Source organism: Caldimonas taiwanensis NBRC 104434, assembly GCF_001592165.1.
In the GTDB taxonomy this organism is placed as follows: Bacteria; Pseudomonadota; Gammaproteobacteria; order Burkholderiales; family Burkholderiaceae_C; genus Caldimonas; species Caldimonas manganoxidans.
Genome location: NZ_BCWK01000005.1, coordinates 1 through 112,023 on the forward strand (window position 1 = coordinate 1; position 112,023 = coordinate 112,023).

Consider the following 112,023-nt stretch of genomic DNA (forward strand, 5'->3'; position numbering starts at 1 on the left):
GTCTTAATCCCCTCGTGATCGGGGAAGTGATCGAAACATAGCATCGCGAGCGAAGAGGCTGGGCCGCGTTGTCTTAATCCCCTCGTGATCGGGGAAGTGATCGAAACGCACGATTGGCAAGCCGCGAAAATGCGGCTTGCCGTCTTAATCCCCTCGTGATCGGGGAAGTGATCGAAACCACTGTGCGCGTCGCGCGAGCGCTGGGCCCAAGAGTCTTAATCCCCTCGTGATCGGGGAAGTGATCGAAAGCCAGGTGCCTGACCCGCGAATCTCGACGGTGCGTCTTAATCCCCTCGTGATCGGGGAAGTGATCGAAACTGCTGGCGCCCTCGCCCTTCCCCCCCAAGGAGTCTTAATCCCCTCGTGATCGGGGAAGTGATCGAAAGGTCGCTGTGCATCGCTCGTGTTGATGTAGCGTCTTAATCCCCTCGTGATCGGGGAAGTGATCGAAACGCTCAGCGCCAAAAGTCCAAGCGCGACAAGCACTTGGACGGGCACTTCCCAACATCATGCCAGTTCCTCAGCGTCAAGGGGGGTCGGCTCGGGGGCTGGCATCTCCAGCAGCATCCGAGCCGCCGTGTCAGCGTCAACGATGATCCCCTCCGGCAACTCCTGGCAGCCCAGCGTCCAAACTTTGCAATGCGTAGGAAGGTGGTAGGCCCGAATGTCATCATGGGCCTCGTCGATGTGCTGTGCCAATCCATGTAAAAGGTCGTGCAATCCATCGTCGCCGGCACATACGCTGTAGGCCGAGTATTGCACGCTGGCACCAGCACGCCGCAGCAAGCGGTGAATTTTTCGAAGGCGGCGTGCGTCGGCGATGTCGTAGGCCACCAACCAGGTTTTGCTGGCATTCTTGCTCATGGCTGCCACTCCCGCAGTACGAATTCCAAATCACCCAACAATTCAGCGCACCCACGGTACAGCTCCGCGTGGCGCTCCTCCACGATTCGCGCAGCCACCTGGCCCGGTGGCTGGCTCAGGATGTCTTTGACCGGCCAGCTCAAGAGCAACCCGTCCAGACGCAGTTGCATCAGATCAGCCAAGGCTTCGGGCAGGTTCAAGCCCGGGTACGCGTAGCACAGCAGCTGCGGGTCGCCCAAGATGTCGCTGCACACTTGCGCACTGAGCGCCCGCTGCGCACGCTGTAGCGCCCTCACCCACGGCCCCGGCCCAGTGCCCCACAACGCAGTCATGTGGTTCATGGCCTTGATGTGCAGGTGCTTTGGGTCCGCCGCCGTCACCGCATGCAACGACATGCGCCTCAGCAAACGCTGCACCTCTCTGACACCCACTTGTTGTTGCCAGGCTTGCCAAAATTGCGGCCACTGCGGCTCACGCAGGGCCTCGCGCAGTCTTTGGCTCAGGGTCATTTCGCGCCGGCGCGGCCCAAAGCACCAGCCGTGCACGCTGCCGCGCGCATCCACGAACACCACCGTCACCCCGGCGCGCAAGCAGGCCAGCAGCGCTTCAGTGCTCCAGCGCGCCTGCACGCCGCTTTGCACGCGCGACAGGCGCGGCAGCGGATACAGGCTGCGGGCGCGCCCCGGCGCTTCCACCCGCAGGGCCACGCCGTCGTCCAGCGTCACCAACCAGGCCACGCCAGGTTCGAGGAACAAGGGTTTGCCAGGGAGGTTCATGGCTCTGAGTCCTCCGACACGTCATCCACCTCGGGCAGGCGCACGGCGTCGGTCAGCCCCAGGGCGGCCAAGCGTGCATGGCGGCGCAATCCGCGGGCACAGTCCGCCAGCAGCGGCGTGACCGCCTTGTAAAAATACGCCCGCCCAGCCTTGCCGATCACACAGGCGGCGGCCCCATCGCGGCCGAAATGCTCCGGGCGCAGGGCCGCTTGCCGGAATTGCTCCCACACCCAGGCATCCACACGCGGCCGCCACGGCTCCATGAGATCGCACGCCATGGAGGCCCGTCCGTGTGCAGGCAGGTGCAAAAAGCCCACCATGGGGTCGAGCCCGGCAGCCCAACAGGCTTGCACGGCATGGGCATGCAGCAAGGTATAGCCCAGCGACAGGCAGGCATTGACCGGGTCCGGCGCTGGGCGCCGCTGGCGTTTGGTGAACGCCAAGGCCGGGGCGAACAAGCTGGCATACCCGCGAAAATACGCCGCCGCAGCGGCTCCTTCGATGCCGCGCACTCGGCAACGATCTTGGCAGCCTTGCAGCGCATCGAGGCAGTCCGCCAGGCTGCGCAAGGCTTTGCTCAGGGGCAAACGTTGATCCGGGCGCTGGGCAAGGGCGTGGTTCAGCACACGCTGCTGCGCACGCAGCTTGGCCCTCACCAAGCGTGCGCACCACGGGCCTGCAAAGGCTTCGTCATCCACACGCTGGCACTGCGCAATGCGGGCGCGTGCATCCGACACAGGGCCGCCCAAGAGATGGGCGATTTTCTGGCCCGAGCGTCCACCCAGCGCCACGATGCCAATGCCCGCGTCGGCCATGTGAGCCAAGGTGCTGCTGGTGACCACGGTCTCCGCGCGCAACACCACGCGCTCCAGCAGCCGCGCCGGCACGGTGCGCAAGAGCCGTCCATCGCGACGCAGTTCCAAGGCATCGTCGCGCCAGCGCAGTTCGGTGTGACCATGGTCGATGAACAGGGTGCCCACTGTGGCTAGCCTCCGTGATAGAAGAATTCGCCGTCGCTGGGAACCACGCCTTTGCCCAAGACTTCGATGGTGGCGCGCGGGTCGAGTTGCACGAACACGACGCGGTCCACCGCGGGATCGATGAGGCTGCGCAACGCTTGCATGGCATGTTGCAGCTCGGCGCTGGTCAGCCAGCATTCGTACAGCGACTTTTGCCCACCTATGGCATGGCCTTTGACGGCTTTGAGCGCGCGCCGGCGTCGCGCAGGGCTGGCGATGTCGTAGCCAATCAGAAAGAGGTGGCGCAGCATCTGGGCATCGAAGGCAGCGGTTCAGGCCTCCAATGCTGTGGCACAGCGCTGGCGCGCGCAATCATCACAAGCTTGTGATGTCGCTTCAGGCCAAGGGGACACCCTGCATCCAGTCACGCAAACAGTCGGGCAGGTCGCGCAGCTGCGCCGCAGCCAAGACTTTGATGCGGTATTCATGCGCGCGCTCACGCTGCTGCTCGTTCAATTCCCGGGCCGACAGCAGCAAGCCCTGGGCCATGACGCCGCCGACGGAGCGGGTGAGCTGAGCCAGTTTGTAGATCCAGTCGGAGACGTCGTCTTTGACGCTGGCCGCCTTGCATTCCACCACCAACATGCGGTTGTCGTGCACCAACACGGCATCGAGTTCGTTGCGCGTTTTGGTATCCACATGCTCGATTTGCAGGTTGGGACACTGCCCGCCGTTGGGCTGCGCGCCTTTGATCTTCCGCGCAGCGTACTCCTCGATCCATCCGCCGCTGAGATACTCGGCAGCCTCCTCGTCATGGAAGACGACTTGGGAGCTGCCGCTTTGCCAGTGGATCAGGCCGGCTTGGTGGCATTTGCTCAGCAATTCGGCCGCCTCACCCTTGGGGCGGAACGGCAGCGTCTGCTCGCGTGCAAATGGACGTTGCCCGTCACCTCGGGCTTCGGCGGCAATGTGGTTGAGCACACCGAAAAAGTTGCCGATGCGCGCCGAGTGGTCCCCGATCCAACGCGTCAGCGTGCTGCGCTCCTGAGCCTGACGCTGGCGCTGCGCAGCATGTGCGCCGCCACTGCCGTCTTGGATGCGGTAGCCTTGCACCCGCAGCACGTCCTCGATGCGCAGCACCGCCTGCATGGGTTCGCTGCGCGGCTGCGGCGCCAGCCATTCCAGCCTTTTGTGGGCGGTGTCGCAGTACACCAGATGCGCGGCGGTGGCCCCGGGGCGGGTCGCCAGGTCCGCCGCCAGGGTCTGCATCAACGACAAGGCCATCAGTTTGGTGCCACCGGTGAGATTGATGGTGACGGCTTGTGTTCCCACGCTGGCGGCCAACTGCTCGGCGTTGGCATGCATGGTGGCAATGTCCTCATCGGGAAAGTCGATGCAGCGAGTGGCAATTCCACGTGCCTTGAGCGCATCGGCCAAGTGCTGCGGCGAACGCTGGGCGCGCATTTTGGGCGTCTGCAGAATCCACACGGTTTGCGCCTGACACTGCAACGCGGGAATCAGGTTGGCCATGTTTTGCTCGGTGGCAATGACGATGTGCAGCGCCGGCGCAGTCATGTGTCGTTCTCTAGCAATACATAGCGGCCCATGCCGAAGCTGGCTTTTCCGCCGGCATGCAGCCATTGGCCCAGGTGCAGCAGCGGCCAAAACGGCGTCAAGTCGCCCACGAGCAGTCCTCGGCCGAGGATGCCTTGCAGCGGCGTGTTGCGTCCTTGCCGGTTGCTCCAGCGTTCGAAGTGATGATCCTCCCACTGGCCTTGGGCGAAGTACAGCGCCGCAGCAGCCTGTTTGAGGGCTTTGAAATCACAATTCAGCGAGCGTTGCAAATGCAGCTCGCACACTTCGGCCACCCGGCGCACCACAGCCCAGACGAAGTCGGCCGCCGTCAGTTGCCCGGCCCGCAGCGCTCGGCCATCTCGCTTGATGTACACCGGGGTTTGCAACTGCACCCACACCCGCGAGGGCGCCGGTCGCTCCGGCAGCGGCGCGGCAGACTGCACGAGCTCCATGCCCTGCAGCTGCATGGCCCCGCGCACCGGGCCGATGTTGGCCGACAAGGCGCGTTGCCAGGCCTGCCGAATGAGGGCGGGATATTGCAGCGAAGCACCGAACACGACCAGATCGAAGTGATAGGTCTGTCCGGCTTGCAGCACGCGCGGCCCCTGCCCAGGCTCGATGACGTACGGCGGGGTCATGTCGCCATAGGTGCGGCTGCCCGGCGCAGGGGCGGGCTCGAACAATGCGATGTACGGGCAGCGCCGCTGCAGTTGGCAGCCCTCGCAACGGGGCTGACCGGTGGCACAGGCCAGGCGGCGCAAGGCGTGCCCCCACACGCCGCGCAACGCCGAGCCTTCGTACTCGGGCCAGCACACGGTGCGCGTCACGTGCGCATGCACGCGCCAGCGCTGCACAGGAAAAGGGCTAGGAAGGTTCATCGCCATTGTCCGTGGATTCAATCGAGACGGCGCAACAGGCCGTAGCTGTGCGGCAGCCGTGCCAACGCATCGGCATCGAGCACGTGGCCTTCCGGCAAGCGCATGAGCAAGCGCAGCACCAAGGCTTCGTCCCCGGGCTGCATGTGCACGGCAATTCGTGCACAAGGCACCTCCATGCCCAAGGCTTGCGAAAGAAAGCGCGCGGTCTCGGCATGGCCGATGGCGCTTTGCCATGGCCCGGCCGAGGCAAAAGCGCGCGCTTGTTCCACACTGAGCGGACCGATGTAATGCCAATGCCCAAAGTCGGTGAGCACAGGGCTGTTGAGCAAATAGCGGTTCATGAAGGGTGACGAGCCGAATGCGTGGCCAATTCCATCAGCTTTTGCGCAGCTTTGCGCTGCAGTGCGGTACGCTCGCGTGCCGGCACGAAGGCGCTTTGGTACGCCATTTTGAGCAGGGACAGCGCCGTCCAAACGCTCATGCCAGGCGCCACGCGCGCCGCCAGCCGATACTCTTGGGCTAGCGAGGTGCGCGAAATCGCAGGGTTGTCGGTGTTCAAGGTCAGGGGCAAGCCCGCCTCGAGCAGGCGTTGCAGCGGATACTCTGGCAGGTCGGCCGTCTCGGGCCGCTGAGGATCGGCATAGCCCACGACTTCCTGATTGGAGCTTGGGCACAGTTCCAAGGCAATGCCCCGGTCGCGGAAACGCTGAGCCAAGCGGGGGTCGTCGATCAGCGTGAGCCCATGGCCGATGCGATCGGCATGCAGGTGGTACGCCGCCTGCCAGATGCGCTCGGCACTTTCCCCTTCGCCCGCATGGATGGTGATGCGCAAGCAGGCCTGGAAGGCCGGCTCGAAGTGCTGCGCCAGCGCTTGGGGTTCGGTGGTGCCTTCGTCGCCGGCCAAGTCCAAGCCGAGCAAAAATTCGGGCCGTTGTTCGTGGGCTTCAACCGCCCAGCGCACCACCTGGGCCGCTTTGTCGCGCTGGCGGCGATCGACGATCCAAATCAAGCCGGCGCGCAACGCCATGCGCTCATCGTAGGTGTTGGTGCCTGCGCCGGCCTCCCTCAGTGCGCGCTCGAAGGCCCGCACCCAGCCCACCGGATCGTCGGGGCAGTATTTGTGCGGGCTGGCGCGCCATTCGACATACAGCAGCCCTTCTTCCAAGGCCTGGCGCACGACGGCGCGTGCATACGGCATCAACGCGGCCGGATGGCCCAGCAGCGCCGAGCCGCTGAGTTCGCCCGGGCGCTCATACGCCGCAAATTTCCAGGGATGTCGGCTCTTGAGCGCCACACGCGGCTCGGTATCCGCCCACAGCAGCTGCGCCAGATCTTCGCAACTGCGTGCTTGCAACACGAGCGCGGCGGCCACCGCGCGGGCACGAGGCTCGGGCAGGCCGGCCTGTTCGCTCAGCTGTGAGGCCGCGCACCGGAGCCGTTGCGGCCAGTCTGGGGTCACGGCCGCGCCAGCGCCGCCACGCCAACCGGTCCAACACCGATCGAGTGCGCGCTGCGCATCGGCGCGGTGCTTGGCGGGGGTGGCCTGCAACACCTCGGCAGCCACGTCGCGCTGCTGTTCAACGCTCAAGCAGCCGCCCAGATGCCGGTGCAAATCGGCCAACGGCCAGCGCTCAGGGGCGGCCAGAAGATCGTCGGTGGATTGCGCCAGCGGGCGGCGCAACACGTCGATGCGCGCAGGCTCCAGCCGCAACAGCAGTGGCCAGGGTTCATAGGGATCGCTGCGCGCCAGCACCAGCGCTTGTCCGACGAGCAAGTGCTGCGCCTGCCGACGCCGGCGTTCGATTTCTTGATCGAGCCAACGGCCATCGGGTTGCCAAACGCTGTGCCGCTGCGGCGTCGGGTGCAAGGGATAGTCCTGTGGGCGCAAGTCCTGGCCATCGATCACCACGCGCAAGGCCGGCTCACCCGGCGCTCGTGAGATGACCATCGGCGAGATCGCGGCCGCGGCCTGCGCAGACAAGGGCTGCAACCAGGCCCGTGGTGATTTGTCCAGAAGGCCCGGCGTGCGCAGCATCTGCTCATCGGCCACCACGTGCAGCAACGCCGCGGCACCAAAAGCATGCGCAGCGTCTTGCAAGTCCGCACTCATCGTTTTGCGTCCGCCCGCCAGTGACAACACCACCTTGCCGCCGCACGCTTGGGCATGCGCCGCCAACACCGCCCGCAGCGCCATTTCGCGCCAACGGCGGCATTCTTCGGTGCTGGCCAGGGCATCGGTCTGCGCGGCGCACCAGATGTGCAGCTCGGGGCGAGCCTGCAGGGGCAGCTGCTCGATCAGCGCATCCCACCATTCGCACAGCCGGCCCACACTGTCGTTGGCAGACTGGCCTTGCGTGGTGAGAATCCACACCTGCTGGGGTGCCTCCAGGCCCCAGTCCTGGCGTTGCTTTTGCAACGCCTCACGCTGCGGATGATGGGCATACACATCGACCCACTGCGGAGCCAGCCAGCCCAGGATTTCGGGAACGACCTCCCAGCTAGCGCCCAGGCTGGCCACCAAAATCGTGACAGGCATGGGTTCATCCACCGGAGCGCAGCGCCTTCAGGTCCAGGTCTTTGCGCAGGTCTTTCACATCGATTTGAACCACCTTCGGCCCCCAATGCTCGATGGCATCGGCCGCGGCAGCGCGTTCTTCGGCGCTCCAGTCCGACGCCTTCGCTTTGTCGGCCAGGGCTCGCATCGCTCGGAAGTCTTCCTCGCCTTTCTTGGTCTTTTTGCCCTTCAACACGTCGTAGCGCTTTTGCATGTTCTGACGGAACAGTTCCACCTCCCGCATGGCTGGGCTGAGGCGGTTCAGCTCCTGCTCGCGTTGCTTTTTCTCCCAAGCGTCCTGAACGCGGCGGCGGGCTTCCTCATCGAACCGCATGGCCCCATAACCCACCGCTGTCTTGGCGCCAAAGCCCAGCCATTGATAGGCATGTTCAAACGCCTCGCGCAAACGCTGCTGCCATAGACCGTTGTCACGCAGTGACTTTGGCAAGCGGTCCAGGTCGCAAGCAACCCGAAACACGAATTCGCTGCCCGGAGGCACCGTCAGAAAAAAGATCGGGTTGGGGGAACCGCTGTCATGAGGGTCGGTGTCGCCCGCTTGGGCATCAGCCTTCGTTTTGGCTTGATAGTAATGAGACTGGTGCGGCGTCATCACTTCCACACGCAGCCTATTGCGCGAAATGCGCGGCAGCACGTCCCAGAACGACAGCGCCCCCCGCCGGGCGTCCTCCGCCTGGCCAGGCAATGGCGGTTCGTTACCGAACAATGCCTCGCAACAAGCCTCATCCCAGTGCGGCAGCTCGCGCGCGGCACGCCGCAGCACGCCTTTGACCCCGCTGCCCGGCAGATAGGGCAGGCCATAAGGCCACAGAAATGCAAAGCCGTTCTCGGTGGGGTGCTCATTGCCCAATCCGGTGGCAAAGGGCGCCACCGCTTGCGCATAGCCGGTCCACAGCCGCCCACTGGCTTCCCATGGCGCCGCGGCGGCTTGCTGGCGTTCGTGCCAGGCATCGATCAGAGACTTATGGTCAGAGGTCAGTTTGCAGGCTTCATCGATGGCGCTGCGCTTGTTTTCGATTTTGACTTTGTACGCCTTCTTTTCATGATCTTGACCTTGATTTTTCGACTGAAAGACGCACTGGATGCCTAGATACATCCCAAAACGCATCCCCGGCGAGGCTTGTTTGAAATCATTGTCCAGATACTGGGGCACGACAGCAATCGGCATGACGGACCTCGCTTCAGTCGGACTTCTGGCTGGCCGAGGCCAACTGGCGCAGCCACTTCAGCCAGGCCAGCGCTTCGGTGGTGTAAAGACGGAACTCGCTGGGGCTGGCGTGGAGCAATTTGTCCATCATCTTCTTGAAGTCAGGTTCTTGCTCCTCGGTGCAGCCAAAGCGCTCATGCAGCCACTGGCGTAATTGGCTGGCGACTTTGGAATACTCGCCCTGTTTTTGTTCCATGAAGGCCAGGGTTTGCATCAGACCAGAGTTCATGATGAGCTGTGGCATGGCTTTGGCCACATTGACGTACTCTTTGCTGACCTTGTCTTTGACGCAAGACCACGCATGCGCCGCGCGGCGCTGCTCCAGCGTCATGGCGTGGGGCTTTGTGGTGTTGCCATTCATTGCGCAGCCTCCTCATTTGCCTCCTTGCACAACACGCGCATCCACACCAGGCCACGGCCGGTGGTGGCATCCCCGCCCACTTGCAGTAGGCGTCCATCGAGCGCCGCGCGGCATTGCTGCATCACCGCCTCGGCATCCAAGCCATTGGCCCCATTGCGGGCACGGCTGACCATCAGGCAACTCAGCATGATCGACTCGGGCGGCAGGTTCTCGGTGTAGAACAACCCGCCCTCATCGGCCGTGCCGGTGTTCGGATTGATGCGCACATGCGGCTCCACCAGCGTGCCGTGCTCGACGAAGTAGGCAAAGTCGGTGTCGTTGAGCAGCACCAGGTGCTTCGTCAGTTTGTCGCGGAAAAACTGCGGCACCTTGTTTTCCAATTCGCCACCCAAGGCCCAATTGGCCAATTGCTCGGCCACCCGGCCCAGACGTTTCGCCGCTGCGTCATCGGCCACGTTGTCGAACTCGAACACTTCCAGATGCAATTTTTGGCCGTCGCGCAGCAGCTTGCTGTTGCATGCCACACACTGCCCTTCGGCCACATCGGCCCAAGCCTGGGCATCCCAATCGTCCGAGACGGTGATGCCCATCGCGCGCAGCAGGCGCTGCGCACGTGCCAGCGCCAGCGGGCTGGTCACGTACACATACCCACCGACGAGGCTGCGCACTGGGAAGGCCACCAGTTGCGCGTCGCCAAAACTCACCGCCCCGGCATGCAACTCTTTGGCGCCGGACTCCGGGCCGAACAAGATGCTCAGGTGTTCTTCACTGCCGCCCAGCTGCTTCCAAGCATGGCGTGCAGCGCCTTTGAGGCCGCTGCCGGCCAAACTGGGATGCCGCGTGTGGCGTTCGCGTTGAATGGGGTTGTCGATGACACCGATGGCCTGACCCGCTCCCATGTGCACGGGGCTGGTGGCGTACAGAAAAACGGCAGCGTGTTGCTCGTACATGGTCAGAGATCCTTTCGGCAAGGCTCTTGTGGGAAAGTCGGAAACAGGTTCAGGGCCACAGGCCCAACAAACAGCGGTTGTAGCCTTCGGCACGGCGCTGGGGATCCCAGCCCGGTGCCTGCGGGTCACTGGGCCACAAGCCTTCGTCCAGCAGACGCTGGATCGCCTCAGGCGTGGCTTGTAGCTCGTCCAGCCAGTACACGGCACCCGCGGGCACCACGCGCTGGGCGGTCTTGGGCCGACGCCGCGCCACATCGAAGCCCGAGATGACCTGAGCGCGTGGCACGGCCGCTGCCACGATGCGAGCGCGCACGCCATGCAGCTCGAACGACACGCCCACACCGGCTTGTGCGACATCGGCCCCCGTGGGCAGCCAGCCCTGCGGGAACAGCCCGGGTGAGCTCAACAGCAGCTTCGCCCGGCCTGCACGCGCGATGGCCTGCACATCGGGCTGGGGCCAATCGATGGCCTGTGGCAGCAGCCGGGCTCCACGGCCATCGCCGCCCAGCCGCAACAAGCCTTCGTGCAGCGGCGCACCGTGCACCCGCACCGCCAGTCCCACGCCAGGGTGGCAGGCAATGGCTTGCAGCGAAAACAAGCGCTGATCTTCGGCGCGGCGTTTCAATGGATCGAGCGCAATGCCCACTCGCTCTTCGACACGCCACAGCGCCTCGGCCTCGAGGGCCTCGGTCGGCGCGATCGGTTGGCCTGCGATCCACTGACGCAGCCCCTGCGCGCTCAGCCAGCGTCCGGTGAGCGGTTTGCTGCGCCCCCCATCGGCCAGCACGGGCAGTTGCGGCAACGCGCTTTGGCTGCACCGCAGCTCTTGCGGCAAGGTCTGTGGGCGCATCATCCGCACCTGTGCGTCAGACAGCACGGCATCGGCCGGCCAAGGGTAGATCGGCTCGACGGCTTGTTCCGGCGCCCGGCGCATCGCCAAGGTCAGGTCTTGCAGCCGCCACACGCCAGGCTCGTCGGGCAGGCCGACCAGCGGATGACGCGCCTCCTCGCGGTTGTCGGCAAACGCCTGCCAATCCACCCCGCTGCGTGCCAGCAAGGCCGAGCGCAGCGCACCGGCCACCACCGAAGGCGGCGGCGGCATGACCGCCTCTCCCCAACTGCCCGCAGCGCCGAAGACTCGGTTGCCGCGAAAAGACCACACGTCCAATGGTTCGATGAAGGCGCTGTAGGTCATGCCGCTTCTCCCTGCGGTTGTGCGGCAGACTTGGCCCCGCGCACTTCGCGCGCGAGAAACTCCGCCGCCATCATGAAATGGGCCAGCCATGGCAAGGCGGCTTCGCCCTGCGGGCGCTGCGCGTCGTCATAGGCCAGCTCCACCAGCCGACGCACCAAGTCCGGCACGAGCGCCTGGGCCGCGTCTTTCGCTTGCCGCTTGATTTGATGAGTGAGCAGATGCTGCACCAATGCGCTATCGGTCGCAGGCACGTCATGCAGCCATTCGGTGATGTGGTAGGCCGCACGGCGCGAGACGTCGTCACGCTGGAAGAAAGCCCGCAAATCCTCGAACAGGCGCAAGGGCTCGCCCCAGTGGGCCGTGACATACAAGGCCCCACCGCCGCGCTTGAGAATGGCCAAGCTCCAGGCATTTTTGCCCGGCAGCTTTTTGGCCTGCCGTTCGGCCTGGCGCAAAGCGCGCAACACCGCGCCCAAGGGAGCTTGGTGATGGGCAATGACCAAGCCGGCGCTGGCCGTGGCACGCTCGCCCATGAGGCGCAGCACCCGCCCGTCGAACTGGGCCCAGCCATTGCCGCTGCGCTGCCAGCGGCGGCCGACACCCACCGTGCCGCCCACGTCCTCGGGATCGATGCCGCTATAGGCGGCACGCAGCTGAGCCGCTGCGTTGAGCAAGTCGCCACAAGACAGCATGGCCATCACATCGTCACCGCCAGCGTAGATGAGCTTGCCAAGGTGCAGGCGTTCGACCACGGTGGGCGCCAGCTCGATCGCAAAATGGTTCAAGGCCTGCGAAATGGCCATGTGCCAAGCTGGGTTGGCGGCCCGCCGGGATGCCGCATAGGCTTGGAAGCGCTCATCGACGCCGAAACGCTGTTGCAGGCGCTCGCGCAGCTTGGGATGGAAGCTCTCGCCCACTTTGGGCGTGAACTCGCTACCGGCCGACAGCCACGCCCCCATGTTGTCGCCGTCCATCAGCAGCAAACCGTAGTAAGTGTCGGGCTTGGTTCCCAGGCAGGCGTGCAGCGCTTGCCGTGCGGCTGCGTCATCGTCGCCGAGCGAGTCCAGCCAGTCAGGCACCTGGGCCCAGGCCATCATCGTGTCGTTCGTGGCGCGCAGCCGAGCCGCCAGGCGCGCTGGCAAGGCCACCGGGGTGCCTTGCACTCCCGCCGGCGGGGTCTTGCCGAGTTCGACCGCTCGTTCGATGGCCGCCGCCAGCGCCATCGTGTGGGTGGACACCACATAGCGCTGCAAATTCTCGTCGCGCACATGGCTGCGCACGTCCTCGGCAAACAAGGTGGGCCACAAACGCTTGAGCATCGGCAGCGCACTCAAGTGCTCCCCATCGCGAATGCCAAAGCGGTTCTTGACCTTGGACCAGACGGTGTGGGTGCGCTGCCCAGGGGGCAAGGCACAGTGTTGGGCGTCGGTGGCGATCCACTCGGCCTCGCCGGTGAGCGAGCAGCGCCAGCCAGATTCCCGCGTCGCGGCAAACGGACGGACGGTCTTGGCCGCGGCCAAGACACGATCGAGCAATTCATGCAAGGCGGGATACAACGCTCCCGGGTTGGGTCGGAAAAACCAGCCCGACTCCAATGCATACCCGCCGGACAGATGCTGCCACGTGGGGCTGCCCAGAAATCCCGGCTTGTTGGCACCGCCATCGAAGAACGGCTGCATGGCTTCGGCCAAACGCTGGTCACTGGCCAGCACCCGCCCGTTTTGAACCTCACCTTGCGCCAAGGTCCAGGGAACGGCCGCCCAGTGCACCTCAGGAAACCCCTGCAATTGCCGCTTGATTTGCTCGTAGCCGTACAGATGCGGCGCATCGGTCTCACCAGCGGCCTGCAGCAGCCGCTGGAAGGCGCGCTGCGCCAGCGTCAGGGCCTCTTGACGCACCGCCGTGGTGATACGGTCCGCCAAGTCTGGCACTTGCTTGGCAGGCACCAGTGCCGTGAATCGGTTGGGCAAGGCCGCCACGAACAAGGGGTTGGCATCGGTTTGGATGGTTCGCCAAGGCAGATGCTCGAACCATTGCGCTGGCAAACGCTGCTCGCGTAGCAGCCACAAGTCCACCACGGGCACGCCCCGCAGACGCGGGAACAACACCGCCTCCGGCCCCAAAGCCTCGCACACCACCCGCATCGCCACCCAAGCCAGATGCGACAGCAGATGCGAGCCGGCCCACAGGTCCGACACCGAGCGGGCTGCGGCGATGAAGTCTTGCACCGGCCCCAGCGAGACGGCCATCAGCGCCGGGCCGTCATCTGCCGGATCGACGAAGCACGAAGCCAAAGCCGCCGCCAAATCCAAATGGTCGTGAATGGTGTGATCCGGCACGCGGCTGTCGGCCGGCAGCAGCGACCACAACGTGGCCAACTCGCCTTTGAGCTGCGGACCAAAGCGCCACAACGCCAAAGCGCTGCGCTGCCAATCCAAGCCGCCGTCGTCTCGGTGTTGCAAGTGGCTGCGCAAATGGTCGGTGCCCAGCGCCTGCGCTTGCGCGGCTTGCACATCGTCGCTCAAGGGGTTCAAGCGGTGCGCCTGCCCAGTGAGCGGATGGATCAACACCGGCTCATCGGCAAAGCGCACTTGCTGCCATGACGGATATCGCCGGTCTGCCTCGGCGTTCGGGAAGGCCATGCGATCGGCCGCGCTGGCCCAGTGGTCGGCCTGCTCGCATGCACGCTCGATCTCCCGCGGCACGCCTTGCGGGAACAATTCGCCCAAAAGTTCGCGCACCGTGCCGCCTTCATGGCCGTCACGGGTGCGCATCAGCACCAAGGATTTTTCCGGAGGGTCGTGCAAGCGAGCTGCCAAGCGGGCTTGCAGGCGCAAATCGGTCAGTGTGGTCATGGTCTGAACACGCAAAAGAAACGCTCTTCAAAGAGGAGCACGGGAGCCCAGCGCTTGATCGAGGAATTGATGCACCTGCGGCCACAGCTGCAGGATGTCGCCCTTCCAGCGCTGCGGGGCAAAACCGCTCGGCGGCCAGGCAGGCATATGGAAAATCCAGCCAACCACTCCATCGTTGCCCTCGACGGGACGCAGCTTGAACCGCAGAGTGTTGGGCAGCCGTAAGCTGCCCCTCCACTTTTCGACGTTGTGTTTCGTCACCGGATAGGCCAGCCAATGGCGCAGTTCGGGCTCTGACGACCCCTGTCCACTGCGGAACTTGAACTGAGTGCGCAGCTTGATTTTGAGTTGGGCCAACCGCACCATCGCTTCACGCCAGTCTTTGCAGTTTGGCGTCTTCCACACGAGGGCGCCCCGCTCGTCGCGGCCCAGCGCATGCGCCCACACCCGTTCCAACGCCTCGCGCCAGGGGCGCGAGATGCCCGCAGGCACCGCCTCCCAGGCCGGCGTCTTCTCCCCAGGCTCGAGGATGTAGGAACCCCATCCATTGCGGCTGCGCCCGCCCACCGTGCCCAGCAGGTGCATCAGATGCAAGGCCGCTTGCAGGCGGGCGCGGTCTTGTTCCGTCACGCGTTCGTCCAGCCCCACCTGCAAGGTGGCGGTTTCTCCCGCCTGAATGGCCGCCCGGGCTTTGCCCTCTTCTTCCTTCAAGGGCAAGGGGCCATAGCCCAGGTAGAGGTCGGCCGTCACGCGGCGACCGGGGACTTCCGGGTGTTCGACCGGGTCCAACGACTTCCATTGGTCCCGCTTCAAGGTCCCTTCGCTCCAGCGGTCCAAGCGCAGGCGCACCAAGCTTTGCGTGGAACTGCCCTGGCCGTCGTTGGCCGCGCCGAACAAACGCGCCTCGTGTTTGCGCATCTCGTCCACCGACACCCGGTGGCCATGGTCGGCGGAATACATCACCCGCCACCATTGGCGCAGCTGGGCCTTGAACGGTGGCGTGCGCCAAGCACCGCTTTGGTCGGCATCGCCCAGGAATGCGGGAGTGACGAACTGAATCTTGTAGTTCCAGATGGTCAACATGGTGGCTCAGGACTCGAAGTGAATGGCCTGCGCGGGCAAGGCCAGATGGAAGCGCTGCGGCCGTCGGCCCATGCCTTGCACGAGATAGGGCTGCGCTGTTGAACCCAAGGCGGCTTGCAAAAGCGATTTCAAGCGAGACTTGCGCTCGTCGAAGTCGGCGCGGCTCATGCCATGGCGCAGCCGCCGCGCCACGCGGTCGTCGCCGTTGCTTGGGCCGACGATGCGCCGGTACTCCGCCAAGTAGGCGCTGGCATAGTCGGGATCGGGCACGCCATCACTCGGGCGCAGCAAGGGCTCGGCGCCTTGGAGGCGCCGTCGCGCAAACCAGGCCAGGAACGCCAACTCCGCAGGGGGCAGGTTCACGGTTTGGCCATGCGCCACGACGCAGCGCTCGCGCAGCTTGAATACCAGCGTCGCCGGACCGACCAGCCCTTGGGCTGCAGCCACCGCCTGGGAAAAGCTCGCGCGGTTTTGCAACAGCTTGTGCGGCAAGCCGCAACGCAAGCGCACGAAAGGCAAGTCGGCCAGGGTGACCTCGGCCTTGGAGCAATCGAACACGCCGCGATCCTTGATCGAGATCACCCGCTCGTAAGGGGTGGGGTAGAAGAAGTCCCAGCTCGATTCGAAAGGCTCGCTGACGAGCACGTGCGACAAGCGGTCTTGCGCTCGGCCCCACAAGCTGAGCGCATAGCCGGCAAAAAACCCCAGCGTTTTGCGACCACCGGCCAGGCTCAGATGTACAGCGGTGTGCTCGTCTTGGGTGAACTGCCGCACCCATTCGGCGATTTGGTCGGCCGCAGCCATGTTGTCAGCCGCGCTGCGCACGTCTTCCATGGGCGCGCCGTTCGCATCACGCAGCACATGGATGTGCTCTTCGCCAAACCGAATGGGTGGCAGCGACCAATCCCGGCGCAAGCGTTCGAACCAGCCCGGCTGGTCCGACAGCAGCGTCAAGCGTGCACGACGTGCCCCCTCGGCCGTGGTGATGAGATGAACTTCGTCAGGCAGGGCTTGGCGGTCTTGGGTCGCCAAGACGTACAAGGTCTCGGTCAAAACCTGAGGCGTCAACCCAGTGACAGCCACCAAGACCGAGCGGCGCGACAGTGGCTCTGTGAGCTTCATCGGGCCGCAGCATAGCCACGCGGCTATTGATTTCCAACACTGACAAGCTTGTGAGGGCCCCTCATCCCCCTTTTTGGGGGAGATGCGCACCGGGCCAGCGCCCACCATGGCGCCCCGTGCACGGCTCACGCCAGGGTGATCGGGATGGTCACCGGCCCGTCATTGACCGAATGCACCTGCATGTCCGCCCCGAAGACTCCAGCGGCCACGGGACTGTGACGGGCGCGGGCGCAGGCCAGGACTTGCTCGTACAAGGCCCGCGCCTGCGCCGGCGGAGCCGCCCCGCTGAAGCTGGGACGGTTGCCACCGGACACATCGGCCGCCAGGGTGAATTGCGAGACGATCAACAACCCGCCGCCCACGTCCACCACGTTGCGGTTCATCTTGCCGGCCTCATCCGAAAAGATGCGCAGCTTGAGCAGCTTGTCCACCAAGCGCGTGGCCTGCGCCTCGGTGTCCTGAGGCTGTGCACACACCAACACCAACAAGCCCTGACCGATGGCGCCGACCGCTTCACCGGCGACTTCCACATGGGCTTGCCGCACCCTTTGCACCACAGCCAACATCAGGCCTGCTCCTGCGTCTCCTGCAAGCCTGCCGGCTCGACCGACTGGGGCAGCAGTTCGATGGTCACCTTCAGGCCGGGCACGGCTTGGCTGAGCGCACGCTCGACCGCCGCGCGGCGCGACGCGGCCAGCCACAGGCTCCAGCGCCCAGGCACATGCATGTGGAACTGGCAAAACTTGTCGCGCGCCGCCCGTCGCGTGCGCAGGTGATCGAAGCGAATCCCCTCGCGGACGTGTTCGGCCAGCACGCGTCGAATCGCTGCTTGCTCGGCTTCGCTCAGCGCCCGATCCATCAACCCATCGATCGATCGGCGCAGCAGGCCCCAGGCTTCGCGCGTGATGTTCAGCGCCACCGCGATGGCCAGCAGCGGGTCCAGCCACCACCAGCCCGTCAGCGGCACCAACAGCACGCCTGCGGCCACTCCGATGGAGGTCCACACATCGGTCATGAGGTGGCGGCCATCGGCCTCCAAGGCAATGGAGTCGTGCTCGCGCGCCGCGCGCAACAGCATCCAGGCCACGCCCCCGTTGATGGCCGAACTCACCATCGACAAGGCCACCCCCAGGCCCAGGCGGTCCAGGGGCTCGGGCAGCAGCAGACGTTGCACGGCCGCCCAGAGGATGGCCAGCGCCGCCCCCAGAATGAGCAGCCCTTCGAACCCGCTGGAGAAGTATTCGGCCTTGCCATGACCGAAGGGGTGGTCTTCGTCGGCTGGGGCATGGGCGATCGTCACCATGGCCAGCGCAAACACGGCCGCAGCGAGGTTGACGAATGACTCCATGGCGTCGGACAACAGCCCCACGGAGCCGGTGAGCCACCAGGCCGCGGTCTTCAGCACGATGGTGGCCACCGCCGCGGCGATAGACGCTCGCAGATAGTGGGCGACCTTCATCGCAGCGGCCGATGATCCGCCCGGGTTCAGGCCAGCGTCACCCGCGCGAACTTGCGCTTGCCCACTTGCACCACGAAGCGGCCGGCCTGCACTTTGAGCGCCTTGTCGGACACCACGGCCCCGTCGATGCGCACACCGCCTTGCTCGATCAGGCGCAGCGCCTCGCTGGTGGACGGCGCCAGCCCCGCTTGTTTGAGCAAGGCCCCAATGCCCATCGGCGCGCCCGCCAGCTGCACCTCGGGGAGGTGATCGGGAATGCCGCCTTTGGCGCGGTGGATGAAATCTTGCTCGGCGGCCTCGGCCGCAGCCGCACCATGGAAGCGGGCCGTGATTTCCTTGGCCAGCATCACCTTGGCATCGCGCGGATTGCGCCCGGCCTCGACTTCGGCTTTCAGGGCGGCGATGTCGGCCTCGCTGCGGAAGCTCAGCAAGGTGTAGTACTTCCACATCAGCGTGTCGCTGATGGACATGAGCTTGCCGAACATGTCATTGGCCGGCTCGGTGATGCCGATGTAATTGCCCTTGGATTTGGACATCTTCTCCACGCCGTCCAACCCTTCCAACAGCGGCATGGTCAGGATGCACTGGGGCTCTTGCCCATACTCCTGCTGCAGGTGCCGCCCCATCAGCAGGTTGAACTTCTGATCGGTGCCGCCCAGTTCCAGATCGGCGCGCAAGGCCACCGAGTCATAGCCTTGCATCAAGGGATAGAGAAACTCGTGCACCGAAATCGGCGTGCCGGCCTTGAAGCGGTCGTGGAAGTCGTTGCGCTCCATCATGCGCGCCACGGTGTACTTGGCCGCCAGCTGGATCATGCCGCGCGCGCCAAGCGCATCGCTCCATTCGGAGTTGTAGCGGATCTCGGTTTTTTCCGGGTCCAGCACCAGGCTGGCCTGGCGATAGTACGTCTCGGCATTGGCGCGGATCTGCTCGGCCGTCAGCGGCGGGCGCGTGGTGTTGCGCCCCGACGGGTCGCCGATCATCGACGTGAAGTCGCCGATCAAGAAAATCACCGTGTGCCCCAAGTCCTGGAGCTGGCGCATTTTGTTCAGCACGACCGTGTGCCCCAGGTGGATGTCCGGCGCGGTCGGGTCCAGGCCCAGCTTGATGCGCAGTGGCACGCCAGTTGCTTCAGATCGAGCGAGTTTGTGCAGCCAGTCTTCTTGCGGCAACAATTCCTCGCAACCGCGTAACGAAATGTTCATCGCCTCGCGCACTTTGTCAGTCACGGGGTAAGGCGACGACGGGTGTGACAAGGAAGGGCTGCCGGACACGGAAGACTGAGCCGAGGAGGAGGACATACGGGTTATTTCAGAGGGTTGGCGCATGAGGCGGTTGTTATACTGCTGCGCTTCATAAACAGCCTCTGGCAGGCGCCTCGGAATCTGATTCTAGTGGAGCGGCACGGTCCCTCCGCAGTATCACCAGGGAGTTCAACTCGCGGGCGGGGCCCCGGGCCGGTTCAACCGGTGCGGCGTGTCGCCCCACAGCAATCGGTCGATCCGTGAAGTTGCTACAGTCTTGGGAGCGCGAAGCGCGTCGCGCCGTCTTGTGGGCGCATCGTCATCACCGCAGTCTGGCCGGCGTCGTGCTGGCCACCCTGTTCGGCACTGCCGTCACGGCCTTTGGTGTGGCGCCGCTGGCCCCCGATGCCGCCGATTTGCCGCAGCGGCTGATCGCCGAGCAGGTCGAGCCCCCCCACTGGCACAGCCAGCTCGAAGCCCTGGGCGAATTCGAGCTGCTGCTCACCCGCAATGAGCTCACCCGCAGCACCGACACGGTAGACACCCTGCTGGCACGGCTGAACGTCACCGATGCCCAGGCTGCCGCCTTCTTGCGCAACGACCCCACGGCACGCCGCCTGATGCAAGGCCGTGCAGGCAAGATGGTGCAAGCCCAGGTCGGCCCGTCCGGTCAACTGCATCGGCTCATTGCTCGCTACCCGGCTGAAAAGGCCGAGCAATTTGCCACCCATTTCACCCGCCTGACGATCGAGCGTGCGGGCGAAGGCTTTGCCGCGCGGCTGGAGCAAGCCGAATTGAATTCTCGCGTGGCCTTGCGCAGCGGCACGATCGAAAGTTCGCTGTGGGCTGCCACGGCAGCCTCGCAAATCCCCGACACCGTCACGATCCAGATGGCGGAGATCTTCGCCAACGAGATCGACTTCCGGCGCGACCTGCGCCGAGGCGATGCCTTCGCGGTGATCTTCGAATCCTTGGAAGCCGACGGCGAGCCCATCACCTGGAACCAAGCCGCCGGGCGCGTGCTGGCCGCTCAGTTCATCAATGCCGGGCGGGTTCATGAGGCCTATTGGTTCCGCGACCCGGCATTGGGCAAGGCCGCTTACTTCGATGCCAAGGGCGAAAGCCTGCGGCGCGCCTTCCTGGCCTCGCCCATGGAGTTTTCGCGGGTGTCCTCCGGATTTGCGCTGCGTTTTCACCCGATTCTGAAAACCTGGCGCCGTCACCTGGGGGTCGATTACGCCGCCCCCACGGGCACGCCGGTGCGCACCGTGGCCGATGGGGTGGTCGAGTTCGCCGGGTGGCAAAACGGCTATGGCAATGTGATCTTCGTCCGCCATGCCGGCGGTCGGGTCACGGTATACGCCCACCTCAGTCGCCTGAACGTGCGTCAAGGCCAGCGCGTCGAGCAAGGTCAGCACATCGGGGCCGTCGGGGCCACGGGCTGGGCCACGGGCCCGCACCTGCACTTCGAGATCCGTGAAAACGGCCAGCATGTGGACCCGCTGCGCGTGGCCCGCAGCTCCGAGGCCTTCTCCATCGCTGCGGCCTCGCGGGCGCAGTTCCAGGCCCAGGCCCTGGCCTACCGGCAACAGCTGGCCCTGGCTTCGCAGCAACAGTTCGCCCAGGCTGAATGAGCGCCTGCTCCGATGGCGAGGTGTTCCTCGGCTTGATGTCGGGCACTTCGCTGGACGGCGTCGATGGCGTGGCCGTGCGTTTCGGCCCGGACGAGGCCTCGGGTCTGCATGTCTTGGCCCATGAGGCCGAGCCGCTGCCGCCCGATCTTCGCGCGGACTTGCTGGCGCTGAACCGGCCTGGCGACAACGAGCTGCACCGCGCGGCGCTGGCGGCCAATGCGCTGGCGCGGGTCTATGCCGCAGTGGTGCAGCGCCTGCTGCACGCCCTGCCGGCCTCGCTGCGCCGGGCCGTGCGGGCCGTTGGTGCCCATGGTCAGACGGTGCGCCACCGGCCCGGCGAATTCGACGGACACGGCTATACCGTGCAGCTGCTCAATGCCGCCTTGTTGGCCGAGTTGTGCGGCCTGGACGTGGTGGCCGACCTGCGCAGCCGTGATGTGGCCGCCGGCGGCCAAGGCGCCCCGCTGGTGCCCGCCTTTCATGCCGCCTGCTTCTGCCGCCCGGGTGTGTGGGTCGCGGTGTTGAACGTGGGCGGCATGGCCAATCTCAGCCTGCTGGGCCCCGCCGGCGAGCTCAGCGGCTTCGACTGTGGCCCGGGCAATGTGTTGCTGGACGGCTGGTGCCAACGCCATCTCGGACAGCCGTATGACGCGCAAGGCCGCTGGTCGTCCCAGGGGCGGGTGCTGCCCTGGCTGCTGCAGGCGATGCAGGCCGAACCCTGGCTGGCGGCCCCTCCCCCCAAAAGCACGGGACGCGAGCTCTTCGATACCCACTGGCTCCAGGCACGGCTGGAGGCCGGGCCGCCATGCGCGCCGGTGGACGTGCAGGCCACCCTGTGTGAGTTCACGGCCGCCTGCGCGGCCGATCATGTGCGGCGCCATGCCCCTGCCACGCGTGAACTCATCGTCTGCGGCGGCGGTGCGCTCAATGCCGACTTGATGGCTCGCCTGGCCGCCAGACTGCCCGGGGTGGTGGTGCAAGACTCCGGGCGCCACGGCCTGCCCCCGCTACAGGTGGAAGCCGCAGCTTTCGCCTGGTTGGCCCGAGCCCGAGTGCACGGCTTGGCAGGCAATCGACCGGCCGTCACCGGAGCGGCCGGACCGCGCGTGCTCGGCGCCTGGTATCACGCCTGAGACACCCCAAAAAAACGAACGGCGCGCCCTGGGGCGCGCCGCATGCGATCGAAAGCGATCGAAACGAGCCAACCGCTCAGACCGAGAAGCTCGACCCGCAGCCACAGGTGGTGGTGGCATTGGGGTTCTTGATCACGAACTGGGCGCCTTGGAGGTCTTCCTTGTAGTCGATCTCGGCGCCGACCAGGTACTGCAGGCTCATCGCATCGATCAGCAAGGTGACGCCGTTTTTCTGCATCTGGGTGTCGTCTTCGTTGACGACCTCGTCGAAGGTGAAGCCATATTGAAATCCCGAGCAGCCGCCGCCTTGCACGAACACGCGCAGCTTCAGGTCGGGATTGCCCTCCTCATCGACGAGTTGCTTGACTTTTTCGGCAGCGCTGTCGGTGAAGATCAGCGGGGCGGGCATCTCGGCGGTAGGGGACTCAAGGGCGGCACTCATGCAAACTCCTGATGGGCCGGTCGCGGCCCGTTGATGCAATTATCCGTGATTGGACGCCAGCTTCAACGCAGCAGAGCCGCTGCCGGCCGATTCCGAGCCGGTGGCGGCCCCATCGCCTTTGAGCGGGTGCAACTCGCCGTCGATCGTGGCCCCCTGGTGCATCTCCAGGGATTCGTAACACACCGGCCCGATGATGCGGGCACGCGGCTGCAGTTCGAGGAGATGGTCGGCTTCCACGGAGCCTTCGACGGTGCCATTGATGATGACATGGCCGGCCTTGACCTTGCCGCGAACCCGGGCTTTCTCGCTGATGACCAGCACGCTGGGCATGTCCTCCCCGTGGGCCACCACGTCGCCCAGCACCTCGCCGTCGATGCGCAGCCCCGCCGTGAAGACGACACTTCCTTCAACGCGTGTTCCTTCGCCAATGAGGGTGCGGATGGGGGGCTGCTTTTTGCGTCCGAACATGGTGCTCTCCAACGTGGTGGCCACCCGAGGCCGCGTGGCAGCGCCGCCTGGGTCGCTCGTACAAATGTCGATGTGTCAATGTGTCGTGCCCGCCCCGACGCATGGCGCTTCGGTGGGCACGGCCGCCGCGGCTCAGAGCTTGAGCGTTTGCTGAGCCCGCACCGTGCCGTCGGCATCGGTCAGACGGACCTCGAGCTGTTGTACCACGGCCGCCGGGGGAAAGTCGATGATCCCCTGCACACGTTTGTAATGTTTGACAAGCACCTCACGACGGCCGTCCGCCTTGGCCTGCGCCCAGGGGCGACCCTCGAGCGTGCCCACGAGCCGTAGCTCGTAGCGTCCGCGAAACTCCGGCTGGGTGCGGCCATTTTGCATGATGAGCAATTGGTAACGCATTTGTCCGGGCTGCACGATTTCGGCTTGCAAGCCTCGCAGCGCCAAGGGGCCGCTCGTGGCGGGCAACAGACGTTCGAAAAAGCCCAGGTCATCCTGCAAGGCCATGTTTTCGGCTTCGAGCTGGCGTATCCGCTCGGCCAAGCGCTCCTGGGCCGCGCGCTCCATCTTCAGCAAGCTCTCGGCCGTGTTGGCGATCGATTGGGCCTGCTCACGCTCGGCACGCAGCTGCTGCAGCTCGACCTTCAGGCGGGCCAATTCCGCGCGCTCGACACGATCGAGCCCGGCGATGTCTTTGCCGAGTTCAAAGGCCCACAGCGCAATGGCGCCGGAAAACCCCAGCATCAAGGCCACGGCGGCCCAGCGCAGCGGCCAAGGCAAATGGCTGCGCACGATCATGCGCGGGGCACTGATGGACAGCCGCCGCCTGATCAACTTCCAGCGCAATGGCAGGCTCCAATGGCAAGGCTCAAGGCAGGACGGGCACCTGCAGCAGCCCCGTGGTTTCGTCCAGGCCGCACATCAGGTTCATGCATTGCACGGCCTGGCCTGCGGCGCCCTTGGTGAGGTTGTCTTCCACCACGAGCACCATGGCCAGGTCTGGCGCGGGCTTGTGCACGGCGATGCGAACGAAGTTGGAGGCTCGCACCGAGCGGGTCTCGGGCGCGGAGCCGGCCGGCATCACGTCCACGAAGGGTTCTGCGCGGTAGTGGTCCTCGAACAAGGCCTGCAAGTCGGTCTGCTGACCCTGTGGGGTGAGGCGGGCGTAAAGCGTGGAGTGGATGCCGCGAATGGCTGGGATGAGGTGCGGCACGAACACGCAGTGCACCTCGGGAGAATTCAGGGGCACCCCGGCGATCACACGCAATTGCTGGTTGATCTCGGGGCCATGACGATGCCCCTTGACCCCATAGGCCTTGAAGTTGTCGGCGGCTTCGGCCAACAGGGTATGCACCTCGGCCTTGCGGCCTGCGCCGGACACCCCCGAGGCGCAGTTGGCGATCAGGTGCGCCGCATCGACCAGGCCCGGGGTCTTGAGCAGCGGGGCGAAACCGAGCTGGACGCTGGTGGGATAGCACCCCGGGTTGCCCACGATGCGCGCCTTGCGGATGGCCTCCCGATGCAATTCGGGCAAGCCGTACACCGCCTCGGCCAACAGGTCGGGACAGGCATGGGGCATGCCATACCAGCGCTCGAATTCGGCCGTGTCCTTCAAGCGAAAATCGGCCGCCAGATCGATGATCTTGACGCCTGCGGCCACCAGCTCGCGCGCCTGTGCCATGGCCACGCCATGCGGCGTGGCGAAGAACACCACGTCGCATTCGTTCAAGCGGGCCTCGTCGGGAGTGGTGAATGCCAGATCCACCCGTCCGCGCAACGAAGGGTACATGTCCGACACCGGCATGCCCGCCTCCTTGCGCGAGGTGATGGCCGTGATGGTCACCTGGGGATGCTGCGACAACAGGCGCAGCAGCTCCACCCCGGTGTAGCCCGTGCCTCCGACGATACCGACTTTGATCATGAACCTCACTCCGGCGAAGAAGAGGCATTGTAGAAGCACCCAGGCCGCCCGAAGGCGGCCTGGGTGCGAGCAAGGCGCAACAGAAGCGCGGTCTCAGCGCTTGCTGAACTGCTTGCGACGGCGGGCTTTGTGCAAACCCACCTTCTTGCGCTCGACCTCGCGGGCATCGCGGGTCACGAAGCCGGCCTGGCTGAGCGCAGGCTTGAGCGAGGCGTCATAGTCGATCAGGGCGCGGGTGATGCCATGACGCACCGCCCCGGCCTGGCCGGATTCGCCACCGCCGTGGACATTGACCTTGATGTCGAAAGCCCCTTCGTTGTTGGTGAGCACCAAGGGCTGCTTGACCACCATGATGGAGGTCTGGCGGCCGAAGTACTGATCCACCGGGCGACCGTTGACCAGGATCTGGCCCGTACCCTTCTTCAGGAAGACGCGGGCCACCGACGATTTGCGCCGACCCGTGCCATAGTTCCAATTGCCGATCATCGCCGCTCCTTAGATTTCCAGCGTCTTGGGCTGCTGGGCGGTGTGCGGGTGCTCGGCACCGGCGTACACCTTCAGCTTTTTGATCATCGCGTAGCCCAGGGGCCCCTTGGGCAGCATGCCTTTGACCGCCTTCTCCAGGGCGCGCCCCGGATGCTTGGCCTGCATGTCCTTGAACTTGGTGGCATAGATGCCACCCGGATAGCCGGAGTGACGGTAGTAGATCTTGTCTTCGGCTTTGTTGCCAGTGACGCGGATCTTGTCGGCGTTGACGACGATGATGTAGTCGCCCGTATCGACGTGCGGCGTGTAGATGGGCTTGTGCTTGCCACGCAGGCGCAGAGCGACTTCGCTGGCCACTCGTCCGAGCACCTTGTCGGTGGCGTCGATCACAAACCAATCGTGCTTCACGTCAGCGGGCTTGGCGCTGAAGGTTTTCATGGAAGTTCCGATCAGTCAGTCGCAACCCTGGAAGCTGGGTGAGGGCGGTCGGTGCTGCTTGTGATGTGCAGCCTCTTAGGCCCATGACCACGGCCATCTTCCCTACGCCACGCCGCCTCGATGCCTCATGCAAGATCCGCAAGAAGACCCGCAAGAAGATGAGACCCGCCGCACACCGCCACCCGACGGTGGCAGCCCTGGCTTTCGTCGCGCTTTTCCCGGGGTTGCACACGGGAAAACGCGCAAGTATACAGGTTCTGAAGATCACCGGCCAGACCGGGGTGCGATTCGAGAAAGACCGCACGGTCCAGCGCGGCAAACCGAGCCCAGGGGTGGTCAGGCGGACGATTTCCAGGCATACTAGGGTTTACCCTTATTGGAGAGCATGTCATGGGCTATCCCGGCGACATCCTGAGCCGTCCGAAGTATGGCCTGGACCGGCACGACCGGCCTGCGGCCGAAGCGCAGCCCCCGGCGGCGGGCCCCGAGACGACCCGCGCTTGGCTGGCCCACTGGGTACCGATCCGCACACTGGCAGCTCGGCACCGTCCGCGCATCCTGGCCCACCTGCTGGGGTTGGATGCCCATGATCGTTACCTGCGCTTCGGCTACCCGGCCAGCGACGAACAGATCGAGCAGTACGTGCGCAAGCTCGATTTCGAGCGCGACGAGATCTTTGGCATCTTCAACCGACGCTTGCAGCTGATTGCCGTGGCGCACCTGGCCTACCAGGCCCCGCAACAGGTCCGCGGCCGGCCGGCGATGGTCGAATTCGGGGTGTCGGTGTCGAAGTCGGCCCGCGGCCGCGGCTATGGAGCCCGGCTGTTTCAACGGGCCGTGATGCACGCCCGCAACCGGCAGGTCGATACGCTGTACATCCATGCCTTGAGCGAGAACACGGCCATGCTGAAGATCGCCCGCAAAGCGGGCGCCACCGTGGTGCGCGACGGCAGCGAATCCCAAGCCTGGCTGAAATTGCCACCGGACACGCTGGCCACCCATTTCGAGGCACTGCTGGAAACCCAGGCCGCGGAAATGGACTATCGGCTCAAGCTCCACGCCCGGCGCTTTGCCGAATGGCTGGATGCTCTGGCCGAAGTGAAGACCAACATCGGACCGCATCACCCCAGCAGCAGTTGAACCCCGCTGGCTGCGGCCTGGCGCCCCGACGCCGCGCGGGGCGGCCCCTCAACTGGACGATGGCCACCCGCCTCAAGGGCCATTAGCATATCGGCTTCGTGACGGCCCCACGGGCGAGCGCGGTGGCGCACGTTGCCCCCCGTTCTCCCGGATGCGGCGGGCCTGCGCAATGCACTGGCCATGCAATCCCTGACCCTGATCCTCGTCGTGGTGAGTTCCGTGCTGCTGGGCGCGGGCCTGAGCCTTTGGATCACGCACAGGCATCGCAGCGAGGCGCTGCCGCGTGAATGGCCCCTGACCTTGCGTCCGGTGTTCACGGCCGACGAGCGGCGCATGTACCGCCAGTTGCGCGAGGCGTTCCCGGAACATGCCATTTTGGTGAAACTGCCGTTGACGCGCTTCACCCAGGCCAGCGAGCCCGAGCGGGCCGGCTATTGGCATCGATTCATCAGCCATTTGCATGTCACCTTTGCCATTTGCAATCTGAATGGGCGGGTGATCGCGGCCATCGACATCGAGGGGCCGCGCGGGGGGTCGCGCCGCGCCACGGCCATCAAGACCGCCGTGCTCAACGCCTGCCGAGTGCGTTATTTGTGCTTCATGGTCGATGACCTGCCCTCGCTGCTGGAGATCCAGCGCTTGGTGCTGCACGATGGCCCCTTGCCGATGCCGGCCACGCGGGGGGCCTCCAGTGCGCCGTCGCCGCTGGACAATGCGCGCCACACGCTGGCGCGCACGGTGCAGCAGCGCCGCCAGCAGCGCAGCGCGCTGTGGCAAGACTCGACCTTGGCCCAAGACTCGTTCTTTGCGCCCGACAGCCGGCTGGACGGTCTGGTCGAAAGCGGTTTCACGCCGCTGCCGGCGGCCACCGGAGCCCCTTCGGCCGCCTCGTTGCGCGGCGACATCGGCGGTGTGGTGGTCGACGACCCCGAGCCTGCGGGCTCGCGGCGTTGAGCCGCCGCACGCCCGTCGCGCGTAGCATGTGGGGATGCACGATGCCCATCCCCTTGCTCACGCCTATGCCCGTCTGACCCCCGATCTGGTGCTCGATGCCTTGGAGCATGCCGGACTGCGCGGCGACGGTCGATTGTTGCAGCTCAACTCTTACGAAAACCGCGTGTTCCTGTGCCACCTGGAAGACGGTGGCGGCGTGGTGGTGAAGTTCTACCGTCCGCAGCGTTGGACCGATGCGCAAATTCTGGAAGAGCATGCCTTTGCCGGGGAGCTGGCGCAGGCCGAGATCCCGGTGGTGGCGCCTTGCGTCCTGTCCGGGGCGCTGGCCGGCCGCACCCTCGGTGAGTTCGAAGGGTTTCGTTTTTCGGTGAGTCCACGGCATGGCGGGCGCGCGCCCGAGCTGGACGACGCATGGACGCTGCAAAGGCTGGGCCGCTTCCTCGGCCGGCTGCATGCCGTGGGGCGGCGGCAGCCCTTCGTGCATCGGCCGACGCTGGACGTGCACGGCTTCGGCGAGGAGCCGCTGGCCTGGCTGCTGGATCATGGCATCGTGCCTGCCGATGTGGCACCGGCCTGGACGGCCGCGGCACAGGCCGCGCTGGACGGCGTGCGGCGCTGCTTCGAGGCCGCCGGCCCGGTGGCCATGCTGCGCCTGCACGGCGACTGCCATGTGGGCAACATCCTGTGGACCGACGCCGGGCCGCATTTCGTGGATCTGGACGATGCGCGCATGGGCCCGGCGGTGCAGGATCTGTGGATGCTGTTGTCCGGCGACCGCAGCGCCCGGACGCGCCAACTGAGCCAAGTGCTGGCCGGCTACGAGGACTTCATGCCCTTCGAGCGGCGCGAGCTGCACCTGGTGGAGGCGCTGCGCACGCTGCGCCAGCTGCACTTTGCCGCCTGGCTGGCACGGCGCTGGGACGACCCGGCCTTCCCTGCGGCGTTTCCGTGGTTCGGCAGCTCGGCCTGGTGGAGCGGCCAGGTGGTCCAGCTGCGCGAGCAGCTGGAGGCCATGGCCGAGCCGCCGCTGGCGGTGTGAGGGCTCAGCCCACCAGCAAGGCGTTGACGCGCTTGACGTAGGCCGCCGGGTCGTCGAGCTGCCCGCCTTCGGCCAGCAAGGCTTGGTCGTAGAGGATGTGGGCCAGGTCCTCGAAGCGATCGCTGCCGTCCAGCCGTTTGACCAGCGGGTGATCGGCGTTGATTTCCAGGATGAAGCGGGTCTGCGGCGCCTTCTGGCCGGCTTGCTTGAGCAAGCGCACCAGATGGGCACTCATCTCGCCTTCGTCGGCCACCAAGCAGGCCGGAGAGTCCACCAAGCGAGTGGTGACGCGCACGTCCTTGGCCTTGTCCTTGAGGGTTTCCTTCAGGCGCTCGACGATGGGCTTGAAAGCCTCGGCGGCCTGTTCGGCTTTTTTCTTCTCTTCTTCGTCTTGCAACGCGCCGAGGTCCACCGCGCCCTTGGCCACGCTGTGCAGCGGCTTGCCGTCGAACTCGTAGAGGTAGTTGAGCATCCACTCATCGACGCGGTCGGTCAGCAGCAAGACCTCGATGCCCTTCTTGCGGAAGATTTCCAGCTGCGGGCTGTTCTTGGCTGCGGCCAAGGTGTCGGCCGTGATGTAGTAGATCGCCTCTTGGCCTTCTTTCATGCGCGAGACGTAGTCGGCCAGCGAGACGCCCTCGTCGGCATGCGTGGAGGCAAAGCGCAAGAGCTTGGCCAGGCGATCACGGTTGGCGTTGTCCTCGCCCACGCCCTCTTTGAGCACGGCGCCGAACTCCCTCCAAAACTGGGCGTACTTGTCTTTGTGGTTCTCAGCCAGGTCTTCCAGCATGGACAGCACGCGCTTGGTGCAGCCTTCGCGGATGGCTTTGACGTCACGGCTTTCCTGCAGCAGCTCGCGTGAGACATTGAGCGGCAAATCGGCACTGTCGACCACGCCTTTGACAAAGCGCAGATAGACCGGCATCAAGGCCTCGGCGTCGTCCATGATGAAGACGCGCTTGACGTAGAGCTTGACGCCGCCACGCTTGTCGCGGTTCCACAGGTCGAACGGCGCCTTGGCCGGGATGTACAGCAGCTGCGTGTACTCGGTGCGGCCTTCGACGCGGTTGTGGGTGTAGGCCAGCGGCGGCTGGGTGTCGTAGCTGATCTGCTTGTAGAACTCGTGGTATTGCTCTTCGGTGATGTCGCTCTTGGGGCGCGTCCACAGCGCGGCAGCCTGGTTGACCGTTTCCCATTCGTCTTTCAGGACGTACTCGCCTTTGTCTTTGTCCCATTCCTCTTTGCGCATCAGGATGGGCAGGGAAATGTGGTCGGAGTATTTGCCGATGATGGACTTCAGGCGCCAGCGGCTGAGAAAGTCGAGCTCGCTTTCGCGCAGGTGCAAGATGACGTCGGTGCCGCGTTGGGCGCGGGTGATGGTTTCGACCTCGAACTCGCCGGTGCCATCGCTGCTCCAGCGCACGCCCTCCTCGGGCTTGAGGCCGGCGCGGCGGGATTCCACGGTGATGCGATCAGCCACGATGTAGCCGCTGTAGAAGCCCACGCCGAATTGGCCGATGAGCTGGGCGTCTTTTTGCTGGTCGCCCGAGAGCCGATCCATGAATTCGCGGGTGCCGCTCTTGGCAATGGTGCCCAAGTTGGCAATGGCTTCCTCCGCGCTCATGCCGATGCCGTTGTCGCTGATGGTGATGGTGCGCGCGGCTTTGTCGAAGTGGACGCGGATTTCGAGATTGGGCTGGTCTTCGTACAGCGCGTTGTTGTGCAAGGCCTCGAAGCGCAACTTGTCGCAGGCGTCCGACGCGTTGGAGATCAGCTCGCGCAGGAAGATCTCCTTGTTCGAATACAGCGAGTGCGTGACCAGGTGCAGCAGCTGCTTGACTTCGGCTTGAAAAGAGAGGGTTTGCTTGTCCATGACGTCTTCGGATGGTGAAATGGCAGGCGTGGCGCCGATGAGGCGCCCACATGGGGGCGCTCGGCGGCCCTTCAAGGCCCCCCCCAAGAAAAAAACCCGCCATCGGCGGGCGGGCAACACGCTGGGACCGGCCTCGGGGTCCCGCGCTCACGAGGAGGAGGGCTGCACCCGGCTCAGGGGCCAGCCGGCTCCACGAAAACGGCCACGCTGCGGCCCGGCACGGTGAAGACGCCGCTGCCGGAGGCAAAGCTCGCGCCCCGAACCCGGGCATCGCTGCCATTGGCCAGCACGGGGTGCAGGCTCAGGCTGCGGCCGGCCAGGGCGGCCACCGAATAGGTCTGATCGACCGGCGCGGCATTGATGAGCACCACCAGGTTGGCATAGCGACCGTCACCGCACGGGCTGCCGTCGCTCTTGCGGCCGACGATGCGCATGACGATCAGGCCGTCGCGCTGGTCGGCCGCATCGGGGAAACTGACGCACTCGCGCACATCGGCCCCGCTGCGCAGACGCAGCATGGTGGTGTCGCGGCGCACGCGCAGCAGGTCCAGCACGGCGTCGCGGGTGGCGCGGATGTCGGCGGCCGACGGCGGGATGTTGGCATTGCTGAGGATCGGGCGCATGCGGTCCCACTCGACCCGATTTTTCTCGGCCGAGGGCAGGCCCATGGTGCCGAAGAAGTTGGTCGTGGCCGACCAGTCGATGCGGTTGAACCAGTCGCCGGCGTTGTAGCTGTCGCGGTCCAGGCTCTTGCTGCGCAGCAGCTCGTCGCCCGCATGCAGGAAGGGGATGCCCTGGCCCATCAGCACCGTGCCCAGCGCCACCACCTGGGCCCGTGCACGCTCGCTCGCCGTGGCGGTGGAGGGCAGCTTGAACTGGTTGATGTCAAAGAGCGTTTCGCCATCGTGCACGCCCGCATAGTTGATCACCTCGTACGGGTCGGCGGTGTAGCCGGCGCTTTGGCCGCCGTAGTCGTACGAGGACGCCAACCTGCCATTGAGCACGAAGTCGTGCACGCTGCCGGCCAGCCCCAAGCGGATGAGGTTTTGCTGATAGTGCAGCTCGCTGCGCTGGTCGGAGGTGCAGGTGCTGCCATTGAGCGCGTTGTTGTCGTAGCAGCGTCCGTTGGCGAACCCCTGGCGGCGCAGCACGTCGTCGCCGGCGTCGAAGGGGCCGCCGCCGCGGATGGCGTCGCGGATGCGGTCACTGAAGGAGCCAATGCCCGTGCCGCGCAAGTTGGCCTGTCGGGCCTGCACGAACTGACGGTCGTCGGCCACCTCGCCGAAGTTCCATGCCTCGCCGTAATAGAGCAAGGGGCGTCCAGCAGCCGCATCGACTTCGGTGCGGGCCGCTTGCATGGCCGCCAGCGGAATGTGGCCCATGATGTCGAAGCGGAAGCCATCGACCTTGTACTCGACCGCCCAGGTCTTGAGCGTGTCGATCATGAGCTTTTCCATCATCGCGTATTCGGGGGCGGTGTTCTCGCAGCAGGTCGAGCGCTCGATGAAGCCGTCGCCGTTGAGGCGGTAGTAATAACCCGGCACGATGCGGTCGAGGAAGCTGCCACTGGTGTGGTTGTAGACCACGTCCAGCACCACGCGCAGGCCCATGCCATGCAGGGCTTGGACCATCTGACGGAACTCGCGCACGCGCACGGCCCCGTCGGCCGCGTCGCTGGCGTAGCTGCCTTCGGGCGCGCCATAGTGGCGCGGGTCATAGCCCCAGTTGAAGCAATCCTCATCCTTGGTCGCCGCCACCGTGGCCTGGGGCACGTCACTGGTCGGGCCGGCCGCGGTGATCGTCGGCGTCACGCAGCCGGTCTCGGGAATGGTGGCCAAGTCGTAGGTGGGCAGCAGGTGCACATGCGTGAGCCCCGCTGCAGCCAGGGCCTGCAGGTGGCGCACCCCATCGGTGTTGGCCTGCGCGAACGCGGTGTACTTGCCACGATGCGCCGCCGGCACGGTGGCGTCGTTGGCCGAGAAATCTCGCACGTGCAGTTCGTAGATCACGCTGTCCGAGGGCGCCTGCAGCGGCGGGATGGCATGACCGTCCCAGCCGGTGGGCTTGAACATCGCATCGGACAGTCGCGCCACCATCGCCTTCTCGCTGTTGGCATTGAGCGTGAGCGCATAGGGATCGGTCACGGTATTGGTGACCACGCCGCCGTCTTGCCGTGAATACACCTGCACCCGGTAGGTGTAGTAGGCGTCGTTCACCCAGGAGGTCTCGCCGGTGTAACTCCACACGCCGGAGTTGGGATCCTCGGTCATCGGGCGCAGGGGCTGACCATCCACGGCCAGCTCGACCGAGCGCGCCGTGGGCGCCCACAGGCGAAAGACCGGGCGGCCTTGCCCGTCGAAACTCACCCCCAGGGTCTGGGGGCGCGCCTGGGCGGCATACACATCGTCCAGCACCCCTTGGATCTGCAACTGCGTGGCATGGGTGACTTGGCCCTGAAACAGGCGCGCCACGACGAGCTGTCCCTTGAGCAGCGAGCGCACCTCGGCCTGTGCCGCAACCGGCACGGCAAAGGCCGGTGCGGACGCCAGATGGCGAAAGCGCTCGCGCAGCGCGGCCTCCAGCGTGGTGGGGCTCAGCGTGTGAAAGCCGTCCGCCCCCTGAACACCCGCGGCACCGACGGTGATGCCGCCTTGGGCCGCATGGTACAAGCGCAGCTCGCCGCCGGCCGGCAGGTCGGGCCAGACCAGGCGCGAGGCCGACAGCCACATCGCGCGGGCATGGTTGATGTTCACGCCGCTGGCGGCCTGGGCGCTGTCGTAGGTGGCGCAATCGCCCTGTTTGAGCCAGATCTCTTGCCCACGGGTGGCAATGTCCGCGGCGAAGGTGGCCACACGGTCGCAGTCTTGGTCTTTCTCGGCTTCGGAGGCGCTGGTGGGCCGGTTCAACAGGAAATCCATGCGGCCCAGCGATGGATCGACGGGAATGTCCACATAGCGGCCGAAGCCGTCGGAGGCGGTGAACACGAAACGCGGCGAGCCGGGCCAGCCGCTGGAGGGGGTGGTCGGCCCGCGCCAGGCATACACCCCCCAGCCGTCATAGTCCCCGGCGGCACGCTGGTAGTGCACCCGCAAGGTTCCCGCCGGCACCGCAGCGGCTTCGTCATGGCCACCGCCATCGCTGCCCCCGCCCCCACAGGCAGCCAGCAGGCCGCCCACGGCGGCCATCGCCAGCGCCATCGCCCAGCGGCTCCAGCCCCATTTCGTCCCGTTCGTCATCATCGTCTCCTGAGTTCGATCCCGGCAAGGGCCGCGATGGGCAAAGCCTGGACCGCGACCCTCCAGAGTCAGTGAGCGCGATGGTCACGAAGTAAAACTACAAAATCAAGCCTGGGACAAACCCTAGAATGCGCAAACCGGAGAAGGCCCCGCCAAGTGATTGATAACAAAAGGAAATTTGTGGATGTGTCGGGCGAAGCGCTGAACCGCACCCCCTCACGAGCCCAAAGCCCTACACTGGAGTCGATGTAGTCAAATTACTTTCAATCATCTCCGCGTTCCCCCGCCCAGCGCTCGCACTGTCGTCGCACGAGCTCGGGCAACAGGTGTTCACGGGCGTGGACTTGACGCGCCCAGGTGGCATCGTTGCCATGGCGCTCCAGCTCCAGGCGCAGGTAGTCCAGCGCCGCCTCGGCCTTGAGCTCGATGGCATGGGACTCCAGCCGCGCCAGGGTGGCCAGGATGTCCTCGCGCAGGCTGCGATGTTCGCCACTCTTGGGGTCCACGAAGGTGCCCTCCGGACCGAACCGGCAGGCCTGGAAGCGGTTGAAGGTGTAGACGAGGTAGTCGTCTTCGGCCAACTCGTAGGGCTGTTCTACGGTCAGCCAGCGCGACACGCACTGGATATAAGCTGCCAAGGCCGCGGCCTTGTCGATCGTCAGCGGGGTGTCCAGCACGCGCACCTCGATGGTGCCGAATTCGGGCTTGGGTCGGATGTCCCAGTAAAAGTCCTTCATGCTCTGGACCACCCCGGTGCGCGTCATCTTCTCGAAAAAGAGGCGAAAGTCCTCCCATGTCGTGCAAAACGGAGCACGCCCCGACAGCGGAAACGCAAACACCGAGTTCAAGCGCGCCGAGTGAAACCCGGTATCGGTGCCCTGGACGTAGGGGCTGGAGGCCGACAGCGCAATGAAATGGGGAATGAAACGCGACAGGCCATGCAGCAGCACCAGGGCCTCGTTCGGCCCCGGGCAGCCCACGTGCACATGCTGGCCGAAGATGGTGAATTGCTTGGACAGATAGCCATACAGCTCGGAGAGCATGTGAAAGCGCGGCGTATTGAAGATGCGCCGTTCGCTCCAGTCCTGGAAGGGGTGGGTGCCGCCGCCGCACAAGCCCACGTTGAGCTTGCGGGCGCATTCGACCAGCGCATCGCGGATCTCGGTGAGCTGGCCCAAGGCGTCGGCATGGTGGCGGCAGATGCCGGTGGACAGCTCGATCATGCTGTCGGTCATCTCGGGCTTGACGTCGCCGGGGATCTTGCGCTTGGCCATCAGGCGCAGCAGGTCGGCCGAGCTGGGCGACAGGTCGTAGTCGTGCCGATTGACGATGGCCAGTTCGAGCTCGACACCCAGGGTCAGGGGTTCGGAGGGGGCAAAGGCTTCCAGACTCATGGGCAGGGTCCTTGGGAGAATTCGGGACGCGCTCAGATCCCGCGCTGTGGGGTGATCTCATGGGCACCGCGCAGGGCAGCCAGCACGGCCAGGGCCCCGAGCAACTCCATCAGCGCCACGGCGCTCAGGGCCACGGGGGCGATCTGCGCCGCAAAGGCCGCATGCGACGCTTGCAGATCGACGAAGAGCACCAGGGCCGTGGCCGACAGTGGCGTCAGCGCCAGACTCAGGCCCAGGCCCTGGCGGACGGACTGCCCGCTGAACCAGCCCAGCGTGAGCACCGCCCCGGCCTTGGCCGCCAGACGCACCCCCATGGCCAGCACGGCCAGGCCGGCCCCAGCCGCCAAGGCCGCCGGCGACCACGAGGTGCTGACGATCACGAACAACAGCAGCACCAGCACCCCACCGGCCGTGCCGAAATGCCGCGGCCACACCCACGGCCGCTCGGTGGTGTTGCGCAGCCACAGGCCGGCCATCAGCGGCACCAGCAGCGTGGACACATTGAGCACCTGCGTGACGGCCAGGGCCAGCGTGATGAGGCCCAGCAGCAGCAAGGTGGAGTTCTCATTGCGCAGATCCAGGCCACGGGCCACGCGGGCCACGGCATAGCCGAGCACGCCGGCCACCAGCACCGAGCCGGCCACCACGTACAGGGGCTGCACGATGGCTTGCACCGGATTCTGGCCGGTGTCCAGGTCGAGCCAGGCCAGCAGCAGCTTGCTGGCGAACACGGCGTACAGCGTGTTCAAAGCCGTCATCATCGAGGCCCGCTCGGTCACCTGCCCGGCCGCACCAAACTCGGAAGCCACCCGCGCGATCACCGCCGCCGAGGACGGGATGGCCAGCACCGCCAGCGCTGCGGCCGCCGGCGCATCCAACCCAGCCCAGCGCATCGCCAGATAGACCGCGCCGAAGGTCAGCAGCGACTCGGCCAAGCTGGTCACGAGCAAGAAGGGATTGATGCGCAACCAGCGCAGATAGACCCGCGAGCCCAGCTCGAACAGCAGCAGGCCCAGGGCAAGGTCGACGATGACACGCAAGGAAGCCGACAGTCCCCCGCCGGCCATCCCATAGCCGGCCAGGCCGACCCCCATGCCGGCCAAGGCATAGCCCACCACGCGCGGCAGCCCCAACCGACGAAACACCACCTCACCCACCAAAGCGCCGACGATGATGACCAGCGAGCCCCACAACAGACCGCTGGAGCCTGACGGGTCGATCCCCAAGGTGGCCAGGATGGATTCGAGCATCGTGCTGTTCCCTTTCTTTCCTTTTCTGTGGGGCCGGCGGCAACCTTGCCCACACGAGACCATCGAGGCGTCAACCTGCTGCGCGCTGACGCGTTATGGGGGGACCATGCCATACATTGGCAGGGCTCGTTGCCTCATCTCCTAGCCACATTCATGGTCTCCCCTCCCAACGTCGCAAATCCCAGCCTGCCCGCCGAAGTGCTGCGCGCGCTGCGCAGCTTTCGCATGATCGTGCGGTCGATCAAGCAGCACTTCCAGCAAGTCCAGGAAGCCACCGGCGTCAGCGGGTCCCAATTGTGGTGCCTGGTGACCATCCAGGCCCAACCGGGAATCCGCGTCACCCAGCTGGCCCAGGCCCTGGGCATCCAACAGGCCACGGCCAGCAACCTGGTCGAATCGCTGGACCGCAAGGGGCTCATCGAGCGCCGGCGCGACCAGCGCGACCAGCGTGTGGTCAGCCTGTTCCTGAGCGAAGCGGGTGCGCGCATCGCGCAATCCGCCCCCCAGCCGGTGGCTGGCATTCTGCCCGATGCGCTGGGCCGCCTGGATCCGCCGGCCCTGGCGCAGCTCAATCATCTGCTCGAACAGGTGATCGGCCTGATGGCGCTGCAAGCCCCCGATGGGCGTGACGTGCCGCTGGCAGACGCCTGAGCGGCTCGCTCACGCGAGCCGCCCCTGCGCTCCTCCTCATCGGGTCGGCCCGGACCGAGACGCGGCCGGCGCCGTCCTTGCGGCCAGCACTGCCGCGGCCGACAGCAAGACCGCCGCGGCCAACAGGCTGGGCCGGGTGATCGGATCGTCGGCGCGTGTCAAGACGCCGACCGTCAGCGGGCCCAGCCACTGACCGGTGGCAAAGGCGGCGGTCATCGCGGCCATCGCACGGGTGGCGGCCGCACCGGCCAGGCGCCGGGCTTCCTGCAAACCGGCCATCGTGGCCACCATGAAGGTGCCTCCCACGCACACGGCGCTCAGCACGAGGGCCGGGGGCCGGGTCGAAACCACCGGCAGCAGCACGCCCACGGCCATCACGCCCATGGCGGCGGCCCACACGCGGCGCGCACCCTGACGCGCCAGCCGCGGCGCGGCCGCCATGGTCGATGCAGCCGCTGCCACGCCAAACACCGGCCAAACCGCGCCGAAGACGCGCGCATCGTCCACCCACAGCCGCGCCAGCGCCGGCAGGAACGTGGCCGGCAGGATGTAGCCGAAGCCCAAGGCGCCATAACAGGCCACCAGCGGCCACACCGCTCGTGGCACACGCGAGGGCCGCGCAGGCACGTGGTGTGCCGTGGCTGGGGCCTCATGCCCCAGAGGCTGCCAAGCCAGCAAGCCCACGGCCAGGGCCAGCAAACCCAACCCTGCCCAGGTGGGCGCGGCCGGCCAGCCCCCCACCCCGGCCAGCCAAGCGATGCCGCCGGCGGCCGCCATGCCCAGGCCCACGCCGGCAAACAGGCCGCCCACGGCCCCCGAGCGCCCGGCCTGCGCCAGCCAGCCCATGGCCCAGGCCGACACGCCCACCAGCACGAAGGCACTGCACATGCCAGCGGCCCAACGCCACAGCCAGGCCATTTGCAGTCCCGGCGACGCCGCCATCGCCAGCGTGCACACGGCCACGCCCAGCAACCCGGCCCGCGCCGCCGCACCGGCACGAGGATTCACCACCATGCAGGCCAAGGCTCCGGCCAGATAGCCCAGGTAGTTGGCCGCGGCCAATTGGCCGCCAGCAAGCAAGCTCAGTCCCTCGGCCTGCATCAACGGCAGCATGGGCGTGAACGCGAAGCGTCCAATGCCCATGCCCGAAGCCAAGCCCAGCATGCCCACGACGCTGACCCAAGGTGCCGAACTCGCACGCTGCGCATCCATGGGGCCACATCCTAAGGGGTCCCGGACTGGCCCCTGCCGCTGCGAAGCAGCAAGCCGCGGTCACCGTCCGCGCAAGACACCAGGCCGGCGAAGCGGCGACAATCTCCCCTTCACGCCGACGAACCGTCATGAACGCCGACACCCCCCACCCCCCCATCCCCGACGCGGCCGACGAGCCGCCGCACGCACCTGCCACGTCGCCGGCCGCGTCCGTTCAGGGCGACGGCCCCACCGACGCCAGGCCCGAATCCATGACCGATGCCCCCGAGGGCCGCGACGTCTCGCCCTCGGCGCCTGCCATGACGGTCAAAGCCTGCGCCGAGGAGTTGCGCGCGCGCTTTCCCGCCCTGTTCGGCGGCGAGCCCAAACCGCTGAAGCTGCGCATCCATGCCGACATCGAGGCGCGCGCGCCCGGCGTGTTTCCCAAGCCCGTGCTGTCGGCCTTTTTCCGCCGCTACACGCTCAGCGATGCCTATCTCAAGGCGGTGAGCACCGGCACACATCGCTTCGATCTGGACGGGCAGCCCGCCGCAGCGTTGAGCGAGGAACATCGCCGCATCGCGTTGGAAACCTTGCTCAAGCGTCGCCAACAGCGCCGCGGCTCCGCCCAAGGGGCACGTGAGCCGCAAGCCGCTGTGGCCGAGGCGGCGGCCGCCGAGCCGCCAGACCCCAAGCGCCACAAGGCCCGACACGACGCGCCACGAGAGGCCCCACGAGAACAGGCCCGCGCCAAGCGCCGCGAAGCCCAACGCGCCGAGCGCCAGTTCCGCGCCAACCTGCTGCGCGCCTATGAGACGACCACGCTGACCCGCGAGAATTTTTGTGCGCTCAAAGGCATCGCGCCCGAAGCACTGGACGGCCTGCTGGAGACGGCCCGCGCCGAGCGTGCGCAGCGCCAAGCGTTTCTGGCCGAGCTGGTGCAAGCCTATCGAGCCAGCGGCCTGAGCATCAACGACTTCGCCGCCAGCAAAAACATGCACCCTGGGCAGATGCATCACCTGCTGCGCGAGGCCCAAGGCGGAAACGACGAGCGGCGCCCAGCGCCTCGCAGGGACCGCCCGCCCCGCAGCGGCGATCGCCCAGCCCGGCGCGAAGGCGCAGACCGCCCTCGCGGCCCGCGCCACTGATCAGGCGGCCGCCGCCTGCTTGTCCAGCCACACGCCCAGCCCCTGGGCGTTGAGCTCCACATCGCCTTCGAGCAGCTCTTGCAGGCGCTCGTCGTCCAGCACGCCGCCCGCACGCCGATATTCGGCGCCGTACAGTGCCGCCAGCGCGGCACGCAGTCGGGCATGGCGGTCCGGGAGCTCGGCCACCGAACGCGCCAAGCGCACCATGGCGTCCAGCTGACGACGCAGCATCGCCGCGTGCTGGGCCACCTCGCGCGTGGCGCCAAAGTGGGTGAGGAACATCACCTGCGGGTCGCGCGCCAAAAGCCGATCGATCGAGTCCAGCAAGGCCTCGGGTTCGAACTGCACCGGCGTGGTCGTCGGGAAGGCGTAGCCCCCCGTGGAGGTGCGCAGATCCGGGTAGGCGATGCCGAAGGTGTCACCCGTGAACCAGCCGCGGCTGGCTTCATCCCAAATGCAGTGATGATGCCGTGCATGCCCCGGGGTGTCGGCCACCAGCAGCGCTCGGCCGCCCAGCGCCAACACCATCCCATCGTGGGTTTCCAGCACGCGCTGCGGTGGCACCGGCTGCAGCTCGCCATAGTCGCGCTCGGCCACCTCCGGCCCATACACCGCCCGCACACCGGCCATCAACTGCCGCGGATCGACCAAATGCCGCGCCCCCCGCGGATGCACCACCAGCTTGGCGTTGGGCAAATGCTGCAGCAACAATCCCGCACCGCCGGCATGGTCCAGGTGGACATGCGTGACGATCAGCCAATCGACCTGCTCGGGCGCCATCTGCCGGGCTTGCAAGGCCGCCAGCAGGCGCGGCACCGCGCTGTTGGGGCCCGTGTCCACGAAAGCCGCTCGCCCGTTCTCGACGATCAGATAGGCCGCATCGAAACGCGCACGCACGAATCCGGTGTCGATGACGGTGATGCCCTCATCCCAATGCTCGAGGAAGTCCATGGTGCCGATTGTCCGCCCTGGCCCTGTGCGACTGGCATCGGTGATGCCCCTGCCCTGTTCAATGCGGCCGATCGCGCCTATAAATCTGAGACGGCCACCGCCACGACCAGGACCCGCCCATGAAGACCCCCTCCGGCATCGACCACGAAACCCTCATCGAGCTGTTCGCCCAAGCCACGCAGCGCCAAGGCGAAGCCTTGCGCCAAGCGGTCAGCGCCGCCACGCTCAAGGCCCTGCAAGGGCGCGAGCTCACCTTGCAAAACGTGCGCAGCGTGCTGCATGCCGTCACCCAAGCCGCCTCGGCCGGTGCGGCACGCAACCCCGGCAGCGCCTCCGAAGTGCAAGCGCTGCTCGAGCAAGCCTTCGAAGGCATGGATGCGGCTTTGCTCAAGGCCGTGCAAGCGCACCGCACCGCCTTGCAACAGTTCGTCTCACAAGGGGCCGATCTGCAGCAAGGGCCGCTGAAGACCGCGCTGGCCAACCTCGAGAAGATGGAAGACGTGCTCCTCACTGCCGTGGGCAAAGCGGTCCAGGATGCCGCCGCACCCGTGCAAAACGCCTGGCAGCCCGTGCTCGATGCCATGAAACTCAAGGGCACGGACACCGGCGCCCAGGCCACGGCCACCGTCGAGCAGCTCCTGGCCCAAGCGCGCCACAGCCTGCGCGACGGCCGCGCCCTGGGCCTGCGCGCCGCCCAGGCTCTGCTCGAAGGCTATTCCACCCTGGTCAGTGGCGTACTCCTGGGCATGACCGAGGGCCTGCAGCAAGCCCGCGGCGCGGCCGCACCAGCCTCCGACGCGCGCAAGCGTTGAGATCCGCTCTCGGCAAGCGCCTCGACGCGTGCCTGCGCCTCGACGCCCCGCAGCCGCAGGCGACCACAGGCGCTACAGTGGCGCATGCACCCAGATCCCCCCGTCCTGCGCTGGACCGAAGGCGGCCAGCCCCGCGAAGCCCGCTGGCATGGCGAAGCCGGCCTGCCGCCGCCCAAGCGCATCGTGGTGGCCGACGACCAGACCACGGCCCACACGGCGCTGCGCCTGTGCAGCGAAGGCATCGGCCTGCTGTGGCGCGGCGACTACCACAACGCCCGCCAGTTGCTCGCCGCCCTCGCCCGCAGGCTCGACCGCCCGCCGCGCCAGCCGCCGCCTGCGGCCCCAGGCATCGAACCGCTCGTCCAGGCCTTCCACCTGCAGCGCAAAGCCCAGGCCGAAAAAGCCCGCCGGCTCAACCTCGTGCTGCTGCCCTTCGAAGCCCACTACACCTTGCCACTGCGCCGCGCACCCGAGGTGCGCACCGCCTGCGAAGCAGCCTTCGGCCCTTGCGAGACGCCCTGCGTGCTGTCGCTGCGTGAACTGCTGGGCGCCATCGGCGCACACGAATGGCGGCTCAAGGGCGTGGAAGTGCCGGCCCTGGGCGCGCGCATCCATGCCCATTACGGCGTGTTCTCGCCGGTGCGAGGGGAATATGTCGATCTGGTGGCCCGCGCGCCCCTGCCCCATCCACCCCCCGAACTGGCCTTTGACCTGGGCACAGGCACCGGGGTGCTGGCCGCCGTGTTGGCTCGCCGCGGCGTGCGCCGCCTCGTGGCCACCGACACCTCGGCCCGCGCCGTGGCCTGCGCACGCGACAACCTGCAGCGCCTGGGCCTGGCCGATCGCGTGACCCTGTGCTGCGACGACCTCTTCCCCGCCGGCCGGGCTCCGCTGATCGTCTGCAACCCGCCCTGGCTGCCTGGGCGCGCCCACACGCCGCTGGAACAAGCCGTCTACGACCCCGACCACCGCATGCTGCGAGGCTTTCTGGCCGGCTTGAAGCATCACCTCACGCCCGGTGGCGAAGGCTGGCTGATCCTGTCCGACCTGGCCGAACACCTGGGGCTGCGTCCGCGCGCCCAACTGCTGGGCTGGATCGCCGAGGCGGGCCTTTCGGTGGCCGGCCGCCACGACATCCGCCCACGTCACCCCAAGGCCGCCGATCCCTCCGACCCCCTGTTCCGGGCCCGGCGCGCGGAAGTGACCTCGCTGTGGCGCTTGCAGCCTCGGCCCTGATCTCAGGGCCCATTTTGGCCAAAATGCCCTTTTTGGCCTAAGATCAGCCCACGCCGTCCTGGAGTGTTGCCATGTCCGCCGTCCCCAAGCCTGCGATCCCGCCCGTGCACCAGCTCCACCGCACGCCCGCGTCCGACGTGAAAAAGCTCGGCTGGCGCGGCGTGATGCGCCAGTTGCAGACCCAAGGCCCCGTGCTGATCACGCACCACCGGCAGCCCGAGGCGGTGATCCTGCCCGTGCAGGCCTATGCCGAACTGCTGGCGCGCGCCCAGCAAGCCGCCGAGCCGGCCGAGGCCGCGCTGGAGGCCCTGCGGCGCCGTTTCGACGAGCGCTTGTCCGTGCTGAATGCCGCCGAGGCCGGCGAACGCCTACGCGGCCTGATGGACGGCCCGGCCCGCCTGCATGGTGAAGTGCAGGCCGGGGCCAGCGATTGATGACCGCCCCCGACGCGCGCCCCGTCCTCGCGCGCCCCGTCCTGTTCGTGCTGGCCGGTGTCAACGGGGCCGGCAAAAGCTCCATCGGCGGTCACTTGCTCACCCGCCAAGGACTCACCTGGTTCAACCCCGACCGCTACGCGCGTGAACTCGTCGCCGCGGGCCTGGCCACCGCCGACGAGGCCAGCGGCTTGGCCTGGGCCGAGGGCCTGCGCCGGCTCGACGACGCCCTCGCCCAAGGCCGGCACCATGCCTTCGAAACCACCCTGGGCGGCACCACCATCGCCCAGCGCCTGCGTGAGGCCACCCGCACCCATGACGTGCTGATGTGGTTTTGTGGCCTGGACAGCCCCGAACGCCACCGCGCCCGCGTGGCCGCCCGTGTGCGCGCCGGGGGCCACGACATCCCCGAGGAGCGCATCCGCCAGCGCTACCCCCGCGCGCTGGCCAACCTCATCGTGCTGATGCCACACCTGGCACACCTGCAGGTCTATGACAACAGCACTGAGGCGGCACCGGGCGCGCCCATTCCCGACCCACGGCTGCTGCTCGAACTGCGCCGCGGGCAACTCACCCATCCGCGACCCGACGACCTCGAAACCCTGCGCGCCACGCCGGCATGGGCCCACCCACTGCTGGAGGCTGCGCTGAGCCTGCCTGCGCCAGCCCCAGCCGCCGACGCCCGCTGACGGTGTGGCGCCGCCAGCCCCCGCCGGTCTGCGCAAACCGCCGCAGCCCCCCACTGGCGCGAGCGATGCACGACCGCCCCCCTGAATGCCGGGGCAGCCTCCAAGCAGGGGATGGCTCGCCCCTCCAGCCGCGGCCATAGTGGCCTCATCCCCGCAAGGAGGAGATGGCCTGATGAACACCGCCGCTTTGCAGCAAGAGTACGCACGGCTTCGGGCCCAACTGGCCGAGGCCTACGACGCACCGGTCTGGCAGACCGGAAGGATCGACCGCCTGGCCAACGCGCTGGCCGCCGTCGAACGCCAACTGGCCGCCCAAGCGCCGGACACCCCCTGGTGCGACACTCGCCGCCCGCGCCCCTTGGGCCGCACCCGTCAAAGCCCCTCGAGTCCGTCACCTAGAGAAGCAAGAACTACGAAACCCGCAACGAAGTGATCCTCTCAGACGGCTCGCCGGCGAGCGGGGGTCCACGGTCATCGCGGCGCGGCCGGCGCAACGCTGCCAGCACCTTGGCGACATCCTCCATATGAGAGGTTCATCGTCACGGATTGTGGCGCTGCACCTGCTCCCCGCGTTCCGCACCTTCGCCTGGATGCGAATGTCGTGCTGAGCACCTCCAGCCGGGCAAAGGCCAGTCACTGCTGAGGACATCCCTCTACAGGAGAACAACAACCCCCCGGCACGAGGCTTGGGCTTGAAGCCACCCGCGCGTGCACGAAGCCGCGCCATCCCTTACCCTTCCCGCACACGCCAGCCCCCCGGAGCCCCACCATGTACCTCCCCCCTCACTTCGCCGAAACCCGCCCCGAGCAGTTGCACCGCATCATCCACGACCACCCGCTGGGGATGATGGTCACGCACACGGCGGCGGGGTTGGAGGCGCAGCATCTTCCTTTCCTGCTGGATCCGGCGCAGGGTGCGCAGGGCGTGCTGCTGGCGCATGTGGCGCGGGCCAACCCGGTGTGGCAGGAGGTGGCCGACGGCGACCCGGTGTTGGTGGTGTTCCGCGGGGTGGAAGGCTATATCTCGCCCAACTGGTACCCCAGCAAGCACGCCACACACCGCGCAGTGCCCACCTGGAATTACGAGGTGGTGCATGCCCATGGCTCCCTCCATGTGCACGATGACGAAAGATTCGTGCGGGGTCTGGTGGCACGGCTCACGCGGGTGCACGAGGCTGCGCAGCCGGTGCCGTGGAAGATGGGCGACGCCCCACCCGACTACCTGAGCGACATGCTGGGCAAGATCGTGGGGCTGGAGGTGCGCATCACCCGGCTGGAAGGCAAGCGCAAACTGAGCCAGAACCACCCGGCCGGCAACCGCGACGGGGCGATCCAGGGTCTGCAGGCCCAAGGCCACTGGGCACTGGCCCAGGCGATGCGCGAGGCCACTCAGCCGCAGTGAACGCCTCTTGAAGAACCGGAACCCACCCCTATAATTCGTCGCTGTTAGCACTCATCTGATGCGAGTGCTAATGATCCCGGGCCCAGCGAATCCTCGCGGAGCCCGTCGATCATGCGCATCAAGTTGGTGCTTACTCGCATCACCCTTCCACCAGAAGTTGGTTCTCACTCTTAGGAGATGTCATGAAACTTCGTCCTCTGCACGATCGCGTGATCGTCAAGCGCCTGGAAAACGAAACCAAGACCGCCTCGGGCATCGTCATCCCCGACAACGCTGCCGAGAAGCCCGATCAGGGTGAGGTCCTGGCCGTCGGTCCGGGCAAGCGCAATGAAAAGGGCGACTTCGTGGCGCCCAACGTCAAGGTCGGTGACCGTGTGCTGTTCGGCAAGTACAGCGGCCAAACCGTCAAGGTCGACGGTGAAGAGCTGCTGGTGATGCGTGAAGAAGATCTCTTCGCCGTGGTGGAAAAGTAATCCCGCCGCGCGCCACAGCTGAACAGAACTCAGTAACGAATTCGGAGAATTTCTTATGGCAGCTAAAGACGTCGTTTTCGGCGGTGAAGCCCGCGCCCGCATGGTCGAGGGCGTGAACATCCTGGCCAACGCAGTCAAAGTGACCCTGGGTCCCAAGGGCCGCAACGTGGTGCTGGAGCGCTCCTTCGGCGCCCCCACCGTGACCAAGGACGGTGTGTCCGTGGCCAAGGAAATCGAGTTGAAGGACAAGCTCCAGAACATGGGCGCCCAGATGGTCAAGGAAGTGGCGTCCAAGACCAGCGACAACGCCGGTGACGGTACCACCACCGCCACCGTGCTGGCCCAGGCCATCGTGCGTGAGGGCATGAAGTATGTGGCCGCCGGCATGAACCCGATGGACCTCAAGCGCGGCATCGACAAGGCCGTCGCTGCCCTGGTCGAGCAGCTGAAGAAGGCTTCCAAGGCCACCACCACCAGCAAGGAAATCGCGCAGGTGGGCGCCATCTCCGCCAACTCTGACGAGTCCATCGGCAAGATCATTGCCGACGCGATGGACAAAGTGGGCAAGGAAGGCGTGATCACGGTCGAAGACGGCAAGAGCCTGGACAACGAGCTCGAAGTCGTCGAGGGCATGCAGTTCGACCGTGGCTATCTGTCGCCCTACTTCATCAACAACCCCGACAAGCAAGCCGCGATCCTCGAAAACCCGTACGTGCTGCTGCACGACAAGAAGATCAGCAACATCCGCGACCTGCTGCCCACGCTGGAGCAAGTGGCCAAGGCCGGTCGTCCGCTGCTGATCATCGCCGAGGAAGTCGAAGGTGAAGCCCTGGCCACGCTGGTGGTCAACACCATCCGCGGCATCCTGAAGGTGTGCGCCGTCAAGGCCCCGGGCTTCGGCGATCGTCGCAAGGCCATGCTGGAAGACATCGCCATCCTGACCGGCGGCAAGGTGATCTCCGAGGAAGTGGGCCTGTCGCTGGAGAAGGTGACGCTGGCCGACCTGGGTCAAGCCAAGCGCGTGGAAGTGGGCAAGGAAAACACCACCATCATCGATGGCGCTGGTGCCCCGGCCGATATCGAAGCGCGCGTCAAGCAGATCCGCGTGCAAATCGAGGAGGCCACCTCCGACTATGACCGCGAGAAGCTGCAAGAGCGCGTGGCCAAGCTCGCCGGTGGCGTGGCCGTGATCAAGGTGGGTGCGGCCACCGAGGTCGAAATGAAGGAGAAGAAGGCCCGCGTCGAAGACGCCCTGCATGCCACCCGTGCGGCGGTGGAAGAGGGCATCGTCGCCGGTGGTGGCGTGGCCCTGCTGCGCGCCAAGCAAGCTGCCGGTGAGATCAAGGGCGACAACCCCGACCAAGACGCCGGCATCAAGATCGTGCTGCGTGCCGTCGAAGAGCCCCTGCGCCAGATCGTGGCCAACGCTGGCGAGGAGCCCAGCGTGGTGATCGCCAAGGTGCTCGAAGGCAAGGGCAACTTCGGCTACAACGCCGCCAACGGCACCTACGGCGACATGATCGAGATGGGCATCCTGGACCCGACCAAGGTGACCCGCACCGCGCTGCAAAACGCCGCCTCGGTCGCCGGCCTGATGCTCACCACCGAAGCCATGGTCGCCGAAGCGCCGAAGGACGAAACCCCTGCCGCCTCCGGCGCTGGCATGGGTGGCATGGGCATGGACATGTAAGTCACCAGGCCATTCGCCTTCGATGAAAGGGCCGCCACCGCGGCCCTTTTTCTTTGCCGGGTCCCTTCGCCCGTTCTCTTGGCTTGGGCCGTGCTCTCGGCCCGCGCCGATTCACGCCGCGCCCCGGCGAGCCTTGCGGCCCGGGGGCGGCATCGGCGTCTCAGGCCGACGGCCGGTAGACGCAGCGGTCGCCCGTGGCGCGCGACACCGTCACGGCCGACACCTGCGGCAAGCGACGTCGAACATGGTGATAAATGAACAGGCAGAGGTTCTCCAGCGTAGGAGCCCCCAACCCCACCACTTCGTCGAGGAAGTGATGATCGAGCTGGGCGCGCACCTCGGCGATGGCCGCGCGCAAATGAGCCAGATCCACCACCATGCCCGAATCGGCCTGCGGCTGACCGGCGACGGTCACCTCGGCGGTGTAGGTGTGGCCATGGATGCGCCGGCTGCCGGCCGCTTCCTCGGGGTCCACTTGTCGCCGCAAGGTATGCGCGGCATCGAAGGTAAAGGTTTGGCTCAGTTCGAACATCTTGGCATCTCGTGGACCGGGACCTCGGGCCCGGGTCGGGGCTTCGTCTGCCCGGGATTCAGCGGATCCCCAGGTGCTTGTGGGTTTGCACGCTCAAATGCCAGCGCGGGTGATCCAAGCACCATTGCACGGCCCATTGCATGGCTCGGCGGCGTTGGATCGGATCGGCACTGTCCATGGCCTGCACGCGCCAGTGCTGGAAATCCAAGCGCTCGTAGGCCTGCAGATCCTCCGGCGTCAGTCCCTCTTGCGGCACCACCACCTTCAGTTCATGCCCACTGCGCTGCACCAGCGGGGCGCCCACCTTGGGGCTGACACAAATCCAGTCCAGGCCCGGCGGAGCCGCCACACTGCCATTGGTCTCGACGGCGATTTCGAAGCCATGGGCGTGCAAGGCCGCGATCAGCGGCTGGTCCACCTGCAACAGCGGCTCGCCGCCGGTCAGCACCACGAAACGCTGGGCCTGGGCCGCCGCGGCGCTGGCGGGCCAAAAGGACGCCACATGGGCCGCCAAGGCATGTGCATCGGCAAACTTGCCCCCGCCGGGGCCATCGGTGCCGACGAAATCGGTGTCGCAGAAGCGGCACTTGGCCTGGGCGCGGTCGACTTCGCGGCCGCTCCATAGATTGCAGCCTGCAAACCGGCAAAACACCGCCGGCCGACCGGCATGGGTGCCTTCGCCTTGCAGGGTGTAAAAGGCTTCCTTGACGCTGTAGGTCATGCAAGCGGGGGCAAAAAGCGCAGAGGAGGCAGATGCTTGGGCGGGCACGGGGCCTCGGAGCCGCCCCCAAGCCCCGGGCCGGGCCAAACCCGGCGACGAAACCCCGGGCATGCCATGGGCGCGAGCACCTGCATCGAACCTCCAGGCGCTGCCCGGCTCTATGCTCTCTATTGTATCGCCCTGTCACAGCGCCGCCGTGCTGCGCCTGGGCCGGCAGGATTGCGCCGAACCGCGCCGCCCTCAACAATACGTCACACCAGGCCCCCATTCGATCATGAGCTCACTGCCGCCGCCGTCCACGTCGCTGGACTCCATCGTTCAAGGTGTGCCGCTATTGGCCCGCGATGTGGTCGAGCGCACGCTGGAGGCGCTGCGCCACCCCACGGCGCACATGTCCCTGGCCCCGGACCGGCGACAGTTCTTCGCGCTGATGGAGGTGCTGTTGGCCCGCAAGGCGGACTGGATGCGTTCGCTGCAAGAGCTGATCGCGCAAGGCGTGCGCGAGGCCATGGCCGATGGCGGGGGCACGGCGGCGGCTTCACGCAAGCCGCAGACCCTGAACCTGGACGAACTGAGCCTGGTCGACGAATACCAGGCGGCCGAGGACATCGAAATCTCCCGAGTGATCGCCCAGATCGACCAACAAGCAGACTGGGAGTTGCGCGAGGTGCAAGCCTTCATGGCCGCGGTGCGCGGCTGGCAGGAAATCCGCCGCGAAGCCAACCCGCTGCGTCCGGAAGTGTTTGCCCGCGCCCTCAGCCGCTCGACTCACGCGCTCGGGGTATCGGCCGAGACGCGCATGCTGCTGCTGCGCGTGGCCGGCGCCCAGCTGGCCGAAGCGCTCAAGCTCGAATACGAGCAGATTTGCCGCCGTCTGGAAGCCCTGGGGGTGCAGCCCCTGGCCTTCCGGGCCGTGCCTTCGGCCGCCCCACCCCCACCGGCCGGCGGCGCGGGCTTCGATCTCACCGACTCGGGCACCCTGGGCCGGCTGCTCGAACGGGTCAGCCGCAGCCATCCGACGCCCTTGGATGAGAGCGCCGAAGCCCAGAGCCTGGTCCACCGTCTGTTCGACCAGATCGTGGCCGACCCGAAGCTGATCGATGCGGTGCGCCACCTGCTGGGGCGGCTCAAGCCGGCCGTGCTGAACTTGGCACGACGCGACCCGGCCCTGGTGCGGCAGTCCGACCACCCGGTGTGGCTGCTGCTGAATCGGCTGTCGGCCCACTGCGCCGGCTATGAGGACCCTCAAGACGAGCGTCTGCTCGATTTCATGCGGTTCGCCGGCGGGCTGATCGACCGCCTCACCGCGCTGCCCGCCCCCCAAGGGCAGCATTTTTTGAAAGCCCAGGACGAGCTCAATCAATACATTGACGAACGCAGCCGAGAAGCCTTGGAGCGTTCACGCGCGGCGCTGGAAAAACTGCAACGCATCGAGCGCGCCGACCAGCTGCGTGGCGTGCTGCGGCAACAACTGCGCCAAATGCGCGACAGCTCACTGAGCCAGTCGCTGCGAGACTTTCTGTTCGGCCCCTGGGTGGAGGCCATGGTCGAAGCCATGGCCCGTGATGGCGAACACTCGCCCTTGGCCCAGGAGCTGATGCACACGGTCGATGAGCTGCTGTGGAGCATGCAGCCCCTGAGCGCACCGGCCGACCAAGCCCGGCTGCGCGCCTTGCGACCCAAGCTGCTGGCCAGCTTGAACCGCGGCATGGACCTGATCGCCTGCCCCGAGACCCAGCGCGAAGCCGTCTTCGCCGAGCTGGCCGCCCACCACGGCGCCGTGTTGCGAGGCAAGCCACCAGCCGTTGCGCCGCCAGCCGAGACGCTGTCGGCCGAGCAGATCGTGCAACGGATGCGCGAGGAGGACGATCCCCTGCCCCCTGGCCCCGCAGAACCCGTGGACCGCAGCATCCTGCCCACCGTGCCGGTGGGGCTGATGGATCAGACCGAGACCGAAGCGGGGCGCCTGGCCCGCCAGGCCTGGATGGAAGGACTGACGCCCGGCTCGTGGTACCACATGTTCGTGCAAGGCCAATGGGTCACGGCCCAGCTGATGTGGTGCAGCGACAACGGCCAGTTTTTCATGTTCGCCAGCCAGCACGCTGGGCAGTCACATTCACTGACACGCCGGGCCGTCGAGCGGCTGCTGTCCGAAGGCTTGATCACCCAGCTCGAGGAGCGCTCGCTGATGCAGCGGGCGGTGGACAGTCTGGTCCAGAACCTGGACGACCCCATCCGTTGAACGGTTCAGGCCGGCACGAAGCCGGCGATGGCCTCGGCCACCAGGCCGGGCTGCTCATGCACGATCCAGTGCGTGGCCCCGGGCACGCGCAGCAATTCCAGGCGAGGCACCCAGCGCTCCAGACCGTCCAGCAAAGACGGCGGCAAGGCCATGTCGCCCTCGCCCCAGATCACCAAGGTGGGCCGCTGCACGCGCACCTGCGCATCGTCGAAGCGCAGGCTATGGATCGGATCGCTCGGCCCCAAGGGCGGCCGCAAAGGCGAAGCGCGATAGTAATTGAGCGGCCCGTCGAGCCCATGGCGCCAAGCGGCGCGGTACTGGTCTTTCACCGCCTCGGTGAGCCAGCCGTGTCCATCGGCCCCGGCCCCCATGCTCGTGAAAAAGGGCCACAGGCGGGCGAAGTCATTGTCGGCGAGCAAGTCCTGCGCATCGGGGCGGCACAGAAAGTTCATGTAGGCGCTGGCGCGCTGCTGCTCAGGGTTGTGCAACAGTTCGCGCAAGAAGACCGCCGGATGCGGTGAGTTGACGATCACCAAGCGCTCGATCGACTCGGGCTGCTGCGCCGCCAGATTCCAGGCCACGGCCCCACCCCAGTCATGGGCCACCACGGCCGCCACCGGAGCCCCCAGGGCATCGATCAAGGCGACGATGTCGCGCACCAAGTGCTTGGCCCGGTAGGCCTCCACCTCCGGCGGCGACGACGAGCCCGGATAGCCCCGCAAATTCGGCGCCACGCAGCGGAAGCGTCCGGCCAGCAGGGCGCCCACCTCGTCCCAGACGAAAGCCGCCTCCGGAAAGCCATGCAACAACACCAGCACCGGCGCCTCGCGCGGCCCCTGAGCCCGGCAGGCCAGGCGGATGCCGTGCGGCAAATCGATGTCGAAGGTCTCCACGCTCATGTGCCACCTCCTCCAGAGCCCTGCCCCGAAGTATCGTCGCCACCGGGCCGTCCCGGCGTCGCCTCGGCGACGCTGACCGCCTGGGGTTTACGCGGAGGCTTGGCCGTGCACCCAGCCGTGCAAGGCCGTGGCCACATCGCCCAGGCCGGTGCGGCGCAGGCCCGAAAACAGCACCAAGCCGATGTCGGCCTCCTCGGTGACGTAGCGGGCCAGGGCCTGCTGAGCGGCTTGCAGTGCCAGCGTGGCTTGCTGGCGGTTGAGCTTGTCGGCCTTGGTCAGCACGACCAGCAGCCTCACGCTGCCATTGGCCACCCGGGGGGAGACGAATTGCAGCAGTTGATGGTCGAGTTCGGTGAGTCCATGACGCGGGTCCACCAGCAGCACCACGCCGGCCAAGTTGCGGCGCTGCGCCAGGTAGTCGGCCATCACCGCCTGCCAGCGCAGCTTGGCGCTGCGCTCCACGGCCGCATAGCCATACCCGGGCAAATCGGCGAGCACGGCATCCGCGGCCTCGCGCGGTCCCAAGGCAAACAGGTTGATGTGCTGGGTACGCCCGGGCGTCTTGGAGGCGAAGGCCAACTGTCGCTGCTGCGCCAAGGTGTTGATCGCCGTGGACTTGCCGGCATTGGAGCGCCCGACGAAGGCGATTTCCGGCCGCTCGGTGACGGGCAATTGGTGCAATTCACTGGCCGTGGTCAGGAAACGGGCGGTGTGCAACCAGGCCAGCGCGGCACGGACGGCCGGGTCGGTCGCAGCAGAGGGCGCGCGGGCGCTTGGAGGAGTGGCTTGGCTGGGCATGGAATCGGCATTGTAAAATCCGCGGGTTTTGCCTTCGGCCTACAACTCGCTCCACGACATGAAATCGACCGTCACCCTGCTGTTTGCCGCAACTGTGTGGGCCGCCCCGATGGCGGCGCTGGGCCAGGCCCCTGCCAAGCCCGATCTGGCCAAGGGCCAGGCGATCGCCAACCAGGTGTGCGTGGCCTGCCATACGGCCGACGGCAGCCGGGGCTCGCCAGCCAACCCCATCCTTGCCGGCCAGCATCCGGAATACCTGGTCAAGCAACTGCAAGAATTCAAGTCCGGCAAGCGTCAGAATCCCGTGATGGCCGGCTTTGCCGCCACGCTCAGCGACGAAGACATGCGCAATGTGGCCGCGTTCTACGCCAGCAAGCAGGCTCGTCCCGGCGCGGCCACCAACAAGGACACCATCCGCCTGGGTGAGCGCATCTACCGTGGGGGCATCGCCGAGAAGTCCGTGCCGGCTTGCGCCGCCTGCCACGGCCCGGCCGGCTCGGGCATCCCGTCGCAGTATCCGCGGCTCAGCGGCCAGCATGCCGACTACACCACGGCACAAATGACCGCCTTCCGCAGCGGCGCACGGGCCAACAGCCCGCAGATGGCAGCCATTGCCGCCCGCATGAGCGACGTGGAAATCAAGGCCGTGTCAGACTACATCGCTGGGCTGCGCTGATCGCGCGACCCGCGCGCCCCAACACCAACACGACCAGAAGGCGGGCCCCGGGAGGGACACCCGCCTTTGTTTTTCTTGTGTCCTTGCTGCGCCCCGAACGCTCCATGACCGCCACCTCCGGCTTGCAACTCGCCCGTGGGTCTCGCGCCTGGCGTGAAACCATCGAGGTGCTGTCCTCGATGCGGTTCGCCATCGCGCTGCTGACCCTCATCTGCATCGCCTCGGTCGTGGGCACGGTGGTGCAACAGCATCAACCCCCGGTCAACTATGTGAACCAGTTCGGGCCGTTCTGGGCCGAATTGTTCGGACGACTCGGGCTGTATGCGGTCTATAGCGCCTGGTGGTTCCTGCTCATCCTGGCCTTCCTGGTGGTGTCCACCTCGTTGTGCATCGTGCGCAATGCCCCCAAGATCGCGCATGAGCTCAGGGCCTACAAGGAACATGTGCGCGAGCAAGCGCTGCAGGCCTTTCATCACAAGGCCCGCGGCGTGGTGGCGCAGCCGCGCGAGGCCGTCTTCGAGCAGATCACGGCGCTGTTGCAGCGCAATGGCTGGAAAGCTCGCGCCCAAGTGCGCCACGACGGGCCGGCCGTGCGCGGCATCATGGTGGCCGCCAAGAAAGGCGCCGCCAACAAGCTGGGCTACCTGGCCGCGCATTCGGCCATCGTGTTGGTGTGCATCGGCGGCCTGCTCGACGGGGATTTGATGGTGCGTGCCCAGATGTGGTTCAGCGGCAAAACCCCCTATGCCGGGGCCGGCCTCATCGGTGACGTGCCTGCCCAGCACTGGCTGAGCACCCACACCCCGGCCTTCCGCGGCAATCTGATGGTGCCCGAGGGCTCGCGCTCGGGCGTGGTGCTGCTCAACCAGCCCGACGGCGTGTTGCTACAGCCCCTGCCTTTCGATGTGGAGCTCAAGCGCTTCATCGTCGAGTATTACGACACCGGCATGCCCAAGCTCTTCGCCAGCGAGGTGGTGGTGCACGACCGGTCCACCGGCCAGACCCGTGAGGCCCGCATCGAGGTCAACAAGCCGCTCTATCACGCGGGCATGGCCATCTACCAGTCGAGCTTCGACGATGGCGGCTCCCGCCTGAGGCTCACGGCGCATCCGATGCACATGTCGGGCCCGCGCTTCGAGATCACCGGCACGGTGGGCAGCAGCACCGAAGTGCGCACCCCCGACGGCCAGACCTTGACGCTGGAATTCACCGGGCTGCGGGTGATCAACGTCGAGAACCTCGGTGCTGCGGCCACCGGGGCCACCGATGTGCGCAAGGTCGATCTGGTGACCAGTGTGCAGCAGCACCTGGGCTCGGGCGCCCCAGGCCGTGACAAGGGCCTGCGCAACGTCGGCCCGTCGGTGACGTACAAGTTGCGCGATGCCTCGGGGCAAGCACGCGAGTTCCACAATTACATGCTGCCGGTGGAGCTCGACGGCCGGCGTGTGTTCTTGGCAGGCGTGCGCGACAGCCCGGCGGACCCTTTCCGCTACCTGCGCATCCCGGCCGACGAGGCCGGCAGCCTGGACGGCTGGATGCGACTGCGCGATGCCCTGCACGACCCGGTCATGCGCGAGCGTGCCGTGCAGCGCTATGTGCGAGTCGCGGTCGACCCCGCCCGCCCCGACCTGGCCGAGCAGCTGCGCGTGTCGGCCCGGCGCAGCCTGGACCTGTTTGCCGGCATCGAACCGGTACGCCCCGGCCAAGCCCCAGTGGGCGGGCTGCAGGCGATTTCGGACTTCATGGAAGCCCATGTCCCCGAAGCCGAGCGGGCGCGCACGTCCGAGGTGCTGATCCGCATTCTCAACGGGGTGATCTTCGAACTGTTGCAAGAAAGCCGCGCCCAGGCCGGCCTGCCCGCGCTGCCGCAAAACGACGCCACCCGCGCCTTCATGACGCAGGCGGTGTTGTCGCTGTCCGATGAAGCCTACTACCCGGCCCCGCTGCTGCTGGAGCTGAAAGACTTCGAGCAGGTGCAAGCCAGCGTCTTCCAGGTCGCCCGCGCCCCTGGAAAATACCTGGTCTACCTGGGCTGCCTGTTGCTCATCGTCGGCGTGTTTGCCATGCTCTATGTCAGGGAACGTCGCCTGTGGATCTGGCTCGAAGACGCACCGGGACTGCCTGGACAAACCCGCGTGACCCTGGCCCTGTCGTCCACCCGCCACACCCTGGACACCGATCGGGAATTTGACCACCTCCAGTTGGCCGTGCTGCAAGGCACGGCCCCCAAGGCTCGATGAATACCACCACCCTGTCCCTCGACACCCCGGGCTACTTCGCCCGGCGAACCTGGTTCGATTGGCTGTACGCCGTGCTGGTCCTCGCCGGCGCGAGCTATGCCTTCCAGCGCTATGCCGCCTCGATGGATGTCTATGAGAAGGCCATTCTCGTGGGCGCCGCGCCGGCGGCCGTGTGGTTGGGCTGGTTCTGGCGCCCGCTGCGGGTGCTGGCCTTGGTGGTGGGCGCGGCCTCGCTGCTGGCCATCGCCCTGTATGCGCGCGTGCAAGACGGCTTCGGGGCCGATCTGTCGCAGGCCGACCAGGTGTTCCTGCTGAAGTATTTCTTGTCCAGCCAGAGCGCCATCCTGTGGATGAGCCTGCTCTTTTTCATGAGCACGGTGTTCTATTGGATCGGCTTTTTCACCCGCTCGGACTCCGGCACCGCCGAACGCCTGGGGTCGCGCCTGGCCTGGGCGGCCGTGGCCATGGGGCTGATCGGCACGATGGTGCGCTGGTTCGAAAGCCACCAAATCGCGCCAGACATCGGGCACATCCCGGTGAGCAACCTCTATGAAGTCTTCGTGCTGTTTTGCTGGCTGACCACCTTGTACTGGCTCTACTACGAAGACCAATATCGCCAGCGCGAGCACGTGCGCAGCCTGGGGGCCTTCGCCATGCTCATCGTCAGCGCCGCGGTGGGCTTTTTGCTGTGGTACACGGTCGAGCGTGGCGCCCACGAGATCCAACCCTTGGTGCCGGCCCTGCAGAGCTGGTGGATGAAGTTGCACGTGCCGGCCAATTTCATCGGCTATGGCACCTTCGCACTGGCCGCGATGGTGGCTTTCGCATATCTCATCAAACAACAGGCCAGCGAAACCCGCTGGTACAAGCTGGCCCCGCTGTGGCTGCTGGGGGTGGTGCTGTGCTTCGAGCCGCTGGTGTTTCGCCGCTCCTCCGACGGCGCACTGAGCAGCTACTGGGTGGTCTACTTCGGCATCTCGGCCCTGATCGTCGCAGGCGTCCTGTGGCTGCGCCGGCGCATCGCAGCCAAGCTGCCCAGCCACGACGTGCTCGACGACCTCATGTACAAAGCCATTGCGGTGGGCTTTGCCTTCTTCACGATTGCCACCATCCTCGGTGCGCTGTGGGCCGCCCAGGCCTGGGGCGGCTACTGGAGCTGGGACCCGAAGGAAACCTGGGCCTTGATCGTGTGGCTGAACTATGCCGCTTGGCTGCACATGCGCCTCATGAAGGGCCTGCGTGGCACCGTGTCGGCCTGGTGGGCGCTGGTGGGCCTGGCGGTGACGACCTTCGCCTTCCTGGGCGTGAACATGTTCCTGTCGGGCCTGCACTCCTACGGCGAGCTCTGAACGGCCCTCGGCATTGCGGCGTATAGTGAGAAGGTTCGTCCACCCGCGCTGCCTCTGACCATGCCTTTCGTCGCTCGCAATGCTCACGGTGTGGTCGTCAGCCTGCACCGACAGCCCACGCCCGAGACCCAGGAATTCCTGCCCGACGATCATCCCGAGGTGCAAGGCTTCCTCGGCCACACGGGTTCCAGCCCGCAGCGCCAGGCGTCCTTCGAGACCCTGGATGCCGACTTCGTCCGGGTACTCGAAGACCTGATCGATGTGCTGATCGCGCGCAACGTCATCCGCGTCACCGACTTGCCGCCAGAGGCCCAAGGCAAGCTGTTCTCGCGCAAGCGCTTTCGCGACAACCAGACCCGCAACGCGCTCACGCTGTTCGACCCCGCCGCGTTGGAAGGGGTCGCCCACCCCGCCTCGACCTCGGGCGATGCCCCCACCACGGGGGGACTGGACGTGATCGATACCGGCTTCCACGACGACCTGGGGCGCTGAACGCACGCCCCCACGCCGACGGCGGAACCCGCCGTGCCGTCGTGCTTTCCAACGGTGACCCCTCTGGAGGTCCTTCTCATGCGCTACCTGAGACATGCCCGCACCTACGACCATCCGGTCGCTTCGGAGATCACCCCACGCGCGGTCTATGCCGCCCGGCGCGACTGGCTGCGCTGGATGGCCACGGGGGCGGCCGGGGCCACGCTGGCGGCCTGGGCCGGCCGGCAGGCTTGGGCCCAAACCCGGGCCCCGGGGCGGCTGGCGGCATTGCCCGGGGCCGCCAGCAAGGTGGCTGGCGCGGTGACGATGGAAAAACTCACCGCCTACGACGACGTCACCAGTTACAACAACTTCTACGAGTTCGGCACCGACAAGGCGGACCCGGCCCGGCGCGCCGGCCGCCTCAAGACCCGACCTTGGACCGTGGTGGTCGAAGGCGAAGTGCGCAAGCCCGGCACCTATGACATCGAGACGCTGCTGAAGCTCGCGCCGATGGAGGAGCGCATCTACCGCCTGCGCTGCGTCGAGGGGTGGTCCATGGTCATTCCCTGGGTGGGCTATTCGCTCAACGAGCTGATTCGCCGGGTCGAACCCACGGGCAATGCGAAGTACGTCGAGTTCCATACTCTGGCCGACAAGACCCAAATGCCGGGGCTGAATTCGCGCGTGCTGCTGTGGCCCTACGTGGAAGGTTTGCGCCTGGACGAGGCGATGCACCCGCTCACGCTGCTGGCCTTCGGCTTGTATGGCGAGGTGCTGCCCAATCAGAACGGCGCCCCACTGCGCCTGGTGGTGCCCTGGAAATACGGGTTCAAGAGCGGCAAATCCCTCGTGAAGATCCGCTTCACCGAAAAGCAGCCCCAAACCGCTTGGAACGTGGCAGCCCCGCACGAGTACGGCTTCTATGCCAATGTCAATCCGACGGTGGACCATCCGCGCTGGAGCCAAGCCACCGAGCGACGCATTGGGGAAGACGGCCTGTTCACTCGCAAGCGCCCCACGCTGATGTTCAACGGCTACGAGGCCCAGGTGGGCCAGCTCTATGCCGGCATGGACCTCAAGAAGTACTACTGACACCGACGGCGTGAAGGCGTCGCGCGCCGTGGGGCACCCGGCGGCCAAGCCGCTGGTGTTCGTGCTGTGCCTGCTGCCCTTGGCATGGCTGCTCGGCGCGGCGGCGGCCGACGCCCTGGGGGCCAACCCGGCCGAGGCCCTGATCCGCGGCACCGGCGACTGGACGCTGCGGCTGCTGTGTCTGACGCTGGCGGTCACACCGCTGCGGCGGGCCACGGGCTGGCACGGGCTGGCCCGATTCCGGCGCATGCTGGGCCTGTTCACCTTCTTCTATGGCGTACTGCATCTGTTGTGCTACGCCTGGTTCGACATGGGCTTCTACCTGGACGACATCGCACGCGACATCGCCAAGCGACCCTTCATCCTGGTGGGCTTCACCGCGCTGGTGCTGATGCTGCCGCTGGCGGCCACCTCGTTCAACCGGGCCATCAAGGCGCTCGGCGCCGCGCGCTGGCAGACCCTGCACCGTGCCGTGTACGCCGTGGCCGGCCTGGCGCTGCTGCACTTCTACTGGATGCGCTCGGGCAAGAACGACGACGCCGAAGTGGGCCTGTATGCGCTCATCGTCGCGGTGCTGCTGGGGGCTCGGCTGTGGCACGCCTGGAGCCGCCGTGGCCGCTCCACGCATCCGGCTTGATCCAACGCCAAGGGCATGCGGCCCGGTTTGCCTACACTGTCGGCCTCTTTGGACGCCATGTCACCGTGTCTGCCACCGATCCAATCGACCGCCACACGCTTTTCGACGACGCCCAGGCCCTGGTCACGGGCACGCTGTTCATCTCCCTGGGTGTGGTGATGTTCAACCACACGGGGCTGCTGACCGGCGGCACGGCCGGCCTGGCCTTCTTGCTGCACTACGCCAGCGGCCTGAGCTTCGGCAAGATCTTCTTCGTCCTGAACCTGCCTTTCTATGGCATTGCCGTGCGCAAGCTCGGGCGGGCCTTCACGCTCAAGACCTTCATCGCGGTCGCGTTGTTGTCGCTGCTGACCGAGTTTCACCCGCTGGTGCTCCGTGTCGCGGACCTGCATCCGGCCTATGCCGCGGTGATGGGCGGGCTGCTGATGGGCGCGGGTTTTCTGATGTTGTTCCGTCACCGCGCCAGCCTGGGCGGCGTGGGCATTCTTGCGCTGTACCTGCAGGAATCGCGCGGCTGGTGCGCTGGCCGGGTGCAGATGGCCATCGACTGCGCCATCGTCGCAGCCGCCATCCTCACGGTCGAGCCGATGCGGGTGATCTGGTCCCTGCTGGGCGCCGTGGCGCTGAACCTCATCCTGGCCGTCAACCACAAACCCGGCCGCTACGTGGCTCAATAAGGTTCATCACCAAGGCTCAGCCCCAGGGCTTCCATTCCTGCACGACCAGTTCGACCATGTGCTGCGCCTGTCCGATCCAGATCTGCCCGTCCTGGATGGTGCATTGCAGGCGCAGGGTGCGCGCCACCAGCGCCGCCAAGGCTTGGACATCCTCGGCTTGCACATGCAGCACACGCAGCTTGGGCCAGCCTTCGAGCACGGCACGGTGTTGCGCCCACCACACGGCAGCCACACGCCCGTAGGTGAGCAGCGCGACCCGCTGGGCCCGGTGGCAGGCTTTGCGCACGAGCTTGTCGTCGGGCTGGCCCACCTCCACCCACAGCAGCACCTCGCCCGTCGGGTCGCGTCGCCACAGGGCGGGTTCGTCCGGCGTGCTCAGGCCCCTGCCGAAGCGAAGATCCGGTGCGGCAAAGAGCGCAAAGGCCAAGACCCGCGCCATCATGCGCTCATCGGTCTCCGAGGGATGGCCGGCGATCGTCAGGGCATGGTCGGCGTAGTAGCCGCGGTCCATGTCGGCGATCTGCAGGTCGATCTTGAAGATGGTGGATTTGAGCGCCATGCGCGCGAGTCTGACAGATCGACGAACGGGCTCGCCCCGGCGTCCAAGCCGGGTTAGGATGGGAGCGCCCTCGCCAACGAAAGGACGTCCTTGCCCACCCCGAATTACGCCTACGAAAAGCGCCAGCGCGAACTGGCCAAAAAGCGCAAGAAGGAAGAAAAGCTCAAGCGCAAGGCCGAACAGCGGGCCCATCATGGGCCGGCGCCGGAGGCCGACCCGTCGGCCGCAGCGCCAGGCCAGAGGCCCGCTGCGCCGCAAGACTGAGCACGTCCTAAGCCTGGCCGCTTTGCTGCAAGGCCCACATGCGGGCATAGGCACCGCCTTGGGCCAGCAGTTGCCCGTGCGTGCCGCGCTCGACGATGCGACCTGCCTCCATCACGAGAATCTCATGCGCATCGACCACGGTGGACAGGCGGTGCGCGATCACCAAGGCGGTCTTGTTGCGCGCCACCGATTGCAGCTCGGCCTGGATGGCACGCTCGTTGGCCGAGTCCAGTGCCGAGGTGGCCTCGTCGAAGATCAGAATGGGCGGGTTCTTCAGCAGCGTGCGCGCAATCGCCACGCGCTGCTTCTCGCCCCCCGAGAGCTTGAGGCCGCGCTCGCCGACCACGGTGTCATAGCCCTGGGGCAGGGAGACGATGAAGTCATGGATGTGCGCGGCCTGGGCCGCGGCCACCACCTCCTCGTGTGTCGCCCCAGGACGGCCGTAGGCGATGTTGTAGGCGATGGTGTCGTTGAAGAGCACCGTGTCCTGCGGCACGATGCCGATGGCGCGGCGCAAACTGGCTTGCGTGACCTGCCGGATGTCTTGACCATCGATGGTGATGCGCCCGGCATCCACATCGTAGAAGCGGAACAGCAGCCGCGCCAGCGTGGATTTGCCCGCCCCTGAGGGGCCGACCACCGCCACCTTCTTGCCGGCCGGAATCTCGAAGCTCACGCCGCGCAAAATGGGCCGCGCGGCCTCGTAGCCGAAATCGACCTGCTCGAAACGCACCGTGCCTTCGCGCACCTGCAGGTCCGGCGCCCCCGGCGCATCGGGCACCTCCTGCGGGCAGTCCATCAGCCGGAACATCTTGTCCAGGTCGGTCAGCGATTGTTTGATCTCCCGGTAGAGCACCCCCAGAAAACCCAGCGGAATGTAGAGCTGGATCATGAAGGCATTGACCATCACCAAGTCGCCCAGCGTCATCGTGCCGGCCACCACTTTCTCGGTGGCCCGCCACAGCATCGCGATCAAGGCCACGGCAATCACCAGCTGCTGGCCCGTGTTGAGCAAGGACAACGTGGACTGCGACTTCAGCGCGGCTCGGCGCAGCTGCTCCAGGCTCTCATCGTAACGGCGGGCTTCGTAGTCTTCGTTGTTGAAGTACTTGACCGTCTCATAGTTCAACAAGGAGTCGATGGCCCGGGTGTGGGCCTTGGAGTCCATCTCATTCATGAGTCGGCGAAATTGGGTGCGCCATTCGGTCACCACCACGGTGTAGGCGACATACGTCACCAGCGCCGCCAGTGTGATCCAGGCAAACACGGCGTCGAACTTCACCGCCAACAGCGTGAGCACCATCGCCACCTCGATCAGGGTGGGGAAGATGCTGTAGAGCGAATACGAAATCAGCGAATGCACCGCGCGCGTGCCACGTTCGATGTCGCGCGTCATGCCACCGGTTTGGCGTTCGAGGTGAAAGCGCAGGCTCAGGGAGTGCAAGTGGCGAAAGACTTGCAGTGAGATGCTGCGCGCGGCCCCTTCGGTGGCCTTGGCGAAAATGAGCTCGCGCAGTTCGGTGAACAGCGATGTGCACAGCCGCAGGCCGCCGTAGGCCAGCAGCAAACCGGCCGGCACCACCAGCACCGCGCGCGGATCGGTCGGCGACATCGATAGACTGTCGACCAACTCCTTGAGCAGCAAGGGCACGCCCACATTGGCCAGCTTGGCCCCCACCAAGAACACCAGCGCCAACACCACGCGCCAACGGTAACGCCACAAATAGGGCAACAGGCGGGCCAGGGTGGCCCCATCCGAACGCTGGAACCCCGCGGTCGGGGTCGCAGCGGCCGCCTCGGGCAGGCTCACGGCAGCGCGGCGCATCGTGGACAATCCGTCGTTTGAATGATTTGTGTTTCAAATGGTGCCTATGCCAGACACGTCTTGCCCGACTTCGACTCCAACCGTCAGTGTGCCCGAAGGCATGGAGCTCGTGCTGCGAGTCATGCCCATGCCCGCTGATGCCAATGCCAATGGCGACATCTTCGGCGGCTGGATCATGGCTCAGGTCGATCTGGCCGGCTCGGTGCAGTCCGCTCGCGTGGCGCGCGGGCGCATCGCCACCGTGGCCGTCAATCAGTTCATCTTCAAGCAACCGGTCTCGGTGGGCGATGTCCTGTCGTTTTACTCGCGCATCGAGCGCATCGGACGCACCTCGGTGACGGTCCATGTCGAGGTCTACGCCGAGCGCAATCCGGCCCATCCTTACGTGGTCAAGGTCACGGAGGCCAACCTCACCTACGTGGCCATCGACGAACAGGGCCGCCCTCGGGAGATTCCCCGTTAAGCACGACGCCCGCACGAGGCGGGCGTCGTGATCGGTCGCAGGCAGGATCAGTCGAACTTGGTGAAATCGGGTTTGCGCTTCTCGAAGAAGGCCTGAAAGGCTTCGCGGGCCTCTGGGCTGCGCAAGCGCTGACCGAAGAGCTCGCCTTCGACGGCTATGGTGTCCTGCACCAGTTTGGCGTTGGCGCGGCGCAGCAGCCTCTTGCTCTCACGCACGGCCGCCGGTGCCAGTTGATTGAAACGCTCGGCCACGCGGCGGGCGTGGTTGACCACTTCGCCCGCGGGCAAAATGGCATTGATCAGGCGCATCTCTTGAGCCTCTTCGGCTCCGAAGGGGTCACCCAGCAGCAGCTTCTCAGCCGCCTTCACATGGCCAGCATACAGCGGCACGAGCAGGCTGGAGGCAAATTCGGGCACCAGGCCCAGGCTGGCAAACGGCATCGCGAAGCGAGCGGTATCGGCCGCATAGACCAGGTCGCAGTGCAACAGCATCGTCGTGCCAATGCCAATGGCCGCACCGGTGACGGCCGCCACCACTGGCTTGTCGCATTCCAACAGCCCGCGCATGAACTGGAACACGGGCGAATCCATGCCCTGGGGCGGCCGCTGCATGAAATCCTCCAAGTCGTTGCCGGAGGTGAAGATGTCGGGTTGGCCGTGAATCAGCACGGCCCGCACTTGCTTGTCGTCCCGGGCAAGCACCAAGGCATCGGCCATGGCCTGGTACATCGCGGCGGTCAGCGCGTTTTTCTTCTCGGGCCTGGCGATCTCGATGCTGGCCACGCCGTTGAGGACGGCGGTCTTGATGCTCATGCAGTCTCCTTGGTTTCAGGGATGAAGCTGTGGAAGAAGTCTTTCACGCGGGGCCACAAGGTGGACTCGAACTGCTCACGGAAGAATCCGAAATGACCGATGCGCCGGGCCTGCACATCCTGCGGGGCGATGCGTTCGATACGCCGCGGGGCATTGGCGTAGCAATCCAGCAGCACCTGCGTGCCGCGCTCGGTCATCATCTCGTCGTCCACGAAGGACAGGGCCAGCACCGGAAAGCGCACCTGCTCGAAAGCCTCGCGCACGTGGGGCCCTTCGGCTCCGACATGGTAGCGCGGATGCAGGCACCAACGCCGCCACTGCAGGATCACGCCGCGCGGCAAGTCGCCCACCATGCGCAGCCGCTTGCCCGGGAAATAGCCGCACAGCCAAGTGGCCAAGGGCACGATCACATGCCAGAAATAGGGCACCACGCGCCGCAGCGATGGTGCGTTATCGCGCCAATAGCCGCTGCCGGCGGCCACCGACACCAAGCCTGCGATGCGATGACGATTGCGCAGCAAGCCGGGCAGTTGCGCCCCCAGGCTATGCCCCAAGACATACAACGGCAGCCCGGGCTGGGCCTCGACGATGGTGTCGATCACCGCATCGAAATCGCGCACCCAATCGAAGAGGTCGGCCTGATAACCGCGCAAGGATCGCAGGCCCGGCGGGCGGGACTCGCCAATGCCGCGGTAGTCGAAACTGACCGCCTCGAATCCCTGGGCCGCCAGCCACCGGGCAAAGGGTTCGTAGAACGATTGAGGCACGCCCATGGCCGGTGCGATCAGCACCACGGCCTGCGCGGCGCAGACCTGGGCGTCGGGCCGGTAACGGCGCACCCCCAGGCGCACGCCATCGGGAGTCAGAACGCTTTGCCGCTCCATGTCGGCTTCCTGGTCGATACGGGAAGGCCAGCAGGCCGACGTCACGAGGGACCTCGGCCTGCCACGCCGCGCGCTCAAACGCGCTCGAAAATGCCCGCAGCGCCTTGGCCGGTGCCCACGCACATGGTCACCATGCCGTACTTCAGGTTGTGGCGGCGCAGCGCATGCACCACCGTGGCCGAGCGGATCGCGCCAGTGGCCCCCAGCGGGTGGCCCAAGGCAATGGCGCCGCCCATGGGGTTGACCTTGCTGCGGTCCAGCTCCAGCGTGTTGAGCACGGCCAGCGCTTGCGCCGCGAAGGCTTCGTTCAGTTCGATCCAGTCGAGCTGGTCTTGCGTGAGCCCAGCGTACTTCAGTGCGGCCGGAATCGCTTCGATCGGACCGATGCCCATGATTTCGGGCGGCACCCCCTTGATCGCGAAGCTGACGAAGCGCGCCAAGGGCTTGAGGTCGTAGCGCTTGATCGCCGCTTCGCTGGCCAGAATCAAGCAGCCGGCGCCGTCGGAGGTCTGCGAGCTGTTGCCTGCGGTGACCGTGCCGTTGGCCGCGAACACCGGCTTGAGGCGGGCCAAGCCCTCCGGCGAGGTGTCCGGGCGCGGCCCTTCATCCACGTCCACGGTGCGGGTTTTGACCGTGATCCCGCCTTCGGCGAGGTTGGGCAAGCGCTCGACGATCTCCACCGGGGTGATCTCGTCTTTGAACTCACCGGCTTCGATCGCCTTGAGGGCTTTCAGATGCGAGTGCAGCGCGAATTCGTCCTGCGCCTCGCGCGAGACCTTCCACTGCTGCGCGACCTTCTCGGCCGTCAGACCCATGCCATAGGCGATGCCGATGTTTTCATCACGCGCGAACACCTCGGGGTTGAACGATGGCTTGTGGCCCCCCATGGGCACCATGCTCATCGACTCGACACCACCGGCGATCATCACGTCGGCCTCGCCCACGCGGATGCGGTCGGCGGCCATTTGCACGGCGGTCAAGCCCGCGGCGCAGAAGCGATTGACGGTGACCCCACCCACGGTGTGGGGCAGACCTGCCAGCAGCGCAGCCACGCGCGCCACGTTCATGCCCTGCTCGGCCTCGGGCATCGCGCAGCCGACGACGGCGTCTTCGATGGCCTTGGGGTCGAGGTTGGGCACCTGCTTGAGCGCGCCACGAATGGCCGCCACCAACAGATCGTCCGGACGGGTGTTCTTGAAATAGCCGCGGCCCGATTTGCCGATCGGAGTGCGTGTGGCGGCAACGATGTAGGCGTCTTGAACTTGTTTCATGTGAGATCTCCGATCAGTTGCGAACCGGCTTGCCGGTCTGCAGCATGCCCATGATGCGTTCCTGGGTCTTGGGATGGTCCAGCAGGCTGCAGAAGTGCTGACGCTCCAAGGCCATCAGGTACTCCTCGTTGACCAGCGAGCCTGCCTCGACCTCGCCGCCGCAGACCACATCGGCGATGAGGCTGGAGATGTGGTAGTCGTGCTGGCTGATGAAGCCGCCGTCGCGCATGTTGGCCAACTGGGCCATGATCGTGGCCTTGGCCGAGCGGCCCGCCACCGGGAAGACGGCCTTGTGCGGCGGTCGGTAGCCGGCGTCGAACATGGCCTTGGCCTGCGACAGCGCCACGTACAGCAGTTCGTCCTTGTTCGGCACGATCACGTCGCTGTCGAGCAGATAGCCCAGCTTGCGCGATTCGATCGCGCTGGTGCCCACCTTGGCCATGGCCGCGCTGGTGAAGCCGTCGGTCAGGAATTTCAGGATGTCGGCATTGGCATTGCCGGCGGCAGCCATCTCGGCGGCACGGCGCGCGATATAGGTCAGCCCGCCCGCACCGGGAATCAGGCCCACGCCGACTTCCACCAATCCGATGTAGCTTTCCATGGCCGCCACACGGCGGGCGCTGTGGATGGCCAGCTCGCAGCCGCCGCCCAGCGCCATGCCCCGAATGGCCGACACCACCGGCACTTGGGCATAACGGATGCGCAGCATCGCGTCCTGCAGCTTCTTCTCCTCCGGCGCGATGCCCTTGGAGCCCTTGGCCATGAACACCGGCATGAGGGCTTCCAAGTTGGCCCCGGCGGAGAACACGTCATCGGGCGACCAGATCACCAAGCCCTTGTAGCCTTGCTCGGCCAAATCGACCGCCTTGAGCAAGCCTTCGGTCACGGTGGGGCTGATGAGGTGCAGCTTGGAGGTGATGCTGGCGATCAGCACCTCGCCATCGAGCGTCCAGACGCGAATCTCGTCGTTCTTGAACACCTCGGTGCCGGCCTTGAGCGGCTCGACCGCCCCCGAGCCCAACACGGCCTCGGGGAAATGCTGGCGCTGATACACCGCCAGATTGCTGCGCGGGATGTACTTTTTCTGCGCCGGGCTCCAAGAGCCTTCGGGCGTGTGCACGCCCTCGCGGCCGTCGAACACCCAGTCGGGCAGCGGCGCCGAGCACAAGGCCTTGCCGGCGTCGATGTCGGCCTTCACCCATTCGGCCACCTGCTTCCAGCCCGCGGCCTGCCACAGTTCGAACGGACCTTGGCTCATGCCGAAACCCCAGCGCATGGCCAAATCGACATCGCGGGCGCAGTCGGCGATCTCTTCCAGATGCACGGCCACGTAGTGGAAGCTGTCGCGCAAGATGGCCCACAGGAACTGCGCCTGCGGGTTGCTGGATTCGCGCAGCAGCTTCAAGCGTTCGGCCGGCGCTTTCTTGAGGATGCGCGCAACGATGTCATCGGCCTTGGCGCCGGCGGGCACGTACTCACCCTTGGCCGGATCCAGACGCAGGATGTCCTTGCCCACCTTCTTGTAAAAGCCCGCGCCGCTCTTTTGGCCCAGCGCGCCTTGCTCGATCAGCTTGGCCAGCACCGGCGGGGTGGCATAGCTGGGATAGAAGGGGTCGTCGTGCAGGTTGTCCTGCAAGGTCTTGATGACATGGGCCATGGTGTCCAGACCCACCACGTCGGCCGTGCGGAACGTGCCCGAGCTGGCACGCCCCAGCTTCTTGCCGGTGAGGTCGTCCACCACGTCGTAGCTCAGCCCGAAGTTCTCGGCTTCCTTGATGGTGGCCAGCATGCCCGCGATACCCACCCGGTTGGCGATGAAGTTCGGCGTGTCCTTGGCGCGCACCACGCCCTTGCCCAGGCTGGTGGTGACGAAGGTTTCGAGCTGGTCGAGGATCTCGGGCCGCGTGCTGGGCGTCGGGATGAGCTCCACCAGGTACATGTAGCGCGGCGGGTTGAAGAAATGGATGCCGCAAAAGCGAGGCTTGATGTCTTCCGGCAAGGCCTCGCTGAGCTTGGTGATGGACAGACCCGAGGTATTGGACGCGACGATGGCCTGCGGGGCCACGTAGGGCGCGATCTTCTTGTACAGATCGAGCTTCCAATCCATGCGCTCGGCGATGGCCTCGATGATGAGGTCGCATTCGCGCAGCTTGTCCAGGTGCTCCTCGTAGTTGGCCTGCTCGATGCGAGCGGCATCTTCGGGGATGCCCAGCGGCGCGGGCTTGAGCTTTTTCAAATTCTCGACGGCCTTGCTGACGATGCCGTTCTTCGGGCCGTCCTTGGCCGGCAGGTCGAACAGCACGACCGGCACCTTCACGTTGACCAGATGGGCAGCGATTTGTGCGCCCATCACGCCGGCGCCGAGCACGGCCACCTTGCGGACTTGGAATCGACTCACGGGGGTTCTCCTTGAGGTGAAGGCCGCAGGCACGGAACCACGCGCCTGCGGCACGGGGATCATTCGACGCGCTGCCAAACTTGGGTGCGCCCGAGCAAGGGCGCCCCGATGTAGCCGCGCACTTCCAGCGTCTTGCCGCCGTCCACCGGCTTCAGGCGCACACGGTAGACCTTGCCGTTGTTGGGGTCGAGGATGTCGCCACCATCCCAGACCGAGGCATCGTCCGCGTTTTGACGGACATTGCGAATGATGGTCAGGCCCACGATGGGCTGGCCCTTGCGCTCGTCACTGCATTTGTCGCATACCGCATCGGGCTTGGACTGCGGATCGAGCAGCTTTTCGATGCGCCCGCTGAGCACACCGCCTTGCTCGGTGATGCGCACCAAAGACTTTTCCTTCTTCGAGGCGTCGTCGATGGTCTTCCACAGCCCGACGGGGCTGGCCTGCACCAAGCCGCCCAGCAGCAGAGCTGCCGCAGCGATCAGGGCCTTGATGTTCATCGCTTGTCTCCTGTGCGTATGAAAGCGGGCCGGCGGCCCGCGTGAACTCAGAACAGCGCCTCGTCCATCTCCATCAACGGCTTGAGGCCGGCACGAGCCGAGCGGATCAGGCCAGCGGTCTCGGGCAGCAGCTTGGCGAAGTAGAAACGCGCCGTGGCCAGCTTGGCGGTGTAGAAGGGGTCGCCGCTGTCTTTCTTGGCCAGCGCGACCTTGGCCATGCGCGCCCAGAAGTACGCAAACACCAAGTGGCCGCAAATGCGCAGATAGTCGACCGCGGCGGCTCCCACTTCGTCGGCATTGCCCATGGCCTTCATGCCGATCTCCATCGTGAGCTTGGTCACTTTCTCGCCCAGGTCGGCCAGCGGATTGATGAATTCCTGCATGGCCTCGTTGACGCCTTCTTCTTCAATGAAGTCCTGCACCAGCTTGCCGAACTTCTTGAGCTTGGCGCCGTTGTCGGCCAGCACCTTGCGGCCCAGCAGGTCGAGCGCCTGGACGGTGTTGGTGCCCTCATAGATCATGTTGATGCGGGCATCGCGCACGTACTGCTCCATGCCCCACTCTTTGATGTAGCCATGGCCGCCGAAGACCTGCAGGCAGTGCGACGTGGCGATCCAGCCGTTGTCGGTGAAGAACGCCTTGATGATGGGCGTCAGCAGCGCCACCAAGTCGGCGCAGTCTTTGCGCACTTGCTCATCGTCACTGGCCAGCTCCTTGTCCAGCTGCAGCGTCGTCCACATCGCCACGGCACGCGCGCCTTCGGCATAGGCCCGCGCGGTCAGCAGCATCTTGCGCACGTCGGGGTGCACGATGATGGGGTCGGCGGGCTTGTCCGGCGCTTTCGGGCCCGACAGGGCGCGCATTTGCAAGCGGTCTTTGGCATAGGCCACGGCGTTCTGATAGGCCACCTCGGTCAGACCCAGCGACTGCATGCCCACGCCCAAGCGAGCCGCATTCATCATCACGAACATCGCCTGCAGCCCCCGGTTGGGCTCGCCCACCATGGTGCCCACCGCACCGTCGAGGATCATTTGGCAGGTGGCGTTGCCATGGATGCCCATCTTGTGCTCCAGGCCGCCGCAGTAGATGGCGTTGCGCTCACCCAGCGAGCCGTCGGCATTGACCTTGAACTTGGGCACCACGAACAGCGAGATGCCCTTGGAGCCGGCCGGCGCATCGGGCAAGCGGGCCAGCACCAGGTGGACGATGTTCTCGGCCAGGTCGTGTTCGCCGGCGGAGATGAAGATCTTCTGGCCCGTGAGCTTGTAGGTGCCATCGCCCTGGGGCTCGGCCTTGGTGCGCAGCAGGCCCAGGTCGGTGCCGCAATGCGGCTCGGTCAGGCACATGGTGCCCGTCCACTCGCCGCTGACGAGCTTGGGCAGGTACAGCTTCTTCTGCTCGGGCGTGCCATGCGCATGCAAGGCCTCGTAGGCACCATGCGACAGGCCGGGATACATGGTCCAGGCCTGGTTGGCCGAGTTGAGCATCTCGTAGAACGACTGATTGACCACGTGCGGCAGACCCTGGCCCCCGTATTCGGGGTCGCAGCTCAGCGCCGGCCAGCCGCCTTCCACGTACTGCCGGTAGGCCTCCTTGAAGCCCTTGGGGGCCTTGACTTCATGGGTGGTTTTGTCCAGCGTGCAGCCTTCTTCGTCGCCGCTGATGTTCAGCGGGAAGATGACCTGGGCGGCGAACTTGCCGCCTTCTTCGAGCACCGCGTTGATCGTCTCGGCATCGATGTCGGCATGCGCCGGCAAGGTCTTGAGCTCATCGACCACGTTCAGCACTTCGTGCATCACGAATTGGATGTCGCGCAGCGGCGGGGTGTACTGGGGCATGAAAGGCTCCTGGGTTCAGACTGACGATTGGCGGGAGGTCTTGGAAGCGGTCTTGCGTGGCGACTTCAAGGGCACGGGCTTGGGCGCTTTGTCCGTCGCGTAGTGACTCACGATGAACTCGAAACCACGGCGCGCACGGTCCAGCGCGCCGGCAGAGCGCAAGAAGCGAGCATCGTGGTGCAAGGCAAGGATCAGGCCGTGGATCTCGAACAGCATTTGCTGCGGATCAGTGTCCTCACGCAAATGCCCTTCCTCCACCGAGATGGCGATCGCGCGCCCCAGCGCCTTGTGCCAGGTGAGCACCATGTCGGCCAGGGCATCGCGCACAGGCCCGGGGCGGTCGTCGAATTCCACCGCGCCGCTGATGTAGATGCAGCCCGAGTCGATTTCCACCGACACACGCCGCACCCAGCGCTCGAACAGCGCCCGCAGGCGCGGCAAGCCGCGCGGCTCGGACAGCGAGGGGAAGAAGACTTCCTCCTCGAAGCGATGGTGGTATTCGCGGATCACCGAGATCTGCAGCTCTTCGCGCGAGCCAAAGTGGGCGAACACGCCCGACTTGCTCATGCGCATGACCTCGGCCAGCGCCCCGATGGACAGGCCCTCCAAGCCCACTTGCGAGGCCAGGGCCAGGGCCGCATCGAGAATGGCCGCCTTGGTCTGCTGCCCCTTGTGAAGGCTGCGACCGGCCCCGCGAGGGGATTTGGTCGTGGTGGTAGGCAGTGCGCTCACGAAGACCCCGGAATAAAACGAACGATCGTTCTATTTTGCAGAATTCCACCGCAAGGGGGCAAGTCGTTGCGGCCATTTCTTGGGGCTTTCCCCCTAGAAAACCGCTTTCAGAGCCGCCAAACAAGGGTTTTCCCTAGGTTTTGGCCGGGCCTCAGGGTGAGCCGTCGTATCGCTCCAGTGTGGAACAAGGCCGGTCGGAACACAAGCCCGCCAGAGCTCCCGTGGCCGGCAGCGGCGCGCCCATGGCAACGCGGGCGGGCCCAGGAGCCAGCCCCGGCCTTCGGCGGCCAAGGCGCCACACATGGGCTTTGTCGGCGGTGCTTGAGCGTCGGCAGCGTCTTGCCATATGCTGGATGCGATTGCGATGCGAAACGGGCTGGGCCCGTTTTGCTCGGTTTGCACCCATCGAATGCAGGGACTCAAGGTATTCCCATGGACGTGCTGCAGCTCGACGTGTCTGGCCGCCCGCAAGCCTGGATTTCCACCCGGGAGGCGGCCACGCTCTACGCCACCGATGGCATCGCTTGGACGCTGGGCGATCCTTTCGTCGTGTTGCGTGGTGGCATCCAGCGCGCCAGCGGCCTGCAATCGCGCATCGAACTGCACCCCATCGTCGCGGTGCGCGGGGCGATCCCCAGTCGGGCCTGGCGGCAGGTGCCAGCGCTGTCGAATGCGAAGTTGTTCGCGCGCGACCGCCACATGTGTGCCTATTGCGGGGGGCGCTTTCATCCCGACCAGCTGACCCGCGAGCACATCGTGCCCACCTCACGAGGCGGCACGGACAGCTGGATGAACTGCATCACGGCTTGCCGAGCCTGCAATGGGCGCAAGGGCAACCGCACGCCCGAGGAAGCGCGCATGAGCCTGCTGTACCTGCCTTATGTGCCCAGCCTGCACGAGGACATGATCCTGCGGGGGCGGCGCATCCTGGCCGACCAGATGGAGTTTTTGTTGGCCAGCGTGCCGCGCAGCAGCCGTCTGCACGGCTGAGGCGCGGGGCTCAGTGGTCTTTCTCAGTCGTCTTTGTCCACCGACAACCCCGCACTGCGCCACTCGGGGAACCCGCCGCGGAACCAGTGCACCCGGGTATAGCCGGCCCGCAGGGCCGCTCGGCTGGCTTTGAAGCTCTTCCAGCACTCGGGGCCGTTGCAGGCAAAGATCAAGCCCGCGTTTTTGTCGGCTGGCAACTGGCTAAGGTCGAACTTGTCGAGCGAGGGATCGTAATCGGCTTCCTTGGGGCTTTTCTCGACATAGGGCACGAGCTTGGCTCCAGGCACACGCCCGGCACGGAATTCGGCCTCGGTGCGGGTGTCGATGTAGTGCGTGCCCGCCTGCATGAGTCGTTGAACGGTCTGCGCATCGACCACCGTGGCCCCAGGCAGGGCGCGTGGCGTGAAGTAGCCCAGGGTGGACACGTATTCGAAATCGCGCTTGGACAGCAAGGCCAGCTTGGCGCCCTGAGTGATGGCCGTGCTGTCGGCCATCGCGGCGCGCAAGGTCTCGGCGCTGACGCCCAGCCCGTCCTTGACCGCCACGCTCAGAGAGGGCGAGAACTTGCTTTCCATGACGATGCGCACCGGCTCGCCGGCGGCCAGCCATCGGTCGTACACGCTACGCTCGACGGCCACGATGTCGCAACGGCGCACTTGCAGGCAAGGCAGCAAGGCATCCTGGTAGCGAGTTTCGTAGACACTGCCGAAATGGCGTTTGATCGTGGTGTTGGCCGCGTTGACCTCGCCACGCACGAGGTAGGTCACGAGACTGTCCTGCAAGGGCAGGCCCAGCCGCTTGCCGGCCGCATCCTGCAGCGACTTGACCGGGCTGTCCTTGGGCACGACGAGCACGGCCTGCACCGTGGCGTCCAGCCCCACCACCGGGGTGTAGCCATAGCGCAGCGCACTGCCGATGACATGGGCAGGCGCCACGAAAATGTCATGCAGCCGCGAGCGCGTGGTGGCCAGATCGGCCGTGGCATCGGTGGACAAGGCCACCACCGGCGTGAGCTTTTCCTTGCGCAGCGCCGCCTCGACGGCAGATTTCCATGCGCTGTAGATGGCATAGCGCGACTGCTCGCCTTGGTCGCCCGGATTGATCAGCACCTTGACCTGGGCCGGCGACGCAGCAGCCACGCCCATCACGCCCATGGCCACTGCCACGGCACGCGCCATCTTCGAAACTTTCATGTCGGCATCCCCGCAGAATCTTGTGTCGTCATACCACGACGCTCGCACCCGAGCGTGCGTCGGGGGCGAAAGATACCTGAGATGCTGCGCCACGCAGGCGACAAGTCAATGGAAGCGCGCCAGGAAATGCGGCCCTTCGTCGAATCGTTCTCATCCTCTGCGGGCGGCGCCCGCCCGGCCGCGCCGCATTTGAAACGAGACGTTACACGCAACGCCCGCCATCGACCTCCAGGCAGGCGCCGGTGATGAACTCGGCTTCGTCGCTGGCCAGAAAGAGCGCGGCGTTGGCAACGTCCAGCGGGCGGCTCAAGCGTCCCAGCGGCACGGTGGCAATGAATTGCGCGCGCCGCTCGGGGGTGTCTTCGCCCATGAATTGGGCCAACAGCGCGGTCTCGCCGGCCACCGGGTTGATGACGTTGACGCGGATGCGATCGGGGCCGAGTTCGGCCGCCATCGAGCGGCTGGTGGTGATGGCCGCCCCTTTGCTGCCGTTGTACCAGGTCAGCCCAGGGCGCGGGCGCACACCGGCCGTGGAGGCGATCGTGATGAAACAGCCGCCTTTTTGCGCACGAAAGTACGGCACTGCATGCCGCGCCGTCAGGAACAGGCTCTTGACGTTGACCGCGTAGATGCGGTCGAACTCTTCTTCGCTGACTTCCAGCATGGGCCGGTTGCGGTGGGTCGTGCCGGCGTTGTTGACGACGATGTGCAAGCCGCCAAAGTGGGCGATGGCGCCGTCGATCAAGCGCTTGACCTCGGCATCCTTGGACACATCGGCCTGGATGAAGTGCGCCTGGCCGCCGGCGGCGCGAATGTCGGCCACCACGCGCTGTCCGCCTTCGGCCACGAGGTCGTTGACGATGACCTTGCAGCCTTCTTGCGCGAAGCGCTTGGCAATGCCCTCGCCGAAGCCGGAGCCGGCGCCGGTGACGATGGCGATCTTGTCTTGCAGTCTCATGGACACCTCAGTCGTGCTTGATGGCAATGGTTTTCACGCGCGTGAAGCTGATCAGGCCTTCGAGACCCTTCTCGCGACCATGACCGCTGGCCTTGACGCCGCCGAAGGGCAGCTCCACACCGCCGGCTGCGCCGTAGTTGTTGATGAAGACTTGGCCGCAGCGCAGGCGCTTGGCCAGGCGCAGCGCGCGCGAGCCGTCGCGGGTCCACACCCCGGCCACCAGGCCGAAGCGCGTGCCATTGGCCAGCTGCACGGCTTGGTCTTCGGTGTCGAAGGCCATGGCCGCCAGCACCGGGCCGAAGACTTCCTCCTGGGCCAAGCGATGGTGGTGCGGCACGTCACGAAAGAGCATGGGCGCAAAGTAGTAGCCGCCATGCGGCGCATCGGTGACGATGTGGCCATGGGCTGCGACGATCAAGCCGTCGTCACGGGCTTGGTGCACCATCTGTCGCACGCGCGCCAACTGGGAGGCGCGGATCAGCGGTCCGCAGGCCAGGTCGGCCGCAGCCGGCCCCACGCGCAGCGCCGAAAAGGCCGCCGTGAGCTCGTCCAGCAGCGGTTCGTAGACGCCACGCTGCACCAGCAGGCGGCTGCCGGCCGAGCAGGTTTGCCCGGCGTTTTGAACGATGGCATTGACGATGACCGGCACGGCGGCCTCGAGGTCGGCGTCGTCGAACACCACTTGCGGCGATTTGCCGCCGAGCTCCAGCGTCACCGGCACATGGTTCGCCGCGGCAGCTTGGGCCACCAAGGTGCCGGTGGGCGGCGAGCCGGTGAAGGAGATGTGGTCCAGCCCCGGATGCGAGGCCAGCGCCGCGCCGGCTTCGCTGCCGAGTCCGGTGACGATGTTCAAGGCGCCCTCGGGCAGCCCCGCTTGGGCCAACAACTCGGCCAGGCGCAGCAGCGACAGGCAGGCGTCTTCGGCCGGCTTGACCACGCAGGCGTTGCCGGCGGCCAGCGCCGCGCCCACCGAGCGGCCGAAGATCTGCAGCGGATAGTTCCAGGGGATGATGTGGCCGGTCACGCCATGGGGCTCGCGCTCGGCCAGCACGGTGTAGCCGGCGAGATAGGGCAAGACCTGCCCCCCGACTTTGTCGGCCGCGCCGGCATAGAACTCGAAGTAGCGCGCCACGGCGGCGACGTCGTTGCGGGCCTGCGTGAGCGGCTTGCCGCAGTCGCGCGATTCGAGTTGCATCAATTCGTCGGCATGCTGCTGGATCAGCGCGCCGGCACGCGCGAGGATGCGTCCGCGTTCGACGCCCGGCATTCGGCCCCAGGCGCCTTCGGCGGCGCGCCGGGCCGCGCTCACGGCCTGATCGATCTCGGCCGCGCCGCCGCGAGCGATCTCGGCGAAGACTTGGCCGTCGGAGGGATCGACCACCGGCAGGGTCTCGCCGCTGGCCGAGGGCACTGGGCGGTGGGCGATGAAGTGCAGGTAACGGGGCACGGTGCTCATGGCGGACTCCTTGTCGGCGCTCACTGCGGGCCGATCGCTGGGCCGAGGGCCGGTGCCGCGAACACCAGGTCGCGCAGGCCCAGGCTGATGACTGGAACATAGGTGATGATCATCAAGCAGCCCAGGATGACGAGCACGAACGGCAGCAGGTGCCGGATGATCTGGTCGAGCGAGATGCGCGCCACGGTACAGGCGGCAAAGAGATTGACCCCGAAGGGCGGCGTGATCATGCCCATGGCCAGATTGACCACCATGATGATGCCGAAATGGATCGGGTCGATGCCGAAGTGTGAGGCCACCGGCACGAGGATGGGAGCCAGCACGATGATGGCCGCCGACGTTTCAATGAACATGCCGATCACGAACAGCGCGGCATTGACGCCCAGCAAGAACCACCCTGGCGAGCGCAGCACTTCGGTGAGCCATTGGCCCAGTAAATCGGGGATGCCCGCGCGCGTGATGAGATACGCGAACAAGCCGGCGTTGGCGATGATGAACATGATCACCGCGCTGGAGATCACCGACTTGCGCAGCACCGGGACCAGATCGCGCAGGGCGAGTTCTCGGTGGATCAGGAAGCCCACGATCAGGGCGTAGAAGACCGCCACCACCGAGGCCTCGGTGGGCGTGAAGACGCCGCCATAGATGCCACCCAGGATGATGACGGGCATCAGCAGCGCCCAGCCAGCGCGGCCGGCGGCCTGCAGCACAGGCAGTCGGCCTTCGCCATCGCGTTGGCCCCAGCCCTTCCAGCGGCAATACAGGTAGACGAACAGCATCAACACGCCGCCGATCAGCACGCCGGGCCCGATACCGGCGATGAACAGCTCGCCGATCGACACCTCGGCCGACACGCCGAACAGAATCATCGGAATGGACGGCGGGATCACCACGCCCAATTCGGCCGAGGTGGCCTGCAGCGAGGCCGCGTAGCTCTTGGGGTAACCATGTTGAATCAGCGCGGGCACCAAGATGGCCCCAATGGCAAACGTGGTGGCCACCGAGGAGCCGGAGACGGCGGCGAAGATCATGCACGTCAGCACGCAGGTCATGGGCAGGCCCCCTTGCACGCCGCCGACGAGGGCCTTGGCAAAGTCCACCAGGCGGCGGGAGATGCCGCCGGCCTCCATCAGATTGCCCGCCAGGATGAAAAAGGGAATGGCCGCCAGCGGAAACTTGTCGATGGCGGTGAACATTTCCTTGGGCGCCAGGATGAGCTTGTCGGGCTCGTAGAAGGCCATGCCGAGCATGGCCGCAGCCCCGATGGAGACGGCAATCGAGACGCTGAAGGCAAAGCCCAGCAGCATCGTGACGAGCAGGGTGAATGACATCGGCAGGTCCTCTGTGGCCAGCGGGGGGTGCGCCTCATTGCGCGGTCTGAAGCTCTTGATGCTGCGGGTCGACGTGATGGGCCAGGACGGCCACCATGGCCAGCAAGGCCCCCACCGGCAGCGCCGCATAGGCCCAGCCCATGGAGATGTCCATGCTGGCGAAGGTTTGGAAGCGCACGCGCCAGGCCAGGTCGATCCCATACCACACCAGCACGGCCAGGAACGCCAGGCTGGTGGCGGTGATGAGGCCGCGCACGAACTGCCGCCATCGGCCACGGGACCAGCGCAGCATCAGGTCCACCGACACCAAGGCGCCTCGGCGGAAGGCGGCCACCACGCCCAGCATCACCATCCAGATCAACAGGCGGCGCATGGCCTCCTCGGTGAAGGTGGACGGTTGCGACAGCACGAAGCGTGAGAGCACCTGCCACAAGCCCAGGCAGGCAATCACCGCGAGCAAGGCACACGCTACATGCAGGGCCAAGGCTTCGACGGCGCGGTCGATCCCACGAAACACCGAGGTCAAGTACTTCATCGAGCACCTCTTTGCTCAGGAGGAGGCAGTTCGCAACAGGCGGCCTGCGCCGCGCCGCCGGTGTCGCGGCGGCGTGGGCTTGGGCCTCAGAGGCGCGCCGTGGCGCTTTGGCTTATTTCACGGCCTGGATCGCCGCGATCCGGTCGGCGCCGAACTCTTTGGCAAACTGCGCGTAGGCCGGGGCCACCGCTTTGCGGAAGCTGTCGCCATCGACTTTCTCGACGACTTGCATGCCTTCGGCCTTGAGTTGGGCAATGCCCTGGTTCTCGTCGTCATTGACCTTTTTGCGCTGGGCTGCCGCACCTTTCTTGGCGGCTTCGACGAAGACTTTCTTGTCCGCCTCGGACAGCTTGTTCCACACCGCTGGCGAGAGGATCAGCACGGCCGGTGAATACACATGGCCCGTGAGCGAGAGGTGCTTTTGGACCTGCGAGAACTTGGACGACAAGATCACCGGGATCGGGTTCTCTTGGCCATCGACCGTGCCTTGTTGCAGGGCAGTGAACAGCTCGGGAAACGGCATGGGCGTGGGCAGGATGCCAAAGGTCTTGTAGCCGTCCATGTGCACTTTGTTTTCCATCGTGCGCATCTTCAGCCCGGCGGCATCGGAGGCATGGACGATGGGACGCTTGTTGTTGGTCATGTGACGAAAGCCGTTTTCCGTCCAGGCCAGTCCAATCAAGCCCTTGGCCGCCATTTTCTTGAGCAAATCTTGTCCGATCGGGCCATCGAGGACCTTGCGCGCATGGTCGTAGTCGCGGAACAGGAAGGGGATGTCGACGATCTTGACTTCGGGCACGAAGTTGCCCAGCGGCCCGGTGGAGGTGTTGACCAGGTCTTGCGTGCCCAGTTGCACCGCCTCGATTTGCTCACGCTCGCCGCCCAGCGCCGAGTTGGGGAATTGCTGGCACTTGTAGCGGCCCTGCGTGCCCTTTTCGATCTCCTCGCAGAACACAGTAGAGCCCACCCCGTAGTGCGACTGCGGTGAGGTGGCATAGCCGATCTTGAGCACGGTTTGTGCCTGCGCTGCGGCCATGAGGCCAAGACCGGCGGTGGCAAGAGCGACGAGGGGTTTGAGTGTCATGGGTTTGTCTCCTGTGCTGTGGTGAACGAGGGGGGTGAAGTCAAAGCGTCGGTATCGTCGTGAGGATCGGCCCTCAGGGCATCGACAGTGCCTGCGCGTTGCGCACGGCCTGGCGATGGTCGCGCACGTATTGGCGCACGATGCTGTGGACATCACGGTCCGGGCTCAGCCCGAGCGCGCGCGCGCGAGCGCTGTCGAAACGGGAGGGCCAGCCGCCGACGATGCGCGCGATGGTGGCATCGGGCTGGAAACGCACGCACCGCAGCGCGTCTTGGCCGCCGATGTCGCGCAGGGCATCGAGCATTTGTTGCACGGTGACGGTCAGCGCCGGCAGGTTCAAGGCCGTGCGCCCTGCAAAGTCTTCGCGGGAGGCTTCGGCCACGGTGAGCAGCCCGGCGATGGTGCTGGCCGGCGAGGCCAGGGCCACTTCGGTGTCGGGGGCGACCGGGCAGATGGCTGGCAGACCGGCCAAAGGTTCACGCACGATGCTCGACAAAAAGGACGAGGCCGCCCGGTTGGGTGGCCCCGGACGCACCGCCACCGTCATCAGCCGGGCAGCGCGGCCATCGATGTAGCCCTTGCGGGTGTAATCGGCCACCAGCTGCTCGCAGATGAATTTGTGGATGCCATAGCTGGACTGCGGCGTGGGCAAGGTGCGGTCGTCCACCTCGGCCGGCAGCGGCAGCGCCGGGTCCGATCCATACACGGCCACCGAGCTGGAAAAGACGAACAATGGCACCGGCCCGCCGCGGGCGGATTGGGCCCGGCAAGCATCGAGCAGCGCCCGCGTGGTGTCGAGGTTGGCGCGCAGGCCCAGGTCGAAATCGGCTTCGCATTCGGCCGAGACGGCCGATGCCAGGTGGAACACCGCGTCGAAGTCTTCAGCCATCAATGCCGGCATCTGCGCCAACAGATCGCCCACCCGCATGTGCACGCGGGCATCGGCACTCAAGACGGGGTCATGCAACTCGGCCAGATCGGCCAAGACCAGGCGCTGGATGCGCTGGCCGCGCAGGCACTGGCGTTGCAACAATTCGCGTGCCAGGCGCGCGCCCAGAAAACCCGCGCCGCCGGTGATGAGGATCTTCATGCTTGAGCGTCTCTGTAAGGCGCAAACCAACCCAGCCCGGCCGAGGTGCCGGCCCGGGGGCGGTATTCGCAGCCGATGTAGCCGTCGTAGCCCAGCGCATCGATCTCGTCCAAGAGCCAACGGTAGTTGACCTCGCCCGTGTCGGGCTCGTGGCGTTGCGGCACCCCGGCGATCTGCAGATGCCCGATGGCGGCTCGATGGCGCTTCAAGCGCGTCAGCAGGTCGCCTTCCATGATCTGACAGTGGTAGAGATCCATCTGCACTTTCAGGTTGGCCGCGCCCACTTCGGCCACGATGTCATGGGCCTGTTGCTGATGGGTCAGGAAATAGCCCGGCATGTCGCGGGTGTTGATGGGCTCGATCAAGGCCGTGATGCCGTACGGGGCGAATTGCTCGGCGGCATGGCGCAAGTTGGCCACGTAGGTGCGTCGCATGGCGTCGAGGTCGGCCCCCGGGGGCGTCAAGCCGGCCATCACGTGCACACGGCGACAGCCAGTGGCCTGGGCGTACACCAAGGCCTGCTGCACGCTGGCGGCGAATTCGGCCTGACGGCCCGGTAGCGCGGCCAAGCCGCGTTCGCCGCGCTCCCAGTCTCCCGGCGGCAGATTGAACAAGGCTTGCGTGAGGCCCTGATCGCGCAGGCGACGGGCAATCTCGGCCGGCGCATAGGCATAGGGGAACAAAAACTCGACGGCTTTGAACCCATCGGCCGCCGCCGCCGCGAAGCGGTCCAGAAAGTCGTATTCGGTGTACATCATCGACAGATTGGCGGCGAAGCGGGGCATGGTCGGGTCTCACCAGCAGGCGCCGAAATGGCGGCGCAATTCATCGATCTGGGCCTGGCTCAAAGGCGCAGGCTCGCGGCGGCACATCAGCCACAGCTTGGCGGTTTCTTCCAGTTCCTCCAAGGTGGCCATGGCTTGCGTGGCGCTGGGGCCCCACACCACGGGGCCCAAGCGGTCGAGCATCACGGCGCGCAAGGGCGTGCCGCGTCGCGCAGCCGCCTCGATCGCTTGGGCCACCTGGTCGGCCACCTCGGGGGCGCCGGGGCGGCGGTACGCCATGAGCGGCACGTGGCCGACTTTCATCACGTAGTACGGTGTCAGTGGCGGCAGGATGTCGTCCACGCGCCAAACCCCTTGCAGCGTGAGCGCCACCAGATGGGTGGAATGGGTATGGATCACGCAACGCGCATCGGGCGCGGCCGCATAGATGCGCCGATGCAAGGCCAGCGTCTTGCTGGCACGCTCGCCGCTGCGCTGCTGGCCTTGCGCATCCACCCAGGCCAGTTGCTCGGGTGCGAGAAAGCCCAGGCAGGCATCGGTCGGCGTGATGAGAATGCCCCCACCGTCGGGCGCCTCCAAACGCAGGCTGATGTTGCCCGCCGTGGCATGCACATAGCCGCGCTCGAAGAGCGAGCGGCCGATGCGGCAGAGGTCCTGGCGCAAAAGGTCTTGGCCGTGCATCAGCTCACCTGCTCCAAGGCTTTGCTGAAGAAATCGGTGCTGCCGAAGTTGCCGGACTTCAAGGCCAGCAGCAGCGGCCGATGCTCGACCTGCGTCCAGGGCACGCCGGGGTCGATCGCCGCGCCGATGCGCAACTGCCGCACCCCCAGCGCTTGGACGACCGCACCGGAGGTTTCTCCGCCGGCCACCACCAAGCGGCGCACGCCGCTGGCGATCAAGCCTTGTGCGATCGCTGCCAAACAGGCTTCGACCAGCGCGCCGGCCCGCTCGGCCCCGAACTCGGCTTGGATGGCTTGCACCTCCTCGGGCCGGGCCGTGGCATAGATCAATACCGGCGCTTCGGGCAGGTGCGCGCGCGCCCAGGCCAGGGCCTCGGCCGCCAGCGGCCGGCCTTGCGCGAGCTCGCGGGCGTCCAGGCGCAGCGCCGGCCGGCCCGAAGCGATCCAGTGCTGCACCTGCGCGCGGGTGGCCGCCGAGCACGAGCCCGCGAGCACGGCCGCCGCCCCACCCACGGCTTGGAGCGCGGCGGCTTGCGCATCGGGCCGGATCCAGCCGCGCGCCTCGTACACGGCCGGCAAGCCCAAGGCCAGGCCCGAGCCGGCGGTGATCAAGGGCAGATCGGCGCAGGCCACCGCCAGGGTGCGCAAGTCGTCGTTGTCGATCGCATCGGCCACCGCCAAGCGCACGCCCTCGGCGCGCAAGCAGGCAAAGCGCGCCTGCACGGCCGGCACGCCTTGCTTGACCGTGTCATGGCGCACCAGGCCGACGCGGCCTCGCGATTGGGCTTGCAACACCCGCAAGAGGTTGGCATCGTTCATGGGCGTCAGCGGATGGTGGCGCATGCCCGAGTCGCTCAACAGCTCATCGCCCACGAACAAGTGCCCACGAAACACCGTGCGCCCATTCTCGGGAAAGGCGGGGCAGGCGATGGTGAAATCGGCACCGAGCGCCTCCAGCAGGGCTTCGGCCACCGGGCCGATGTTGCCCGCAGGCGTGGAATCGAAGGTGGAGCAGTACTTGAAATAGAACTGCCGCGCACCGGCTGCCTGCAGCCAGCGCAACGCCGCCAGCGATTCGGCCACCGCCTGGTGTGCCGGTGTGGTGCGCGATTTCAGCGCCACCACCACGGCATCGGCCTGCACAGGCGGCCCGTCTGGCACCCCGATCACCTGCACCGTGCGCATGCCGGCGCGCACCAGCATGCTGGCCACGTCGGTGGCGCCGGTGAAATCGTCGGCAATGACACCCAAGACCGTCATGCGTTCGGCCCTTGGGGCAGTTCGATGCCCGGGAAGATCTTGATGACTGCGCTGTCGTCTTCGCCACCATGGCCAGCGGCAGCCGCCTGCAAGAACATCTGATGCGCGGCCGCCGCCAGCGGCAGCGGCATCGTGAATTGACGTGCGGCATCGAGCACGATGCCCAGGTCTTTCACGAAGATGTTGACCGCCGACAGCGGCCGGTAGTCACCGGCCAAGATGTGCGGCACGCGGTTCTGGAACATCCAGCTCATGCCGGCCGAGTTGCAGATCACCTCGTAGAGCTGGGCCGGATCGGCACCGGCGCGCAGGCCCAAGGCCATGGCCTCGGCCGCCGCAGCGATGTGCACGCCGGCCAGATGCTGGTTGACCATCTTCACGGTGGAGCCGATGCCTGCCGCATCGCCCAGGCGATAGACCTTGCTGGCCAAGGCATCGAGCACGCCGCCTGCCGCCTCGAAGGCTTGCGGGCGGCCCGAGGCCATGATCGTCAGCTCGCCGCGCGCGGCCTTGGTCGGCCCGCCGGAGACCGGCGCATCGATCAACCACAGGCCGCGCTCGCGCAAGCGGGCCTCCCACCGGGGTGGCAGGGCCGGGTCCACCGTGGCCGAGGCCACCACCACCGAGCCCGGCTGCATGTGCTCGGCCACGGCCCCGCTGCCAAAGAGCACGTCTTCGGTTTGCGTGGCATTGACCACCAAGATGAGCACCACATCGCATCGTGCGGCAAGCTCTGCCGGTGTGGCCGCCACGCGACCACCTGCGTTGGCGAACGCCTCGCAGGCGTCGGCGCGCGGGTCGTAGCCCCAGGTGGGCACCCCCTTGCGATGGGCCGACACGGCCGCGCCCAGGCCCATGGAGCCCAGACCGATGACGCCCAGGGTCTTGTCACTCATGAATCGGATCCTTTGGTGGAGTGCCGACGCGGCACCAGGGCTGCACTGAGCGCTGCGCGCACCGATGCATCGGCTTCTTCGATGCGGCGGGCCGCCCGCAGCATGTGGGTGGTGGCGGCCTGCCGGGCCCGCTCGGGGTCGTGGGCGGCGATGGCCTGCGCGATCTCGCGGTGCTCGGCGCGCACTTGCTCCATGAAGTCTTCCCGCATGGCCTCGTTGGCCCGCGTGACGGTCATCGCATCGCGCTGGTATTGCTCCAGAAAACCCAGCAAGCGGGTGAACTGCGGGTTGCCCGTGGCGGCGGCCACGGTGCGATGGAAATGCAAATCTTCCTCGACGCCATCGCCTCCGGCGGCCACCGCCGTATCGATGGCGGCCAAGGCCGCGAGAATGCGCTGCACGGCGGCTTGGTCGGCGCGCTGGGCCGCCAAGGCCGCGACCTCGCCTTCGAGCGCGCGGCGCACTTCGACCACTTGGATCACCGCCTCCAGCGAATGCAGCACCGCCGGGTCGAAGGCCAGCGGCCTGGCCCGGGACACCGGCGCCACGAACACGCCGGAGCCCTGGCGCGACACGAGCAAGCCCATCGACTTGAGCCGACTCACGGCCTCGCGCACCACGGTGCGCGAGACACCGTGGCGCTCGGCCAGTTCCTGCTCGGTGGGCAGGCGGTCCTGGGGACGCAACTCGCCGCGCTCGATGCGCTGGCGCAGCAAGTCGGCCAACTGGTCCGACAAGCGATCCGGCGCTTGCAAAGGCTCGGCAGGGAGAAGCCGTCGTGTCATCAGGTCATCATACAAATTTGACGGGTTCGGGCACCACCAGGACTTACCCGAAGCGCACGCTTTCATTGGGGCTCGTGCCCTCCTCCCTCCTTGCCCTCCTCCCTCCTGGGTGGCAGGGCACCTGCAGCCAGGCCGAAGCCCAGGATCACCGTGGTGCCAGGGTGGGCACTCGGCGCAATGCGGGATCTATCGCCACGGCGCGAGCAGCCGCTGGGCAAACGCCTGGATGGGCGGAGGCACCGGCCGGGGAGCTTCGCCCCGCGCGGCATCGGCCACGGCTGCGCGCAGCAGCCGGCTCAGCGTGGCCGGCTGCGGAGTGACCGGGCCGGCAAAACGCACCGTGACCTGCGAGGCCTCGATGCTGGCCACGACCAGGGTGGGAAAGGTTTCGACATCGACATCGCCCACCAGGGCAGCGTCATCTTCGATATCGATCCAATGCAGGTGCAACGGCCGGCCTTCGGCTTGCAAGGCCGCAACGACCTCGTGCAACACCGCGGTGTAGCCTTCGCACAAGCGACACCAGGCCGCACAAAGGCAAGCCACATGCACCATCGGGGGTGAGTTGGAGGCTGGATGCACGGTTGCTCCCGTTCGGATCCGCAGCGACGCTGTCGCCGCAGGTCCGCTTGGGGCTCACACGGCCGAGTCGCTCGGCCCAGGACTGTACCGCGCGACTCGCAGGGTTGAGCCGCAGCGGCACGGTGCGCAGGACGGCACGCCACCGGCGAAGGTCCGCTGCGACGATCTCACCCGCAGGTCCCGGTATACCCACAGGCCGTGCAGAAATCGCAGCCGTCTTTGTGGATGACCGTCAGGTTGCCGCATTCGGGGCAGCGGCTGCCGGCCATGGGGGCCGCGGCCTTGGGCGCAACGCCCTCGGCCTGCGGCGCCTGCAGGATGCCCATCTCGCGCACCGGAAAGCCCTGTTCATCGAGCACGCCCAGCATCGCGTAGCGGTGGATGATGAGGCGGGCCATGTAGGCCACGGTGGACGGCCAGGTCTGCTGGCGCCGCTCGCCGTGGGGCAGGCCGGGCACGAAGGCCATGAAGTGCCCCAGGGGCTCGGCATAGTTGAGCAGCTTGCGCAGCTTCATGCCGATCCAGGCCGGGTCGATGACGCGCATGTCCAGCGACAGCACCCGGGCCAGGCCATCCAGGGCGCGCGGGTAGTTGCCCGACAGGCCCATGGCGCAAGGTCGGGTGACGGGTGCGCCGTCGGGGCCGGGCAAGGTCACTTCCTTGAGCGTGAGCGTGAAGGACTCGCCCGTGGCCGGGTTGTCGATGTCCACCGACCAGGCCAGCGTGCCCGAGGTGCCGGTGCGGGGCTCCTCCCGGCTGAACATGGCATCGAGCACCGGCGTGGCGCGCCGCAGGGCGCCGTCCTTCCACACGCCCAGCTGTTCGCAACGCCAACGGATGACCGCCGCCATGGCCGCGACCACGCCCGGGAAACGCCGTGGTTCGCCGTGCGGCGGGAAAGGCATGTCGAAGGCCCGTTCCTCGGCCACGGTGGCCAGGGCGTCGAGCTTGAGTTGCAGCCAGGCGCTGTCATTGGCGCGCAGGTCCATCGACAGGGTCTTGGCCATGGCGCCCAGGCCGCGCGGCTGCTCGGCGCCGTTGACCCACACTTCGAAGGGGCGAGTCCGGACCGCGGGAGTCCCTGCGGACTCGCCCGCGTCTGACGAGCGACCGCCGGCCTGCAAGCCGGCGGGCTGAGCGGCCGTCAGCGCTTCGGTGATCTCGCCCACGAAGAGAGCGAACTCGCCGAAGGGGTGGCGAATCATGTACGTCCAGGCCGGGTTGCCTGCGGGCAGCTCCGGCCGGCCGGGCCAGCGCAATGAAGCCAGCACGGGGGCGGGCAGGCGGTCGAGCGCCATGCGGCGGTTGGCGTCGTCAGGCAACAACGCCTGCGGCTGGGGCGCGGTGGGCGCCACGCTCAGCACCGAGCCGAGCACCGCATTGGGCCGGTAGGTGGACAGCCCTTTGAGGCCGGACTTCCAGGCGCGCCAGTAAAGGTCTTGGAAGTCGGCATAAGGATAGTCGGCCGGCACATTGACCGTCTTGGAGATCGAGGTGTCGATGAACGGTGCGACCGCGGCCACCATCTCCTGATGAGCCGCCGCACTCATTTGCAGCGCAGTGACGAAGGCTTCGGTGAGGGGGGCGTCCTCGCCTTTGAGATGGCGGTACAGACGCCAGGCATGGTCCTCGACCAGGTATTCCTTGAAGGTGCCATCGGGCATGCGCTTTTTGCGCGTGTAGGTCCAGCTGAAGGCCGGCTCGATGCCATTGCTGGCGTTGTCGGCAAAGGCCAGGCTGATGGTGCCGGTGGGCGCGATCGACAGCAGGTGGGAGTTGCGAATGCCGTGGGCGCGGATGCGGTCTTTCAGCGGCTGCGGCAAGCGCGAGGCGAAGGCCCCACGGGAGAGGTAGAGATCGGCATTGAACAGCGGAAAGGGGCCGCGCTCCTGGGCGAGGGCCACCGAGGCCTCGTAGGCCGCATCGCGCATCACCTCGCTGATGCGACGCGCGGTGGCGCGTGCCTCGGGCGTGTCGTAGCGAAGGCCCAGCATCACCAGGGCATCGCCCAGACCGGTGAAGCCCAGGCCCACGCGGCGCTTGCGGCGGGCCTCCTCCTGCTGCTGCGGCAGCGGCCAGTAGGTCACCTCCAGCACGTTGTCGAGCATGCGCACGGCCACCCGGCACAGCTGGGCAAAGGCCGCTTCGTCGAAGGAAGCCCCGGGCTCGAAGGGCTCGCGCACGAAGCGTGTGAGATCAATGGAACCCAGGCAGCAGCAGCCGTAGGGGGGCAGCGGTTGCTCGGCGCACGGGTTCGTGCTGACGATCGTCTCGCAATAACCCAGGTTGTTGTCCTGGTTGATGCGGTCGATGAACAGCACCCCAGGCTCGGCATGGTCGTAAGTGGAGCGCATGATCTGATCCCACAGCTCGCGCGCAGCCACTCGGCGATACACCCACAGGCCATCGGCGCGCTGGAAGGCGCCAGCGGCCTTTTGCGCCGGGCCGGGCTCGGCACGGTGGACCAACTCGATCTCGGCGTCCGCCTCGACGGCCTGCATGAAGGCATCGGTCACGGCCACCGAGAGGTTGAAGTTGCGCAGGTCGCCGCTGTCCTTGGCATGGATGAATTCCTCGACGTCGGGGTGGTCGCAGCGCAGCACGCCCATCTGCGCGCCACGCCGGGCGCCGGCCGATTCCACCGTCTCGCACGACCGATCGAACACGCGCATGTAGCTCACCGGCCCAGACGCGCTGGATTGGGTGCCGCCCACCCAGGCGCCGCGCGGGCGGATGCGCGAAAAGTCATAGCCCACGCCACCGCCCCGGCGCATGGTTTCGGCCGCTTCGGTCAGCGCCGTGTAAATACCGGGATGGCCTTCGTCCGGGTGCGAAATGGAATCCCCCACGGGCTGCACGAAGCAATTGATCAGCGTGGCGCGCAGCTCGGTGCCGGCGGCCGACAAGATGCGTCCGGCCGGGATGAAGCCTTGGCGCTGAGCCTCGAAGAAGCGCTGCTGCCATGCAGCGCGCTGCTCGGGCGCCTCGACCTCGGCCAGGGCCCGCGCCACCCGCGCCCGCACATCGTCCAGCGTGCGCTCCTGGCCCTTGGCGTATTTCTCGAGCAACACCTCCTCGCTGATGGCCTGGGCAGGCAGGTTGGAGACGACGGCATGGGTTCGGGACGAGGTGTCTTGCATGGGACCTCCTGGACGGACCTGGATGACATTGAATTCGGTTTGGCCGCGGCTGTCGAGGGGCGGCCGCTTCGGCGGCAGGGTCGGTGCAACGCAGCGCACGGTACGTCAAGGCAGACGGCGATCGGTTGATGTGAGTCACAAGTGCCCGTGTCGGGCGCGGGACGCTTCGGGGCTTGACGCAGTGCAATTCCATGCTGTCTTCGGGTTGTTAGATTCACAGTCCGTCCACCACGCGTGAAGGACCCCATGGACATGGCCCGCCCCAACGATGCGCTCACCCTCGTATATTTCTGCTCCGGCTGCTCCAGCGTGGCGCAGATGGCCAACCACCTCGCGCTGCGCCTGGACCACGAAGGCCTTGCGGAGATGTCATGCATCGCCGGCGTGGGCGGTGACGTGCCACCACTGGTGCGCAAATTGAAGGAAGCGGCGCAGATGAGACGCCCCATCCTAGCCATCGACGGTTGCGCACTGGCCTGCGTGCGCCACAGCCTGGCCCGCCACGGCATTGCCCCCACGGCGCACGTGCAGCTGGGCGAACAAGGGGTGCGCAAAACCTATCACGCGGACTTCGACGTCCGCCAGGCCGAGGTGGTCTATCTCGAGATACGCGAACGCGTGCAGGCCATGAACGCCCTGGCCGCGCCCGGCTCGTCAGGAGGTGGTGGCACTGGGGCCTGCCGCTGCGCGGGGGCTTGAATGCCGGCGGTGGCGAAGCGATGATGGGCACCTGATACCGATCCTGACATGACACCTGCTTCCAACCCGCCTGATGAAGCCGCGCTGCGCGCCGTGCTGCAGGAAGTGCGCGACCCCGAGATCGGCGAAAGCATCGTGGACCTGGGCCTTGTGGAATCGATCCGCAGCAGCCCCCAAGGTGTGCAGGTGACGCTCATCCCCACCAGCGCCACCTGTCCGATGGCCGATGTGATGATCGAAGACGTCACCGAGGCGCTGCGCCGGGCCTGCCCCGATGGCCTGCCCGTGGATGTGCAGATGGACTGGGACACGCCCTGGAGCCCGCAGCGGCTGAGCCCGGCGCTGAAGGCGCGCTTCGGCTGGTGAAACCCTCCGTGGCCTCGTCGTCGTCAGGTGTGACCCTGCGTCGCATGGCCGTGGCGTGGTGCGCGCTGCTGGCCGCGGCCAACCTGCTCCAAGGCCTGGGCGGCGGCCTGGCGCGCCTGGGCTGGGGCGGCGCGGCCCCTGGCGCTATGAGCCTGCATGGTGCAGTGATGGTCTGCGGGTTCTTCGGCGCGCTCATCTCGCTGGAGCGGGCCGTGGCCCTGCGCCACGCCTGGGGCTACGCCGTGCCACTGCTGGCGGGGCTGGGCGGCTTGGCCGCCTGGGCCATTGGCAGCGCATCCCTGGCCTTGGGGCTGTGGGGGCTGGCCAGTGGCGGTTTGGTGGGGCTCTACCTGTGGGCCGGTCACACGCGGGCCTGGTCGCTGCACCTGGCCGTCGAGGCCCTGGGCGCGGCCTGCTGGGGGCTGGGCGTGGCAGCCTGGGCCTTGAACGCCCCCGAAGCGGCCTTGCATGCGTGGATGGCCTTCCTGGTGCTGACGATTGCGGGTGAAAGGCGCGAGCTGATGCAGATGCGACGGCTGCCCCGGGGCGTTCGTGTGGGCTTTGTCGTGATGGTAGGAGCGGCCCTGACAGCGGTGCTGCTGGGGCTGGCCGATGCCCTGGCAGGCACCGGAGGCCGGGCCATGGCCACGGCGATGTGGTGGGGCGCGTGCGCGGCCCTGGCCGTGTGGCTGCTGCGCTGGGACTTCGCACCGCGCCAGTGGGCGGCGAAGCAGTGGCCTGGGCACACAGCCCAGTGCCTGTGCATCGGGTACGGCTGGCTGGGCATCGCAGCGCTGCTGGGGCTGGCCGGACTGGCCAATGTGCCCACCGCCACTCAGGCCGCTGGCCATGCACTGTGGCTGGGCTTCGTGTTTGCAATGGTGTTCGGTCACGCCCCCATCATCCTGCCGGCCCTGGCCAAAGTGCGGCCTGCCTACGTAGCCTGGGCGCGTGGGGCCATCGTGGTGCTCAGTGCCAGCCTGGTGTTGCGCATCGTCGGCTTGATGGCTGGTCATGCAAGCGCGCTGTCTTGGGCTGCTGCCGGGCATGCAGTGGCCATCGGCTGGTTTGCACTCGCCATGGTCGCCAGCATGTGGACAGGGACAAAGGCTTGAACGAGAGCGCCCGTCAGTTCATGATGGTCTTTGCTTCCAGGAGTGCACGATGGCCCTGCCCCATGCCCAAGCCCGCGACGTGATCGACCTGCAGCCCCTCGGCGCAGCCATCGCGCAGACACCCAGCACCAGCCTCATCAAGACGGCGCAGCTGCAACTGATGCGGGTGGTGCTGCGCGCCGGTCAGTCGCTGCCCGAGCACCAGGTGCCGGGCGAGATCACCATCCAAGGACTGGAAGGCGAAGCGCTGGTGACCACCACCGAGGGCGAGCGGGTGCTGAAGGCACAGCAGCTCCTCCTGCTGCCCGGCGGCGAGCCGCACGCCGTACACGCGCGCACCGATTGCTCGCTGCTGGTCACCGTGCGGCTGGGCGGCCTCTGATCAGCGCGGTGGCCACAGGGGTCCCAGCGCATCGAGCGTGTTCTTCAGGATGAGGCCGTACTCGGTGTCGCCTTCCATCACCAGGGCGCGCTCGAAAAAGAGGCGATCGGCATCCTCCTGCCCGCACATGAGGCGCAGGTAGCTGGCCGCATCGGCGGCGATGCGCAGCGTCACCTCGCCGCCGTCGCTCGCCGGGTGAAAGCCGCGTTCGTCCAGGCGCAGCCGGCAACGCAGGCCCAGATCGGACACGACAATCTCGACGACGCGGTGCGACAGCAAGGCGCGCTCAGCCTCACCCAGGCGGGGCCGCAGCAGCCGGTTGAGCGCCAGTGCCAGCACCTGCGACGGCGGGCGGATGGGCAGGCGCTGCACCAGTGCACGCAGGGCTTGGGGCGGTGCGGGCCAACGGACCGAAACGGAGGACGCACTCATGCAAACACCTGCTGCAATCCGGCCTGCCGGTGGGCAAAGCCGTTGACGAGTCCACCGGGCAGGCTCAGGGCGTCCAGGGCGATGCGGGCCTCATCGACCCGTGTGCCCTGGTGATAGACCCGGTCAAACCAGTGCAGCACCTCGATGAAGCGCTGGCTGCACGGCGACAGGCGCACTCGACGCACGCCTGCGGCGCGCAAGGCCTGGGCTTCGCCGATCAGACAGTGCTGGGCGGCCGACTGGGTCTGGATGCCGTTGAGCGCCAGGAAGGGCTCGCCTTCGGTGGTGGACAGCAGCAGGCCATCGGGATGCTCGATGCAGCGGAAGCCGCATTCGTCCTTGGGTAGGTGGTAGTGACGGGCTGTGAAGCATCGCGCCGAAAACGCCAGCGGCAGGCGCCCGAAGCCAAAGACCTCGGTGACCAACGGCTCGTTGCGCAAGGTGCACACCGGTTGCTCCGGCGGGTTGATGCGCGCGATGGCGTCAAGCGGCAGCTCCAGCGGCGCCACCCAGCGCACAGCGCCCAGGCGGGCATGCTCGGCCAGCGCGGGGCGGCTGTAGACGTTGACATGCGGTCCCAGCACGAAAGGCCGGCCGGCCAACAGGCGCAACGCCGAGGCATCGCCAGCTTCCACCAGGAAGTCGCCCTGCTCGGCCATACGGCGCAGGCTGCGCAGCTCGGCTTCCGATTCGATCAGTGCCTGGCTGGCCAGCACCACTTCCTTGCCTGCAGCTGCCAGATCGCGCGCGAGATCGCACCAGTCGTCGAGCTTCATCTCATGGCGGCGCGAGCACACCACCTCCCCCAGCACCACGGTGTCGGCGGGCGATTCGGCAATCCCGGCATAGAACTCGATGAGGGTCTTGCGCGGCCAGTAGTACAGCACCGGTCCGACGGTGAAGGCGATGCGATCGTTGCTCATTGCCAGGGCCTGTTGTACGCGCCGAGGGTGTGCTGCTGGCCTTCGGCCCAGCGGCCCAGGTCGGCCACCCACTGGGGCTGGACGGCGTAGCGCGCCGGCTGCGCGGCGCAGTGGTCGATGGCCTGACGCCACACGCGCGTGACCTGCTCGACGTAGGCGGGGCTGCGCTGGCGACCTTCGATCTTGATGGCGGCCACGCCCATCTCCATCAACTGGGGAAGCACGGCCAGGGTGTTGAGGCTGGTGGGTTCCTCCAGTGCATAGTCACGCACGCCCTCGACGTGGAAGCGGCCTTTGCACAGCGTGGGATAGCCACGCGGCTCATCCGGCGCGTACACGTCGATCAGCACGCCGTTCAGCCGCGCCTGCACGCCCTGAGGTGCATCGGACCATCTCACGGCCGACGGCGGCGAACATACACCCGCGGTGTTGGGCGACTGGCCGGTGACATACGACGACAGCGCACAGCGGCCCTCGACCATTACGCATAAGCTGCCGAAGCCAAAGACCTCGACCTCGGCCCGGGTGCGACGCGCCACATGGCCCACCTGCGACAAGGTAAGCACACGCGGGAGCACCGCTCGCTGGATGCCGTAGCGCTCCCGATAGAACTCGATGGCCTCGTAGGTGGTGGCCGAGGCCTGCACCGACAGGTGCAGGCGCAGCGAGGGCTGATGGTCTCGCGCGTAGGCCAGCACCGCCACGTCTGCGCAGATCAGCGCATCGACGCCCAGCTCGGCCGCCACGTCCACAGCCCGGTACCAACGCTCGGGCTCACGCGCATCGGCATAGGTGTTCAGCGCCATCAGCACCTGGGCGCCCCGCCGGTGGGCGTAGGCGATGCCCTCGCGCGCCTGGGCCAGGTCGAAGTTCAGTCCGGCGAAGTTGCGCGCATTGGTCGCGTCCTTCAGGCCCAGGTAGACGGCATCGGCGCCGGCATCGACGGCGAGCGTGAGGGCCCTCAACGAGCCGGCCGGGCAGACGAGCTGGGGTTTGGTGGCAGGAGCAGACATTGCGCGAAGCCAAACGGTTCAGAAGATGGACCGACTTTAAGCAGCCCAGAACCGTGGGGGTTTGTCGGCTGTCAAAGGCATGCGTCCAGGCGAGGCCGGGGCTTGCGGTCCAGCCCGAATCGGCGCAGTCCGTCCCCGCTTCGGGAGAACTTCCCTCCTGTCAGCCCGGCCGCCCGTCGGCCCGTGGACGGCCATACCAGCGGCCATAACGCAGGCTCCAACTCACAGCCACGACCTCCCACACGAACGCGGCCACACCCACCAGCTCGGTCGAACCGTTCCAGTGGGTGGCCCCGATCAGGCGCAGCACCACCGCAGCCTGCAGGCCCCAGAACAGGCCCCAGGCGATGTTGTCGGCCGCCAGCGTGCGTCCGCCATGCCCACAGGACACGCGTGTGGCCATGGCCAGGAGGATGGAGCCCAGGAAGCCGAGCGTCAGGGCATGCAGTGCCGCAAGGCTGAGATCCAGGCTGCGATCACTCACCCACCAAAGGGCTTGTGACAGGGCCTGTAGCACCAGGGCCACCCCCAGCCAGACGAAGCCCAAGTGCAGCATGGCCAGCAGTCGCACCTTCAGGCTTTGCACCAGACCCCAGCGCACGGCCAGCCACAAGGCGCCTGCCCCGGCGCACAGGTTGAAACCCACAGCAAACGCCGTGCCCAGGTCGGACGCACGCGCCCAGGGCCCGAGCAAGGGCTGGGCACCAAGCACGGCCAGCCAGACCCACAGTAGCCACATTGGCCGCCAGGCATCGAGCACCGGCAGGGCCGCCGCCGTGAAGAAGGGAATCATGCGGTGCAGCACGGCCGCGTACACCGGCGCGATGAACCACCACAAGCCCACCCCCAGGGCCGCCAGGCTCCAGCCAGGTTCGTCCATGGCCAATCCCGCCGCGGCGGCCCACAGGCTCGCCACGCCGATGATGCTGGCCCCCAGTACCACCTTCGCGTGCGCGCGGTCGGGCACGCGGCTTGCGCGCACCAGGCCCGCAAACTGCCAGGTGAACTCGGTCCAGCCCCAGGCCACGGCGCCCAGGCCAATCGCCGCCAAGGGTGCCAGTGTGTGCACCCCCATCAGGAAGACAGCCCAACCACTCAGGCTGGCCAACAGCGGCGACAGCATCCGCCGTGCCGCCACCGGCGGCAGGCCCAGCCACTTCGGTCCGGCGGTGAAGAGAAAACCCGTGAAGAAGAGTGGCATGAAGCCAAAGCCCATGAGCAGCGCATGGGCGAGGCTCGGCGACAGGGCCCACGGCAGCGCGGGCCCATGGCCCAAGCGCGCCGCCAGCACGAGCAGCCACCACACGGCGCTTACCGACAGCATCACCGCACCAGCAAAAAAGCCCAAACGGTGGGGGGAAGCCAGCAGCCAGGACCATTGCCAACGCGAACGCTGGCGTTCCAGCGGTGAAGGATGGGGACTTGCGATCAGAGACTGATTGGGAGTGAAACGCATGCCGGCTCCTCGTCTCAGGCCACAGCAGTTGACGGTGTCAGCAGACGCTCGACCAGATCCGCGCACGCTGCGGATCTGGTCACCAAAAGGCAGGGACCACACCTCGAAAGACGAGACCCATTTTCACGTCGTCGCGCAGGGCGGCCGCCAGCTCTGGTGGTCCTTGCAGAACCGGCCATCGCACGTGCCAGCAGGCCGGCCACGCTGCCGGCCAACGCGGGTCCGACGGAAGACGAGACTTCTGACATGGACGCACCTCTTGATGGAGGTGTGAAGGTACGCGGCCCCTGCCGGCAGGGTATTGACCCTGCTCAATGGAACATCGTCAATGCAGCACAAGCACGGGCAGTTTCGTGCGCGACATCAGGTTCTTGGTGTGCGAGCCCCACAGGAGCTCTCCGAAGACACCGCGGCCGTGCGTGACCATCACAATGAGATCGCACTGGTGTTGGACTGCAGCATCGACGATGGCATCCTCGACGTTGTTGGCCTGCACACTCACGCGCTGGAAGGGCACTCCCGCCTCGGCAGCAAGACGCTCGAAGCGACCGAGCACTTCGTCGGCATGTGCACGCACCGATTCGTCATGGGTCTTGGTGATGCGCTGGTAAGCATAACCTTCGCCAATGCTAGCGGGGGGTGGGGCAAAGGGCTCGACGATGAAGCCGGTCACACGGGCCCCCAGGCGCCTGGCCAGGGTCAGGCCGGCGTGCATGGCCTTGTCGCTGAGGTCGCCGCCATCGACGGGTACGAGCAAATGATCGAACATAGGAAACCTCCGTCCGAGCCCGCCTTGGGCCCTCGGAAACACTCTATGCCGGGCACCCCAGCCGCGGCTTGCTCCACGTCAAGCCCGCGGTCAACGGGACGGGTGCAGTCGGCTGTCGATCTCGTTAAAGCACACGTCCTGCTCGGCCGGTACGTACGGCCCGGTACCGCTGTGCTCGGACCGCGAGGCCGGCACGAAGCCACCAACCCGCACGTCGAACACATGCACCTCGCCGTCCTCGATCACGTAGTGCCATCCATGCAGCGTGATCTTTCCGGACTCGACCCGTGAACGCACCATCGGATAGTCCATCAGGCGCTCGAGTTGCAGCACCACGGCACGCTGCTCGGTGCGGCGCAGGGCTTCGGGGCTGGGCTGCACCGGCAGGGCCGCCTCACGGGCCAGGTCGAGCCAGCGGGCCAGGTTGGGGGCTTCGGGCGAGATCTCCTCGTACAAGGCCTTCATGGCGCCGCAATGGCTGTGGCCGCACACCACGATGCGCGACACATGCAGATTGAGCACGGCAAATTCGATGGCTGCGGTCGTGCCATGGTGTCCATGGCTGCCGTCGTACGGCGGTACCAGCGCGCCCACGTTGCGCACGATGAACAGCTCGCCCGGTCCTGCCCCGGTGAGCAAGTAAGGCACGAGCCGGGAGTCCGAGCAGCCGATGAACAGCGTGGTGGGATGCTGCCCCTGGTCCACCAAGTCGCGAAACCGCGCCTGATGCCGAGGGAAGTAGTCGTCGTGGAAACGACGCAGGCGGGCGATCAGCTCGTCGGGCATGGCCGCACTCCCCTGCTCCCTACTGCACCAGGGGCGTTTCGGCGGCGTCGAGCACCACCCCGACGAGTTCGGCCTGACCCGCCAGCAGACGCAGGTACTGGCGCAGCGCGGTCACGTAGGCCTGCTGCTGCAATGCCAGGCGCACGGCGCCGCGCACCCTCTCGAAAGGCTGGGGGCGGCCGACCTGGCGCTGCAGCACCTCCACCACATGCAGGCCGAAGCGGCTGTGCACCAGGCGGGGCAGCACACCCACCTCGGTGTGCCCGAAGATCTCGCGGGCGAACTCGGGGGCGCAGTCGGCCGCGCGCAGCCACCCCTCGTCGTCACCGATCACGCCGCCTTGCACACTGCTGGGGCAGTTCGACCATTCCTGCGCCGCCTGGGCAAAGCGCCGATCCCGATCGGCCTCGGTCTGACCTTCGTCATGGCAGCGCAGCTCCAGCAGCACGCTCTCGGCCTTTAGGCGCAGGGCCTTCACGTCCACGCCGGGCGTCACGGCGAACAGGATGTGGCGGGCGCGCACCCGCTCGCCTTCACGGTACTGGGCGGCGTGGGCCTCATAGTGGCGCCGCAGCGCTTCCTCCGAGGGTTCGGGCAGCGCCAGCTCGCGTTCGAGTAGGGCCTCGATCGCCGCGCTGGCCGCTTCGCTGATCACGCCGTCGGTGCCCGGTTCGTCAGCAGCGTCGAGCAAGCCGGCAGCCTGCGCGGCCTGCCGCAGCAGCTCGGTGCAGGCCCGTTGGCGCAGCACATCGGGCGGCAGCGCCTCGCCGGGGGCATGGAGCGGCCGGCCGTTGACGCGGGCCATGAGGCCCAAGGTGTCGGTGGTCATTGCATCGTCTCCTTCAGGCCAAGGGGCGGCGTGCCGGGGTATGGTGTTCGGCCGGCAGGTTCAGACGGCGCGAGCGCACTACCTGGTAAGGCCGCAGCAGGTAGGCGATGGCGCCGAAACCGCTCCACACATGCACCAGGCGGGTGAACGGGAAAATCAAGAACATCGTCATGCCCAGCAGCATGTGGGCCCGGAAGACCCAGGAGATGTCAGCCATCAGCTCGGCAGCGCCGGGACGGAAAGTGACGATGCGCTGGGCCCACTCGGCCAGCACCAGCATCACGCTGCCGTCCAGGTGCTGGGCCGACAGCGGCACGGTGGCCAGGCCGAGCACGAGCTGCACCCACAGCAGCCACAACAGCACGATGTCACTGATCTTGGACGTGGCGCGAATGCGCGGGTCCGACAGGCGGCGGTGCAGCAGCAGGCTCACGCCGATGAGGGCCAGCACGCCGGCGATGCCGCCCGCGGTCATCGCCAGCACCTGCTTGGTACCCGCACTCATGAAGGGCTCGTACAGGAAGTGCGGCGTGAGCATGCCCACGAAGTGGCCGAAGAAGAGGAAGAGCACCCCAGCGTGGAAAAGGTTACTGCCCCAGCGCAACTGGCCAGCGCGCAGCAGTTGTGAAGAATCGCTCTTCCAGGTGTACTGGTCGCGGTCGAATCGCAGCAAGCTGCCGACGAAGAACACTCCCAGGCAGATGTAAGGGTAAATGCCGAAGGCGAAGAAGTCGAGGGTGGCTTTCATGCACGTGCTCCTTGAGAAGGTGCCGGCTTGCGAACGATGTGAATGGGCTGGGGCTGGCCCGGACGGTTCTGGCCCTGGGTGGCGCAACCATCAAAGGCTGGGGGCTCGGCCCAGGCGTCGTCCAGGTCTTCTTCGGGCGGCAGGGCCACCTGCTGGACCGGCTCGCCCGCCATCTCCAACACCGCAGCAATCGCCGCCGCGTAGGGGCTTTTCCGCTGCACGAGTGCGCTGTGCAAGGCGTTCAGGATGTGCGCCATCTCGCCGAGGAAATCCCGCGCCACCGCCGCCTCCTGCATGGCGGCGAATTCCAGGATCACGGGCAGGTAATCGGGCAGTTCGCCAGGGACCAGGTAGAGGCCAGCCTGCTCGTAGGTCTGCAGCAAGTCCACCATCGCCGGGCCACGGTCTCGCGAGTCTCCGTGCACGTGCTCGAACAAGTGCAGCGAGGTCGCGCGGCCCCGGTCGAAGGTGTCCACGTACCGGGCCTCGACCTCGAAGGCGTCGCCGCAGCGCAATTGCCGGATCAGGGCCTGCAGGCCGGCACGGACTTCTTTGCTGAGTGCGGACTCCTCGGTGATCACTGCCTCGATCTCGTCGAGGCCAGTGCGCAGCGTGTGGTCCGGATAGCCCAGCAGACAGGCCACTGCACGGCAGCTTCGGGAAGGAAAGCGTTTCATCGTGGGTCTCCTGCGCTCAGAGGGTGGCCTTGATGGGGATGGTGCGCTTCTTCTTGCCGCCGAAAAGGCTGGCCTCGGTAACGCCATCGGAGCAACCGTTGCCAAAGGAGAAGCCGCAGCCGCCACGCAGGTCGAAGGCGTTTTCGGCGTACTCGCGGTGCGTGGTCGGAATGACGAAGCGGTCTTCGTAGTTGGCGATCGCCATCACGTGGTACATGTCTTCGGCCGTGGCCTGGTCGATGCCCACCTGCTGCAGCGCGGTCGTGTTGATGCGCCCTTGCACATGCTTCTCGCGCTGGTAGGCGCGCATGGCCAGCATGCGTTCCAGCGCACGCACCACGGGTGCTGTCTCACCGGCGGTCAGCAGGTTGGCGAGGTAGCGCACGGGAATGCGCAGCTGGTTGACGTCGGGGATCTCGCCGTTGATACCGATGTCGCCCGCGTTGGCCGCGGCCGCGATCGGTGACAAGGGCGGCACGTACCACACCATCGGCAGGGTGCGGTACTCGGGGTGCAGAGGCAGGGCCACCTTCCAGTCCACGGCCATCTTGTAGACGGGGCTGTTGCGTGCGGCCTCCAGCCAGGCCTCGGGAATGCCGTCGGCGCGGGCCTGCTCGATCACCTTGGGGTCGTTGGGATCGAGGAAGATGTCGAGCTGGGCCTGGTAGAGGTCGCGGTCGTGCTCGACGCTGGCGGCCTGCTCGATGCGATCGGCGTCATACAGCAGCACCCCCAGGTAGCGGATGCGGCCCACGCAGGTTTCGGAGCACACCGTGGGCTGGCCGGCCTCGATGCGGGGGTAGCAGAAGATGCACTTCTCGGCCTTGCCGGTCTGCCAGTTGTAGTAGATCTTCTTGTAGGGGCAGCCCGAGACGCACATGCGCCAGCCGCGACACTTGTCCTGGTCGATCAGGACGATGCCGTCCTCCTCGCGCTTGTAGATCGAGCCCGAGGGGCAGGAGGCCACGCACGCCGGGTTGAGACAATGCTCGCACAGGCGCGGCAGGTACATCATGAAGGTGTTCTCGAACTGGCCGTAGATGTCCTTCTGCACCTCGTCGAAGTTTTTGTCCTTCGAGCGCTTGGCGAATTCGCCGCCGAGGATCTCTTCCCAGTTCGGGCCCCATTCGATCTTCTCCATGCGTTGGCCCGTGATGAGGCTGCGCGGACGCGCCACGGGCGCCGCCTTCGATTCCGGCGCCGACTGCAGGTGGTCGTAGTCGAAGGTAAAGGGCTCGTAGTAGTCGTCGATCTCTGGCAGGTGGGGGTTGGCGAAGATGCGCATGAGCAGCTTCCACTTGCCACCCTGGCGCGGCTCGATGCTGCCGTTGCTCTTGCGGACCCAGCCGCCATGCCACTTGTCCTGGTTTTCCCACTCCTTGGGGTAGCCGATGCCGGGTTTGGTCTCGACGTTGTTGAACCAGGCGTACTCCATGCCCGGTCGGTTCGTCCAGACGTTCTTGCAGGTGACGGAACAGGTATGGCAACCGATGCACTTGTCCAGGTTGAGGACCATGCCGATCTGTGCGCGGACTTTCATCGCAGGTATCTCCTTCTTCTCAGTCGGCGGTCGCCGGGGTCTCGTCGTCGAGCCAGTCGATGCGCTTCATCTTGCGCACTACCACGAACTCGTCACGGTTGGTGCCAATCGTCCCGTAGTAGTTGAAACCGTAGCTCTGCTGTGCATACCCGCCGATCATGTGCGTGGGCTTGGTGACGATGCGTGTCACCGAGTTGTGGATGCCGCCCCGCTGGCCCGTGATCTCGCTGCCCGGGGTGTTGATGGTCTTTTCCTGGGCGTGATACATCATCACCATGCCCGGGTTGACGCGCTGGCTCACCACCGCGCGCGCCGCGATCGCACCGTTGGCGTTGAAGAGTTCGACCCAATCGTTGTCGACGATGCCGGCGCGCTTGGCGTCATCCTCGCTCAGCCAGATCACCGGTCCGCCCCGGTTGAGCGTGAGCATCATCAGGTTGTCGCTGTAGGTGGAGTGGATGCCCCACTTCTGGTGCGGCGTGATGAAGTTGAGCGTGATCTCCGGGTGGCCGTTGGGCTTGCGGTTCATCACCTCGTCCACCGTTTTCAGGTTCACCGGCGGTCGGTAGCTTGAAAAGCCTTCGCCAAAGGCGATCATCCAGGGGTGGTCCTGGTAGAACTGCTGCCGGCCGGTGAGCGTGCGCCAGGGAATCAGTTCGTGCACGTTGGTGTAGCCGGCGTTGTAGCTGACCTTCTCGCTCTCCAGGCCCGACCACGTGGGCGAGCTGATGATCTTGCGCGGCTGGGCCTGGATGTCGCGGAAGCGGATCTTCTCGTCCTCTCGGTGCAGCGCCAGGTGGGCATGTTCGCGGCCTGTGATCTTGGACAGGGCCTCCCAGGCCTTCACGGCGACATGGCCGTTGGTCTCGGGTGCGAGCATCATCACCACCTCGGTGGCATCGATGTCGGTCTCGATCTTCGGCATGCCTCGCGTCACACCTTCTTCATGCACCTTGCCGTTCAGTTCGGCCAGTTGCCGCACTTCCTCGGCCGTGTTCCAGGCGATGCCCTTGCCGCCGTTGCCCAACTTCTCCATCAGCGGCCCCAGGGCCGTGAAACGCTTGTAGGTGTTGGGGTAGTCGCGCTCGACGACCATGATCTGCGGCGCGGTCTTGCCCGGGATCAGATCACACTGACCCTTCTTCCATTCCTGCACATCGAAGGGTTGGGCCAGCTCGGCCGGCGTGTCATGCATCAGCGGTGTGAGCACCACTTCCTTCTCCACCCCCAGGTGGCCCACGCAGACCTCGCTGAACTTCTTTGCAATACCCTTGTAGATCTCCCAGTCGGAGCGGGCCTGCCAGGCCGGGTCCACCGCTGCAGACAGCGGGTGGATGAAGGGATGCATGTCGCTGGTGTTGAGGTCGTTCTTTTCGTACCAGGTGGCCGTGGGCAGCACGATGTCAGAGTAGAGGCAGGTCGTGCTCATGCGGAAGTCGAGCGTGACCAACAAGTCCAGCTTGCCTTCGGGTGCCTGCGCGTGCCAAGCCACTTCCTTCGGCTTGGCATCGTCGGGCCCCAGGTCCTTGCCCTGCACACCATGGGCGGTGCCCAAAAGGTGCTTGAGGAAGTATTCGTGGCCCTTGCCGGAGGAGCCCAGCAGGTTGGATCGCCACACGAAGAGGTTGCGCGGCCAGTTGTTGGGGTGATCCGGATCCTCGCAGCTCATCTTGAGCGCACCGCTCTTGAGCGAGTCCACCACATAGTCCTTGGTGTCCTGGCCCGCGGCCTGGGCATCCCGCACCACCTGCAATGGGTTGGTTTGCAGTTGCGGTGCGCTGGGCAGCCAGCCCATGCGCTCGGCACGCACGTTGAAGTCGATCAGGCTACCCTGGAACTGGGCTTTGTCGGCCAGTGGTGAAAGCACCTCTTCCACCCCCAGCTTCTCGTAGCGCCACTGGTCGGTATGCGCATAGAAGAAGCTGGTGGAGTTCTGCTGGCGTGGCGGGCGAATCCAGTCCAGCGCAAAGGCCAGGGCCGTCCAGCCGGTTTGCGGGCGCAGCTTCTCCTGACCGACGTAGTGCGCCCATCCGCCTCCGCTCTGGCCCACGCACCCGCACAGCATCAGCATGTTGATGATGCCGCGGTAGTTCATGTCACTGTGGTACCAGTGGTTCATCGCCGCGCCAATGATCACCATCGACTTGCCATGCGTCTTGTCGGCGTTGTCGGCAAACTGGCGCGCCACGGCGATCACCAAGTCACGCTTGACCCCGGTGATCTTCTCCTGCCAGGCCGGGGTGTAGGGCACGTTGTCGTCGTACGAACGCGCGGCCGGGGTGCAGCCGCCGGGCCGCCCCAAGGCTGCACCAGCCCCCTCGGGGGGCAGCGAGGCAGCGCCGAGCGTGGGGGCGCCATCCTCGCCCGGCAGGCCGCGCGAGACGCCGTAGTTCGCCGCCAGCAGGTCGAACACCGTGGCCACCAGGACCTCGCGCGGTTCTCCCGCCTTGCCCAGGGTGATGCGCACGGCCGGCACTTTGCGGCGCATCACGTCGCCCGCGGCTTTGTTGGCGGTGAAGTGCGGGGTATCGATACCCCCAAAGTAGGGAAACGCCACGTCCACCACTTCATGGGCCTGTGCGCCTTCTTCCAGCACCGACAGCTTGAGCTTCACTTCGCGGCCGTGGCGAGCCTCCTTGTTCTCGAGGTTCCATCGTCCGGCGTCCGGCCGGCCTTCAGGTCCCCAGCGGAAACCGATGGAGCCATGTGGCAGCACCACCTTGCCCATCTCGTCGAAGGCCACCGTCTTCCATTCGGGGTGGTTGGTCTGTCCGAGCTTGCCGTTGAAGTCGCTGGCACGCACATAGCGGTCGGGCACCAGCGTTTTGCTGCCGTCGGGCAGGGTGTGCTCCTTGAGCTGCACCAGCATCGGCAGGTCGGTATAGCGGCGCGCGTAGTCGTCGAAGTAGCTCGATCGCCTGTCGAAGTAGAACTCTTTCAGGATCACATGCCCCATGGCCATGGCCAGCGCGGCATCCGTGCCCTGCTTGGGGTGCAACCACAGGTCTGCCAGTTTGGAGACCTCGGCATAGTCCGGCGTGATGGCCACGACCTTGGCGCCCTTGTAGCGCACCTCGGTGAAGAAGTGCGCATCGGGGGTGCGCGTCTGGGGCACGTTGGAACCCCAGGCGATCAGGAAGCTGGAGTTGTACCAGTCGGCGCTCTCCGGCACATCGGTCTGCTCTCCCCAGGTCTGGGGACTGGACGGAGGCAGGTCGCAGTACCAGTCATAGAAGCTCATGCAAACGCCGCCGATCAGCGAGAGGTAGCGGCTGCCGGCGGCATACGAGATCATCGACATCGCCGGGATCGGGGAAAAGCCGATGACACGGTCCGGACCGTACTTCTTGATCGTGTAGACATTGGCTGCCGCGATGATCTCGTTGACCTCGTCCCAGGTAGAACGCACGAAGCCCCCAAGACCGCGCTGCTGTTGGTAGTCGCGGCGTTGGGCATCGTTCTCCATAAGACTGGCCCAGGCGTCCACGGGACTTTTGGCCACCGCCTTGGCCGCGCGCCAGTGCTTGAGCAATCGTCCCCTCACCATGGGGTACTTCACCCGGTTGGCGCTGTAGAGGTACCAGGAATAGCTGGCCCCCCGGGCACAGCCGCGCGGCTCGTGGTTGGGCAGATCGGGCCGCGTGCGCGGGTAGTCAGTCTGCTGGGTTTCCCAGGTGACGATGCCGCCCTTGACATAGATCTTCCACGAGCACGAGCCGGTGCAGTTGGTGCCGTGGGTAGAACGCACGATCTTGTCATGGGCCCAACGTCCGCGGTAGGCATCCTCCCAGGTACGGTCTTCACCGGTGGTCACGCCATGGCCGTCGGAGAATTTTTCCTTGGGCAGTTTGAAGTAGGTCAGTCGGTCCAGAAAGTGGCTCATCGGGGGCTCCTTGTTCTGTTCGGTCGATCAGCAGGGCATGGGCGCGTTCTTGCGGCTGTAGTACCACCAGGTGATGGCCACGCAGGTGACGTAGAAAGCGATGAAGACGTACAGCGCGGCTTCAGGTCCGCCCGTCAGAGCGATGGAGGTGCCGTACCCCTTGGGAATGAAGAATCCACCATAAGCCCCCACGGCCGAGCTAAAGCCCAGCACCGCAGCGGCCTCCTTGTTGGCGTCACGCTGCGCCTGTTCCTGGGCCGCGGCCCCTGAACCGGCCGCACGCAGGCGCTCGGTCAGGAAGATGATGGGGATCATCCGGAAGGTCGAGCCGTTACCCACGCCGGATGCCGCGAACAGCACGAGGAAGGCAATCAGGAAGGCGTTGAAGTTGCCAGCGCGCCCCTCCGCGGGCAGGAACTGCAGCACCGCGGCCACGCCCAGCCCCATCACGACAAATGTCCAGAACGTCACACGCGCGCCGCCGAGCTTGTCGGCCAACCAACCGCCGACCGGGCGGATGAGCGCACCCACCAGAGGACCCAGCCAGGCATAGGACAGGGCATTGACCTCGGGAAACTGGCTCTTGATGAGCAATGGGAAGCCTGCCGAGTAGCCGATGAAGCTGCCAAAAGTGCCCACATACAGCCAGCACATCAGCCAGTTGTGCTTGCGCTTGAAGATGACCGCCTGATCGGCGAAAGACGCCTTGGCGTCCTTGAGGTCGTTCATGCCGAACCAGGCCGCAAGCGCCGAAGCCACGATGAATGGCACCCAGATGAAGCCGGCGTTTTGCAACCACATCGGCACCTGCTGACCACCGCGCGTGACCATCGCCGGTTCGCCCCCCAAGGGGCCGAACACCCCGGCAGTGATCACCAGGGGCACGACGAACTGCACCAGCGACACTCCCAGGTTGCCCAGGCCGGCATTCATGCCCAGGGCGTAGCCCTTCTGCGACTTCGGGTAGAAGAAGCTGATGTTGCTCATGCTGGAGGCAAAGTTGCCGCCGCCCAGCCCGCACAGAAGAGCCAGCACCACGAACACCTCGTAAGGTGTGGTCGGGTTCTGCACCGCAAAGCCAATGCCCAGGGCCGGCAGCAGCAGGCTGGCGGTGGAAATCGCTGTCCAGCGCCGCCCGCCGAAGATGGGCACCGCAAACGAGTAGAAGATGCGCAGTGTGGCACCACACAGTGCAGGCAGCGCTGCCAGCCAGAAGAGTTGGTTGGTGCTGAACTTGAAGCCCACAGCGGGCAGGTTGACCACCACCACCGACCACACCATCCACACGGCAAATGCCAGGGTGAGGGCTGGGATGGAGATCCAAAGGTTGCGGCTCGCGATCGCGGCGCCTGTCTGGTTCCAGAACGTCTGGTCCTCTGGGTTCCAGTGTTCGATCACATGAGGAGAAGCCAATTCAGCCTCCATTGAGGGAGTCGGTCAATCAATCAGCTGCGGGGGGCCAGGCCACCGGTGTTGGCACCCAACACCTCGCGGCGACGCACCTCGGTGAAGTACATCCAGATGAGGGACACCCACACCACGCCATACAGCAGCATGAAGGCGCTGGAGCGGATGCCGGTGAGGTCGAGCAACGCGCCGAACATGATGGGCAGGATGAAGCCGCCCAGGCCCCCGGCCAAGCCCACGATGCCCGAGATCGTGCCGATGTTCTGTGGGTACTCGTCGCTGATGTACTTGAAGACGCTGGCCTTGCCAAAGGCCCAGACGATGCCCAGGATGAACATCAATACGGTGAAGGCGTACACATTCAGACCGATCTTGAAGCTGCGCGCACCGTCCACCGTGAGGACCGTGAACTCGGTCTGCGGATAGCTCAGCAGGAACAGGCAGATCCAGCTGACCCACATCACCCACCAGGTGACGCTGTGGGCGCCGTACTTGTCGCTCAGCCAGCCACCAATCGCACGCAGCACACCCCCGGGCAAAGAGAAGCAGGCTGCCAGCAGCGCCGCCACACGGATATCCAGACCATATTCACCCACGTAGTACTGCACCATCCACAGGCTCAGCGCCACGTAACCGCCGAACACGATGCTGTAGTACTGGCAGTACTTCAACACGCGAAGGTCTTTCAGCGCCTTGAGTTGGTCGGTGAACTTGACGTTGCTGGGCGCCAAGTGGCTGGGGTCGCTGTGGCTGAACATCCAGAACAGCACCACCGTGGCGAGCATGATGGCCGCGTACACCTGTGGCACCATGGTCCAGCCGAAAGCCACCAGGATCGCCGGCGCGACGAACTTGTTGACCGCCGCTCCGGAGTTGCCGGCGCCGTACACGCCCATCGCAAAGCCCTGGCGCTGCTTGGGGAACCAGCGCGCCACGTAGGGTGTGCCCACCGAGAACGAGCCGCCGGCCAGGCCGACGAACAAGCCGATGACGAGGAAGTGCCAGAACTGCGTGGCATGGGCCATCAGCCAGATGGCCGGCACGGTGGCGGCCATCAGCAGCGTCATCACGATGCGGCCACCGTAGCGGTCGGTCCAGATCCCCAGCGGCACGCGCACCAGCGAGCCGGTGAGCACCGGCGTGGCCATCAGCAAGCCGAACTGCGTGGCGTTGAGGTCCAGCGCCTTTTTCAGCGGGATGCCGATGACGCCGAACATCATCCACACCATGAAGCACACGGTGAAGGCCAGCGTGCTGACGATCAGCACCGACCAGGCCTTGGACGAGACGGGGGGAATCGTTGCCGATCCTGCTTGGGGGGCCGCCATGGGGATCACTCCTTGCTTTTCTCCATGGCAGGCACTGTAGAAAGCGGGCCGGGCCTTGCCTATCCTCCTGCAAGTCATCCTGGACCGTCCCGAAGAACGAGGGTTGTCAGGCCCCCATAGTTCTTCCGAACTATTGTCCGTGTATGTCAGCGCACGCAGCAGGAATGACCGTGCCAGCGTTTGCCGGATCCCATCGCTGAAATCGTTCCAGCCGCACCGCTTCAAGGTTGAACTGCAGCATGCGCTGTGTCCTTGTTGACTTCGTCACTTCCGTCGTCCTTGCGCGTATTCAACCCCTCAGCAAAGGATCCGGTATTCGGGGGCAAGGTCAGCTCCTGGCCGCCCACTGCGGCGGGCACGCGTTCGTCGCGGTCGGTCGACGGTGCTTGCATCGGCTCCATCGTCGCCGCTGTGCAGCGTTTCGGCCAGCGCCCGGGTTCACCCCCATCAAGCGCGCTGGCGCTCGCTGGCGTACACGGCTGCCTGAACGCGTGAGCTCAGGCCCAGCTTGCGCAGGATGTGCTGCACGTGGATCTTGACCGTGGTCTCGGCAATGCCCAGTTCCCGGGCGATCTCCTTGTTGCTGGCGCCTCGCGCGATGAGGCCGAGGATCTCTCGCTCGCGCGACGAAAGACTGTCCAGCGGCTCGGGCGGCACTTCGGCCGCGGTCGCGGCAGTCGCGGGCGCGGCATGCAGCGCCTGGAATGCGGCCACGAGCTTGGACGTGAGTTCGGGGCTGACCACCGACTCCCCGGCTACCGTACGCTCGATGGCGCGCACCAGGTCGGGCCCATCGATGGTCTTGAGCACGTAGCCCCGGGCCCCGGCTTTCAACGCAGCCGACAGGACCTGCTCGTCTTCGCTCACGGTGAGCATCAGCACCTGCGCCCTGGGAGCCACCTCCCGCAGTCCGGCCAGGGCATCCACACCCTTCACGCCAGGCAGGTGGTTGTCGAGCAAGATGACATCAGGCTGGAGTTCACGTGCTCGGCGCTGGGCCTCGCCGGCATCGCCGGCCTCGCCCACGACTTCTAAATGGTCTTCCTGAGCGAGCAATGCCACCAGCCCGCGACGAAACAGCACGTGGTCATCGACAACCAGCAGGCGGATGAGAGACGGGGTCTTGGACATGGGTCACGAGCGCATCAGGCCGCCAGGGGTTGTGGCGAGGACGGCGGCAGCGTCAGGGTCACGCAGGTACCCTTCCCAGGCTCAGCCTGCACCGTCACGGTGGCCCCGATGCGAGCGGCACGTTCGCGCATGATGCGCAGGCCGACATGGGTCTCGTCCGGTCGCTGCCCATCGGTGTCGAATCCCACCCCATCGTCACGCACCGTGAAGCGCCAGACCGGAGCCTGCTCCACGTCCACCCATACTTCACGGGCGTGCGCATGCTTGCGCACATTCGACAAGGCTTCCTGCACCACGTGCAGCACCTGGATCTGCACATCGGCATCTAGGGGCAAGCCATGGCCGTGCATCGCCAGGTGAGCGCGCAGGCCGCTTTGGTGTTCGAACTTCTGCAAGGTGGTACGCAAGGCGGGTTCGATGCTCTCGCCATTGGCCCGCGTGCGAAAGTGCAGCAGCAACTCACGCACGTCGTTATAGCTCTCACGCACACCGGCATCGAGCTCGCAGAGCACCCGCTCGACACCCGGCTCGTCACCGCGCCGCATGGCATCTCGCAGCAGCTGGACCTGAATCTTCAGAAACGCCAGCGACTGGGCGATGGAGTCATGCAGTTCCTGCGCGAGCAGGCTGCGCTCCTGAGCCACGGCTGCTTCCTTACCCAGCGCCTCGGCCCGCAGGCCCTCCATCGCACCGGCCAGATGGGCTGCGAGGGCTTCCAGCAAGGATCGTTCATCGTCACCCAGGGTCGTCTCCTCCCGGAAGAAGATGTCCACTTCGCCCAGCAGGCGGTGCTGCAGGCGCACGGGCACCGACACCAGGGTCTGGTACCCGGCCTGGGCGCAGTGTTCAAGCACAGGCTGCGCCACGTTGGCCGGGCGTACCTTGATGGGAATGATGCGCGTGGCCGCGCCTTCTAGGGCCTGGCCACAATGGCAGCTCCCGGTCTGAACGCACTGCTCCTGTTCCGTCATGAAATGAGGCAGGCAGTCACCTGCCAACAGCAGGTAGCGCTGGTTGGCCTCGTCAGACCAGCGCACAGCCACCGCATCGGCCCGCGCGATGCGTCGCACCTGTTGGGCAAACTGCCGCGCGAGTTCATCCAAGCTGGTGGCCTCGGCCATCATGGCGCTGGTTTCGTACAGCGCAGCCAGACGCTCACGCTGCTGCTGTAGCCGCGCGGTCTTTTCGGCCACCTTGTTCTCGAGATTGGCATACAAGGCCTGCAGCGTCTCGGCCATGCGGTTGAAGCCCTGCGCCAGTTGGTCGAACTCGGCACTGGATCGCTCCTCCACACGCACGGCGAAATCCTGGGCCTGCACCCGCTTCAGGCCCTGCTGCAGGCGGTTCACGGGATTGAGCACCAGGAGGTATCCCGCATACATCATCGCAATACCCACCATCAGCGCCAGCGCCAGAATGCCCAGCTGCACGGCATGCAAGATGGCGGTCCACAGCGAGAGCTGGTATTCGATACCCGCCACGAAGCCATCGATGGCAGCCACGAAGCGATCCACGTCCGTGGTGCGGCCAGGGAGCTGCCCTCCGGTTCGCCAGTACTCCCGCAGGAGCGTCCACTGGCTCTGCACGGATTCGAAACTCTCGCGCGTGGCCTGGCTCCAGGGTACAAACAGCGGGCGGGAAGGATCGCCGGCGCGCAGCAGCGCCAGTCCCTCGTCGAAGCGCTGCAGCCGATCCTCGATCTGGGCGGCCGGCACCCGGCGCTCGACCTCCAGCGCCAGCTGGTAGCTCTTCATGCGCAGCCGCCCCGCCTCGTTGACGGCCGCGGCCCCTCCTTCGATCTGCCAGGTGATCCACAGCGTCAGGCCAATGGACGTGAGCGCAGCCAGCAGGAAGCCCGTGCACAACAGCACGAGCTTGGTGGCCAAGGTCCAGGGGCGGTGTCTCATGACGCCACTCTAGGCAAGGTGGTGCCAGCACGGCTTGACTCAGGTCAAGTCGCCAAATCCCCGTCAGGCGGAAGCCGATTTTGCGCCCATGTGCGGGCCAGGCGGCCCACAAGCCGGGCCTGCTAGCGGGCCCGCAGGGGCAACCACGGCCAACAAAATCGTGCAGTTGATGCCCACACGACCTGCGTCGCTGTCGTGCGGAAACTTGACCAGCGCTTCCCTCGCCAACCCCAAGGCTGGGGGGGGGGTGTCAGGGGTCCCATCCTGGGGTCCTGTGCGGGTGGGGGCTTGCGCGGCCACGGCCACGCGAGACAATGGACCGGCGGGCGACCCTTTCGGCCGCCCCCCTCGCTCATGCAGGAGGTGGATATGGATCGCAAACTGCATCTGCTGGACAGCTTCACGGCCCAGGGGACCGATGGGCGCCTCTACAAGGTCAAGGCCTTCGAGCAACTGGTGCGCGACCCCTCGCTGGCCGATGGCTTGGACCACTGGGAGCCCACGGGAGTGGCCGAACTGCATTTGGACAGTGGCGAGCTCGTGGACATGCGCGCCGATGGGCGCATGCGGGTGGTGGCCACTGGCATGGAACTGGTGCGGCCTTGAACCACCGCCCTCGGCCTCGTCGATAGCCTCAGGGCGCGGCAAATTCACGATCGCCGGCGATCGGTGGTCCGTGCCCCACGCCGCAGCCGAGGGGTGACTGTTACCATGGCGCCTGCTCGAGCCCAGCCACGGGCTCGCAACGGCCGGCGGACCTGGAGGCGACACGGCCTCTTGGATCGGCCCGGCATTGTCTGGCCAGCGAGTAGGCACCATGAAGGACGGCCGTCATTCGTCCGCGATCACGCGGGCGCCATCTCCTTTTGCGCCGGCGCAGGGCATGCGCCGGCGGCTGTTGTGTGGCATGGCGGCAGCGCCAGTGGCGCTGGCCCTGCCGGCGTGGGCCCATGTCAGTGCCGCACGGCCGCCCGAAGGAACTGACCACCCCCTCGGGGGGACACGAGCAAAGCAAGTCTGGGGGTCATTCCATCCTGGCCAGGGGCCCGACACTGCAGACGTTCGCAGGCTGGAGTTTGTGCATCTTCACACCGGCGAGCGCTTGAAGGTCGCGTACTTCGACGCGGGGCAGTACGTGCCCGAGGCGCTGCAAGCCCTCAACCACCTGCTGCGCGACTTTCGCACCGATGAGGTGGCCCCGATCGACCCGGCCTTGTTCGATGTGCTGCATCGGCTGCACGAAGCCACCGGCAGCCGCCGGCCCTTCGAGGTCATCTCCGCCTATCGATCTCCCAAGACGAACGACATGCTGCGCAGCCGCAGTCCTCACAGCGGCGTGGCCCGCACCAGCCTGCACCTGCGAGGGCAGGCGATCGACATCCGCTTGGGCGACGTGGCGCTGCCGCATTTGCGCGAGGCGGCCCTGTCCCTGCGGGCCGGCGGCGTCGGCTATTACGAGCGCTCGAATTTCGTGCACATCGACACCGGCCCCGTGCGCCATTGGTGAGCCAGTGCGCCGCGCGGTCTGGCCCGCCGGGCCTGTGCCCATCGCGGCGACGGGTTCAGCGCAGGCTCACAGCGGCAGCTCGGTGAAATAGCGTCCGCCGTGAAAGATCAGCGGTGCGGCTTCGGGGCGGCGCTGGCAGCGCTCGACCTCGCCGACGAAGATGACATGGTCGCCCTCCTCGTAGCGGCTGCGGTTGAAACACTCGAACAACGCAGCCACGCCTTCGAGCAAAGGGGCGCCGCCGGCGCCTTCCCGCCAGGACAATCCGGCGAAACGATCGATGCCCTTGGTGGCGAAGCGCTCGGCCAGGGCCCTCTGGTCGGCCGCCAGGATGTGGATGGCGTAGTGAGAGCCACGCTCGAAAGCCGGCATCGATCCGGCCAGGCGCGACAGACTCCACAGCACCAGCGGCGGATCGAGCGAGACCGAATTGAAAGAGTTGGCGGTCAGGCCGATCAGCCGTCCCTCGGGCGATCGGGCCGTGACGATGGTCACCCCCGTGGCAAAGCTGCCGAGCGCTTGGCGGAACTCGGCCGCGGAGAAACTGGGAGCAGCGGCTCGGCGGGGAAGATTCACGACATCCATGGCGGCAAGACGCCCATTATTCCCCACCGACGCCCCGACGGGAGCGCGCCAGCCCCCCCTCATTGCGTGGATGATGCACCGATGGTGCGCTCAGAAGCGGTAGTTGACCCCGACACTCAATTGCGGAATGGCGCGCACCTTGCCCACGCCGTCGCGCAGCTCTTGGAGCTCGCGGTCGATGTCGTCCTGCGTCACACCCGCGATATTGGTCGAGGCGCTGACTTTGGCCTTGCCGATCGAGGCGCCCAGGTCGAAGACGAAGCCCCAACCCGCTGCAGCGGGCTGATGGCCGTAGCCGATGCCCAAATAGGGCGTGACGCGCGGGAACTTGATGCGCACATCGAAGCGGTCGCCCGGCGCCGTGACATAGGTGGTGTTGCCGATCTCGATGGTGCCACCATTGCCGCGACCGGTCAGATCGATGCGCATGTCGTTGAAGGTGATGCCGCCGGTCAGCCGAAACCCTCCGCCGAAGACGAACCAGTCCCCGAACACGCCAACACGATGGGCGCGGGCTTTGCCCTCGTAGTCGATGCCTTCTTCGGTGCCGTCGGCATCGATCGTGCCCAGGCTGGCCACGTCGGCACGCAAGCCAAAGTGGGCATTGAGCGGCTGGGCGTAGCCGATCATCACGCCTGGCAGACCGATGTTCCCGTAGAGTTCGCCGGCGTGGGCGCCGGCCACGAGGCAGGCCGCGCTCACACCTGCGATCA

Annotated in this window: 107 protein-coding genes and 1 CRISPR repeat array (1 of these 108 only partly in view); of the genes, 32 read left to right on the forward strand and 75 right to left on the reverse strand. The window is 66.3% G+C overall.

The window, feature by feature from the left end; genetic code table 11:
• Nucleotides 1–452: a CRISPR direct-repeat array (repeat unit 36 nt; unit sequence GTCTTAATCCCCTCGTGATCGGGGAAGTGATCGAAA).
• Nucleotides 453–507: 55 nt separating this feature from the next.
• The 18 genes from cas2 to tyrS all read right to left on the reverse strand — a co-directional run bounded on the left by cas2 (nt 508) and on the right by tyrS (nt 19,061).
• Nucleotides 508–864, reverse strand: coding sequence for a CRISPR-associated endonuclease Cas2 (gene cas2, locus CTA01S_RS05695; RefSeq protein WP_062193129.1), 357 nt, complete (start codon nt 862–864; stop codon nt 508–510).
• Nucleotides 861–1,640, reverse strand: coding sequence for a CRISPR-associated endonuclease Cas1 (locus CTA01S_RS05700; RefSeq protein WP_062193132.1), 780 nt, complete (start codon nt 1,638–1,640; stop codon nt 861–863). The genes cas2 and CTA01S_RS05700 overlap by 4 nt, the downstream gene beginning before the upstream one ends.
• The gene (gene cas1 / locus CTA01S_RS05705; RefSeq protein ID WP_062193135.1) at nt 1,637–2,620 is read right to left on the reverse strand and encodes a CRISPR-associated endonuclease Cas1; all 984 of its coding nucleotides are present in this window, start codon (nt 2,618–2,620) and stop codon (nt 1,637–1,639) included. Before cas1 ends, CTA01S_RS05700 begins: the two co-directional genes overlap by 4 nt.
• A 5-nt stretch (nt 2,621–2,625) precedes the next feature.
• Entirely contained in the window at nt 2,626–2,910 is a 285-nt protein-coding gene (locus CTA01S_RS05710) for a CRISPR-associated endonuclease Cas2 (protein ID WP_062193140.1), read from the reverse strand.
• Between the two features lie 85 nt (nt 2,911–2,995).
• Nucleotides 2,996–4,174, reverse strand: a complete 1,179-nt coding sequence (locus tag CTA01S_RS05715) for a Card1-like endonuclease domain-containing protein (RefSeq protein ID WP_062193144.1) — start codon at nt 4,172–4,174, stop codon at nt 2,996–2,998.
• On the reverse strand, nt 4,171–5,052 hold the full coding sequence (cas6, locus tag CTA01S_RS05720; protein WP_198150786.1) for a CRISPR system precrRNA processing endoribonuclease RAMP protein Cas6: 882 nt from the start codon (nt 5,050–5,052) through the stop codon (nt 4,171–4,173). Before cas6 ends, CTA01S_RS05715 begins: the two co-directional genes overlap by 4 nt.
• Nucleotides 5,053–5,069: 17 nt before the next feature.
• Nucleotides 5,070–5,393: an STIV orfB116 family protein gene (locus CTA01S_RS05725; protein ID WP_062193150.1), complete on the reverse strand. Its 324-nt coding sequence runs from the start codon at nt 5,391–5,393 to the stop codon at nt 5,070–5,072.
• The gene (locus CTA01S_RS05730; RefSeq protein ID WP_062193154.1) at nt 5,390–7,588 is read right to left on the reverse strand and encodes an adenosine deaminase family protein; all 2,199 of its coding nucleotides are present in this window, start codon (nt 7,586–7,588) and stop codon (nt 5,390–5,392) included. The genes CTA01S_RS05725 and CTA01S_RS05730 overlap by 4 nt, the downstream gene beginning before the upstream one ends.
• A 4-nt stretch (nt 7,589–7,592) precedes the next feature.
• A complete protein-coding gene (gene cmr6 / locus CTA01S_RS05735; RefSeq protein ID WP_062193157.1) occupies nt 7,593–8,792 on the reverse strand; it encodes a type III-B CRISPR module RAMP protein Cmr6 in 1,200 nt (399 codons plus the stop codon).
• Between the two features lie 13 nt (nt 8,793–8,805).
• Nucleotides 8,806–9,192, reverse strand: a complete 387-nt coding sequence (cmr5, locus tag CTA01S_RS05740; RefSeq protein WP_198150787.1) for a type III-B CRISPR module-associated protein Cmr5 — start codon at nt 9,190–9,192, stop codon at nt 8,806–8,808.
• Nucleotides 9,189–10,142: a type III-B CRISPR module RAMP protein Cmr4 gene (cmr4, locus tag CTA01S_RS05745; protein ID WP_062193171.1), complete on the reverse strand. Its 954-nt coding sequence runs from the start codon at nt 10,140–10,142 to the stop codon at nt 9,189–9,191. Before cmr4 ends, cmr5 begins: the two co-directional genes overlap by 4 nt.
• Nucleotides 10,143–10,191: 49 nt before the next feature.
• Nucleotides 10,192–11,337, reverse strand: coding sequence for a type III-B CRISPR module-associated Cmr3 family protein (locus CTA01S_RS05750; RefSeq protein ID WP_062193176.1), 1,146 nt, complete (start codon nt 11,335–11,337; stop codon nt 10,192–10,194).
• Entirely contained in the window at nt 11,334–14,192 is a 2,859-nt protein-coding gene (gene cas10, locus CTA01S_RS05755; RefSeq protein ID WP_062193179.1) for a type III-B CRISPR-associated protein Cas10/Cmr2, read from the reverse strand. Before cas10 ends, CTA01S_RS05750 begins: the two co-directional genes overlap by 4 nt.
• Nucleotides 14,193–14,219: 27 nt before the next feature.
• On the reverse strand, nt 14,220–15,275 hold the full coding sequence (locus tag CTA01S_RS05760; protein WP_062193183.1) for an RAMP superfamily CRISPR-associated protein: 1,056 nt from the start codon (nt 15,273–15,275) through the stop codon (nt 14,220–14,222).
• Nucleotides 15,276–15,281: 6 nt separating this feature from the next.
• A complete protein-coding gene (csm6, locus tag CTA01S_RS05765) occupies nt 15,282–16,397 on the reverse strand; it encodes a CRISPR-associated ring nuclease Csm6 (protein WP_062193186.1) in 1,116 nt (371 codons plus the stop codon).
• A gap of 125 nt (nt 16,398–16,522) precedes the next feature.
• Nucleotides 16,523–16,963, reverse strand: coding sequence for a D-aminoacyl-tRNA deacylase (gene dtd / locus CTA01S_RS05770; protein ID WP_062193190.1), 441 nt, complete (start codon nt 16,961–16,963; stop codon nt 16,523–16,525).
• Complete coding sequence (locus CTA01S_RS05775) at nt 16,963–17,856, reverse strand: cation diffusion facilitator family transporter (RefSeq protein WP_062193193.1); 894 nt, start codon at nt 17,854–17,856, stop codon at nt 16,963–16,965. The genes dtd and CTA01S_RS05775 overlap by 1 nt, the downstream gene beginning before the upstream one ends.
• Before the next feature lie 26 nt (nt 17,857–17,882).
• Nucleotides 17,883–19,061, reverse strand: coding sequence for a tyrosine--tRNA ligase (gene tyrS, locus CTA01S_RS05780; protein WP_051090230.1), 1,179 nt, complete (start codon nt 19,059–19,061; stop codon nt 17,883–17,885).
• Between the two features lie 299 nt (nt 19,062–19,360).
• On the opposite strand from tyrS, the gene CTA01S_RS05785 reads away from it, so the two are divergent.
• Together CTA01S_RS05785 and CTA01S_RS05790 are read left to right on the forward strand one after the other, a co-directional pair.
• On the forward strand, nt 19,361–20,734 hold the full coding sequence (locus CTA01S_RS05785; RefSeq protein ID WP_157451307.1) for a M23 family metallopeptidase: 1,374 nt from the start codon (nt 19,361–19,363) through the stop codon (nt 20,732–20,734).
• Nucleotides 20,731–21,867 carry an anhydro-N-acetylmuramic acid kinase gene (locus CTA01S_RS05790; protein WP_062193200.1) on the forward strand — a complete coding sequence of 379 codons (1,137 nt, stop codon included), beginning with the start codon at nt 20,731–20,733 and terminating at the stop codon, nt 21,865–21,867. The genes CTA01S_RS05785 and CTA01S_RS05790 overlap by 4 nt, the downstream gene beginning before the upstream one ends.
• Nucleotides 21,868–21,943: 76 nt before the next feature.
• On the opposite strand, the gene erpA is transcribed toward CTA01S_RS05790, so the two are convergent.
• From erpA to rplM, 6 genes are all read right to left on the reverse strand, one after another.
• Nucleotides 21,944–22,309, reverse strand: a complete 366-nt coding sequence (erpA, locus tag CTA01S_RS05795) for an iron-sulfur cluster insertion protein ErpA (RefSeq protein ID WP_026330221.1) — start codon at nt 22,307–22,309, stop codon at nt 21,944–21,946.
• Between the two features lie 39 nt (nt 22,310–22,348).
• The gene (locus tag CTA01S_RS05800) at nt 22,349–22,777 is read right to left on the reverse strand and encodes a bactofilin family protein (protein ID WP_062193585.1); all 429 of its coding nucleotides are present in this window, start codon (nt 22,775–22,777) and stop codon (nt 22,349–22,351) included.
• A gap of 132 nt (nt 22,778–22,909) precedes the next feature.
• The gene (locus CTA01S_RS05805; protein WP_232301002.1) at nt 22,910–23,569 is read right to left on the reverse strand and encodes a DUF6776 family protein; all 660 of its coding nucleotides are present in this window, start codon (nt 23,567–23,569) and stop codon (nt 22,910–22,912) included.
• Nucleotides 23,570–23,639: 70 nt separating this feature from the next.
• Nucleotides 23,640–24,692 carry an N-acetyl-gamma-glutamyl-phosphate reductase gene (gene argC / locus CTA01S_RS05810; RefSeq protein ID WP_019561103.1) on the reverse strand — a complete coding sequence of 351 codons (1,053 nt, stop codon included), beginning with the start codon at nt 24,690–24,692 and terminating at the stop codon, nt 23,640–23,642.
• 93 nt (nt 24,693–24,785) lie between these two features.
• Nucleotides 24,786–25,178, reverse strand: coding sequence for a 30S ribosomal protein S9 (gene rpsI / locus CTA01S_RS05815; protein ID WP_019561104.1), 393 nt, complete (start codon nt 25,176–25,178; stop codon nt 24,786–24,788).
• Nucleotides 25,179–25,187: 9 nt separating this feature from the next.
• Nucleotides 25,188–25,616, reverse strand: coding sequence for a 50S ribosomal protein L13 (gene rplM, locus CTA01S_RS05820; RefSeq protein ID WP_019561105.1), 429 nt, complete (start codon nt 25,614–25,616; stop codon nt 25,188–25,190).
• Nucleotides 25,617–26,006: 390 nt separating this feature from the next.
• On the opposite strand from rplM, the gene CTA01S_RS05825 reads away from it, so the two are divergent.
• The 3 genes from CTA01S_RS05825 (at nt 26,007) to CTA01S_RS05835 (ending at nt 28,749) form a co-directional block, all read left to right on the forward strand.
• Nucleotides 26,007–26,756: a GNAT family N-acetyltransferase gene (locus CTA01S_RS05825; RefSeq protein WP_019561106.1), complete on the forward strand. Its 750-nt coding sequence runs from the start codon at nt 26,007–26,009 to the stop codon at nt 26,754–26,756.
• Between the two features lie 180 nt (nt 26,757–26,936).
• Nucleotides 26,937–27,710 carry a DUF2726 domain-containing protein gene (locus CTA01S_RS05830; RefSeq protein WP_019561107.1) on the forward strand — a complete coding sequence of 258 codons (774 nt, stop codon included), beginning with the start codon at nt 26,937–26,939 and terminating at the stop codon, nt 27,708–27,710.
• 34 nt (nt 27,711–27,744) lie between these two features.
• Complete coding sequence (locus tag CTA01S_RS05835; RefSeq protein WP_062193203.1) at nt 27,745–28,749, forward strand: serine/threonine protein kinase; 1,005 nt, start codon at nt 27,745–27,747, stop codon at nt 28,747–28,749.
• Nucleotides 28,750–28,753: 4 nt separating this feature from the next.
• Here CTA01S_RS05835 and htpG read toward each other — a convergent pair whose 3' ends face one another.
• The 4 genes from htpG to CTA01S_RS05855 form a co-directional block, all read right to left on the reverse strand.
• Nucleotides 28,754–30,622, reverse strand: a complete 1,869-nt coding sequence (gene htpG / locus CTA01S_RS05840) for a molecular chaperone HtpG (protein ID WP_019561109.1) — start codon at nt 30,620–30,622, stop codon at nt 28,754–28,756.
• A gap of 173 nt (nt 30,623–30,795) precedes the next feature.
• Nucleotides 30,796–33,858, reverse strand: coding sequence for an alpha-1,6-glucosidase domain-containing protein (locus CTA01S_RS05845; protein WP_062193207.1), 3,063 nt, complete (start codon nt 33,856–33,858; stop codon nt 30,796–30,798).
• Between the two features lie 263 nt (nt 33,859–34,121).
• A complete protein-coding gene (locus tag CTA01S_RS05850; protein ID WP_062193211.1) occupies nt 34,122–35,252 on the reverse strand; it encodes a YbdK family carboxylate-amine ligase in 1,131 nt (376 codons plus the stop codon).
• A 32-nt stretch (nt 35,253–35,284) separates the two neighbouring features.
• The gene (locus tag CTA01S_RS05855) at nt 35,285–36,502 is read right to left on the reverse strand and encodes a cation:proton antiporter domain-containing protein (RefSeq protein ID WP_062193214.1); all 1,218 of its coding nucleotides are present in this window, start codon (nt 36,500–36,502) and stop codon (nt 35,285–35,287) included.
• Between the two features lie 153 nt (nt 36,503–36,655).
• Between CTA01S_RS05855 and CTA01S_RS05860 the strand changes: the two genes are divergently transcribed.
• Entirely contained in the window at nt 36,656–37,153 is a 498-nt protein-coding gene (locus CTA01S_RS05860) for a MarR family winged helix-turn-helix transcriptional regulator (RefSeq protein WP_019561113.1), read from the forward strand.
• Nucleotides 37,154–37,189: 36 nt separating this feature from the next.
• Here CTA01S_RS05860 and CTA01S_RS05865 read toward each other — a convergent pair whose 3' ends face one another.
• Nucleotides 37,190–38,365: a YbfB/YjiJ family MFS transporter gene (locus CTA01S_RS05865; RefSeq protein ID WP_062193219.1), complete on the reverse strand. Its 1,176-nt coding sequence runs from the start codon at nt 38,363–38,365 to the stop codon at nt 37,190–37,192.
• A 128-nt stretch (nt 38,366–38,493) separates the two neighbouring features.
• Between CTA01S_RS05865 and CTA01S_RS05870 the strand changes: the two genes are divergently transcribed.
• Entirely contained in the window at nt 38,494–39,492 is a 999-nt protein-coding gene (locus CTA01S_RS05870) for a ProQ/FINO family protein (RefSeq protein ID WP_062193223.1), read from the forward strand.
• Here CTA01S_RS05870 and CTA01S_RS05875 read toward each other — a convergent pair whose 3' ends face one another.
• The gene (locus CTA01S_RS05875) at nt 39,493–40,443 is read right to left on the reverse strand and encodes an MBL fold metallo-hydrolase (protein WP_019561116.1); all 951 of its coding nucleotides are present in this window, start codon (nt 40,441–40,443) and stop codon (nt 39,493–39,495) included. It abuts the gene before it with no gap.
• A gap of 119 nt (nt 40,444–40,562) precedes the next feature.
• Between CTA01S_RS05875 and CTA01S_RS05880 the strand changes: the two genes are divergently transcribed.
• The 8 genes from CTA01S_RS05880 (at nt 40,563) to groL (ending at nt 47,179) form a co-directional block, all read left to right on the forward strand.
• Nucleotides 40,563–41,255 carry a DUF6781 family protein gene (locus CTA01S_RS05880; RefSeq protein ID WP_062193228.1) on the forward strand — a complete coding sequence of 231 codons (693 nt, stop codon included), beginning with the start codon at nt 40,563–40,565 and terminating at the stop codon, nt 41,253–41,255.
• Nucleotides 41,256–41,339: 84 nt separating this feature from the next.
• The gene (locus tag CTA01S_RS05885; RefSeq protein WP_062193233.1) at nt 41,340–42,491 is read left to right on the forward strand and encodes a methyltransferase; all 1,152 of its coding nucleotides are present in this window, start codon (nt 41,340–41,342) and stop codon (nt 42,489–42,491) included.
• A gap of 71 nt (nt 42,492–42,562) precedes the next feature.
• Nucleotides 42,563–42,925 (forward strand): type II toxin-antitoxin system Phd/YefM family antitoxin, encoded by a 363-nt coding sequence (locus CTA01S_RS05890; RefSeq protein ID WP_062193237.1) that lies wholly within the window; start codon nt 42,563–42,565, stop codon nt 42,923–42,925.
• The gene (locus tag CTA01S_RS05895; protein WP_062193240.1) at nt 42,925–43,614 is read left to right on the forward strand and encodes an ATPase; all 690 of its coding nucleotides are present in this window, start codon (nt 42,925–42,927) and stop codon (nt 43,612–43,614) included. The genes CTA01S_RS05890 and CTA01S_RS05895 overlap by 1 nt, the downstream gene beginning before the upstream one ends.
• 172 nt (nt 43,615–43,786) lie before the next feature.
• On the forward strand, nt 43,787–44,047 hold the full coding sequence (locus CTA01S_RS16605) for a hypothetical protein (protein WP_156824607.1): 261 nt from the start codon (nt 43,787–43,789) through the stop codon (nt 44,045–44,047).
• Between the two features lie 336 nt (nt 44,048–44,383).
• Nucleotides 44,384–45,016, forward strand: coding sequence for an FMN-binding negative transcriptional regulator (locus tag CTA01S_RS05900; protein ID WP_019561121.1), 633 nt, complete (start codon nt 44,384–44,386; stop codon nt 45,014–45,016).
• Between the two features lie 182 nt (nt 45,017–45,198).
• Nucleotides 45,199–45,489, forward strand: a complete 291-nt coding sequence (gene groES / locus CTA01S_RS05905) for a co-chaperone GroES (RefSeq protein ID WP_019561122.1) — start codon at nt 45,199–45,201, stop codon at nt 45,487–45,489.
• A 55-nt stretch (nt 45,490–45,544) separates the two neighbouring features.
• The gene (groL, locus tag CTA01S_RS05910) at nt 45,545–47,179 is read left to right on the forward strand and encodes a chaperonin GroEL (protein WP_019561123.1); all 1,635 of its coding nucleotides are present in this window, start codon (nt 45,545–45,547) and stop codon (nt 47,177–47,179) included.
• Between the two features lie 160 nt (nt 47,180–47,339).
• Here groL and CTA01S_RS05915 read toward each other — a convergent pair whose 3' ends face one another.
• Both CTA01S_RS05915 and queE read right to left on the reverse strand, forming a co-directional pair.
• A complete protein-coding gene (locus CTA01S_RS05915) occupies nt 47,340–47,711 on the reverse strand; it encodes a 6-pyruvoyl trahydropterin synthase family protein (RefSeq protein WP_062193243.1) in 372 nt (123 codons plus the stop codon).
• A gap of 58 nt (nt 47,712–47,769) precedes the next feature.
• Nucleotides 47,770–48,432, reverse strand: a complete 663-nt coding sequence (gene queE, locus CTA01S_RS05920) for a 7-carboxy-7-deazaguanine synthase (protein WP_062193246.1) — start codon at nt 48,430–48,432, stop codon at nt 47,770–47,772.
• 274 nt (nt 48,433–48,706) lie between these two features.
• On the opposite strand from queE, the gene CTA01S_RS05925 reads away from it, so the two are divergent.
• Nucleotides 48,707–50,674 (forward strand): DUF1631 family protein, encoded by a 1,968-nt coding sequence (locus CTA01S_RS05925; protein ID WP_062193250.1) that lies wholly within the window; start codon nt 48,707–48,709, stop codon nt 50,672–50,674.
• 5 nt (nt 50,675–50,679) lie between these two features.
• On the opposite strand, the gene CTA01S_RS05930 is transcribed toward CTA01S_RS05925, so the two are convergent.
• Together CTA01S_RS05930 and yihA are read right to left on the reverse strand one after the other, a co-directional pair.
• Nucleotides 50,680–51,573 carry an alpha/beta fold hydrolase gene (locus tag CTA01S_RS05930; RefSeq protein WP_062193253.1) on the reverse strand — a complete coding sequence of 298 codons (894 nt, stop codon included), beginning with the start codon at nt 51,571–51,573 and terminating at the stop codon, nt 50,680–50,682.
• Nucleotides 51,574–51,660: 87 nt separating this feature from the next.
• Entirely contained in the window at nt 51,661–52,371 is a 711-nt protein-coding gene (yihA, locus tag CTA01S_RS05935) for a ribosome biogenesis GTP-binding protein YihA/YsxC (protein WP_019561128.1), read from the reverse strand.
• Nucleotides 52,372–52,429: 58 nt separating this feature from the next.
• Between yihA and CTA01S_RS05940 the strand changes: the two genes are divergently transcribed.
• The 7 genes from CTA01S_RS05940 to CTA01S_RS05970 all read left to right on the forward strand — a co-directional run bounded on the left by CTA01S_RS05940 (nt 52,430) and on the right by CTA01S_RS05970 (nt 59,516).
• The gene (locus CTA01S_RS05940; protein ID WP_026330223.1) at nt 52,430–53,047 is read left to right on the forward strand and encodes a c-type cytochrome; all 618 of its coding nucleotides are present in this window, start codon (nt 52,430–52,432) and stop codon (nt 53,045–53,047) included.
• A gap of 104 nt (nt 53,048–53,151) precedes the next feature.
• Complete coding sequence (locus CTA01S_RS05945) at nt 53,152–55,287, forward strand: cytochrome c biogenesis protein ResB (protein WP_026330224.1); 2,136 nt, start codon at nt 53,152–53,154, stop codon at nt 55,285–55,287.
• A complete protein-coding gene (ccsB, locus tag CTA01S_RS05950) occupies nt 55,284–56,636 on the forward strand; it encodes a c-type cytochrome biogenesis protein CcsB (RefSeq protein WP_062193257.1) in 1,353 nt (450 codons plus the stop codon). Before CTA01S_RS05945 ends, ccsB begins: the two co-directional genes overlap by 4 nt.
• Nucleotides 56,637–56,696: 60 nt before the next feature.
• Complete coding sequence (locus tag CTA01S_RS05955) at nt 56,697–57,128, forward strand: hypothetical protein (protein ID WP_062193262.1); 432 nt, start codon at nt 56,697–56,699, stop codon at nt 57,126–57,128.
• Between the two features lie 78 nt (nt 57,129–57,206).
• Complete coding sequence (gene msrP, locus CTA01S_RS05960; protein WP_062193264.1) at nt 57,207–58,202, forward strand: protein-methionine-sulfoxide reductase catalytic subunit MsrP; 996 nt, start codon at nt 57,207–57,209, stop codon at nt 58,200–58,202.
• Nucleotides 58,171–58,839, forward strand: coding sequence for a protein-methionine-sulfoxide reductase heme-binding subunit MsrQ (msrQ, locus tag CTA01S_RS05965; RefSeq protein ID WP_062193267.1), 669 nt, complete (start codon nt 58,171–58,173; stop codon nt 58,837–58,839). The genes msrP and msrQ overlap by 32 nt, the downstream gene beginning before the upstream one ends.
• 65 nt (nt 58,840–58,904) lie before the next feature.
• The gene (locus CTA01S_RS05970; RefSeq protein WP_062193590.1) at nt 58,905–59,516 is read left to right on the forward strand and encodes a YitT family protein; all 612 of its coding nucleotides are present in this window, start codon (nt 58,905–58,907) and stop codon (nt 59,514–59,516) included.
• Between the two features lie 16 nt (nt 59,517–59,532).
• Here the strand turns inward: CTA01S_RS05970 and CTA01S_RS05975 are convergent, their stop codons facing one another.
• Nucleotides 59,533–60,075 (reverse strand): YaeQ family protein, encoded by a 543-nt coding sequence (locus CTA01S_RS05975; protein ID WP_062193269.1) that lies wholly within the window; start codon nt 60,073–60,075, stop codon nt 59,533–59,535.
• A 90-nt stretch (nt 60,076–60,165) separates the two neighbouring features.
• On the opposite strand from CTA01S_RS05975, the gene CTA01S_RS16715 reads away from it, so the two are divergent.
• Nucleotides 60,166–60,339: a hypothetical protein gene (locus CTA01S_RS16715; protein WP_198150788.1), complete on the forward strand. Its 174-nt coding sequence runs from the start codon at nt 60,166–60,168 to the stop codon at nt 60,337–60,339.
• 7 nt (nt 60,340–60,346) lie between these two features.
• Here the strand turns inward: CTA01S_RS16715 and CTA01S_RS05980 are convergent, their stop codons facing one another.
• Nucleotides 60,347–62,164: an ABCB family ABC transporter ATP-binding protein/permease gene (locus CTA01S_RS05980; protein ID WP_062193272.1), complete on the reverse strand. Its 1,818-nt coding sequence runs from the start codon at nt 62,162–62,164 to the stop codon at nt 60,347–60,349.
• Nucleotides 62,165–62,210: 46 nt separating this feature from the next.
• Between CTA01S_RS05980 and CTA01S_RS05985 the strand changes: the two genes are divergently transcribed.
• On the forward strand, nt 62,211–62,627 hold the full coding sequence (locus CTA01S_RS05985) for an acyl-CoA thioesterase (protein ID WP_026330226.1): 417 nt from the start codon (nt 62,211–62,213) through the stop codon (nt 62,625–62,627).
• Nucleotides 62,628–62,674: 47 nt separating this feature from the next.
• Here CTA01S_RS05985 and CTA01S_RS05990 read toward each other — a convergent pair whose 3' ends face one another.
• The 7 genes from CTA01S_RS05990 to CTA01S_RS06020 form a co-directional block, all read right to left on the reverse strand.
• Nucleotides 62,675–63,439, reverse strand: a complete 765-nt coding sequence (locus CTA01S_RS05990) for an enoyl-CoA hydratase (RefSeq protein ID WP_019561140.1) — start codon at nt 63,437–63,439, stop codon at nt 62,675–62,677.
• A complete protein-coding gene (locus tag CTA01S_RS05995) occupies nt 63,436–64,323 on the reverse strand; it encodes an alpha/beta hydrolase family protein (RefSeq protein WP_019561141.1) in 888 nt (295 codons plus the stop codon). Before CTA01S_RS05995 ends, CTA01S_RS05990 begins: the two co-directional genes overlap by 4 nt.
• Nucleotides 64,324–64,397: 74 nt before the next feature.
• Nucleotides 64,398–65,594 carry an acetyl-CoA C-acyltransferase gene (locus tag CTA01S_RS06000; protein ID WP_019561142.1) on the reverse strand — a complete coding sequence of 399 codons (1,197 nt, stop codon included), beginning with the start codon at nt 65,592–65,594 and terminating at the stop codon, nt 64,398–64,400.
• A gap of 13 nt (nt 65,595–65,607) precedes the next feature.
• Nucleotides 65,608–67,992: a 3-hydroxyacyl-CoA dehydrogenase/enoyl-CoA hydratase family protein gene (locus tag CTA01S_RS06005; protein ID WP_062193277.1), complete on the reverse strand. Its 2,385-nt coding sequence runs from the start codon at nt 67,990–67,992 to the stop codon at nt 65,608–65,610.
• A 59-nt stretch (nt 67,993–68,051) separates the two neighbouring features.
• Nucleotides 68,052–68,492 (reverse strand): DUF2147 domain-containing protein, encoded by a 441-nt coding sequence (locus CTA01S_RS06010; RefSeq protein ID WP_062193282.1) that lies wholly within the window; start codon nt 68,490–68,492, stop codon nt 68,052–68,054.
• Nucleotides 68,493–68,539: 47 nt separating this feature from the next.
• Complete coding sequence (locus CTA01S_RS06015; RefSeq protein WP_019561145.1) at nt 68,540–70,330, reverse strand: acyl-CoA dehydrogenase C-terminal domain-containing protein; 1,791 nt, start codon at nt 70,328–70,330, stop codon at nt 68,540–68,542.
• A gap of 15 nt (nt 70,331–70,345) precedes the next feature.
• Nucleotides 70,346–71,062: a TetR/AcrR family transcriptional regulator gene (locus CTA01S_RS06020; protein WP_019561146.1), complete on the reverse strand. Its 717-nt coding sequence runs from the start codon at nt 71,060–71,062 to the stop codon at nt 70,346–70,348.
• A 432-nt stretch (nt 71,063–71,494) separates the two neighbouring features.
• Between CTA01S_RS06020 and CTA01S_RS06025 the strand changes: the two genes are divergently transcribed.
• Nucleotides 71,495–72,052: an HNH endonuclease gene (locus CTA01S_RS06025; RefSeq protein ID WP_019561147.1), complete on the forward strand. Its 558-nt coding sequence runs from the start codon at nt 71,495–71,497 to the stop codon at nt 72,050–72,052.
• Between the two features lie 23 nt (nt 72,053–72,075).
• On the opposite strand, the gene CTA01S_RS06030 is transcribed toward CTA01S_RS06025, so the two are convergent.
• The 14 genes from CTA01S_RS06030 to CTA01S_RS06095 form a co-directional block, all read right to left on the reverse strand.
• Nucleotides 72,076–73,245, reverse strand: coding sequence for a rhodanese-like domain-containing protein (locus CTA01S_RS06030; protein WP_232301003.1), 1,170 nt, complete (start codon nt 73,243–73,245; stop codon nt 72,076–72,078).
• A 202-nt stretch (nt 73,246–73,447) separates the two neighbouring features.
• Nucleotides 73,448–74,203 carry an SDR family oxidoreductase gene (locus CTA01S_RS06035; RefSeq protein WP_019561149.1) on the reverse strand — a complete coding sequence of 252 codons (756 nt, stop codon included), beginning with the start codon at nt 74,201–74,203 and terminating at the stop codon, nt 73,448–73,450.
• 7 nt (nt 74,204–74,210) lie between these two features.
• Nucleotides 74,211–75,659: an aldehyde dehydrogenase family protein gene (locus CTA01S_RS06040; RefSeq protein WP_157451308.1), complete on the reverse strand. Its 1,449-nt coding sequence runs from the start codon at nt 75,657–75,659 to the stop codon at nt 74,211–74,213.
• Nucleotides 75,660–75,679: 20 nt separating this feature from the next.
• A complete protein-coding gene (locus tag CTA01S_RS06045; RefSeq protein ID WP_062193290.1) occupies nt 75,680–76,990 on the reverse strand; it encodes a TRAP transporter large permease in 1,311 nt (436 codons plus the stop codon).
• Between the two features lie 34 nt (nt 76,991–77,024).
• The gene (locus tag CTA01S_RS06050; protein ID WP_019561152.1) at nt 77,025–77,525 is read right to left on the reverse strand and encodes a TRAP transporter small permease; all 501 of its coding nucleotides are present in this window, start codon (nt 77,523–77,525) and stop codon (nt 77,025–77,027) included.
• A gap of 112 nt (nt 77,526–77,637) precedes the next feature.
• Nucleotides 77,638–78,609, reverse strand: coding sequence for a TRAP transporter substrate-binding protein (locus CTA01S_RS06055; RefSeq protein ID WP_019561153.1), 972 nt, complete (start codon nt 78,607–78,609; stop codon nt 77,638–77,640).
• A gap of 73 nt (nt 78,610–78,682) precedes the next feature.
• The gene (gene denD / locus CTA01S_RS06060; protein ID WP_062193294.1) at nt 78,683–79,699 is read right to left on the reverse strand and encodes a D-erythronate dehydrogenase; all 1,017 of its coding nucleotides are present in this window, start codon (nt 79,697–79,699) and stop codon (nt 78,683–78,685) included.
• A complete protein-coding gene (otnI, locus tag CTA01S_RS06065; RefSeq protein ID WP_019561155.1) occupies nt 79,696–80,484 on the reverse strand; it encodes a 2-oxo-tetronate isomerase in 789 nt (262 codons plus the stop codon). Before otnI ends, denD begins: the two co-directional genes overlap by 4 nt.
• A gap of 9 nt (nt 80,485–80,493) precedes the next feature.
• Complete coding sequence (locus CTA01S_RS06070) at nt 80,494–81,165, reverse strand: class II aldolase/adducin family protein (RefSeq protein WP_062193298.1); 672 nt, start codon at nt 81,163–81,165, stop codon at nt 80,494–80,496.
• Nucleotides 81,165–82,424: a 3-oxo-tetronate kinase gene (gene otnK, locus CTA01S_RS06075; RefSeq protein ID WP_062193302.1), complete on the reverse strand. Its 1,260-nt coding sequence runs from the start codon at nt 82,422–82,424 to the stop codon at nt 81,165–81,167. The genes CTA01S_RS06070 and otnK overlap by 1 nt, the downstream gene beginning before the upstream one ends.
• Nucleotides 82,421–83,320 carry an L-threonate dehydrogenase gene (gene ltnD / locus CTA01S_RS06080; protein WP_062193307.1) on the reverse strand — a complete coding sequence of 300 codons (900 nt, stop codon included), beginning with the start codon at nt 83,318–83,320 and terminating at the stop codon, nt 82,421–82,423. Before ltnD ends, otnK begins: the two co-directional genes overlap by 4 nt.
• Entirely contained in the window at nt 83,317–84,105 is a 789-nt protein-coding gene (locus CTA01S_RS06085) for a FadR/GntR family transcriptional regulator (RefSeq protein WP_062193311.1), read from the reverse strand. Before CTA01S_RS06085 ends, ltnD begins: the two co-directional genes overlap by 4 nt.
• Nucleotides 84,106–84,291: 186 nt before the next feature.
• Nucleotides 84,292–84,687, reverse strand: coding sequence for a YbbN family protein (locus CTA01S_RS06090; protein WP_232301004.1), 396 nt, complete (start codon nt 84,685–84,687; stop codon nt 84,292–84,294).
• Nucleotides 84,688–84,854: 167 nt separating this feature from the next.
• On the reverse strand, nt 84,855–87,827 hold the full coding sequence (locus tag CTA01S_RS06095) for an adenosylcobalamin-dependent ribonucleoside-diphosphate reductase (RefSeq protein ID WP_062193314.1): 2,973 nt from the start codon (nt 87,825–87,827) through the stop codon (nt 84,855–84,857).
• Nucleotides 87,828–88,079: 252 nt separating this feature from the next.
• Here CTA01S_RS06095 and CTA01S_RS06100 point away from each other — a divergent pair, with 252 nt between their 5' ends.
• Genes CTA01S_RS06100 through CTA01S_RS06115 form a run of 4 tightly spaced genes read left to right on the forward strand, consistent with a single transcriptional unit; the run spans nt 88,080 to nt 90,389 of the window.
• A complete protein-coding gene (locus CTA01S_RS06100) occupies nt 88,080–88,526 on the forward strand; it encodes a putative zinc-binding protein (RefSeq protein WP_062193598.1) in 447 nt (148 codons plus the stop codon).
• A 48-nt stretch (nt 88,527–88,574) separates the two neighbouring features.
• Entirely contained in the window at nt 88,575–88,892 is a 318-nt protein-coding gene (locus CTA01S_RS06105; RefSeq protein ID WP_062193318.1) for a metal-sulfur cluster assembly factor, read from the forward strand.
• On the forward strand, nt 88,889–90,007 hold the full coding sequence (locus CTA01S_RS06110; protein WP_198150789.1) for a DUF8744 domain-containing protein: 1,119 nt from the start codon (nt 88,889–88,891) through the stop codon (nt 90,005–90,007). The genes CTA01S_RS06105 and CTA01S_RS06110 overlap by 4 nt, the downstream gene beginning before the upstream one ends.
• Before the next feature lie 49 nt (nt 90,008–90,056).
• Nucleotides 90,057–90,389, forward strand: a complete 333-nt coding sequence (locus tag CTA01S_RS06115) for a cupin domain-containing protein (RefSeq protein WP_019561166.1) — start codon at nt 90,057–90,059, stop codon at nt 90,387–90,389.
• On the opposite strand, the gene ubiT is transcribed toward CTA01S_RS06115, so the two are convergent.
• The 16 genes from ubiT to CTA01S_RS06190 form a co-directional block, all read right to left on the reverse strand.
• Nucleotides 90,390–90,821, reverse strand: coding sequence for a ubiquinone anaerobic biosynthesis accessory factor UbiT (gene ubiT, locus CTA01S_RS06120; RefSeq protein WP_062193326.1), 432 nt, complete (start codon nt 90,819–90,821; stop codon nt 90,390–90,392).
• A complete protein-coding gene (locus CTA01S_RS06125) occupies nt 90,818–91,744 on the reverse strand; it encodes a U32 family peptidase (protein WP_062193329.1) in 927 nt (308 codons plus the stop codon). The genes ubiT and CTA01S_RS06125 overlap by 4 nt, the downstream gene beginning before the upstream one ends.
• Nucleotides 91,741–92,757, reverse strand: coding sequence for a ubiquinone anaerobic biosynthesis protein UbiU (ubiU, locus tag CTA01S_RS06130; protein ID WP_062193334.1), 1,017 nt, complete (start codon nt 92,755–92,757; stop codon nt 91,741–91,743). The genes CTA01S_RS06125 and ubiU overlap by 4 nt, the downstream gene beginning before the upstream one ends.
• A gap of 160 nt (nt 92,758–92,917) precedes the next feature.
• Entirely contained in the window at nt 92,918–94,213 is a 1,296-nt protein-coding gene (locus tag CTA01S_RS06135; RefSeq protein ID WP_062193338.1) for an NnrS family protein, read from the reverse strand.
• A 325-nt stretch (nt 94,214–94,538) separates the two neighbouring features.
• The gene (locus CTA01S_RS06140) at nt 94,539–94,982 is read right to left on the reverse strand and encodes a universal stress protein (RefSeq protein ID WP_062193343.1); all 444 of its coding nucleotides are present in this window, start codon (nt 94,980–94,982) and stop codon (nt 94,539–94,541) included.
• A 90-nt stretch (nt 94,983–95,072) separates the two neighbouring features.
• Entirely contained in the window at nt 95,073–95,768 is a 696-nt protein-coding gene (locus CTA01S_RS06145) for a carbonic anhydrase (protein WP_062193347.1), read from the reverse strand.
• Between the two features lie 19 nt (nt 95,769–95,787).
• Nucleotides 95,788–96,597 carry a peptidylprolyl isomerase gene (locus tag CTA01S_RS06150; protein ID WP_062193351.1) on the reverse strand — a complete coding sequence of 270 codons (810 nt, stop codon included), beginning with the start codon at nt 96,595–96,597 and terminating at the stop codon, nt 95,788–95,790.
• Nucleotides 96,598–96,610: 13 nt separating this feature from the next.
• Complete coding sequence (gene narI, locus CTA01S_RS06155) at nt 96,611–97,345, reverse strand: respiratory nitrate reductase subunit gamma (RefSeq protein WP_062193354.1); 735 nt, start codon at nt 97,343–97,345, stop codon at nt 96,611–96,613.
• Entirely contained in the window at nt 97,342–98,022 is a 681-nt protein-coding gene (gene narJ, locus CTA01S_RS06160; RefSeq protein ID WP_062193357.1) for a nitrate reductase molybdenum cofactor assembly chaperone, read from the reverse strand. The genes narI and narJ overlap by 4 nt, the downstream gene beginning before the upstream one ends.
• Nucleotides 98,023–98,038: 16 nt before the next feature.
• A complete protein-coding gene (gene narH / locus CTA01S_RS06165; RefSeq protein ID WP_062193360.1) occupies nt 98,039–99,562 on the reverse strand; it encodes a nitrate reductase subunit beta in 1,524 nt (507 codons plus the stop codon).
• A gap of 19 nt (nt 99,563–99,581) precedes the next feature.
• The gene (locus CTA01S_RS06170; protein ID WP_062193363.1) at nt 99,582–103,445 is read right to left on the reverse strand and encodes a nitrate reductase subunit alpha; all 3,864 of its coding nucleotides are present in this window, start codon (nt 103,443–103,445) and stop codon (nt 99,582–99,584) included.
• Between the two features lie 27 nt (nt 103,446–103,472).
• Nucleotides 103,473–104,858, reverse strand: a complete 1,386-nt coding sequence (locus tag CTA01S_RS06175; protein WP_371326082.1) for a NarK family nitrate/nitrite MFS transporter — start codon at nt 104,856–104,858, stop codon at nt 103,473–103,475.
• A 32-nt stretch (nt 104,859–104,890) separates the two neighbouring features.
• The gene (locus CTA01S_RS06180; protein WP_062193373.1) at nt 104,891–106,180 is read right to left on the reverse strand and encodes an MFS transporter; all 1,290 of its coding nucleotides are present in this window, start codon (nt 106,178–106,180) and stop codon (nt 104,891–104,893) included.
• A gap of 221 nt (nt 106,181–106,401) precedes the next feature.
• Complete coding sequence (locus tag CTA01S_RS16610) at nt 106,402–106,572, reverse strand: hypothetical protein (RefSeq protein WP_157451309.1); 171 nt, start codon at nt 106,570–106,572, stop codon at nt 106,402–106,404.
• 55 nt (nt 106,573–106,627) lie between these two features.
• Nucleotides 106,628–107,311, reverse strand: coding sequence for a response regulator (locus CTA01S_RS06185; protein ID WP_062193376.1), 684 nt, complete (start codon nt 107,309–107,311; stop codon nt 106,628–106,630).
• 14 nt (nt 107,312–107,325) lie between these two features.
• Complete coding sequence (locus CTA01S_RS06190; protein WP_026330231.1) at nt 107,326–109,218, reverse strand: type IV pili methyl-accepting chemotaxis transducer N-terminal domain-containing protein; 1,893 nt, start codon at nt 109,216–109,218, stop codon at nt 107,326–107,328.
• Nucleotides 109,219–109,587: 369 nt separating this feature from the next.
• Here CTA01S_RS06190 and CTA01S_RS06195 point away from each other — a divergent pair, with 369 nt between their 5' ends.
• Both CTA01S_RS06195 and mepK read left to right on the forward strand, forming a co-directional pair.
• Nucleotides 109,588–109,824 (forward strand): hypothetical protein, encoded by a 237-nt coding sequence (locus CTA01S_RS06195; RefSeq protein ID WP_157451310.1) that lies wholly within the window; start codon nt 109,588–109,590, stop codon nt 109,822–109,824.
• A gap of 301 nt (nt 109,825–110,125) precedes the next feature.
• Nucleotides 110,126–110,725, forward strand: coding sequence for a peptidoglycan L,D-endopeptidase MepK (gene mepK / locus CTA01S_RS06200; protein WP_259370075.1), 600 nt, complete (start codon nt 110,126–110,128; stop codon nt 110,723–110,725).
• Between the two features lie 66 nt (nt 110,726–110,791).
• On the opposite strand, the gene CTA01S_RS06205 is transcribed toward mepK, so the two are convergent.
• Both CTA01S_RS06205 and CTA01S_RS06210 read right to left on the reverse strand, forming a co-directional pair.
• Nucleotides 110,792–111,310, reverse strand: coding sequence for a flavin reductase family protein (locus CTA01S_RS06205; RefSeq protein WP_062193388.1), 519 nt, complete (start codon nt 111,308–111,310; stop codon nt 110,792–110,794).
• Between the two features lie 90 nt (nt 111,311–111,400).
• Nucleotides 111,401–112,023, reverse strand: partial view of a hypothetical protein gene (locus tag CTA01S_RS06210; RefSeq protein WP_062193393.1) — the 3' portion only. It continues 13 nt past the right edge of the window; the window shows 623 of its 636 coding nt (coding positions 14–636); its start codon lies beyond the right edge, outside the window — the gene reads right to left on this strand; its stop codon occupies nt 111,401–111,403.

Excerpts from the sequence above, each read along its gene's own strand:
- cas2 (WP_062193129.1), bottom strand. The coding sequence starts at position 864 with ATGAGCAAGAATGCCAGCAAAACCTGGTTGGTGGCCTACGACATCGCC.
- CTA01S_RS05700 (WP_062193132.1), bottom strand. The coding sequence starts at position 1,640 with ATGAACCTCCCTGGCAAACCCTTGTTCCTCGAACCTGGCGTGGCCTGG.
- CTA01S_RS05710 (WP_062193140.1), bottom strand. The coding sequence starts at position 2,910 with ATGCTGCGCCACCTCTTTCTGATTGGCTACGACATCGCCAGCCCTGCG.
- CTA01S_RS05715 (WP_062193144.1), bottom strand. The coding sequence starts at position 4,174 with ATGACTGCGCCGGCGCTGCACATCGTCATTGCCACCGAGCAAAACATG.
- cas6 (WP_198150786.1), bottom strand. The coding sequence starts at position 5,052 with ATGAACCTTCCTAGCCCTTTTCCTGTGCAGCGCTGGCGCGTGCATGCG.
- CTA01S_RS05725 (WP_062193150.1), bottom strand. The coding sequence starts at position 5,393 with ATGAACCGCTATTTGCTCAACAGCCCTGTGCTCACCGACTTTGGGCAT.
- CTA01S_RS05730 (WP_062193154.1), bottom strand. The coding sequence starts at position 7,588 with ATGCCTGTCACGATTTTGGTGGCCAGCCTGGGCGCTAGCTGGGAGGTC.
- cmr6 (WP_062193157.1), bottom strand. The coding sequence starts at position 8,792 with ATGCCGATTGCTGTCGTGCCCCAGTATCTGGACAATGATTTCAAACAA.
- cmr5 (WP_198150787.1), bottom strand. The coding sequence starts at position 9,192 with ATGAATGGCAACACCACAAAGCCCCACGCCATGACGCTGGAGCAGCGC.
- cmr4 (WP_062193171.1), bottom strand. The coding sequence starts at position 10,142 with ATGTACGAGCAACACGCTGCCGTTTTTCTGTACGCCACCAGCCCCGTG.
- CTA01S_RS05750 (WP_062193176.1), bottom strand. The coding sequence starts at position 11,337 with ATGACCTACAGCGCCTTCATCGAACCATTGGACGTGTGGTCTTTTCGC.
- cas10 (WP_062193179.1), bottom strand. The coding sequence starts at position 14,192 with ATGACCACACTGACCGATTTGCGCCTGCAAGCCCGCTTGGCAGCTCGC.
- CTA01S_RS05760 (WP_062193183.1), bottom strand. The coding sequence starts at position 15,275 with ATGTTGACCATCTGGAACTACAAGATTCAGTTCGTCACTCCCGCATTC.
- csm6 (WP_062193186.1), bottom strand. The coding sequence starts at position 16,397 with ATGAAGCTCACAGAGCCACTGTCGCGCCGCTCGGTCTTGGTGGCTGTC.
- dtd (WP_062193190.1), bottom strand. The coding sequence starts at position 16,963 with ATGTTGGCTGTGGTGCAAAGGGTGCGGCAAGCCCATGTGGAAGTCGCC.
- CTA01S_RS05775 (WP_062193193.1), bottom strand. The coding sequence starts at position 17,856 with ATGAAGGTCGCCCACTATCTGCGAGCGTCTATCGCCGCGGCGGTGGCC.
- tyrS (WP_051090230.1), bottom strand. The coding sequence starts at position 19,061 with ATGAACATTTCGTTACGCGGTTGCGAGGAATTGTTGCCGCAAGAAGAC.
- CTA01S_RS05790 (WP_062193200.1), top strand. The coding sequence starts at position 20,731 with ATGAGCGCCTGCTCCGATGGCGAGGTGTTCCTCGGCTTGATGTCGGGC.
- erpA (WP_026330221.1), bottom strand. The coding sequence starts at position 22,309 with ATGAGTGCCGCCCTTGAGTCCCCTACCGCCGAGATGCCCGCCCCGCTG.
- CTA01S_RS05800 (WP_062193585.1), bottom strand. The coding sequence starts at position 22,777 with ATGTTCGGACGCAAAAAGCAGCCCCCCATCCGCACCCTCATTGGCGAA.
- CTA01S_RS05805 (WP_232301002.1), bottom strand. The coding sequence starts at position 23,569 with ATGATCGTGCGCAGCCATTTGCCTTGGCCGCTGCGCTGGGCCGCCGTG.
- argC (WP_019561103.1), bottom strand. The coding sequence starts at position 24,692 with ATGATCAAAGTCGGTATCGTCGGAGGCACGGGCTACACCGGGGTGGAG.
- rpsI (WP_019561104.1), bottom strand. The coding sequence starts at position 25,178 with ATGATCGGCAATTGGAACTATGGCACGGGTCGGCGCAAATCGTCGGTG.
- rplM (WP_019561105.1), bottom strand. The coding sequence starts at position 25,616 with ATGAAAACCTTCAGCGCCAAGCCCGCTGACGTGAAGCACGATTGGTTT.
- CTA01S_RS05825 (WP_019561106.1), top strand. The coding sequence starts at position 26,007 with ATGGGCTATCCCGGCGACATCCTGAGCCGTCCGAAGTATGGCCTGGAC.
- CTA01S_RS05830 (WP_019561107.1), top strand. The coding sequence starts at position 26,937 with ATGCAATCCCTGACCCTGATCCTCGTCGTGGTGAGTTCCGTGCTGCTG.
- CTA01S_RS05835 (WP_062193203.1), top strand. The coding sequence starts at position 27,745 with ATGCACGATGCCCATCCCCTTGCTCACGCCTATGCCCGTCTGACCCCC.
- htpG (WP_019561109.1), bottom strand. The coding sequence starts at position 30,622 with ATGGACAAGCAAACCCTCTCTTTTCAAGCCGAAGTCAAGCAGCTGCTG.
- CTA01S_RS05845 (WP_062193207.1), bottom strand. The coding sequence starts at position 33,858 with ATGACGAACGGGACGAAATGGGGCTGGAGCCGCTGGGCGATGGCGCTG.
- CTA01S_RS05850 (WP_062193211.1), bottom strand. The coding sequence starts at position 35,252 with ATGAGTCTGGAAGCCTTTGCCCCCTCCGAACCCCTGACCCTGGGTGTC.
- CTA01S_RS05855 (WP_062193214.1), bottom strand. The coding sequence starts at position 36,502 with ATGCTCGAATCCATCCTGGCCACCTTGGGGATCGACCCGTCAGGCTCC.
- CTA01S_RS05860 (WP_019561113.1), top strand. The coding sequence starts at position 36,656 with ATGGTCTCCCCTCCCAACGTCGCAAATCCCAGCCTGCCCGCCGAAGTG.
- CTA01S_RS05865 (WP_062193219.1), bottom strand. The coding sequence starts at position 38,365 with ATGGATGCGCAGCGTGCGAGTTCGGCACCTTGGGTCAGCGTCGTGGGC.
- CTA01S_RS05870 (WP_062193223.1), top strand. The coding sequence starts at position 38,494 with ATGAACGCCGACACCCCCCACCCCCCCATCCCCGACGCGGCCGACGAG.
- CTA01S_RS05875 (WP_019561116.1), bottom strand. The coding sequence starts at position 40,443 with ATGGACTTCCTCGAGCATTGGGATGAGGGCATCACCGTCATCGACACC.
- CTA01S_RS05880 (WP_062193228.1), top strand. The coding sequence starts at position 40,563 with ATGAAGACCCCCTCCGGCATCGACCACGAAACCCTCATCGAGCTGTTC.
- CTA01S_RS05885 (WP_062193233.1), top strand. The coding sequence starts at position 41,340 with ATGCACCCAGATCCCCCCGTCCTGCGCTGGACCGAAGGCGGCCAGCCC.
- CTA01S_RS05890 (WP_062193237.1), top strand. The coding sequence starts at position 42,563 with ATGTCCGCCGTCCCCAAGCCTGCGATCCCGCCCGTGCACCAGCTCCAC.
- CTA01S_RS05895 (WP_062193240.1), top strand. The coding sequence starts at position 42,925 with ATGACCGCCCCCGACGCGCGCCCCGTCCTCGCGCGCCCCGTCCTGTTC.
- CTA01S_RS16605 (WP_156824607.1), top strand. The coding sequence starts at position 43,787 with ATGAACACCGCCGCTTTGCAGCAAGAGTACGCACGGCTTCGGGCCCAA.
- CTA01S_RS05900 (WP_019561121.1), top strand. The coding sequence starts at position 44,384 with ATGTACCTCCCCCCTCACTTCGCCGAAACCCGCCCCGAGCAGTTGCAC.
- groES (WP_019561122.1), top strand. The coding sequence starts at position 45,199 with ATGAAACTTCGTCCTCTGCACGATCGCGTGATCGTCAAGCGCCTGGAA.
- groL (WP_019561123.1), top strand. The coding sequence starts at position 45,545 with ATGGCAGCTAAAGACGTCGTTTTCGGCGGTGAAGCCCGCGCCCGCATG.
- CTA01S_RS05915 (WP_062193243.1), bottom strand. The coding sequence starts at position 47,711 with ATGTTCGAACTGAGCCAAACCTTTACCTTCGATGCCGCGCATACCTTG.
- queE (WP_062193246.1), bottom strand. The coding sequence starts at position 48,432 with ATGACCTACAGCGTCAAGGAAGCCTTTTACACCCTGCAAGGCGAAGGC.
- CTA01S_RS05925 (WP_062193250.1), top strand. The coding sequence starts at position 48,707 with ATGAGCTCACTGCCGCCGCCGTCCACGTCGCTGGACTCCATCGTTCAA.
- CTA01S_RS05930 (WP_062193253.1), bottom strand. The coding sequence starts at position 51,573 with ATGAGCGTGGAGACCTTCGACATCGATTTGCCGCACGGCATCCGCCTG.
- yihA (WP_019561128.1), bottom strand. The coding sequence starts at position 52,371 with ATGCCCAGCCAAGCCACTCCTCCAAGCGCCCGCGCGCCCTCTGCTGCG.
- CTA01S_RS05940 (WP_026330223.1), top strand. The coding sequence starts at position 52,430 with ATGAAATCGACCGTCACCCTGCTGTTTGCCGCAACTGTGTGGGCCGCC.
- CTA01S_RS05945 (WP_026330224.1), top strand. The coding sequence starts at position 53,152 with ATGACCGCCACCTCCGGCTTGCAACTCGCCCGTGGGTCTCGCGCCTGG.
- ccsB (WP_062193257.1), top strand. The coding sequence starts at position 55,284 with ATGAATACCACCACCCTGTCCCTCGACACCCCGGGCTACTTCGCCCGG.
- CTA01S_RS05955 (WP_062193262.1), top strand. The coding sequence starts at position 56,697 with ATGCCTTTCGTCGCTCGCAATGCTCACGGTGTGGTCGTCAGCCTGCAC.
- msrP (WP_062193264.1), top strand. The coding sequence starts at position 57,207 with ATGCGCTACCTGAGACATGCCCGCACCTACGACCATCCGGTCGCTTCG.
- msrQ (WP_062193267.1), top strand. The coding sequence starts at position 58,171 with ATGCCGGCATGGACCTCAAGAAGTACTACTGACACCGACGGCGTGAAG.
- CTA01S_RS05975 (WP_062193269.1), bottom strand. The coding sequence starts at position 60,075 with ATGGCGCTCAAATCCACCATCTTCAAGATCGACCTGCAGATCGCCGAC.
- CTA01S_RS05980 (WP_062193272.1), bottom strand. The coding sequence starts at position 62,164 with ATGCGCCGCGCTGCCGTGAGCCTGCCCGAGGCGGCCGCTGCGACCCCG.
- CTA01S_RS05985 (WP_026330226.1), top strand. The coding sequence starts at position 62,211 with ATGCCAGACACGTCTTGCCCGACTTCGACTCCAACCGTCAGTGTGCCC.
- CTA01S_RS05990 (WP_019561140.1), bottom strand. The coding sequence starts at position 63,439 with ATGAGCATCAAGACCGCCGTCCTCAACGGCGTGGCCAGCATCGAGATC.
- CTA01S_RS05995 (WP_019561141.1), bottom strand. The coding sequence starts at position 64,323 with ATGGAGCGGCAAAGCGTTCTGACTCCCGATGGCGTGCGCCTGGGGGTG.
- CTA01S_RS06000 (WP_019561142.1), bottom strand. The coding sequence starts at position 65,594 with ATGAAACAAGTTCAAGACGCCTACATCGTTGCCGCCACACGCACTCCG.
- CTA01S_RS06010 (WP_062193282.1), bottom strand. The coding sequence starts at position 68,492 with ATGAACATCAAGGCCCTGATCGCTGCGGCAGCTCTGCTGCTGGGCGGC.
- CTA01S_RS06015 (WP_019561145.1), bottom strand. The coding sequence starts at position 70,330 with ATGCCCCAGTACACCCCGCCGCTGCGCGACATCCAATTCGTGATGCAC.
- CTA01S_RS06025 (WP_019561147.1), top strand. The coding sequence starts at position 71,495 with ATGGACGTGCTGCAGCTCGACGTGTCTGGCCGCCCGCAAGCCTGGATT.
- CTA01S_RS06030 (WP_232301003.1), bottom strand. The coding sequence starts at position 73,245 with ATGAAAGTTTCGAAGATGGCGCGTGCCGTGGCAGTGGCCATGGGCGTG.
- CTA01S_RS06035 (WP_019561149.1), bottom strand. The coding sequence starts at position 74,203 with ATGAGACTGCAAGACAAGATCGCCATCGTCACCGGCGCCGGCTCCGGC.
- CTA01S_RS06040 (WP_157451308.1), bottom strand. The coding sequence starts at position 75,659 with ATGAGCACCGTGCCCCGTTACCTGCACTTCATCGCCCACCGCCCAGTG.
- CTA01S_RS06045 (WP_062193290.1), bottom strand. The coding sequence starts at position 76,990 with ATGTCATTCACCCTGCTCGTCACGATGCTGCTGGGCTTTGCCTTCAGC.
- CTA01S_RS06050 (WP_019561152.1), bottom strand. The coding sequence starts at position 77,525 with ATGAAGTACTTGACCTCGGTGTTTCGTGGGATCGACCGCGCCGTCGAA.
- CTA01S_RS06055 (WP_019561153.1), bottom strand. The coding sequence starts at position 78,609 with ATGACACTCAAACCCCTCGTCGCTCTTGCCACCGCCGGTCTTGGCCTC.
- denD (WP_062193294.1), bottom strand. The coding sequence starts at position 79,699 with ATGAAGATCCTCATCACCGGCGGCGCGGGTTTTCTGGGCGCGCGCCTG.
- otnI (WP_019561155.1), bottom strand. The coding sequence starts at position 80,484 with ATGCCCCGCTTCGCCGCCAATCTGTCGATGATGTACACCGAATACGAC.
- CTA01S_RS06070 (WP_062193298.1), bottom strand. The coding sequence starts at position 81,165 with ATGCACGGCCAAGACCTTTTGCGCCAGGACCTCTGCCGCATCGGCCGC.
- otnK (WP_062193302.1), bottom strand. The coding sequence starts at position 82,424 with ATGACGGTCTTGGGTGTCATTGCCGACGATTTCACCGGCGCCACCGAC.
- ltnD (WP_062193307.1), bottom strand. The coding sequence starts at position 83,320 with ATGAGTGACAAGACCCTGGGCGTCATCGGTCTGGGCTCCATGGGCCTG.
- CTA01S_RS06085 (WP_062193311.1), bottom strand. The coding sequence starts at position 84,105 with ATGACACGACGGCTTCTCCCTGCCGAGCCTTTGCAAGCGCCGGATCGC.
- CTA01S_RS06095 (WP_062193314.1), bottom strand. The coding sequence starts at position 87,827 with ATGCAAGACACCTCGTCCCGAACCCATGCCGTCGTCTCCAACCTGCCT.
- CTA01S_RS06100 (WP_062193598.1), top strand. The coding sequence starts at position 88,080 with ATGGCCCGCCCCAACGATGCGCTCACCCTCGTATATTTCTGCTCCGGC.
- CTA01S_RS06105 (WP_062193318.1), top strand. The coding sequence starts at position 88,575 with ATGACACCTGCTTCCAACCCGCCTGATGAAGCCGCGCTGCGCGCCGTG.
- CTA01S_RS06115 (WP_019561166.1), top strand. The coding sequence starts at position 90,057 with ATGGCCCTGCCCCATGCCCAAGCCCGCGACGTGATCGACCTGCAGCCC.
- ubiT (WP_062193326.1), bottom strand. The coding sequence starts at position 90,821 with ATGAGTGCGTCCTCCGTTTCGGTCCGTTGGCCCGCACCGCCCCAAGCC.
- CTA01S_RS06125 (WP_062193329.1), bottom strand. The coding sequence starts at position 91,744 with ATGAGCAACGATCGCATCGCCTTCACCGTCGGACCGGTGCTGTACTAC.
- ubiU (WP_062193334.1), bottom strand. The coding sequence starts at position 92,757 with ATGTCTGCTCCTGCCACCAAACCCCAGCTCGTCTGCCCGGCCGGCTCG.
- CTA01S_RS06135 (WP_062193338.1), bottom strand. The coding sequence starts at position 94,213 with ATGCGTTTCACTCCCAATCAGTCTCTGATCGCAAGTCCCCATCCTTCA.
- CTA01S_RS06140 (WP_062193343.1), bottom strand. The coding sequence starts at position 94,982 with ATGTTCGATCATTTGCTCGTACCCGTCGATGGCGGCGACCTCAGCGAC.
- CTA01S_RS06145 (WP_062193347.1), bottom strand. The coding sequence starts at position 95,768 with ATGCCCGACGAGCTGATCGCCCGCCTGCGTCGTTTCCACGACGACTAC.
- CTA01S_RS06150 (WP_062193351.1), bottom strand. The coding sequence starts at position 96,597 with ATGACCACCGACACCTTGGGCCTCATGGCCCGCGTCAACGGCCGGCCG.
- narI (WP_062193354.1), bottom strand. The coding sequence starts at position 97,345 with ATGAAAGCCACCCTCGACTTCTTCGCCTTCGGCATTTACCCTTACATC.
- narJ (WP_062193357.1), bottom strand. The coding sequence starts at position 98,022 with ATGAAACGCTTTCCTTCCCGAAGCTGCCGTGCAGTGGCCTGTCTGCTG.
- narH (WP_062193360.1), bottom strand. The coding sequence starts at position 99,562 with ATGAAAGTCCGCGCACAGATCGGCATGGTCCTCAACCTGGACAAGTGC.
- CTA01S_RS06170 (WP_062193363.1), bottom strand. The coding sequence starts at position 103,445 with ATGAGCCACTTTCTGGACCGACTGACCTACTTCAAACTGCCCAAGGAA.
- CTA01S_RS06180 (WP_062193373.1), bottom strand. The coding sequence starts at position 106,180 with ATGGCGGCCCCCCAAGCAGGATCGGCAACGATTCCCCCCGTCTCGTCC.
- CTA01S_RS16610 (WP_157451309.1), bottom strand. The coding sequence starts at position 106,572 with ATGCAAGCACCGTCGACCGACCGCGACGAACGCGTGCCCGCCGCAGTG.
- CTA01S_RS06185 (WP_062193376.1), bottom strand. The coding sequence starts at position 107,311 with ATGTCCAAGACCCCGTCTCTCATCCGCCTGCTGGTTGTCGATGACCAC.
- CTA01S_RS06190 (WP_026330231.1), bottom strand. The coding sequence starts at position 109,218 with ATGAGACACCGCCCCTGGACCTTGGCCACCAAGCTCGTGCTGTTGTGC.
- CTA01S_RS06195 (WP_157451310.1), top strand. The coding sequence starts at position 109,588 with ATGGATCGCAAACTGCATCTGCTGGACAGCTTCACGGCCCAGGGGACC.
- mepK (WP_259370075.1), top strand. The coding sequence starts at position 110,126 with ATGGCGGCAGCGCCAGTGGCGCTGGCCCTGCCGGCGTGGGCCCATGTC.
- CTA01S_RS06205 (WP_062193388.1), bottom strand. The coding sequence starts at position 111,310 with ATGGATGTCGTGAATCTTCCCCGCCGAGCCGCTGCTCCCAGTTTCTCC.